The following is a 114780-nucleotide window of genomic DNA, read 5'->3' as shown; positions in this document are numbered from 1 at the left end:
TTTACGTCCGATGCACGTTCAGTACTTTCAAATATACGGCGGCAACTGGCGGAGAGACTTGCTGCGGGCACTGTCATCCTGGGTGAGGCAAGCCAGCGGGACGACCAGGAAATCAATTTTCGAGATCACCCAACGGCCTCTTTGGTTCGGCTCGGAGGAGTTGCTGACGCCGTTCTTGTTGATGACCGGTTTATGAATCAGCACCCCATGCTGAATGAGGGGGGCAAACTGACGCCGATGATATCGACGCTGGATCTTTTAGATTACTTTACGTCTCAGGGCCTTTTGTCGGCGCGCGAACGGCTGGAGACCCGGACCTCGCTGCGTAGAGCGGGTTACTGCCTTATCCCCGTTGAGCCGCAGGAATTGCGTGATGGAATTGCACAGGCGCCCGTTAACGACGGCAGGCTGGTTGAGACCGCCGAACTGCGCGCGATCCGCGAAAATGTTCTTCAGATTCGGATGGGGTCGGTGTTGCAGATTCCCAAAGAACTTCCGTGGGTTGAGGGTTTGTTCAACTCGGCTCTGGAGGTGTTGCGGGCTCAGTGGGATGACAGTATCGATGACACGATGGCTCGGGCCCGAAGCGACTGGCTATTCGAACTCTACGATTCCCGTGGTTGGAGTCATCGACTAACCTCGACAGCCGGGGATAGTCTAACCCTGGTGCGTTTCAGATTGCAGGTTTGGGCTCTGCTTGCAGGGCAGCAGAACCAAACCCCGGGAGCGCGCCAGCGATATCTGAGTTGGCTGGACGATAAGATATTTTCGAGCATCCGCGATACGGATCCGGAGACCTACCAGTGGATCCTTTCCGAAGTGCGGGAACTGCTCGACGACGTCATTCAGCAGGACGTTGCTGATCGAGGCGACGATGACCACTAGTGATGGGCAAGCTGCACTCGCCGTTGAGGTGTTCCGGCTGCTTCCAGCTTCGCTCCGGAATCCATTGCTGGAAGATCGGGGTTTTCGTTTGAAATTCGGCCTTTCCACAAGAGCCACCCTAACTTTTGACGGCTCTGTTGCATTCGCAAGAAATGACGTTTTTGACGCGATCCGCCGCCTCTACCTTGGTGGCGATGATCATGCATTGCTGAAGGCAAAAGACGGATCAAGGTGGACCGCGCGTCACGAAGAGACCTCAAGAGGTCGACGAATTTCGATTAAGTGCGCCTCGGCGAGCCTGTATCTTCCCGACCACTGGTACCTGATGCCTTTAGCCGATCAGCGGATGGCCGAATTCCATCGCGTCCTGCGAGAGTCCAACGCAGACGGACCGGAATTCAAGGAATGGGAAGCCGTGCTGCGCGATACGCCACTGGAAAATGACGATGTCGAGTCATTCCAGAATGAGCTGAAGCTGCAACCGTTAGAGATAGGGTCACTGATTGCTTTGGGGGTAAGCCGCCAAGAGGCTTCTGCTGACACACTGGCACCTCCGCACCTGCGTTATTATGAGCGTCTTGTCGGGCGGGTTGATTCCGAAGCCACGCTGCAAGAATACTTGCAGAATGGGGCAAAGGAACATGTTGACCGGCTGCTGAAATGGGACGCGGTTCGTGGCCTTCAGTACGCGCTCCTGCTCTCGACTCACCCTCACTTCGCGCGGTGCCTTGATGGAATTAAACTCGATAGAGAATCGCTGGTGAAGGTGTTTAGTTGGCTTGCCGACCGCGGTGACCGGATCTCCCAGGTAGGTGGGTTCGAGCTTGGAGTTTCGCTTCTGACGACGTATCCGGAGATTGAGACAAGTCTACTGGATATTGCTCGACAGATTAGGGATGACAATCCTAATCAAGTCGACGGCCGTCTGAAGCTACTTTCAAATCTGATCGTCGTTGTAGAGGGTCGGATTGCACAGGCTGGAACACTCAGAGGCAAACGACCGTTCTGGCGACGAATGGCCACTGCCGCCCAGGCGTCGCTGATTGAACGAGCCCTTGTCGACGGTGGAGTAGACTTCGGTGCTACATCGGAATGGATTGGTCGGGGCGTGGGACAGCACTATTACATACAGACGCTGGTCGACATGAGACTGGAGCCGCGATGGCTGCCCGATTTCGTATCGCCCGAACAACTAAGGCATGAACTGGTTGGCAGGCTATTCGGCGCGGCACAGAGTCATGAGGGCACGATTCCATTTGGTGAATTGCGCGAGCTGGTCCTGGGCGACTCCGACGACAGCTTGAGAAGACACTTGGACTTCCCGGTGTCTTACTTTCCTGGGCCGCTCGAGGGCGCAACGGAGGCGTTGCGTGACTTGCCGATCGAGTTGGCGGAGTCGATGCGGGGACAACTGGTGGGCGCAGCTAACGACGTCTCGGCTTTCGCGGGGCTCGTCAATTCCTGCCTTGTGTTCAAGATTCCGCCTGAGCTGATTACGCTCGCCGCTGAGGCCATTCGAAAGGCGAAGTATCTGCTTAGGTCAAATGAAAAAGGTACTCAAACATTCGCGGTGCTAAGTGGGCTGGCAACCTTGGCTGCTGTTACGCGAAGCAGCGAATTGGCAAACGAGGTGCGAATTTTAGCAAGAGTCGCCCGCAGGCGATCATGGGAAATCATTTCGGCCGACAATTATTTCAGAATTGGTATGGTTGCGGCGGCGGCATTCCCTAACTTTGACGAATGGTCAAAATTCTCTGGCGAGTGGATGACCGAGCTCGCGTTCGGAGACCTTTCGGCGGAGGATGCGTCCACCCTTTTTTCGCACCTGCATGTGCTATTGCGGATTGAGCCAAAGCTCTGGGAAACGTGCGCGCGTGGCGAGGCAGCTTTGAGTTCCATTTCCTGACGCGCCAAGAGGTCGGGTTAAATTGCCATACCCAGGTAGGATGCCAGCGTCCGATCACTCCAGCGATTGACGGTTAGCCTCGACGTCGACGATTGGCTGTCGCCACAACCCGCCTTCACCAAGCCGGTCACCCTGCGTGAGGTGGCCTCCCTTGCCGGCGTCAGTGTCGCCACCGCCTCAAAAGCGCTGAACGGGCAGGGGCGGATGACCGCCGAGACGCGCGAGCGGATTCGCGAGACGGCGCAGCGGCTGGGCTTTCGCCCGAACAGCCTGGCGCAGAGCCTGTTGCGGCGGCGCTCCTTCACCGTCGGGCTGCTCACCAACGACACCTATGGCCGCTTTTCGCTGCCGGTGATGTCGGGCATCTCGGATGCGCTGGTCGACAAGGGCGTCTCGGTGTTTCTGTGCAATGTCGAGGACGACCAGCGCCTCGGCCAGCTGGCACCGCGACCACTGCTTCAAGCAGTGAAGCAGCGCTGGCGTGGGAGTGTGTTGGTAGGGAACGGCCGCCTCTGACCCTGCCCGTCGTTCGGTCATGCCACAAGGTTCCGCATCGGGTGGGGGCTTTTTTGCCTGTCCCCGATTGGATCTGGTCGTAGTTACGGGCTGGCTACAGGTGGGCAATACCCGCTTTCAGCAGTCCTTCGCGGACGTGCTGCGCATCAGCCTCCTGGGCATAGTGCAGGGTGGCGATAAATGAATCGAGGTCGAATTGGGGATCGAGCGTTCTGATCTTGCCTAGATGCGCCGTGGCCGCGATTTCGTCGCCGAGCCAGCCGTAGCAGGCAGCGGCGAAAGCGTGCTGAACCGAGTCCATAGTTGACAGATGCATGAAAGCTTCGATCGCCTCGCCATACTGGCGCGCGGCGAAATGCGCCTTTCCCAGATGGCTCCAGAACCTCTCCGGGTGGTGCGGGTTCAACTGCATTGCCTTGCGGATCCATTCAATTCCCTCTTCCGGCCTCCCCAGCCATGTCAATAACTCGCCTTGCTGCACCACCACGAGGTCGTAATTGGGATTGAGGGCGAGGGCGCGCTCTTGATGGTAGCGCGCTGTGGTCAGCTCATTGTTGTTCACGTTCACTGCGGCGAGGATGCGGTGGACATCGGCATCGTTGTCGTCCAGCGCCAGCGCCCTGTCCAGCGCTGCCATGATGTCGTTCCAGACGGCATCCCTGTCTTCGCACCAGTTATGGACCCAGGCCTGGCCAAGGATGCAGGCCCGCCAGGCATGGGCATGGGCATAATCGGGGTCGAGCGCGACGGCCCTGGCTATCAAGGTTTGCGCGCGTTCATTATCCGCAATCGTGCTTCGGTGATGCAGCACCTTGGCAGCAAGCACACATTCATAGGCGGCCATGTTTGCAGGTTTCGCCCGCGCGAGCTGGTCCCGCTGGGCCGCCTCGACACGACCGGGCAGCGTGGCTGCGATCGCCGCGGTCACCTCATCCTGAATCGCGAATATGTCGTCCAGCTTCCGGTCATATTTGTCTGCCCAGATATGAGCGTCATTCGCCGTGTCGATGAGCTGAACCGTCACGCGCACCCTGTCGCCGATCTTGCGGACGCTTCCCTCCACCAGGTATTGGACGTCGAGTTTCTCGGCCACTTCGCGCACATTCACGGCGCGGTTCTTGTAGACGAAGCTGGAATTGCGCGAGATGACGAACAGCTCATGGTGGCGGGACAGTTCGGTGATGATGTCCTCGGTCAGTCCGTCCGCGAAAAATTCCTGCTCGGGGTCGCCGCTCATGTTGTCGAATGGCAGCACCACTATCGAAGGTTTCGAAATGGATCGCTTTGCCTCGACTTCTGGCAGGACAGCACTGTCAAACCCAATGCGATAGAGGCGAACCGGGCGGCTGATGTTCTTTAACGTCTTCTCGCCCAGGTCCTCCATGGCAATTTCGAGACGGTCGGCAATTTGGGTCGCCACCGCTGCGGTCACGCAGATACCGCCGACGTCGGCGAGTTGCTCGATGCGCGAGGCAATATTGACGCCGTCGCCGAAAATGTCGTCATCGTCGAAAATGATGTCGCCGAGATTTATGCCGATCCTGAATTCGATACGCCGTTCTTGCGGCACATCCGAATTGCGCCGTTTCATGCGCTGTTGGATTTCCACGGCGCATTTCACGGCATCGGTCACGCTCTGGAACTCAACGAGCATGCCGTCTCCGGTGGTCTTGATGATCCGGCCCTTGTTCTTCGCGATGGCGGGATCGACCAGTTCTATGCGATGGGTCCGAAGGCGTGCGAGCGTGCCGGATTCATCGGCCTCCATTAGCCGACTGTAGCCCGCCATATCGGCAGCCAGAATTGCGGCTAGTCTCTGTTCCATCGCTTGAACCAAAAACCAAGCCTATCCTTCCTGGGCTGCCAAAGCCAGCAATTTGGGCTTGTGGCTGAATCAAGAGGTCTTCCTGCCGCAGCAGCAAGAAAGGGCGGATCAGAACCTTCCGCCTTCCGCAAGGTGGCTGCGAACTCGATCGCATCAATGGCGGGAGGGATCCGCGCGGCGTCAGACCGGAAACGTCCGATATGAACACGGACCATAGTGGCTGCACTCGCTGACGCCTGCAAATGGCGCAAAGCGGTCGTAGATCACGGCACGTAGCAGAAATCTTAGACACGCCCAAAACCAAATCTATCCCTCTTGCCATCCCCACATCCTTCCCCTAATCTCCCTCTGAGAAAACCTTTTCCCAAACCGCCCCGCATCCGCTGACCTCACCAATCAGCGCCTCGCAGGCCAACAAGAGAAAACCTTTTCCCAGCTAAGGAAATATGCCGCGCACCATGGCATCCGACGCCCAGCCAGTCTTCACCAAGCCAGTCACCCTCCGCGAGGTGGCAGCGCTCGCCGGCGTCAGCGTCGCCACGGCCTCAAAGGCGCTGAACGGGCAGGGGCGGATGACGGCCGAGACGCGCGAGCGGATTCGCGAGACGGCGCAGCGGCTGGGCTTTCGCCCGAACAGCCTGGCTCAGAGCCTGTTGCGCCGGCGCAGCTTCACCGTCGGCTTGTTGACCAACGACACCTATGGCCGGTTTTCGCTGCCGGTCATGTCGGGTATTTCGGATGCGCTGGTCGACAAGGGCGTCTCGGTGTTTCTCTGCAATGTCGAGGATGACCAGCGTCTCGGCCAGCTGCATGTCGATGCCATGCTCGACAAGCGCGTCGACGGCATCATCGCCACCGGCAAGCGCATCGATCGCCATCTGCCGGTCGACCTCGCCAATCTGCGCATTCCCGTGATCTATGCCTTCACCCAGCCCGATCCCGGCGCCATCGCTTTTGTGTCTGATGATGCCGGCGGCGCGCGCCTGGCGGTCGAGCACTTTTGGCGGCTTGGGCGCCGCCGCATCGCCCATGTCACCGGGCCGGCGAGTTTTGCGGTGGTGCACGCGCGGGCGCAGGCCTATCGTGACGTGCTGACCGAGAAAGGCTTGCCGGTCATGGAACCATTGCTCGGATCGTGGTCGGAAGCGTGGGGTCACGAGGCGGTGAAGACGCTCTTCGACGGCAAGCTGTCGAAGGGTGGGCACGAAAAACCCGATGCCGTCTTTTGCGGCAACGACCAGATCGCGCGCGGCGTCATCGACGCGCTGCGCGAGCGCGGGCTTGATGTGCCCGACGATGTCGGCGTCATCGGGTTCGACAATTGGCAGATCGTGGCCGAGGCAACCCGCCCGCCGCTGACCTCCGTCGACATGAACCTGGCGGCACTCGGGCGCGAGGCCGGTCTTACGCTTCTTTCGCTCGTCGGCGGCGAACCCGCCGAGCCGGGCATTCGAAAACTGCCGTGCCGGCTGGTGGTGCGTCAGTCATGCGGCCGTCCGCCGGACGGCTGAGCCAAAAGCGCTGCGCGGGGAGCGCGGCCGAAGCAAAACCATGAGGAGGAGAACATGAGAACTATGATTGCCGGGCTCGCTATTGCCGCAAGCATCCTGAGCTTTCCGTCCGCCGCTGCGGAGACCGCGAACATCTGGGTTCGCGCCGACGGCTCGAACTTCATGCCGCGCATCGTCGACGCCTTCAACAAGGGGCATGAGAACCAGGTCAAGCTGGACATCATCCCCAATGCCGAGATCATCCCGAAATACGGCGCCGCTGCCGCCGGCGGCACCGCACCCGACGCGCTCTCGCTCGACCTGATCTACACGCCGTCCTTCGCTGCCGCCGGCCAGTTGGAGGACATCACCGACTGGGCGAAATCGCTGCCTTATTTCAACAGCCTGTCGCCGGCGCACGTGAAGACCGGCACCTACAAGGACCGCATCTACGGGCTGCCGTTCTCCGCAGATAGCTCGGTGCTGATCTGGAACAAGAAGCTGTTCAAGCAGGCCGGCCTCGACCCCGAAAAAGGCCCGACCAATTGGGCCGAGATCGAAGCCTATGCCGAGAAGGTCAACGCGCTCGGCGGCGACATCAAGGGCTTCTATTTCTCCGGCAATTGCGGCGGCTGCAACATCTTCACCTTCACGCCGCTGATCTGGGCCTCGGGCGGCGACATCCTCACCGAGGACGGCTCGAAGGCGACGCTCGACAGCCCGCAGCTGCGCGGCGCGATCGACCTCTACCGCTCGATGGTCAAGAAGGATCTGGTGCCGGCAGGCGCGCAGACCGACACTGGCTCCAACTTCTTTGCCGCCTTCGCTGGCGGCAACATCGGCATCTCGCCGTCCGGCGCCTTCGCCATCGGCGCGCTGAACACCCAGTACCCAGACATCGACTATGGCGTCACCTTCCTGCCTGGCAAGGATGGCGGCTGGTCGTCCTTTGCCGGCGGTGACAATTTCGTCGTCACCAAGGGCACCGCGAAGGTCGCGGTGGTGAAGGAGTTCCTCGATTTCGCCTATTCGCTCGAAGGCCAGACCATCCTGGCGAAATACGGCAGCCTTCCCGTGCGCGGCGACATCGCCAATGAGGCGTTGAAAGACCTCGACCCGCGCTACAAGGTCGCCGCAGAGGCCATGGCCAAGGGCCGCACGCCCTATTCGGTGGTGTTCAACGATCTGATCAACTCCGCCAACGGTCCGTGGAACCAGATGGTCAACGAGGTCTTCTTCGGCGAAGACGTCGACGGCGCCATCGCCAATGCGCAGGAAACCATGCAGTCGATCATCGACTCGGCGCCGCAGCAGTAGGCGCCGGCTACCTCCCCCTTGAGGGGAGGTCGGACCGCAGGTCCGGGTGGGGTCGTTGCGGCAGTGCTCGACGTTCTTTTCTGTCGGCGCGCGTCAGAGAGGACCCCACCCCCGGCCTTCGGCCGGACCCTCCCCTCGAGGGGGAGGGGGACGCAGCGCTAGTGGAAGAACAGGCATGACCTTAATCGCTACAACCACCCGGCGGATGAGCGCCAGCCCCACCTCCCCCTTGAGGGGAGGTCGGACCGCAGGTCCGGGTGGGGTCGTCTGCGAAGTGCTCGACGTTCTTTTTCGTCGGCGCGCTGCACGCAGGACCCCACCCCCGGCCTTCGGCCGGACCCTCCCCTCGAGGGGGAGGGGGGACGTAGAGCCATGACCTCCATCGCAGCAATCACCGCCCCAGCGCGTCGCCGCAAACTGGTCGGCGCCGGCCGCCGGCAGTGGGTCGGCCTGCTCTATGTCGCGCCGGCCGTCGCCCTCGTCGTCGTCTTCTTCATCATCCCGCTCGGCATGACGGCGTGGATGTCGCTGCACAACTGGCCGCTGATGGGCGCGCACTCCTTCATTGGCCTCGACAATTACTGGGCGATCCTGCGCGATACCAGGTTCTGGAACGCGCTGCGTTTCACCGGCTACTACACGGTGATCGTCACCATCGCGATCTTCGTCGTCGCCTTTCCGCTGGCGCTGTTCATCGAACGACCGCGGCAGATGACCGGCTTCTACCGGACGTCCTTCTTCATGCCGGCCGTCATTGGGTTCGCCTCGGCCAGCCTGCTCTGGTCGTGGCTGCTCAATGTCGATTCCGGCCTGTTCAGCCCCGCCGCCTTCGAGCTCGGCCTGACCGAGAAGAAGGTCAATCTGCTGGCGACCTTCCAGCCGGCGTTCTGGTCGATCATCGCCATGGTCGTCTGGAAGGTGGCCGGCTTCACCATGATCATCCTGATGACCGGTCTGCAATCCATCCCGCCGGATCTGCAGGAGGCGGCGATGATCGATGGGGCAGGGCCGCTGGCGCGGTTTCGCGCCATCACCCTGCCGCTGATGCGCCGCACGCTGGCGCTGGCGCTGATTCTCTCGGTTGCCGGCTCGGTGCTCGCCTTCGACCAGTTCTACATCATCCTGCGCGGCGGGCCGCGCAACCAGACGCTGACCGCCGTCTATTGGATTTTCAACCAGTCATTCGTGTCGTTCAAACTCGGCTACGGCGCCGCCCTGTCGATGATCCTGCTGGTCATCCTGGTCGCGCTCAGCCTCATCCAGCTGCGGCTGCTGCGCCAACCCGAGGGAATTGACTGATGGCGCAGGCACGCAGCCGCAAACGACGCATCGGCATGCAGATTGCCGAGCACGCGACGGGCATCGTTGCCTCGCTGCTGTTCCTGGCGCCGATCGTCTGGACGGTGCTTTCGGCGTTCAAGCCGGCGCAGGAGTCGCGCCAGCCGCCGCTGCCGCCCTGGCCGACGACGGGGTTTTCGGTCGAGAACTACGCCACGCTCAACACCTTCGGCGATGGGCTGTGGCTGCCGGCGCAAAACAGCATCTATGTCTCTGTCATGACGGTGGTGCTGTCGGTGATTGTCAGCGTGCTGGCCGGCTACGGTTTCTCGCGCTTCCGCTTTCCGCTGAAGAACCTGCTCTTCGTCGTCATCCTGTCGACGATCATGATCCCGTTCCAGTCGATCCTGACCCCGATCTTCCTGGTGCTGACCAAGATCGGCCTGCACAACACGCTGACGGGACTGGTCTGCGTCTATGTCACGCTGCAGCTGCCGTTCTCGATCTTCATGATGCGCAACGCCTTCGACGCGGTTCCGCGCGAGATCGAGGAAGCCGCCCGCATGGACGGCGCCAACAACGTCACCATGCTGCTCAGCGTGATGCTGCCGCTGGTCTGGCCGGGCATCGTCACCATAGCGCTGTTCGCGTTCTTAGGCGCCTGGAACGAGTTTTTGGCAGCGCTCGTGCTGATGACGGACCAGTCCAAATTCACGCTGCCGATCATGATGACGGCGCTTCAGTCCGGCCGCTTCGGCGCCATCGACTGGGGCGCGGTGCAGGCCGGCGTCACCGTGATGATGGTGCCATGCCTGGTGCTCTTCCTGTTGCTGCAGCGCTTCTACATCCGCGGCCTCATGGCAGGGGCCGTGAAGTGATCCCTATTCGAACGGAGTAAATTGATGACCGCATCGCAATCCGCTAAGCCGAAGCTCGCCTTCCGTCCGCTGCCGGTGCCACAGGTCGATATCAGGGGCTTTTGGGGCGACCGCGTCGATGCAGTCGCCACCAGGACCGCCGATATCCTCTATGACCGCTGCGTCGAGGCGCGCATGCTCGAGCAGATCGACCCGGACCGGCCATCGCCCGGCGTCGTCATTCCGTTCCACTCCCCATCGCCGGACGAGGCAGCCGCCGCCGGCAACGAGTTCACCGGCTCGACGGTGACGACCCAGATGTTCTGGGACAGCGACTGGGGCAAGACGATCGAGACCGCCGCCTATTCGCTTTATCGCCGCCGCAATGACGAGCTGGAGAAGAAGGTCGACGCCGTCATCGACATGTACGGCAAGCTGCAGCAGCCCGACGGTTATCTCTCCAGTTGGTACCAGCGCATCCAGCCCGGCTTGCGCTGGACCAATCTGCGCGATTGCCACGAGCTCTATTGCGCCGGCCATCTGATCGAAGGCGCGGTCGCCTACTACCAGGCCACGGGAAAACGCAAGCTGCTCGACATCATGTGCCGCTATGCCGACCACATCGCCGAGACGTTCGGTCCCGAGGCCGGCAAGAAGAAGGGCTATTGCGGCCACGAGGAGATCGAGCTGGCGCTGGTCAAGCTCGCGCGGGTCACCGGCGAGCAAAAGTATATGGACCTGGCAAGGTACTTCATCGATCAGCGCGGCCTTGAGCCGCATTATTTCGACGAGGAGGCGCTGGCCCGCGGCGCGGACCCAAAAGCCTATCATTTCAAGACCTACGAATACAGCCAGTCGCACAAGCCGGTGCGCGATCAGGACAAGGTTGTGGGCCATGCGGTGCGGGCAATGTATCTCTATTCCGGCATGGCCGATATCGCGACCGAATATGGCGACGACACGCTGCGGGTGGCGCTCGACCGGCTGTGGGACGATCTCATGACCAAGAACCTCTACGTCACCGGCGGCCTCGGCCCATCGTCGCACAATGAGGGCTTTACATCAGACTACGACCTGCCCAATGAAACCGCCTATGCCGAGACCTGCGCTTCGGTCGGACTGGTGTTCTGGGCCAGCCGCATGCTCGGCATGGGCCCCGATGCCCGCTACGCCGACATGATGGAGAGGGCGCTCTACAACGGCTCGATTTCAGGCCTGTCGCTCGACGGCTCGCTGTTCTTCTATGAAAATCCGCTGGAAAGCCGGGGGAAGCACAACCGCTGGAAATGGCATCGCTGCCCCTGCTGCCCGCCCAATATCGGGCGCATGGTCGCCTCGATCGGCAGCTACTTTTATGGCCTCTCGGACGACGCGCTGGCGATCCACCTCTATGGCGACAGCACGGCCCGCTTCGAGATATCAGGCCGGCAGATTGAGCTGATCCAGACCAGCAACTATCCATGGGACGGCGCGGTCTCGATCACGATCGAACCCGAGGCGCCGACCGAGTTCACCTTGCACCTGCGCCTGCCGGCCTGGTGCCGCAAGGCGGCGCTCAAGGTGAACGGGGAGGCAGTCGATCTGGATGATGTAACCAGCGACGACTACGCCGCAATCCGCCGCGAATGGCGCAAGGGCGACAAGGTGGAACTCGATCTCGAAATGGCGGTCAACCGCCTCTATGCCAACCCGCAGGTGCGGCAGGATATCGGCCGCGTCGCGCTCGCCCGCGGTCCGCTGATCTATTGCGTCGAGGAGACCGACAATGCCGGCCAGTTGCACCGCATCGCCTTGCCACGCACGGCAAAGATCGAGGCGCGTGAGGAGCCCAACCTTTTGGGCGGCGTCGTAACGCTCTCGGTAGATGCCGAGAAAGAAGCCTTTGAAAACTGGGAAGACGGGCTCTATCGCACCGAACCGCCGGCGGTGGAGGAGACGAACGTCACCGCCGTTCCCTATTTCGCCTGGGACAACCGCGATCCCGGCGAGATGCTGGTTTGGCTGAGAAGCTCCTGATCCGCGACGCGGATCTTGAGCCGACGAAAGGCATGTCTTGAATTTGCCACGACAGCGCTAATTTAGAGGAGAGAGTGGCGCCAGCCACTCGTATGGGTGGAGGCAGAGTTGGCGCTCGAAGATGTCGCGCGTCCGAGCGCCGGCGGTCGCTCTATAGCCGTAGCCGTCGCGGCGGTGCCGCTCCTTTTCGTCGTCAGCGGGTTAGCCATTCGCTATGCGGCATTTGCTTCGGTATCGGAGGAATCGGGTTTCGCGGCTTATGCCCGTGCGCTCTGCCGGTGGGATTGCGCCTGGTACATTGATATCAGCGAACAAGGTTACGAACGCTTTCCCATTCCAAACCAGAGCAATGTCGGTCGCTGGGGCTTCTTTCCACTCTATCCGATGCTGATGGCGGCGATCCGGGTTGTTTTCCCTTTCCAGACGATACTGGTCGCGACCGTCACCTCCATTGTTTGCAGCTACGCCGCCTGTCTGGTGGCATGGCCGCTGCTGGAGAAGAACATGCGGGCCTATGTCCTGTATTGCGCCTTTCTGCTCAGCGGTCCGTTCTCCTTCCATTTCACCACGTTCCTGACCGAACCACTTTTCGTGCTCCTGACCTCGTGCGTTTTTCTGGCGCTCAAGCGCTCCAGCTATCTCGCCGCGGGCGTTTCATCCGCATTGCTGTCGGCGACGAGGCTCGTCGGGGTCCTCGTCGTATTTGCGACCGTCATTCAAATGTTCAGGGAACACCGCCAGCGGGGCGGATCGACGCTGTCTTTCCCACGCTGGGTGCTTGGCCGGCCGGATCTGCTCGTCGCTATCTTCATCTCGCCAGCCGGTTTGTTCGCTTACATCCTGTTTCTTTATCTTACGGTCGGGGACGGCTTTGCGTTCTTGCACGTCCAGCGCGCGTTCGGACGGGTAGCGGGCAATCCGCTCGTCTTTCTATGGGACGGGCTCTCTGCCGTTCCGGCCACAGGATGGCTGCCCACGGCGCCGCAGTGGAGCGCGCTAGCCGCAATCGCCGGACTGGCGCTGTCGGCGGGCCTGGCGGCTCGCAGGCAATATGGCGCTGCGCTGTTCTGCGCGCTCTGCATCATCCTGCCACTGATCACCAACCTGGCCTCGATGGTCAGGTACGTCATTGGGCTTGCGCCTCTGACAATGTTGCTGGCCGTCCTGCTGTCGGCGTCGAGGCTGACTTACCTAGCGGCTTTGGTTCTCTTCCTGTGCGCCTGTTATTTCATGACTGCGGCGTGGATCGGGGGCTACCTTGCCCTGGTCTGACACTCTAGTGCCTTACAGACGCGCCGCCTGGCTCAGCGGCTACGCGTTCGCGGCGGTTCTGGCCGGGTCCGAAATCGTCATCCTTGCGCTTGCTCTCAATCCGAACGTCAACGCCGACTATCGCGCCTATTACATCGATAAAACGACCACGTGCCTCAACCGCGATGCCATCGGCAGCTACACACTTGGCGAGACGGTATCGTTCCGCAGCGACGGCGCCAAACGGGCAGCCAGCATAAAGGTCTGCGGCTGGTCGGGGTCGGCAGGCGACGGCACCCATTCGCTGGGCGAGACCTCGCGGCTTCGCCTGGAGATACCGCCGCTCGGTCACGGCTTGGCTGCCACGCTGCAAATGGCCGCCGTCATTCGGCCACCACAGATCACGCAGAGGGTGGTGATCTCGGTGAACGGGGTTCGGGCGCAGGCGGTGACGCTGTCTGGCAAAGAACCACGGATGGTTACGTTCATCATTCCACCGGCGGCTCTCGGCAAGACCGATACACTCGACATCGCCTTCGACTATCTCGACGGCATTCCGCAAACTCCGGCCGCCAGCAACATCTACAAGCGCTCCATCAAGATGGTGTCGTTCCGGCTCGATGCCATTGACACGGATTAGGTGGAGCGGTCGCTTTGCCGGCCGGGTCCTCGCTGCGCGAAAACCCATCGGTCGAGCATGAGAAGATTGACCGCTGGAATAAGCAAACATGTAACCAGAACGGCGATGATGGGCGGCAGGCCGAGTTTCATCGTCAAAAGTGCCGGCACCGCATAAGCCATGCCGAAGCCTGTCGCCGTCAGCAGGAGAAAACGCGCAGCTTCCGATCGATGCGATCCGCTCGACATGAAGGTTACCGATTTGTGCGCGAGATACGAAAACACGGCTGCCGCGGCGTAAGCCGCAAGCGACGCCTGGATGGGCGTGACGCCGATCCATTCCGATTTGATCAAGACGGTAGCCAGGACAGCATAAAGGATCGTCGCAGCGATGCCGACCAGCCCGAAGCGCGCCAGCAGCTTCAGCCCGGCACCGGCGGTCGAACGGCCCTTAGACATGCGCGCTGCACGCATACTGGGCCCCGAGCGGTAGAGGAGCAAGCAGGCGCTCGAGTCTTCTGGCGAAGGGCCTGGCCGAGGGCAGCAGCAGGAAATGCTCGGATCGGATATCGCTGAAGCCCGTCTCTTGGAAGAGGGACCTTGCTTTGGCGGCGTTGAGCAGAACCGCGTCCTGGTCGAACGGGCACCGCAACACCGCAAGACGCGTCAGCGGATTATAGGGATTGTGCTCGATGATGCAGGCGACGCCGCCCGGCCGTATGACGCGCCGCATTTCCCGGAAGAAATCGAGCCAGGAGACGGGCGGAACGTGATGGACGACGCAACTGGCGAAAGCCAGATCGAACGCGCCGTCCTCATAAGGCAAGCGCAGCGTGATGCACGCGCGATAGGTCACACCTGGATTGTCCCGGCCGGCGCGCAGGATCGATTCCTCCGAGACGTCGCAGCCATCCAGGCTTTCGAACGCGCCTTCGAGATAAGGGTGGAGCGACCCGACGCCACAACCGACGTCCAGCGCCCGCACACTCCCACCGCCCTGCCGAAGCCTTCGCTCGACCACAAGGCGCCGCAGCAGGTCGGCCTTGGCGGTCAGAAAGAAGTCGTGCCTGAGGCCGGAAAACCGGATGGATCCTGCGACCGCCTCGCCATAATTTGATTTATAGCTGTCGAAGAGTTCGGCCATCAGCCGAGGCTCCATTCCTGGGCTTTCGGATCGAACGACGGCTCTCACCAAGGGGGGCGGCACGCATCGCCTTATCGAAGCCGGTGACCCGATCGATCACGTAAAGCGGACGGCGTTTCACCTCGGCGTGGATACCGCCGACATAAAGTCCGACCACGCCGGTCATGAAAAGATTGATGCCGCAAAGAAGCGACACGATCACCACGGTGGATGTCCAGCCGGCAATGATGCCGGTTTCAAAAATCCAGGCGAAGATGGCATAAGCACCGAACACTGCCGCAAGCGCGGAAATGGCCAATCCGCCCCACAGCGCCATGCGCAGCGGCTTCTCGGAGAAGCTGACGATGCCGTGAACGGCAAGGTGCATCATCTTCCAGAATGGGTATTTGGTCTGGCCAAGGGTCCGCGCGGGGCGTTCGAAAGGCACCGCCGTCTGCCTGAATCCCATCCAGGCGAACATGCCCCTGACGAAACGGTCATGTTCGGGCATTTGCTTGAAGGTTTCCAGAGCCTTACGGCCAACCAGGCGAAAATCGCCGACGTCGCGCGGGATGTCGACCGACGTCATTTTCTCCAGCAGACGGTAGAAGAGACTCGCCGTAATGCGCTTGAACCAGGATTCGCCCTCACGCTTGACGCGGCGGGCATAGACGATCTCGAAACCTTCCTTCCACTTCGCCACCAGATCGAGAACCACCTCCGGCGGGTCTTGCAGGTCGGCATCCATGACGATGACTGCATCACCCGCAGCCGCGTCCATGCCGGCCGTGATCGCGACCTGGTGGCCGAAATTGCGGGAAAGCTCGATCAGCCGGAAGCGCGGCTCGACGGCGACCACGTTCCGAAGGTATTCGACGCTCCCATCAAGGCTTCCATCATCGACGAAGATCGCCTCAGCCTCTCCGTCCAACCGGCAGATCAGGGAGCTGATCCGCTCGATCAGTCGAGGCAGGACCTGCTCTTCATTGTATATGGGAAGGACCAACGAGTACCGTGGCGGCGACACGTTCACCGCAGTCCTGATGCTTTGGATCACAGAGTCTCGCATGCGGTTGAAAATGGAACGCAAGCTACAAAGTTCCCAAGGTACACAAGAAAATGCTAATTTAATGGTTCGGGTAGATGCCGATCATGCGTGGGAAAGGAGATAGGCGGCGTTACCGCGATCGACACGTCCGCATGTGATCGAGACACGACGTCAAAGGGGCTGTCGGCCGGTCCGAACCTGGCGCGAAGCAGTCTTTGAGGAACCTCTTCGGTCATGCCGCCTGAAGCCGATGTCCGCTGGCCGATCTATTCTGCTTGCCACTTCTGCCATTGCACAAGCCACATCGGAACAATAGATGGTGCGGAGCGGCCGCCACTTATGTCAGGCGGAAAAACAGGACTATGCGCATGACCGATACGCTGGACTCAGCGAAATTGACCGACCGCGTCGCGGCCCTGGTCGAAGCGGCCAAACGGGCCGGAGCCGACGCCGCAGACGCGGTTGCGGTGCGCGGCCGCTCGACTGGCGTGTCGGTGCGGCTTGGCAAGGTCGAGGGGACCGACGCGTCCGAGAGCGAGGATGTCTCGCTGCGCGTCTTCGTCGGCAAGCGGGTGGCGAGCGTCTCGGCGACCGCTGCCTCAGACCCGAAAGCGCTGGCCGAGCGCGCCGTGGCGATGGCCAAAGTGTCCCCTGAGGATCCCTATCAGGGCCTCGCCGATCCGGCCCTGCTGGTCGATAAGCCGCGCGACCTCGATTTGTTCGACGCGACGGAAATTTCGGCCGACCAGTTGAAGGAAGCAGCGCTGGCCGCGGAAGCGGCCGCCCTTGCCGTCAAGGGCGTTACTAATTCGGCCGGCAGCGGCGCCAGTGCCGGGCTTGGCGGGTTGGTGCTCGCCACCTCGCACGGCTTTGTCGGCCACTATGTCGCGTCGCGCTTTTCGCGCTCGACCAGCGTCATCGCCGGCGAGGGCACCGGCATGGAGCGCGATTATGAATTCTCCTCGCGCCAGCATTATTCCGATCTCGACGCGCCTGAGGACATCGGCCGCAAGGCCGGCGAACGCGCCGCGCGGCGCATCGGCGCGCGCAAGGCGGCGACCGGCCCGGTCAATGTGGTGTTCGACCCGCGTGTCGCTCGCGGCATCGCCGGTCATCTCGCCGGCGCCATCAACGGCGCGTCCGTCGCGCGCAAGACCAGTTTTCTGCGCGACATGATGGGCAAGCAGGTGGCGGCGGCCGCGATCACCGTCACCGATGAGCCGCTGCGGCGCCGTGGCCAGGCGTCGCGTCCGTTTGACGGCGAAGGCATCGAGGGCGAAAGACTGCTCATGGTGGAGAAAGGCATTTTGAACCACTGGTTCCTGTCGACCTCGGTCGCGCGGGAATTGGGGCTGACCACCAACGGGCGCGGCTCACGCAACGGCTCCTCCGTCTCGCCATCGTCGACCAACCTCGCCATCGAGCCGGGCGAGCGGGCGCCCGAAGACCTCATCAAGTCGCTCAAATCAGGTTTTTACGTCACCGAAGTGTTCGGCCAGGGCGTCGATATGGTGACTGGCGAGTACAGCCGCGGCGCTTCCGGCTTCTGGATCGAGAATGGCGAGCTAGCCTATCCGGTTGCGGAAGTGACCATCGCCTCGAATTTGAAGACCATGTTCCTCAACATGGTTCCGGCGAGCGATCTCGATCGCAATTTCGGCACCGCGGCACCAACGCTGCTGATCGAAGGCATGACCCTTGCCGGAGCTTGACCAAGTCACCTCCGCCGGAGCCCGCGAGGACTTGGCCGTCTTGCGCGACGCTGCCCGCGAGGCGGGCGTCATCGCCATGCGCTATTTCGGCAACAACCCGCAAGTGTGGATGAAGGGCGGCACTTCGCCGGTGAGCGAGGCCGATCACGCCGCCGACGCCTACCTGCGCGAGACCTTGCTGGCGGCCCGTCCTGACTATGGCTGGCTCTCGGAGGAGACGGCCGACGATTCCGCAAGGCTTGCCGCCCGCCGCACCTTCGTCGTCGATCCGATCGACGGCACGCGCGGCTTCCTCGAAGGCCTTCGCACCTGGTGCGTCAGCGTCGCGGTGGTCGAGGACGGCCGCACGCTTGCCGGCGTGCTCGAATGTCCGGCCACGAACGAGACCTATTGGGCGCTGCCCGGTGAGGGGGCGTTCCTGAATGGCCGTCGCATTACAGTGCGCCGCCCCGCAGCGATGGTCGAAATCGGCGGGCCGAAGCCATTGATCAGCCTGATGCCGGCTGAATGGCAGGGCCGGATGAACCGCGTGCCCTATATACCCTCGCTCGCGTACCGGCTGGCGATGGTCGCCAATGGCATGCTCGACGCCACCTTCGTCAAACCCAACGCACATGACTGGGATATCGCCGCGGCGGACCTCATCTTGCGCGAGGCCGGCGGCGCATTGCTCGACCAGAAGGGCCGCGCACCGCGCTATGCCGGCGAAGTGATCAGCCACGGCGCCCTGGTTGCCGGCAGCGGCGAACTGCTCGCCGTCCTCTCCGGCGTCATCGCCGGGCAGGACAGTTGAACATATCATCAATGGTTCCAAAGTCGGCGGCTTTGGTCTAGACCTGTCACAAACTCACGATATGTGAAGGACCGACATGACCGCGGAAGACGGAAAGAAGCAGCTTTTGCACCTGGTGTTCGGCGGCGAACTGAAGACGCTGGGCGGGACCGAATTCCGTGATCTCGACGCGCTCGACATCGTCGGCATCTATCCGGACTATCAATCCGCGCAGACGGCATGGAAGGCCAAGGCCCAGGCCAGCGTGGACAATGCTCATATGCGGTATTTCGTCGTTCACCTGCACCGGTTGCTCGACCCCGACACCAAGGCTGCCGATTGAAATCGATGGATCATGAAGCGGTGAAAGGATCGGCCACGAGGTCTGGAGTCAGAAGGCATCCTGGCGGCACCCCGCGGACATTCTGGCGCAAGATTCGCGAACCGCTGGCGCAATCGCGATTTGTCAAGAACGCCATCGCCAGCCTATTTGCGCAGTTCGTTCGTCTGATCCGCCTGACCAACCGCGTTGTCGACGGATCGGCGCAGATATCGGGTGGCGCTTACTCGCAATTCGAGCCGGGCATCATTGCGCTGTGGCACGGCCAGCATCTTCTGACCCCTGCCTACTACCCCAAGGGAAGGCCGCTGGTCGCCATGGTATCGCGCAGTGCCGATGCTGAGCTCAACGCGCTGATGATCGAGAAATTCGGTATCGAGGCGGTGCGCGGCTCGGGCGGACGCGAAGGCGCGAAGCATCTCGACAAGGGCGGCGCCAAGGCGCTGATTGCCCTGAAAAAGTCGCTCGCCACCGGCAAGAACGTCGCCATGATCGCTGATATTCCTCATGGCACGCCGCGCGACGCGGGGCTTGGCATCGTTCTCTTGGCGCGGCTCTCGGGCCGGCCGATCCTGCCCGCGGCAATCGCCACCAGCCGCCGTAAGGTGCTGGAGCGCAGCTGGGACAAGACCACGATCAATCTGCCGTTCGGCCGCTCGTCGATCGTCGTGGGAACGCCGGTGTTCGTTCCGGCCAATGCGGATGAGGCCGAAATGGAACGCAAGCGCCAGGAGGTCACGGCCGCGCTCAACGCCGCAACCGCCGAGGCCTATCGCCTCGTGGATGGCTCGAAATGAGCGGGCGCTGGGCGCGCACCTTCCTGACGGCGTATCGTTTCGCGGGCGCAGCCGCCTATCCGCTGATTGGTCCTTATGTTGCCTGGCGCACCTCCAGGGGCAAGGAGGACCGAATTCGCCGGCGCGAGCGCTATGGCATCGCCGGGCGCGAGCGTCCCGAAGGGCCGGTGATCTGGATCCATGCGGCGAGCGTCGGCGAGACCATCGCCGTCGTGCCGCTGGTCGAGAGCATCCTCGACTACGGCGTCAACATCGTGCTGACGACGGGCACTGTCACCTCCGCTCAGGTTGCCGACGAACGGCTCGGCGACCGCATCATCCACCAATATGTGCCGCTCGACCTCAAGCCGGCGGTCAGCCGCTTCCTCGACCATTGGCGGCCGGATCTGGCGATCATCGCCGAATCTGAGATCTGGCCGATGACCATCCTGGAGCTCGGCGCGCGCCGTGTGCCGCAAGTGTTGGTCAATGGCAGGCTGTCGGACCGTTCGTTCAAATCCTGGAAGAAGCGCGCCAACATCGCCGAGGCGCTGTTCGAGAATCTCGCCCATGTTGTCGCCCAGTCGGAAATCGACGGCGAGCGCTTCCTCTCGCTCGGCGCCCGGCCGGTCACCGTATCCGGCAATCTCAAGGTCGACACGACGCCGCCGCCGGCCGATGAAAGGGCGTTGTACACGCTGAAACGCCAGATCGGCGTCCGTCCGACCTGGGCGGCAATCTCGACCCATGACGGCGAGGAAGTGGTCGCCGCCGAGGTTCACGCGATGCTGCACAAGCGTCACCACGGTCTTTTGACGATCGTCGTGCCTCGCCATCCCGATCGCGCCGAAGCGCTTGCCGCGCAGATTTCCGGCATGGGCCTGAAAGTCGCTCGGCGCAGCAAGGGCGAAAGAATCACCGCCGACACGGACATTCTGCTTGGCGACACGATCGGCGAGATGGGGCTTTATCTCAGGCTGACGGAGATTGCCTTCGTCGGCCGTTCGCTCACCTCCGAGGGCGGCCAGAATCCGCTGGAGCCGGCCATGCTCGACACCGCGGTGCTGGCCGGCCGCAATGTCCAGAATTTTCGCGAGACCTATCAGCGCCTGCTCGACAGCGGCGGCGCCAAGTTGGTGCGCGACCGCGACATGCTGGCCGGCGCCGTCAATTTCCTTTTGAGCAACGAGGTGGCTCGCCACGAAATGATGGCAGCCGGTGCGGCGACCGTCGACGAGATGCGCGGCGCGCTGGCGCTCACGTTGAAGTCGCTTGAGCCCTATATTCAGCCGTTGGTCGTCAAGTCGCGCCTCAAGGGCGCCAACGGCCGCTAAGGTGGCCAGCGAAGCGCCACCCTTCTGGTGGGAAGAACCGGACTGGCGCGCGCTGGCGCTGACGCCGCTGTCCGCGATCTATGCCCTCATTGCCGGCCGCCGCATGCGCTCGGCGGCGCGCGAAAAGGTCGAGGCGCCGGTGCTGTGTGTCGGCAACTTTACCGTCGGCGGTACCGGCAAGACGCCGGTGGCGATCGCGCTCGCCGGACAGGCCAGGCGCATGCATCTCAATCCCGGCTTCCTGTCGCGCGGCCATGGCGGCTCCTTCGCGCAGCCGCATGTCGTCGATCCGCATCACGACGCCGCCAAGCATGTCGGCGACGAGCCGCTGCTTTTGGCCGAGCACGCGCCGGTCGCGGTCACGCCGAACCGGGCCGCCGGCGCGCGTCTTCTGCTGGAAAAGCATGGCTGTGATTTCCTGATCATGGATGACGGCTTCCAGAGCGCGCGCATCCATATCGATTACGCGCTGGTCGTCGTCGACGCGCGCTACGGCGTCGGCAACGGCCGCGTCATTCCTGGCGGTCCGCTCAGGGCTGGTATCGTCGACCAGCTGGTTTTCACCAGCGCGCTGCTGAAGATGGGCGAGGGCCTTGCTGCCGATGCGGTCGTCCGCCAGGCGGCGCGCGCCGGCCGGCCGATCTTCGAGGCGCGCACCCGGCCAAGCAGGACGGCGGGGCTGGTCGGCAAGCGATTTCTGGCCTTTGCCGGCATCGGTCATCCCGACAAATTCTTCGACACGGTCCGTGAGGCCGGCGGCCAAGTCGTGTTGACCCGGTCGTTTCCAGACCATCATTTCTATGGTGAGGACGAGCTTGCCGAACTGGCAACGACAGCGCGAGGTGCCGGACTTGCCCTCATCACCACCGCCAAGGACGCCGCCCGGCTGCGCCACGATGCTGCGCCTGCCGAGTTCCTCGGGCAGCTCGATGTGCTTGAAATCGACACCGTGTTCGATCCCGACCACGTGCCCGAACGCATCATCGACGAGACGCTGGATGCCTGGCGGCAGCGCAAGCTGAAGGGGTGACTTTGGAGCCGATCCGGAAGCTGGTTTAGCGCCGGCTGCGCAATTCGGGATGTGCCTCGATCTCGCGGCGCAGCGAGGCCGCAGCACTGACATAGGGCTCCTGCCTGGCGACGCTCCAGTATTTGAGCTCATCGAGCGGGATGCTTTCGCCGGTGACCGCGCAGCGCACGAAGGCGCCGGGGCTGGTCACCTGGAAGTCGCCGTCTAGGTAGCGGATACGGGCTTCCTTGCCGCCGGGGCCTTCGAAACGGTTCATCATGACATGGAGCCAAGGTTCATGACGATGTCATCGCCACAAATTGCCGGCAAGGTCAAGCTTGGAGCGAGACAAGGTTGGGTTTAGTCGGCTCCGTTTCGGACGACAACCAGCCGAGTAAGCCGGCAAAGTGGATGCCTGGCATCTTACTGCTCAGCTACGATGAAATCCTCGATCTTTTCCGCCGCCAGCCCGGCCTGGAGCGCGATGCGCCGGGCAAGCTCGGCAGCGGCGGCGCGCGGTCGCCCCATAGGCCGGTCGAGCCAGTAGGATATCGGACTGAGAACGATGCGGTCGTCGACGGCGACGATGCGGCCTGACTTCAGTTGATGCTCGGTCATCGGTGGCCGCGCCAGCGCGATGCCGAGGCCGTGAGTGGCAGCATCGAGCACCAGATTGTAATCCTCGAAGCGCCGGTCCTGCGGGCGCGGCCGATAGTCGATGTCCTGCGCGGCAAACCAGGCGCGCCAGGCCGAGGCGTCCGAATCGTTGATCAGCGGGAATTTGAGCAGCCGGGCAGGGTCGCCACGACCGATCTCCTTGGCGAGCTCCGGCGAGGCGACGGGGAAAACATGTTCCTCGAAAAGCTGCACCGAGACGCGGCCGGGGATGCGGCCGCGTCCGCAGCGAATCGACAGATCAATACCTTCGTCGGCGAGATCCGCCTGGCGGATATCGACGTCGAGCACGATGCGCAGCTTGGACGGGTTGTTTTCCAGCGCCGCCATGCGCGGCATCAGCCACAGCCCGCTGACCGAGGGGATCGAGGTCAGCCGCACCACGGCGGTGCCGCGCGGCTCGATCCAGCGGTCCGAATTGCTGGATATCAGCGCGAAGGCCTCAGTGGTGCGCAGATGCAGCCGGTTGCCTTCGATCGTCAGCGAAACGCCGCGCGCGCCGCGATCGAACACTTTCAGCCCGAGCCAGTCCTCGAGCTTGGCGATCTGCCGGCTGACGGCGCCATGGGTGAGGTTGAGTTTTTCGGCAGCGGCCGAAAAGCTGCCCGTCCGCGCCGCGGCGTCGAAGGCGCGCAGGGTTTCAAGCGGCAGCATCGCGTCTGAGCTGTGATCCATAATCACAGCTGACTCTCGATTTGGTCGTTTGTCAACCGGTCAGGAAAGGCGTTTTGTGTGTTTGAGCATATGAAACGCGAGAGAAATGAAATGAGCGCCTATACCGGAACGTTGAATTCGACACAGCGGATGGACACCACGGCAGCCATTGCGGTGGCGCTGACGGTGGTCGGTTGGGCGTCCGCCTTCCCGGCGATCCGCGCCGGCCTCGCCGCCTTCGGGCCGCTGGAACTCGGCGCGCTGCGCTTTGCCATCGCGGCGGTGCCAGCGGCGATCTTCCTCGCCGTCAAGCGGCCGGCGCTGCCAAAGCTCGACGAATTATGGCGCTTTGTCTTCGGCGGCGCCGTCTTCGTCGCGCTCTACACGGCAATGCTCAATTTCGGCGAACTGACCGTTTCGGCGGGTGCTGCCGGCTTCATCATCAATGTCAGCCCGATCTTCACCGCCATCATGGCGATGGCGCTGCTCGGCGAACGCTTCTCAGGCCTGGCCTGGGCAGGCACAGCCATCTCCTTCGCCGGCATCGGCATCATTGCCATGGGCGAGGGGCAGGGCCTGCATTTCAACACCGGCGCGCTGCTCGTGCTGGGTTCAGCGCTGTGCTCGGCCGTCAACACCATCGTCCAGAAGCCACTGTTTGCCCGCCACCACCCGCTGACCATTGCCGCCTCCAACATGGTGCTCGGCGCGCTCTGCCTGGCGCCGTTCCTGCCAAGCGGCCTCGCGCAGGCGGCAGTTGCCGATACCGCCGGGCTTAGCGCCGTCATCTTTCTCGGCATCGTGCCGAGCCTCATCGCCTACGCCGCCTGGGCAACAGCACTTTCCCGGCTGCCGGCGGCGCGTGCCTCGAACTTCCTCTATCTGGTTTCGCCGGTGGCGACGCTGATCGGCTTCTTCTGGCTGGGCGAGGTACCAACACTGCTCGGCATTTTCGGTGGAGCGCTGGCGCTTGGCGGCGTGATCGTGGTGAATTTGAAGAGGTGATTACATCAAATGCTTGACCGCCGACCACACATGGCAGCTAATCCTGATTAGGAATGGGGCGCCAGCAGTGAGCTTAGAATGCCCAAGACGTTTTTTCGGGATGCGTCAACGTTTCGCCCAATAGCGGCCGGTTACGGTAGCTGTATCGCGTCAGATCGCATTACCGTAGATGGCGCTCTAGTCGGCTATCTGTATCGTGAAACACCAGACGGTCCAATTGATAGCGGCTGGCGATTTTTTTCTGGTGACGAATCTGACGAATATGTCAACAATCCAAATAACTTAAGCCTATTCGACGTTAACACAATTGCGAACTACGACCCGCTCATTACCACTTGTCTAGAGGCGCCTTGCGGAAGTGCCTTTTTTCGAAGTGAGGGGAAGTTTGTCTATGAGAAGTTCGCCTCCCAAAATGAGGCCTAGAGCCGTCCATTTGGGGGAGGCCGCTCAATGCAGTCCCCCCTTCACCGCCTCCCGAACAGCCGCTCGATATCAGCGAGCTTGAGCTCGATATAGGTCGGGCGGCCATGGTTGCAGGTGCCGGAGCCCGGCGTCGCCTCCATTTGGCGCAGCAGCGCGTTCATCTCCTCGGGCTTGAGCAGGCGGCCGGAACGCACCGAGCCGTGGCAGGCCATGGTCGCGGCGATCCTGTCCAGCCGTTCCTTCAGCGTATCGACCGTGTCGTTGTCGGCGATCTCGTCGGCAAGGTCGCGCACCAGCTGCTGGACGTTGGTTTCGCCGAGCATCGACGGCGTCTCGCGCACGGCGACCGCACCCGGGCCGAAGCGCTCGACGGCGAGGCCGAAGCGGGCCAGCGTTTCGGAATGCATGGCGAGCCGCTCGGCATCCTCTTCCGGCAGGTCGACGATCTCCGGCAGCAACAGCATCTGCGACGGCACGGCGCGCGCATGCAGCGCGTTCTTCAGCGCCTCGTAGACCAGCCGCTCATGCGCTGCATGCTGGTCGACGATGACAAGCGAATCCCTGGTCTGCGCGACGATGTAGTTCTCGTGCACCTGGGCGCGTGCGGCACCCAGCACCGTGCCAAGCAGCGTCTCCGCCGTCTCAGTCTGTCCGGCACGCGCGTCGGCGCTGTGAAGCGGGCCGGCGTCGAACGCCGCTTGATCGTTTTCGCCGAAGCCGCCATTTCCTGGTTCGGTATTTTCAAACCCCATGTCCAGCGGCCGTTGCGGCGAGCGGGCCGGGTCGAAACCGGCGGAGCCGGAGGCACGGTAGGCCGCCTCGTAGCTGCGGTGGCCGTTGGCCGGTCCTGAATGGGCGTAGGACGCCGCGCCCGGCCGGAATGCCGCCATCATGCCGGCTGCCCCTGAAGTGGCGGCACGGATGCCGGCATTGGCCAATGCTTCGCGGATGGCGCCGACGATCAGCCCGCGCACCAATCCCGGATCGCGGAAGCGTACGTCGGCCTTGGCCGGATGGACATTGACGTCGACGATGGCCGGATCGAGCGTCAGGAACAGCACAGTCACCGCATGGCGATCGCGCGGCAGCACGTCGGCGAAGGCGCCACGGATGGCGCCGGCAATCAATTTATCGCGCACCGGCCGGCCATTGACATAGACATATTGCTGCAGCGCGTTGGCACGGCTGAAGGACGGGATCGAGACGTGACCGGCCAGATGCACGCCATCGCGCACGGCGTCGATGGCGATGGCATTCTCCGGAAAGTCGGCGCCCATCACTTGCGCGACGCGGCGCAGCCGGCCTTCCGGGCTGTCGTCGGTCGCCGGCAGCTCCAGTGTCGAGCGGTCGGAACCGGCCAGCGTGAAGCGTACAGCGGGGAAGGCGATGGCGATGCGCTTGATCACGTCGCTGGTCGCCGAGCTTTCGGCGCGCTCGCCCTTCATGAATTTGAGCCGCGCCGGCGTGGCGAAGAACAGGTCGCGCACCTCGACCGTGGTGCCACGATTGGCGGCCGCCGGCTTGACGGCGGACACGCGGCCACCCTCGATGCCGATCTCGGCGGCGGTGTCGCCGTTGGCCGTGCGCGAGCGGATCGACAGCCGCGCCACCGAGCCGATCGACGGCAGCGCCTCGCCGCGAAAACCGAGCGAGCGGATGTCGTGGATGTTGTCGGCGAGTTTCGATGTGCAATGGCGCGCGATCGCCAGCGCCAGTTCCTTTTCCGGGATGCCCGAGCCGTCGTCGGTGACGCGGATCAGGTTGAGCCCGCCGCCGGCGGTGACGATCTCGACTCTGGCAGCGCCCGCGTCTAGCGCGTTCTCGACCAGTTCCTTGACCACGCTTGCCGGACGCTCGATGACTTCGCCGGCGGCGATCTGGTTGATCATCGTTTCGGAGAGCTGGCGAATGGGCATGAGGGCACTATAGGCGGATTCGCGGCCCATACGGGAGAGGTAGAATTAAGGAATCCGCGGCTTACCGCGAACGGACCGCGCTCTTCACGTCAGGAGCCTGGGCAATCCAGCCGCCAGCGCGTCGACGGCAAGACGGACCTTCAGCGGCAAGTGAGGCGTCTGCAGCCATAGCGCATAGGCGTCGTAAAGAAATCCCGGCTGTTCCGGCAGCAGCGGGACAAGTGCGCCGGCCTGAATGCGCTCACGAACCAGCCAGTATGGCAGCCAGGCAAGCCCCATGCCGGCGGCCGCGACATCGGCGATCGCATCGAGGTCGTCGAGCCGCAAGCGGCTGACCGGCATGACCTCCAGCGCAGGCTGGCCATTGCGCGGAAACAGCCATGGTTGAACGACACGGCCCGAACGGCGGTAGATGATGGCCTGGTGGCTGCCGAGATCCCCTATCTGCTGTGGCCACCCGTGCATCTCCAGATAGGATGGCGACGCGCAGACGACCATGCGCTGTCGCGCGATGCGACGCGCCATCACGCCGGCCTGGTCTTCCAGATTGCCGGTCCGGATGGCAAGATCGCAGCCATCCTCTGCAAGATCGGCGAGGGGGTCGCTGAACGACAGGTCGAGTTCGAGCGAGGGATATTGCTGCGCCAGTTCCAGCAGGATCGGAGCAACGCAGCGCCGGCCGAAATGCACCGGCATGATGACGCGCAGCTTTCCGCGTGGTTCGGAAAGTTGATCGGCCGCGAGCGCATCCGCGGCCTCGGCTTCAGCGATTACCATTCGGCAACGCTCATAATAGGCGCGCCCGAAGTCTGTCAGGCTCTGGCGGCGAGTGGTCCGGTTGATGAGGCGCACGCCCAGACGCTCCTCGAGAAACCGAACATGCTTGCCGACCATCGGTCCGGACAGATCCAGAGCGGCAGCGGTCGCCGCGAACGAGCCCAGATCGACGGTTTTGACGAACACGGCCATGCTCGTAAGGCGATCCATATTCAAAACTCCCAGTTTCTACTGTTCTGTCCAAGCAGCTATTTATCTGCCAGACGGCCGCTGGCATAGCCTATTCGGTTCAAATACTTTGGAGTTATGACCGGATGGCACGTGTTGTTCGTTTTCATGAGCATGGTGGTCCCCAGGTTCTGCGCATCGAGAATGTCGATATTCCTGGGCCAGGTCGGGGCGAGATCCAGATCCGGGTCAAGGCGTTGGGGCTCAACCGGGCCGAGGCGCTGCTGCGTTCGGGCACTTATATCCAGACGCCGCCATTGCCTTCCGGTCTTGGCCTTGAGGCAGCGGGTGTCGTCGAAGCGGTCGGCGAAGGCGTGCACGGTTTTGCGCCAGGTGACGCCGTCAGCGTCGTGCCGCCACAATCGATGTCCTGCTGGCCCGCCTATGGCGAGATTGCCACATATCCCGCCAATCTCGTGGTCAAGCACCCGCCGTCGCTCAGCTGGGAAGAGGCGGCGGCCGTCTGGATGCAATATCTCACCGCCTATGGCGCATTGATCGACATTGCCAAGCTCAGCAGGGATGATTTTGTCGTCATCACCGCAGCATCGAGCAGTGTCGGACTTGCAGCGATCCAGATCGCCAACATGGTTGGTGCGACCCCGATCGCGGTCACGCGGTCATCTGCCAAGAAGCAGGCCTTGCTCGAGTTCGGCGCAGCCCACGTCATCGCTTCAGCGGACGAAGACCTGGAGGCCCGGCTGAAGGAAATCGCCGGCCCGGACAACATCCAAGTGGTGCTCGACGCGGTCGGCGGCCCGATATTCGAGCCGCTGACGGCGGCGATGGCACGCGGCGGCATTCTCATCGAATATGGCGGCTTGAGCCTCGAGCCGACGCCGTTCCCGCTGTTCGCCGTGCTGGCCAAGACGCTGACGCTGCGCGGCTATCTCGTCCACGAAATCACTGGCGATCCGGCGAAGTTGGAGGCTGCCAAGGCGTTCATCCTCGACGGATTGATGTCGGGAGCGCTAAAGCCGGTAATCTCCAGGACCTTTCCGTTCGACCAGATCGTCGAGGCGCATCGCTTTCTCGAATCGAACGAACAATTCGGCAAGATTGTCGTGACGGTTTGACCGGGCACTATCGGGATGGCCTCATGCCTGCGCGGCCAGCCAGTCCCGAACCTTGCGGGCATTGTCGCTGAGTTCGCGGTTCTTCGGCCAGATGATGTAGAAGCGCGTGCCGGTTCTCATCACATGGCTGGTGGCGCTCACCAGCAGGCCCGATGCCAGCAGTCGCTCGGCCAGATGCCGCCAGCCGAGCGCGATGCCTTGCCCCTCCATGACCGCCTGAATCACCAGCGCATAGTCGTTGATGCGCAAGCCTCGCCCGGCGTCGGCCTCCTTCAGGCTGGCCCCGGCGGAGTGGAACCACTCCTCCCAGCTCGCCGCCTCGCGAAACGGCTCCTCGAGATGGATGAGGCGGTGTGACGCCAATTCCTCGACGGTTTGCGGCAGGCCGAACTTCGCCACATAGCTGGCGCCGGCAACGGGAAAGATTTCCTCGTCGGCCAGCGGCAGGCAATGATAGTCCGGCCACTCCCGGGGCTCGCCACCGCGCACAGCGAGCGGAATGCCCTCGGCGATAATGTCGAGGTCGCGGTCAGCGGTCTGGATACGCAGGTCAATGCCCGGCAATTCGTCGCGGAACTGCTGCAGGCGCGGCATCATCCAGAACGAGCCGAAGGCGGTCGAAGCGGCAAGCGTAACATGGCCGCCGGTCGCCTGCTGGCGCAGGTCCTCGGCCGACTTGCGGATATGCGAGAGGCCGAGCGAGACGTCGGCGTGGAAACGCTCGCCGGCCTCGGTCAGGCTGACCTGCCGGTGGCGCCGCTGGAAGAGTTTGGCGCCGAGCTTTTCCTCCAGCCCGCGCACCGCATAGGAGACGGCGGCCTGCGTCATGCCGAGCTCGCGCCCCGCGGCGGTGAAGCTCGACAGCCGCCCGGCGGCCTCGAAGACGATCAGGCTGCCGGCCGATGGCAATAGGTGGCGCAGGCTTCGCATAAGCAGAGCTTATACAAGAGATCAGGATTTTCCAGCGTCACAGTCATATTTCGTCTCGCTAAGTTGAGTGCCTGGGGAGGATGGAGTGGTCATGAACGCACCGGCCGTTGAAGTGAGCGAACACACGAACCGCCGCAGCGGCGGCCGCCTGGGGCGCAAGGCGCTGCGGGGAACTCCCATGGCGTCATTTCCAACCTTGGTCCGTAAGATTCCGGTATATCAAATGGTCCCGGATGAGGCGGTGGAGCTGATCCACCAGGAGTCGCTCTCCATCCTCGAAGAAGTGGGATGCGAGTTCCGTGACGACGAGGCGATCGCGTTGTGGAAGGCGGCGGGCGCCGATGTCTCCGAGACACGTGTCCGCATCGACCGCGCTCTTCTAATGGAACTCGTCTCGAAGGTCCCGCCGGAATTCACGCTCAATGCGCGCAACCCCGAGCGTTCGGTTCGCGTCGGCGGAAACAACTCCATATTTGTGCCGATGTATGGGGCGCCTTACGTGCGTGACCTCGACAACAACAGGCGCTACGGCACACTCGCCGACCTCAACAATTTCCACAAGCTCGCCTACATGGCGCCTGCGCTGCACTCGTCGAGCTCGGTCATCTGCGAGCCGATGGAAATTGCCGTGCCGAAGCGTCACCTCCACATCATCCATTCAGCGCTGAAGCACTCCGACAAGCCGTTCATGGGCATCGTGACCTCCAGGGAACGAGCCGAAGACACGATGGCGATGGCGGGCATCGTGTTCGGCGAGGACTATGTCCGAGACAATCCGGTGCTGGTGTCGATCACCAACTGCAACTCGCCGTTGGTCTGGGACGCCACCATGCTGGACGCGATGAAGGTCTATGCGCGCCACAACCAGCCGCTGATCCTGGCGCCCTTCGCGCTTTGCGGCGCCTCGACTTCGGCATCGGCCGTGGGAGCGGTCGCGCAGGTCAATGCGGAAGCGCTGGCAGGCATCGCCTTCACCCAGCTCCTGCGTCCGGGTTCGCCGCAGATCTACGGACAGTTCATGGTCACTGTCGACATGAAGACTGGTGCCCCCATGGGCGGCACGCCGGAGGCCGCCCAGATGATGTATCTGATGGGGGCACTGGCGCGGAAGTACCGGCTGCCCTGGCGTACGTCCGGATTCCATGTCGGGTCGAAGCTGAACGACGCCCAGGCGGGCTACGAGGCTAACATGCTGATGCATGCCGCCATCCTTGCCGGCGCCAACTACATCTGGCACTCCGCCGGCTGGCTCGAGGCCGGCCTGACCTGCGGCTATTCGAAATTTGCCACGGACTGCGAACAGCTTGTCGGCTGGTACAAATATGCTGGCGGTCTCCCGTTCGACGATTTCAAGGAGGCCATGGCGGCGATCCGCGAGGTCGGGCCGCAGGGCCATTTCCTCGGCACCCAGCACACGCTCGACCATTTCGAGTCTGCCTTCTTCATACCGAGCATCATGGACTTCAATTCGTTCGAACAGTGGAAGGCCGAAGGGGCAAAGGACCACGATACCCGGGGGCGCGAGAAAGCGCGCAACATGCTCGCCGATTATGAGGAGCCGAAGCTCGATGAGGGCATCGCCGATGGCTTGAGAGATTTCATCGCGCAGCGCGAGGAGCGGCTGCCGGACAGCATTAGTTGATGCAACGGGCGAAGACCCAACGGGAACCACAGGGAGAAAAAATGGCACTCTTCAGAAGCAACGGTGATCGCGTGCCGAATGCGATCGAGGCGATGGGTGAGGATGTTCGCGCAGGCCGGATGGACCGGCGCGAATTTCTGGCGCTGGCAAGCGCCTTTGGGGCATCGACGGCCCTTGCCTATGGCATGATCGGCCTTGCCGTGCCTGAGCGGGCCTTGGCCGAAGAGCCGAAGAAGGGCGGGACGCTCCGCGTTTCGATGTCGGTGAAGGCACAGAAGGACCCGCGCACTTACGACTGGGTGGAGCTTGCGAACATTTCGCGCTGCTGGCTGGAGCCGCTTGTCCGCTACACGCGCGAATTCACTTTCGAGCCGGTCTTGCTCGAGAGCTGGGACGTCAACGACGACGCCACCGAATATGTGCTGCATGTGCGCAAGGGCATCACCTGGAACAACGGCGATGCTTTCAACGCCGATGACGTTGTCTACAATCTGACGCGCTGGTGCGAGAAGGAAGCCGCCGGCAATTCAATGGCCGCACGCGTCGGTGCGCTGATCGATGCAAAAACCGGCAAGGCCAGGGAAGGGGCAATCACCAAGGTCGATGACAACACGGTCAAGCTGAAGCTGAACGAACCTGATATCTCGCTGATCCCGAACTTCACCGACTATCCGGCGCTCATGGTCCATCGCAAATTCGATGCCGACGGCGCCGATCCGATCGCCAAGCCGATCGGCACCGGGCCTTTCGAACTCGTGTCTTATTCGGTCGGCCAGAACGCAATCGTCAAGCGTCGTGAGAATGGCAAATGGTGGGGCGGCGAAGCGCCGCTCGACAGTGTCGAATTCATCGACTACGGCACCGACTTCAACGCCTCGGTGAATGCATTCGACTCCGGCGAGATCGACGTCAATTTCGAGACACCCGCCGACTTCATCGACATCCTCGACAAGATGGGGCTGGAGAAATCGGAGGTCGCGACAGCGACGACCCTCGTTGCCCGGACCAACATCACGCACAAGCCCTACGATGACCAGCGAGTGCGCAATGCCCTGCAAATGGCCGTCGACAACAATGCCGTGCTTCAACTTGGCTACGCCGGGCGGGGCACCCCAGGTGAAAACCACCACGTCAGCCCGATCCATCCGGAATACTACCCGCTGCCCAAAAAGACGCGCGACGCGGCGGGCGCCAAGAAGCTGATGGCCGAGGCCGGACAGGCCGACTTCGAGCATGAACTGATCACCGTCGAGGACGATTGGCAAAAGAATACCGGCGACGCGATTGCCGGCCAGCTGCGCGAAGCCGGGATCAAGGTGAAACGCACGGTGCTGCCGGGGTCGACCTTCTGGAACGACTGGACGAAGTACCCCTATTCCATGACCATCTGGTACATGCGCCCGCTCGGTGTTCAGGTGCTGGCGCTCGGCTATCGCACCGGCGAGGCCTGGAACGAAACGGCGTATTCGAATCCTGATTTCGACGCCAAGCTCAAGCAGGCCCTCTCACTCATCGACGTGGAGAAGCGCCGCGAGGTCATGAAGGACGTCGAGCAGATCCTGCAGGATTCGGGCGTCATCATTCAGCCGTTCTGGCAGAAGCTGTACAGCCACATGAACAAGAAGGTGAAGAATTACGCTGTCCACCAGACTTTCGAGATGGATCTCCAGAACGTCTGGCTGGACGCCTGAGGTAACGCCCAAAGGGCGCCTGAGTTAACGCCCAAGGGGAATTCATGGGCCGCAAAAAAGCCGGGATGCAGGATTCGTGGTATTGAACGGTTCCCACCACGAAAGCCTGGAGATTATCGGATGAGACTGACTGCGCTTGCCGCCGCCCTCTCGATCGCAGCGCCTGCGGCCGCTCTGGCCGGGCCGGCATCCAATGCGGTGAAGTTCTTCTACATGCCCGAGGTCAAATTCGAGGCCGACGCGCAATACCGCGACCGCTTCACCGAGCCGGTGACCAAGCTGTTCGACCTCAACGACCAGGCAAAGAAGAACAAACCGGACGAGGTGCCTTGCATCGACTTCGCCCCCGGTCTCGACGCCCAGGATTTCGACGAGAAGACGGTCGCCAAGACGTTGAAGCTGTCTGAAGCAGTGGATGGCGATAGCGCCGAGGTGACGGCGACGTTCAACCTTTTCCCGGAAGGTGATGAATCCAAACGCGAAATGGTCTGGTCGCTCAAGAAGATCGACGGCCAGTGGAAGATCGCCGACATCACCTCGAAGACCAACGGCTGGACGCTGAGTGCGCTCGAATGCCTGGCTGGCCAGACTCCGGAGTGATGCCATGGCCCGCGCCCTGGCTCTGGCGACTGTGTGCCTGCTGGCGGCGGGGTTGAGCAGCGCCGCTGCTCAGGGCCTGTTCGGCGCGCCGCCCGCGAACGCGCCGGCCGACAATGCGGCACCTGCAACTCCGCCGGCCGCGTCTCAGCCGACTGACAGCGCCGCGGCCGCGCCGGTGCAGCCGGGTTCGCCAACGGCGGTGGTGAAGCCGTTTTACGAGCATGTCGGGCTCGAGCTCGATCCGGCCCAGCGCAGCCACTTCGCCGATCCGGCGAAGTCGGTACTCGACAAGAGCGACGCGCTGCGGAAATCGGGGCAGGGCGAATGCCTCGATCCCAATATGGCGCTCGACAATGCGCAATACGACAAGACCGAGATCGACAAGAGCCTGAAGACTATCGAAGCGGTCAATGGCGACGCGGCCAAGGTCGTCGTCGCCTTCGTCGTCGCCGGCAATCCGCACCGGCTGGAATGGAAATTCAGGAAAGTCGACGGTGACTGGAAGGTCACGGACCTTCTGTCGGTGACCGGCGAATGGGCGCTCAGCCAATACCAGTGCGAGTGAGAAGGGAACCGATGAAGATCACCAACATCCGCGTCACCCATGTCAACGTTCCGCTAGACGCGCCGTTCTGGTGGACGGCCGGGCTTTATGGCGGCGCCTCGAAATCGATCATCGAGGTCGAGACCGACGAAGGCGTGGTCGGACTGGGCGAGGCGCCTTGGTGGCATTTCGGCGAAGTGATCAAGGCCGAGATCGCGCCGGCGCTGATCGGCGCCGATCCGCTCGACATCGCCGACTGCGAGGCGCGCTGCGTGCCGCCCTGGCAGATCACCGCCAACACCGGCGAGAATGCCGCATCCGTGGCGTTCGGAGCCGTCGAGCTGGCATTGTGGGACATCAGAGGCAAGGTGTTCGGCATGCCGCTCTACAAGCTGCTTGGCGGCGCGGTCCGCAAGGACATTCCGTTTTCGGAGTATTTCGCCTTTCGTCCCGCACAGGACGAGGCGGGCGGCGAGATGACGCCCGAAGCGATCGTCGACTACTGCCTGAGGATGCGCGAGCAGCATGGCTCGACGATCTTCGAAGGCAAGCTGATCATGGGCGATCCCGAGCTTGAGATCCGGACGGTGCGGATGCTGCGCGAGGCGCTCGGCGAGAAGGCACAGATCAAGCTCGATTCCAACATGCAGTGGTCGCTGACCACCGCGCGCTGGGTGCTGCGCGAGATCGAACCGTTCAACATCCGCAATTACGAGGATCCGGTCGCGACCTTCGAGGAGATGGCAGCGCTGCGCCAGCATTCGCGCATTCCGTTCTCCACACACATTCCCGATCTCAGACGAGCGGTCGCGCTTGGCGCGCCGGATTACTTCGTCTGCAACTTCGCAGCACTCGGCGGATTGTCGAGAACCCTGAAATTCATCGCCGCCTGTGAGGCGATGGGCAAGGGGTTCTGGTGCTACTCGAACGATCTCGGCATCATGACGTCAGCCTATCTGCATGTCGTGGCGGCGACGCCGTGGATCACCGAAGCATCGCAATCGCTGTTTCGCTGGCAGATCGGCGATGTCATCAAGGATGGTCCTTTCCGGCAGACCGGCAACACGGTGCGCGTGCCGGAGGGCGATGGACTGGGTGTCGAACTCGACCCAGCCGCGATGAAGCGCTGGGCGGGGCACTTCGCCGAGCACGGGCCGATGGGCCATTTCAGCGACCCGAACAATCCCGGCCGCTACCGGCGGCTGCCGCTCAACTGATGCGAGATCGATCGTTTCGAAACTCACCCGCGCCCGCGATAGGGTGCGACACCGGTGTCGGGCAGCCACGCGCCTTCCGGCGGCGCGCCGGTCTGCCAGAACACGTCGATGGGAATGCCGCCGCGCGGATACCAATAGCCGCCAATGCGCAACCACAGTGGTTTGGTCGCGGCGATAATGCGGCGGCCGATCATAACGGTGCACTCTTCGTGGAAGGCGCCATGGTTGCGAAACGAGGTCATGAACAGCTTGAGCGACTTCGATTCCACCAGCAGCGTGTCGGGTGCATAGTCGATGACGATATGGGCGAAATCCGGCTGGCCGGTTACCGGGCAGAGCGAGGTGAATTCCGGGCAGGTGAAGCGAACGATGGCCGGCGGCCCGTCGCCGCGCGAAAACGGCACGGTTTCCAGGACTGCCGCTTCAGGGCTCTGTGGCGCCTCGACGTTGGTGCCGAGCTGGGTAAGGTTTTTCGTATCGGTCATGGGCGGGTTCCTCACTGCATGTCGCCCAAAACTGCGCAGCGGTTTTGGGATAACGACATGCACAAAAACAAAATTTGCCGCTCATTAGCACAATTTGAAACAGCAGGGCCACGATGACCAGCAACGATCCGCTTCTCCAGCCTTATCAGCTCAAACATTTGACGCTGAAGAACCGGGTCATGTCGACCAGTCACGAGCCGGCCTATTCCGAGGATGGCATGCCGAAAGAGCGCTACCGGCTCTACCATGCCGAAAAGGCCAAAGGCGGCATGGCGCTGACCATGACCGCAGGCTCGGCGATCGTCTCGCGCGACAGCCCGGCCGCCTTCGGCAATCTGCACGTCTATGACGACCGCATCGTGCCGTGGCTCACGGAACTCGCTGATGCCTGCCATGCGCATGACTGCAAGGTGATGATCCAGATCACCCATCTCGGCCGCCGTACCGGCTGGAACAAGGCCGACTGGCTGCCGGTGCTGTCGGCCTCACCGGTGCGCGAGCCGGCGCATCGCGCCTTCCCCAAGACCATCGAGGACTGGGACATGGAGCGCATCATTGCCGACTATGCCGCGGCCGCCCAGCGCTGCCAGGTCGCCGGCCTCGATGGCATCGAGTTCGAGGCCTACGGCCATCTGATGGACGGCTTTTGGTCGCCGGCCACCAACCAGCGCGATGACGATTTCGGCGGCTCGCTCGACAACCGCTTGCGCTTTACCGGCATGGTGCTCGACGCCGTGCGGGCGGCGGTCGGCGAAAGGTTCGTCGTCGGCATCCGCATGGTCGCCGACGAGGATTTCGAAAAAGGCTTGTCGAAACAGGAAGGCGTCGAGATCGCCAGGCGGCTGGCCGGCTCCGGCAAGGTTGATTTTCTCAACATCATCCGCGGCTCGATCGAAACCGATGCCGCGCTGACCAGGGTCATCCCGGTGACCGGCATGCGCGCCTCGCCGCATCTCGACTTCGCCGGCGAGGTGAGGGCGGCGACAAAATTCCCGACCTTCCATGCGGCGCGCATTTCCGATGTCGCCACCGCCCGCCATGCCATCGCCACCGGCAAGCTCGACATGGTCGGCATGACGCGCGCCCACATCGCCGATCCGCATATCGTCAGAAAGGTGATGGAGGGCCGCGAGCACGAGATCCGGCCTTGCGTCGGCGCCACCTATTGCCTCGACCGCATCTATGAGGGCGGCGAGGCGCTGTGCATCCACAATGCGGCAACCGGCCGCGAGGCTGATATTCCGCACATCATCCCGAGGACCGAGGGACCGAAACGGAAGGTGGTCGTCGTCGGCGCCGGTGCAGGGGGGCTGGAAGCGGCGCGCGTCGCTGCCGAGCGCGGGCATGAGGTCATGGTGCTGGAAGCATCGAGCCAGGCCGGCGGCCAGGTGCGGCTGGCGACACAGAACCCGCGCCGCAAGGAGCTGATCGGCATCATCGACTGGCGGCTGGCCGAGCTCGACCGGCTCGGCGTTGAGATCCGCTACGACACCTGGGCGGAGAAGGACGACGTGCTGGCGCTGTCCCCCGACGTGGTGGTGGTCGCCACCGGCGGCCTGCCGCAAAACCCACCGCTGGTGGCAGGCGATAGCCTCGTCACTTCCAGTTGGGACATCATGGCCGGCAGCATCAAGCCGGCCGAAAACGTGCTGCTCTACGACGACAATGGCGGCCATCAGGGCATGGGCGCGGCAGAGCTGATCGCGACCGCGGGTTCGAAGCTGGAGCTTGTTTCTCCTGAGCGCTTCTTCGCTCCGGAAATGGGCGGCATGAACCACGTGCCCTATATGCGCGCCTTCCAGGAAAAGGGCGTGACCATCACCATCAACACGCGGCTGCGCTCGGTGCGGCGCGAGGGCAATCAACTGGTCGCCGAGCTTGCCTCCGACTTCGCAGACGGCTGGCGCGGCGAGCGGCGGGTCGATCAGGTGGTGGTCGAGCACGGCACGCTGCCGCTCGACGATCTCTATCTCGCACTGAAACCGCTGTCGAAAAACGGCGGCGCGGTCGATTACGAGCGGCTGGTCAGTGGTGGCGACATTTTTCCGGCACGCAATCCGCAAGGCGGTTTCGTGCTTTTCCGCATCGGCGACGCGGTCGCCTCGCGCAACATCCACGCCGCCATTTATGACGGCATCCGGTTCGGCCTGCGGATCTGAGCGTCGCTTTGGATTGATTGGTGGCGCGCAGCCGAACCGCCGTACGGAGAGCCACCAGGCACTTCAGTCCGATCTGCGCGCCGCGCACGCCGCCGGCTTGCGGCCGGACATCGTACGATCTTGTCAATTGCGGCTGGCCGCTCAAAACATCCTGGCGGTGGCCATGCAGAGCACGGTGATGACCAGCAGCCCGCTGGCGATGCGTTCGCCTCTTGTCATTTTCGCGCGCAACTGGGTTTGCGTCGCGGCGTCGGCGCCGGCCAGTTGTCGGCTGGCGGAGCCGACGAGCACGCCCTGAACACCGGCGGCAATCAGGGCCGTCGCGATACCCAGGGCCAGAACTTTCTCCATCGAGCCGAAAACGCCTTCATGGAAAAAATACCAGAGCAGTATGCCGGTGAGGAACACCATGCCGGCCGCGCCCATTTGCGGCCGAAAGAATCGTTCCGCCCGGATATCTGGGTCGCGGCCAACCGCGATGGTGGTGCCGGCCCAGAACACGCCCGCCATGACGTGAAGGCCGAGGACGACGATGTAGACATATTGCATGATCGCTTTTCCTCCTGTGCCCGCCGCTGCTGCTCTAAAGATTAGATATCAAATGATTAGATGTCAATGTATAAGACATGGGCCAGTTCCATCGACCTTTCCCTTGCTCTAGTGTCGGATCATGACGCCATTTGACCGCCCGCCAGTCGGCATGAATCTCGCGCGCACCGCCAAGGTGGTCGCTCAGGCCTTCGACGCCGCCTTGGTCGAGGCAGGCGGCACGCTGCCGGTCTGGGTCACTCTGTTGTCGGTCAAGTCGCGCGAACTGGCCAACCAGCGCGAGCTCGCCGGCATGATCGGAATCCAGGGCGCGACGCTGACCCATCATCTGAACGCGATGGAGACGCAAGGCTTGCTGAACCGGCGCCGCGATCCGGAAAACCGCCGGGTTCACCAGGTCGAGCTGACCGAGGCCGGCGAGGCGCTGTTCCTGAAGTTGCGCATCGCCGCGTTCGCCTTCGACAAGCGGCTGCGGAAGGGGCTGTCCGACGACAGGCTGGCGGAGTTTGCGGAAGTGCTTGCGGCGTTGCGGGCGAATGTTGAAGGTTAGGAACGGACAGGCCTAGGACAACGCCATGCGCGAAATTCAGTTGAAGGATGCCAGTGCTACGCTTTCAGCATTGGTCGATCAGGCGGTCGCGGGAGAACCCGCCATCATCATGCGACATGGCCGCAGGCAGGCCGTGATCCTGTCATTCGAAGAATACGAACGGTTGGCGCGTATGCCGAGCTTCGGACAATTGCCGGCGACTTTTCCCGGTGATGACGACGATGTTCCGCCTCGTTCCGGCAAGCCGGCTTGCAATACTAGATCATAACGAGGAGAATCTGCTCAGCCGTCATAATCGGAGATCGCGCCGAAAGTGTAACCGCGCAGCTTCAGCGCTTTGATCAGGGCCGTCAGGTTCGCCTTGCCGTCGAACACGTTCTGGAACATCTCGTCATGCATCAGCAGGATCAGCTTGCCGGGTTTGACGAAGCGGCCGTAGTCGAACAAATGATCGATCTCGCTGACCAGATGGTCGACGGTCCGCACCGGCTTGCCGCTGTTTTCGTGAACCCATTCATGATCCCAGCCGTAGAGATAGAAGCCAGACGCGGCGACGAACTCATAGTCGGGATCCTCACGGCCCTCTTCGGCCAGTCCGAGTGAAGTGTCGTTCTTCGACATCGAGAGCAGCCTGAACACGTCGCGCCCCGGCAGCCGTGCATGGACCGACGGTTTCAGCCCAGCGCCGCGTTGGCCCGCAGCATGTCGGCGACGACCCCTTCGGTGTCCCCATAGAAGTGCCGGTAGTGATTGTATGCGTGGCTGTAGCTGTGGTTGCCGATCGTCACCAGCGGCATCCTCTTGGCGCGCTGCACCAGCGCCTTGTTGAGCGCGCTCGCCTGCGCATGCATGCCAACCATAAAGAGCGTCGCCGGAACCTGCTCGGCCTCGAGCACATCGAGAATGTTATTGGTGCCGGTCAGCGGGCCATCATCGAAGGTGAGATAGATGGTGCGATCGGCGGCGCCTGCGGGGAGAGCAAAAAACAGCACGATCAGCACGGCAAAGCGAAGCGGCACCAGCATCCGGAATATCCGTTTCCGATCATGACAAGCGGCCATTTCTGAGGAGGCTTGTCAAGGTTGGCGCCTTACGCCAGGCTTCCCCGTAGCACCGTCAGCCTGGCTTTCTTCGGTGCCCGCGCGACCAGCCATTCGCGTGCCTTGTCCTGCGGCATCGGGAAGGCGATGGAATAGCCCTGCACCTGGTCGCAGCCGATCGCCATCAGCGAGTCGAGCTCGGCTTCGGTTTCGGCGCCCTCGGCGACAATCGAGATGCCGAGGCCACGGGCGAGTTCGGTGATGGCTCTCACGATCTTGGTATTGTCGCCGTTCTCATTGATGTTCTGGACGAAGCGGCGATCGATCTTCAGTCGGTCGATCTCGTTCGGGTTGACGTGGCTGAGCGACGCGTAGCCGGTGCCGAAATCGTCGAGCTCGAGATGGACGCCCGCGGCGCGAATATGCCGAAGCTTTGCCGCGATGCCGGTCTTCTCGTCGTCGAGGATGACGGATTCGACGATTTCCAGCGACAGTTTTTGTGGCGGCAGGCCGGCCTTTTCAAGCGTATCGAAGAGAAACGCGTCGAAATCGGGCTCACGCAGTTCGGAGCCGGACACGTTGACGGCGAGCCGTCCGAAGGCAACACCGGCGCGGTCCCACTCGGCCGCCTCGCTGATTGCCTTGGCGATAACGATGCGGCCGACCGCGGACATGAGGCCGCATTTCTCAGCGACGGGAATGAACTCGCCCGGTGCGATCATACCGCGCTCGGCATGTTTCCAGCGAACCAGCGCTTCGATGCCGCCGATCGTGCCGTTCGACAACGAAACCTGCGGCTGGAAGTAGACCTGGAACGCCTCCTCCGAGATTGCGATCCTGATGTCGCGCTCGAGCTGCTTGCGGTAATCGAGTTCATGCCGCAACTCCTCGGAGAAGAATGAGAGACTGCCGCCGCTTTGCTTCTTGGCGGCGTGGAGCGCGAGGTCGGCATGGACGAGCAGATCCTGCGCATTGTCGGCGTCGACCGGATAGACGGCTACGCCGGCGCTGGCGCCCGGAAGGATGGTAGTGCCCCGAAAAACGATCGGCTCGTTGATCTGCGTCAGCACGCGCCTGGCGACCATGTTGATATCCTCGGTGCCGCCGGCACCATTGAGGATCATCACGAACTCGTCGCCGCCGAGACGCACGCAGAGATCCGACGCCCGGCAGGAATCGCGCATCCGCTGCGCCGTCACCACCAGCACATAGTCGCCGGCAGCGTGGCCGAGAGTATCGTTGATCTGCTTGAATCGGTCGAGGTCGAGCTGGACCGCCGCAAGCCGTTCTCGCCGACGTTGCGCACCCTTGATCAGCGCTTCGAAATGGTCGGTCAGGAAGGTGCGGTTGTGCAGGCCGGTAAGGCCGTCATGCACGGCGATGAAGGCCATCGAATTGCGGGCATCGATCAGTGCGTGCGTCTTGCGCAGAATGGTGTTCGACATCGGCCTGAAGATGAAAAGTGCTACCAGCACGATGACGCCGATGGTGGTGTAGAACAGCGTTCGATGGAGATCGAGAAGTGTTTCCGATCGTGCGTCGGCATGGGCGCTGATGCGCTGGCCGAGTGCCGCATAGCCCGACAGGGTCGCATTGGCGATGGAAGCGTCGAGGTTGACGCGTTCGCCGCCGCCTTTGTAGCCGCCATTGTCGGCCATGCCGAATTGTGATTCAAACGCCGAAACCAGTCGTTCGCCGTTGGCGATGAGCCCGACCGAGAAGTAATCGAGATGAAACGGCTTGGTGAAAAGTACGCTTTCGACTGATTTTGGATCGAACCTTGCCGGTGACGCCGGGTCGGCGACGACCCGCTCGAGCAGAAGGTCGTAGTTCCTCTCGAACTCCGCCGTTGCCTGTTTGAACGCGGTGACCAGAGCCGGTTGTTGGTCACGCGAAGCAGCACCTGCCGCGTTGGCAAGGAAGACAATGCGTTGCGACAGCGTCTTTTGCATGCCGACAATGTCGAGCAGCGTGTCGTTGTGCCGTTGGGCAGCCATCATTTGCTGGAGAAGGATGAAGGAGGCCATCACCATGGCGGCAATGATCAGCAGCGCCAGCCAATAGCCGGCCTTGATCAACAGGACGAGCCTGCCCGAAATGGTTTGCGCCGGTTGCTGCGACATTTTCTGGGGCGGTCCCTCTCGCCGACAGATTTTTGGGTGCGAGAACCATTGGCTTGAAAATGTTAACAGCTTTGGAAGTCGACAGAGCGGCGATAGCGGTAGCGGTGGAAAGCTCGCGAAATGGTTATCGCGTTCTTTCGCGCCGCACACGCATTTGAGCATCCGCCGTTGGCGGCATTCTGGCCACTGGCCGTCGCGTCACCGAAACGGTCGCTTTTGCGGTGGATTTTTCGCCCGCGTGGGGCGACAGTCCATTCAATCTCAACAGGGCCTAGTCATGAGCGCGGCATTCCTCTCCCATATCGATAGCGAGCTTCAAGGGCTGAAATCTGCCGGCCTCTACAAATCCGAGCGGGTGATCACCTCGACGCAGTCGGCCGAGATCGAGGTGGGCGGCGAGAAGGTGCTGAATTTCTGCGCCAACAACTATCTCGGCCTCGCCGATAGTGCCGAATTGCGCGATGCGGCCAAGCAGGCACTCGACCGCTATGGTTATGGCATGGCGTCGGTGCGTTTCATCTGCGGCACGCAGGAAGAGCACAAGCAGCTCGAGGCGACGATTTCTGGCTTCCTCGGCATGGAGGACACGATCCTCTACGGCTCCTGCTTCGATGCCAATGGCGGCTTGTTCGAGACGCTGCTCGGCGAGGAGGATGCGGTCATCTCCGACGCGCTGAACCACGCCTCGATCATCGACGGCGTGCGGCTGTCAAAGGCGAAGCGCTTCCGCTACGCCAACAACGACATGGCCGATCTGGAATCGCGGCTGAAGGAGGCAATGGATTGCCGTTTTCGGCTGATCGCCACCGACGGTGTATTTTCCATGGACGGCATCATCGCCAATCTAAAGGGCGTTTGCGATCTCGCCGAGAAATACGACGCGATGGTGATGGTCGACGACAGCCATGCGGTCGGCTTCGTCGGCAAGAACGGCCGCGGCTCGGCCGAGCATTGCGGCGTCGAGGGCAGGGTGGACATCATCACCGGCACGCTCGGCAAGGCATTGGGCGGCGCATCTGGCGGCTACACATCGGGCAAGAGCCAAGTGGTCGACTGGCTGCGCCAGCGCTCGCGGCCCTATCTGTTTTCCAACACGCTGATGCCGGCGATCGCAGGCGCCTCGATCCGGGTTTTCGAACTGATCGGCAATGGCGATGCGCTGCGTCAGCGCCTCTATGCCAATGCGGCACGCTTCCGGTCTGAAATGGGTAAGCTCGGCTTCACGCTGGCCGGCGCCGACCATCCAATCATCCCCGTCATGCTGGGCGATGCGACACTGGCGCAAGAAATGGCGGCGCGCATGCTGAAGCGCGGCATCTATGTCATCGGCTTCTCGTTTCCGGTAGTGCCGAAGGGCCAGGCGCGCATCCGCACGCAAATGTCGGCCGCCCATTCCAGCGCCGACATCGACCGTGCGGTCGAGGCGTTCGGCGCGGTCGGGCGCGAACTCGGTGTGATTTCCTGAACGGCCGGAACCGAAAAGCGCTTCCAGATCAATAGATTCAAGGGACAAAAGAATGTCGAACATGATGAAGGCGCTGGTCAAGGCCAAGGCCGAGCCGGGCATCTGGATGGAAGAAGTGCCGGTGCCGGAAATCGGCCCGAACGACGTTCTGATTAAAATCAAGAAGACCGCGATCTGCGGCACCGACGTCCACATCTACAATTGGGACCAGTGGGCGCAAAAGACCGTGCCGGTGCCGATGGTGACCGGTCACGAATTCGTCGGCACGGTCGCCGACTTCGGCGCGGCGGTGACCGAGTACAAGGTCGGCCAGCGCGTTTCGGGTGAAGGCCACATCGTCTGCGGCCATTGCCGCAACTGCCGGGCGGGCAGGGGGCATCTGTGCCGCAACACACTCGGCGTCGGTGTCAACCGGCCGGGCGCCTTCGGCGAGTATCTGGCAATCCCTCAGCACAATGTCGTGCCGATCCCCGACGACGTGCCCGATGAGATCGCCGCGATCTTCGATCCTCTGGGCAATGCCGTGCACACGGCATTGTCCTTCGATCTCGTCGGCGAGGACGTGCTGGTCACCGGCGCCGGGCCGATCGGTATTATGGGTGCGCTGGTGGCGCAGTGCGTCGGCGCGCGAAAAGTGGTCATCACCGACATCAACCCGGTGCGGCTGGCGCTGGCGAAAAAACTCGGCGTCCAGCATGTGGTCGACGCGTCGAAGGAAAAGCTGCGCGATATCATGCCGGCACTCGGCATGACCGAAGGTTTTGACATCGGCCTCGAAATGTCGGGTGCGGCGCCCGCCTTCCGCGACATGATCGACACCATGAACAATGGTGGCAAGATCGCCATTTTGGGCATTGCGTCGACCGGCTTCGAGATCGACTGGAACAAGGTCATCTTCAAGATGCTGCATCTCAAGGGCATCTATGGCCGTGAGATGTTCGAGACCTGGTACAAGATGATTGCGCTGGTGCAGGGTCCGCTCGACGTCAGCGGGTTAATCACCCACCGCATCGGCATCGACGACTTCCAGACCGGGTTCGATGCGATGCGCAGCGGCAATTCGGGCAAGGTGGTGATGGACTGGTGAGCACCTAGCTAGAGGCGTTGTGATCCTTCGCGCCCCCCCTCTGTCCTGCCGGACATCTCCCCCACGAGGGGGAGATTGGAGGTCGCGTCTGCCTTCGCCAATCACCTACGTTGGAAGAGAGGCGGCGAAGACGAAACTGCCGATCTCCCCCCAAGTGGGGGGAGATGTCCGGCAGGACAGAGGGGGGCGCTGTCCCGCGTATCAACGGTTTGGTGGCCTATCCTCGCCCAACGCCCCCTCCAGTGCTGCCACCCCGCTGACAACCGCCGCCCGTTCCTCCGTGCTTAGCCTCGTCAGCAATTCCAGCTCGAACGCTTTCGCCAGCGGCACCATTTCGCGATAGGCGGCATGGCCGGCCTTGGTCAGCATCAGATGCTCGATCCGGCGGTCTTTTTCATCAGGTGTGCGAGTCAGCCACCGCCGCCGTTCAAGCTCGGCGACGGCGCGCGAAACCTTGGTCTTGTGCATGGCCGACTGCTCACCGAGCGCTGTCGCGGTCATGGTCCCGTGCTGTCCGAGCCCGGCCAGCGTGCGCCATTCGGGCCGCGTCAAGCCGTGGCGATCTTTGTAAATCCTGGAGAATTCGCGGCTGACGGCGTCGGCAAGGCGATAGAGCCGGTAGGGCAGGAAGCTTTCAAGTTCGAGGATTTCCGGTTCGTTAGAGATCTCGCGCTTGGTTGTCATTTTCGCAGTCGCCGCATCTCTTAAGTCAGTTGATGGTTACATTTTCAATGGTTACAAATGAAACCAGTTTGGTCAATCCAGAGCTGCCGCGCGTCCTCGTGGACGCGCAGAGGCCGCTCTGGCACTGTGGATTCGGGAGGAAACCATGGCCTTTTCCTACATGCCGGGGTTCGGCAACGACTTCGAAACCGAAACCCTGCCAGGTTCGCTGCCGCAAGGGCGGAATTCGCCGCAGCGACCGGCCTACGGCCTCTACGCCGAGCAGCTTTCCGGCTCGCCCTTCACCGCGCCGCGCGGCACCAACGAGCGCTCCTGGCTCTATCGCATCAGGCCGAGCGTCAGGCACACCGGCCGCTTCAAGCCGGCGAGTTATCCGCTGTGGAAGAGCGCGCCGAATGTCGGCGATCACGAGTTGGCGCTTGGTCAATATCGCTGGAATCCGGTGCCGATGCCGAAGGAGCCGACCGACTTCATCGCCGGCATGCGCAGCATCACCACCGCCGGCGACGTGCTCGGCCAGACCGGCATGGCCGCCCATGTCTATGTTGCCAACCGTTCGATGGTCGACGATCATTTCTTCAACGCCGATGGTGAGTTGCTGGTCGTGCCGCAGATCGGCAGCCTACGCCTCGTTACCGAGATGGGCGTCATCGAATTGCGACCGGGCGAGATCGCGGTGCTGCCGCGCGGCCTCGTGTTCAAGGTCGAACTGGTCGATGAAACAGTGCGCGGCTATGTCTGCGAGAATTACGGCGCCAAGCTGACGCTGCCGGATCGTGGCCCGATCGGCGCCAATTGCCTGGCCAATCCGCGCGATTTCAAGACGCCTTGCGCCTGGTTCGAGGAGAAGGAGACGCCGTGCCGGCTGATCGTGAAATGGTGCGGGCAGTTCCATGTCACCGAGCTTGATCATTCGCCGCTGGATGTGGTGGCGTGGCACGGCAATTATTCGCCCTATAAATATGATCTTGCAACGTTTTCGCCGGTCGGCGCGATCCTGTTCGACCATCCCGATCCGTCGATCTTCACGGTGCTGACCGCGCCGAGCGGCGAGGAGGGCACCGCCAACATCGACTTCGTCATCTTCCCGCCGCGCTGGCTGGTCGCCGAAAACACGTTCCGCCCGCCCTGGTATCACCGCAACATCATGAGCGAGTTCATGGGCCTGATCCACGGCCAGTACGACGCTAAGGAGGAGGGCTTCGTTCCCGGCGGCATCAGCCTGCACAATCTGATGCTGGCCCACGGGCCCGACGCGTCTGGCTTCGAAAAGGCCTCGCGCGCCGAGCTGAAACCAGTCAAGCTCGACAACACCATGGCCTTCATGTTCGAGACGCGATTCCCGCAGATGCTGACCCGCTACGCCGCCGAGGTTGAAACCCGGCAGGAGAATTACATCGACTGCTGGGCCGATCTGAAGAAGCGCTTCAACGGCACGCCCGAGGGCGACTGGTCTTGAGCGCTGATCCGACGCGGGATCGGCTGGTGCTGCTGGGATCGAAAGGCGGCCCGGCGCTTCGGCCGGGTGGGCCGTGGCCGAGTTCGTCGCTGCTGGAATTCGGCGGCCGCAACATCGTCGTCGATTGTGGGCTTGGCGTGACGCGTGGGCTGGCCGACGCCGGCACCAGCTTGAAGATGCTGGACCTGATCTTCATCACGCATCTGCATTCCGACCATTTGCTGGAACTCGGTCCGCTGATCCACACCGCCTGGACGGCGGGTCTGGCGACACCGGTCACTGTGTTCGGCCCGCCCGGCACCGGCCACTACTGGCAGCGCTTTTGCCAGGCGATGGAATTCGACATCGAGATCCGCATCGTCGACGAAGGCCGGCCCAATATCGCAGACATCGTTGCGATCGTCGAATTCGGCGAAGGCCGGGTGATGGAGGAGCGCGGCCTGAAGGTTTCAGCACTGCGCGTCGACCATCCGCCGGTGACCGACTGCTTTGCATTGCGCTTCGAACATGGTGCAAAAAGCGTGGTGTTCTCCGCCGATACGGCATTCTTTCCGCCATTGGCCGATTTCGCCAGAGGCGCCGCCATCCTCGTCCACGAAGCCATGCTGGAAGAAGGCATCGAGCGGTTGGTGGCTCGGACCGGCAACGGCGCACGGCTGAGAGAACATCTGCTTGCGAGCCACAGCTTCGCCGAGGAGGCTGGACGCATCGCCAGCGATGCCGGAGTGAAGAGGCTTGTGCTCAATCACCTCATTCCGGCTGACGACCCCGAGATCGGCGAAGCCGATTGGGTCGCCGCTGTCAGGAAAACATGGGCTGGCGACTTGACGATTGCCCGTGACGGCCTTGTTGTGGGCTTAAGCAGCGAGAAAACTATACCAGGAGAGGAAACCGCATGAAGCTTGCCACATTGAAGGACGGATCGCGTGACGGAAAGTTGGTCGTCGTCTCGCGCGACCTGACGCGGTTCACCGATGCCTCGTTTCTGGTGCCGACGCTGCAGGCGGCGCTCGACGACTGGAGCCGGATAGCGCCACATCTGGCCGCCATGGCGGAATCGCTGGAGAACAATGCGGTGCCGTCAGCGCGCTTCCACGAGCATGACGCCCATTCGCCGCTGCCGCGCGCCTACCAGTGGGCGGATGGCTCGGCCTATGTGAACCATGTCGAGCTGGTGCGGAAGGCGCGTGGCGCCGAGATGCCGGCAAGCTTCTGGACCGATCCGCTGATCTACCAGGGCGGCTCGGACGCCTTCATCGCGCCACGCGACCCGATCCGGGTAGTAGACGAGGCTTTTGGCGTCGACATGGAAGGGGAGGTCGCTGTCATCGTTGATGATGTCCCGATGGGAGCAAGCCTGGATGAGACGCGGGCCGCGATCCGGCTAGTCATGCTGGTCAATGACGTCACGCTGCGTTCCCTTACCGCGCCAGAACTTGCCAAGGGCTTCGGCTTCTTCCAATCAAAGCCGTCCTCGGCTTTTTCGCCCGTCGCGGTGACGCCGGACGAATTGGGCGACGCGTGGGATGGCGGCAAGGTCAGCCTGCCGCTGCTGGTCGATCTCAACAGCAAGCCGTTTGGCCGGGCGAACGCCGGCCTGGACATGACCTTCGATTTTCCGGCGCTGATCGCACATGCCGCGAAAACCCGGCCGCTGGCCGCCGGCACGATCATCGGTTCGGGCACAGTCTCCAACAAGCTCGACAGCGGCCCGGGCAAGCCTGTCTCGGCGGGCGGCGCCGGCTATTCCTGCATTGCCGAGTTGCGGATGATCGAGACGATCGAGGCTGGCGCGCCGAAAACGCCATTCCTGCGCTTTGGCGACACGGTGCGCATCGAAATGAAGGACAGAACCGGACATTCGATTTTTGGTGCAATCGAGCAGAAGGTCGAGAAACACGAGGGGTAAGACATGACAGGCACGTCTTTCTATGTGCTGTGCGGCGTGTGGGCCCTGGTCATGCTGGCGATCTTCATCCACGCAATCCGATTGAGCTACCGTATCGAAGCACGCTCTCCCGACCTGGCCAACCGCAGCGGCTTTCCGCGCAACGCGATGATGTTCCATACCGTAACCAACACGAACGTGGCGCGGGATCAGGAAACGCAAGCCATGCGGCGGCGCATGAACCGGCTGCTGCTGATCGTTCTCGCCGGATTTGCGCTTCTCTGGGCGGGCGTGTCCTTGGTCCAGTCAGTGGAGTGAAGTCATGGACTTGCTGAACCATTTCCGCCGCATGGCAGCCAACAATCTCTGGTCAAACGACCGGCTTTATCGCGCCGTGCTGCAACTCAAACCAGGCGAATTCGAAGCCGAGCGCACCAGCTTCTTCCCATCGATCAAGGCAACGCTCAACCACATTCTGGCGGTCGATCATCTCTATCTCGATTTTCTCGAGGAGGGCGGCGTGGGTGCCGCCGCCCATGACGATTTCGTGCCCTTCGACCGAGCGCAGGCGCTGTTTGCCGCCCAAGTTGTGGCCGACCGGCGGCTGATCGCCTGTTGCGACCGTCTATCGGCCGACGATCTCGATCGCCGCGTCATCACCGACCGGCGCGAGGACGGAAGAATCCCGGAGCGCATCGGCGATCTGCTCGCCCACCTCTTCATCCACGATATCCATCATCGCGGCCAGGTGCACGCCATGCTATCCGGCACGTCGGTGAAGCCGCCGCAGCTCGACGAGTACTTCCTCGACTATGATCTGAAGCTGAGGAGAGCGGAGGTCGAGAGGTTGAACCTGGAATGATCAAACCAACGCAACGTCATAGGCTGAAAAATGCCGATCCGCAGTGACCAACGTCAGGCCTTCAATTTGAGCCTGTGCGATGAGCAGACGGTCGAAAGGATCGCGGTGATGGAGCGGCAAATGCTCAAGCCTCGCCGCGTGTAGTTCATTCACACTGAGGATCGGAATGCCGTTCGATCGCAAGATTTCCACTATGTTGCCTGTCAGCGTGACTTTGCCGAGCGATTTCTTGATGGCGATCTCTGCTACCGAGACGGCGCTGACGACCACATCCTCGCCCGCAAGAAAGATGTCGCGATGGTGGTCCGAAAGGCGTGAGTCTGCGTTGAGTACCCAAAGCAGAATATGAGTATCCACCAGATATTGGTGGCTCATTTAGTGTACTCGTCCCATTCGGGACCGAGTTCATCAAAATCATCCGATATTCGAATTTGGCCTTTCAGGGCCCCAAAAAGGCCCTTGCTCCCGCCAGCCCGGGCGGGCGCGCTCAAGGTCGCCACCACCTCTCCATGCCGCGTCAGATGGATCTCTTCGCCGGCCTGGGCGCGTTTCACCAACTCGGAGAGTTGGGCCTTTGCTTTTGCCATCGGAACATTCATGGTCAGACCTCTTATGACCAGAATTTAGGTCATAACTGATCAAACCACAAGGCACCCTCGGCCGAACTGGCTACGCCGCCTTGCCGTCCACCTTGATCACCCCGCGCTTGATCTGGTCCTGCTCGATCGATTCGAACAAAGCGCGGAAATTGCCTTCGCCAAAACCTTCGTCGCCCTTCCTCTGGATGAATTCGAAGAAGATCGGGCCGATCACGGTTTTGGAAAAGATCTGCAGCAGAATCTTGGTCGTGCCGCCATCGACCACGCCTTCGCCATCGATCAGGATGCCGTGCTTTTTCATGCGCTCGATCGGCTCGTCATGGCCGTGCACGCGGGCATGGGACATATCATAATAGGTTTCCGGCGGACCGGGCATGAATTTTAGCCCGTTGGCGGCCAGCCTGTCGGTGGCGCCGTAGATCTCGTCCGTGCCGACGGCGATGTGCTGGATGCCTTCGCCATTATACTTCTTCAGATATTCGGCGATCTGGCTGGTCTCGTCCTTGGATTCGTTGAGCGGGATGCGGATCTTGCCGCAGGGCGAGGTGATGGCGCGGCTGACCAGCCCGGTGATCTTGCCGTCGATGTCGAAGAAATGGATCTGCTTGAAGCCGAACAGGTCGCGGTAGAAGTCCCACCATTTGTCCATGTTGCCGCGATAGACATTGTGGGTGAGGTGGTCGAGGTAATAGAAGCCGACGCCTTCCGGCTTCGGGTCGCGCGCGCCCAGCCAGTTGAACTCGGCATCATAGGCCGAGCCCTTCTCGCCATAGACCTCGATGAAATAGAGCAGCGAACCGCCGATGCCGACGATTGCCGGCACGTCGAGCGCCTTGTCGGTGCCCTCATAGGGGGTGGCGCCTTTGGCAATGGCGTGGTCGAACGCATGCTTGGCATCGACCACTCGCCAGGCCATCGAGGCCGCGCAGGGGCCGTGCTTGTCGGCGAACTTCATTGCATGCGAGCCGGACTCGGCATTGACGACATAGTTGATGTCGCCCTGCCGCCAGACGGTGATTTTCTTTCTGCGGTGCTTGGCCACCGGCACGTAACCCATGCGGGTAAAAAGCTCGGCGAGCTTTTCCGGCTCAGAATGGGCGAACTCGACGAATTCGAAGCCGTCTGTGCCGGCGGGGTTGGCCTTGCTGATCTTTGCGGGCGGTGCATCGTGCGGGAAGGGACCCATGGCATTGTCCTCCAAAAAGCTTGGCGTGGCCGGAAAGGCCATTTCGGCGCTATTATAGCGCGGAGCAGCTGCATGGTGCTTGCATTCAAACGCTTGAAATGATCAGATTATGCGGGAATTGTGCATGATCGAAGGAAACTTTATGGATGACGCGCGCGTTGATCAGTTTGACCGCAAGATAATGGCTCTACTGCAGAGCGACGCGCGGCTGACTAACAACGATCTATCGGAACGGGTGAACCTGTCGGCGTCGCAATGTTCGCGCCGCCGCCAGAGGCTGGAGGAGGACGGCTATATCAGGGGCTACAGGGCTTTGCTCGACCGCGACAAGCTCGGCTTCTCGCTGGTCAACGTCATCTCGGTGACGCTTGCCACCCACAACCGCGACAATGCACAGCGGTTCGGCGAATTGGTGGCGCGGCTGCCGGAGGTGCAGGAGGCGCACGCGCTGACCGGCGAGATGGACTACATCCTGAAAGTGGTGACGCCGGACCTGAAGTCGCTGTCAGAATTCGTCAACGGCGTGCTTCTGCCGCACGAATCCGTGCAGCATGTGAAGACGGCGATCGTGCTCGAAACGCTGAAGGAAACCGGCGCGCTGCCGATTTAACCCTTCGATTGCTGGATCAGCCCATAAAGGTTGGTGCAGCGTGCGCCGGAACGGCAATAGGCGAAGATCGGGCCTTCGAGTTCGTCGAGCGCCTCGGCTTGATCCTCGACATTCTCATGCGTGATCTGGCCGCTGATGACCGGGATGTAGCGGAAAGCGAGCCCGGCGGCTTCGACCGCCGCCTTGACACTGTCCGCCGAAGGCTGGCCGGGCTGCTCGTCATCAGGTCTGTTGCAGATGACGCTCTTGAAGCCGGCGGCCTTGATGGCGGCGACTTCTTCGGGTTGGATCTGGCCGGAGACCGAATAGTCCTCGCTGATCTGACGATATTCCATGATGGCGTCCTCGCAATGTTCGATGCCTGCTGGCCAGGGGCGGAGTCTTGCCGCTCCCAGGCCTGGGCGGCAATCCGCGCAGAAAGAAATCCCTCTGCGCAGATAGACATTCTCATGCGGGAAATCCAGCCGGGCTACCTAAGGCGCCGTGCGTCCTTTGGATGCGCAAAGGACGCTGTAGCACTTTGTTGCCCGCACGTGCGCAAGCCCCACCGAGCGAACGGCGTCGACCGCTCAGCTTCCGAGGATCGCGCCTTTGATCTGGGCGATGTTGTTGTGCATCAGGTCGATATAGGTCGAGGCCGGGCCGTCGGGTTGCGACAGCGCGTCCGAATAGAGCGTGCCGCCCACCTTGATGCCGGTCTCGCTGGCGATCTGCTCGATCAGCCGTGCGTTGGTGATGTTCTCGATGAAGACTGCCGCCGCCTTATCCTGCTTCACCTGGCTGACCAGCTTGGCGACGTCGGCGGCTGAGGGCTCCGATTCGGTCGAGACCCCTTCGGGAGCCAGGAAAGTGAGGCCATAGGCCTTCTCGAAATAGCCGAAGGCGTCATGCGAGGTGATGACGACGCGCTTCTCTTCCGGGATCGACTGGATTGCCGCCTTAACTTCGCCTTCGACCGCATCAAGCTTCGCTGTGTATGCGGCGGCATTGGCCTTGTAGCTGTCGCAACCCTCAGCGTCGGCCGTGCAGAAGGCATCGGCGATGTTCTTCACATAGATCTTGGCATTGGCGATCGACTGGAAGGCATGTGGATCGGTGTCTGCACCTTCAGCGGCGTCGGCATCGGCGAATTCGGGTTTGAAGTTGATCGGCGTGACGTCCTTGGTCAGAACGGCGATTGTCGCCTTGGTGGCGCTGGCGTCGACCAGGCGCTGCAGAAAGCCTTCGAAATGCAGGCCGTTGACCAGCACCACGTCCGCCCCAGCCATTGCCACCGCGTCCGCCGGGCTCGGCTCGTAGACATGGGCATCGCCATCCGGCCCGACGATGGTGGTCAGATTGATGCGGTCGCCGCCGACATTTTTGGCGAAATCGGCGATGATGGTGAAGCTGGCGACCACTTTCAATGGCTCCGCGAGAGCCGCCGATGCGCCAAAGGCGGTTAATGTTATAACGCTCATTGCCAAAGCGGCGCGGATCGATTTCAGCATGGACGGGTCTCCTTCGTTGGGATCAGGCGGTTCTGTGGCGGTGATGGATGATACGGGCGCGCAGGATGCCGCGCGTGCCGAACAGGATCGAGGCGAAATAGACGACGCCTGCAGACAGGATGATCGCCGGGCCGGAAGGCAGCGACACGTGATAGGACAGAAGCAGCCCGGCGACGCAGGAGGCAAAGCCGATCAGCACCGCCAGCGCGCACATCGGCTCGACGCGCATGGTCCAGAAGCGGGCGGCGGCTGCAGGCAGCATCATCAGCCCGACCGACAGCAAAGTGCCGAGCGCCTGGAAGCCGCCGACAAGATTGAGCACGACGAGGCCGAGGAAGATGAAATGCACCGGGCTGCCCAGCCGGCTGACTGAGCGCAGGAACAGTGGATCGAGGCATTCGGCGACCAGTGCCCGCCAGAAGATGGCGAGGCTGACCAGCGTGACCACGACGATGCCGCCGATCAGTGTCAGCGCTTCATTGTTGAGTGCCAGAACGGTTCCGAACAGCACATGCATGAGATCGACGCTGGAGCCGCGGATCGACACCATCAGCACGCCGATAGCCAGAGAAATCAGGTAGAAGGCCGCCATCGAGGCGTCCTCGCGCTGGATGGTGAAGCGCGAGACGGCGCCGGCGCCGAGTGCGACGATGATGCCGGCGATCAGGCCGCCGATGGTCATCGGCAGGATCTCCAGACCATAGAACAGGAAACCGGCCGCAGCGCCCGGCAGGATAGCGTGGGCCATGGCGTCGCCGGAAAGGCTCATGCGCCGCAGCATCAGGAACACACCGACCGGGCAGGCGCCGAGCGACAGCATCAGCGACCCGAAAAGCGCGCGCTGCATGAAGGCGAAGTCGGCGAACGGAGCGATGAGAAGACCGTAGAGCGTCTCCATCATGCCGCCCTCGGCCCGGAACCGTGATGATGGTGGTGCCCGTGGTCGTGCCCAGGGTCGTGAACGTGACCACCGTGCTTGTGGTCGTCGGGCTCGCACCAGGGCGCGTTCTCCTCCCAGGCCTCGTGGAAGCGGCGCGCGCGCAACAGGTTTTCCGGCCGCAGCGTTTCCTTGGTCTCGCCCCAGGCGATTGGCTGGCGCGCCAGCAGCAGCGTTTCGGGGAAATTCTGGCGCACCAGCTCCAGATCGTGGACGACGACCATGATCGTGCGTTCCTCGCCATGCCAGCGCTTGATCAGTGCGATCAGGTCGCCGACCGTCTTGGTGTCGACGGCGTTGAACGGCTCGTCGAGCAGGATCAGGTCGGCATCCTGCAACAGAACGCGGGCAAACAGCGTGCGCTGTAGCTGGCCGCCCGACAGCGTGTCGATCGGGCGCTTCTCGAAGCCGCCGAGGCCGACGGCCATCAGCGCCTGGCTGACCGAATCGCGATCTTCCTTGGTATAGCGGCCGAGCAGCCCGCGCCGTGGCCACAGCCCGAGCGAAACCAGATCGACAACCCTGGCCGGAAAAGAGCGGTCGAGCTCCGACTGCTGCGGCAGATAGGCGGCGCGTACGCCGGGCGCGCGGACAACCGTGCCGGCCATCGGCTTCAACACGCCGACGATACCCTTCATCAGGGTCGACTTGCCCGAGCCGTTGGCGCCGACGACGGCAGTCAGCGATCCCCGGCGGATCGTGCCGTCGAGATGATGGATCGCCGGATGGCTGTTGTAGCCCAGCGTCAGATCGCGGAAGGTCAGGCAGGTTTTGGTCATATACGATCCGTGGCGGCACGACTGGTACGTCGGCGGCGATTGGATATGTGATGTTATTACATTAGTCAACAAGCCAATCGGGCGGAATTACGGCGACCGAGGAGATTTGCCCTGTGCTCTTGGCGGTTGGCTCAAGAGGATTCGCTCGTGCAACCTTGCCCCCGGCGAACCGCGACTCTAAAGAAGCGCGAACCACAAAGGAAGGAACGTCCAATGAGCATTCGTCGCATCGATGTCGGCCCGCGCATGAGCCAGATCGTCATCCACGGCAACACCGTCTATCTGGCCGGTCAGGTCGGTCAGCCGGGCGGAAACGTCGGCGCCCAGACACGGGACATTCTGGCGGCCATCGACGAATTGCTGGCCAAGGCTGGCACCGACAAGACCAAGATCCTGCAGGCGATCATCTGGCTGGCCGACATGAGCACCTTTGCCGAGATGAACGCGGAATGGGACAAGTGGGCGCCGCAGGGCCACACCCCGGCCCGCGCCACCGGCGAGGCCAAGCTTGCCGGACCGGAATATCTGGTCGAGATCATCGTTACCGCTGCCATCTGAGGCAGAGCGCGTTACCCTCCCCTCGAGGGGAGGGTCGGTGAGGTTGCACCGACCCCACCCCGCGTCACAAAGTGCCGCCATGCGGCATTTGCTCCGCGACCCTCCCCACAAGGGGGAGGGTAATCACCCCTGCGAAGGCGTAAACCTTGCCACCAGCATGTGGCTGTCTGCCGGGTAGGTGAAACGGACATGGGTGACGGGGTGCTCGGCGCTCCATGTTCGCCGCTCGACCACCAAACACGGTGCGCCGGCCTCGATATCGAGTGCCGTCGCAATGTGTCTGTCGGCGGCGACAGCGCGAATGCGGTGCTCGGCGGCACTCCACGGCACGCGGGCAATCAGCCACGGCCCGGGCGCGATGGCATGAAATTCCTCGTCGGCGGCCTCGGCCACGGCGGCCAGGTTGATCAGCCGCTGTTCGTGGGCGAACGGCCGCTTGCCGGCGAAATGCTGGCATTCCAGCGCCAGCACTGGTCCGGCGGCAGCGAGCTCCAGCAACGCGCGGTCCTCCGCGCTGCTGCGCCTTTTATGTCGCGCCACACGCTCGTAGCGATAGGGCAGACCGAGCGCCTCGACCTCGATCCTGATATCGTGGATTTCCAGCACCGCGGCTTGTGACTGCGGCCGCCGGACAAAGCTGCCGGAGCGGCGACGGCGCTCGATCAGCCCGGCCTTGGCAAGCTGCGACAGCGCCTTGTTGACCGTCATGCGCGAACATTTGTACTCGGCCGTCAGTTCGTGCTCGAACGGGATGCGGTGGCCAGGCGCCCAGGCGCCGGACAGGATCCGTTCGCTGATATCGGACAGGATGCGCTGGTGCAGCGAGAGCGGCTCGCCGACGTCCACATCTATCGTCTCGATTGTGCTCATGCCGAAAGCGCCGTCATCACCTTGCGAAAACGCTCGGCAATGGCATCGCGCCTTGCATGCCTGCCGCCGATGACCAGTTTCTTGCCATGCACCCAGACGCAATCGACCTTGGTGCCGTTGGCGAAGATCCAGGCGTCGAGCACCGCATCGCCCGTCTTGCCGGCCAGCGAAGGTTGATTGCCATCGAGCGAGACGAAATCGGCCGAGGTACCAGCGGCGATCTGCGAAGGACCCGCGCCAAGGGCGGCACTGCCGCCGTCGAGCGCTGCATCGAACAGCGCGCGGCCGGTCGAGCCGCCCGCCACCGCCAGCACGTTGCGGGCACGGTGGGCGAGACGCTGCGAATATTCGAGCTGCCGCAATTCGTCGGGCAGACCGATCAGCACGTTGGAATCGGAGCCGACGCCGAAGCGGCCGCCATGTTGCGTGAACAGGGGCGCGGCAAAGGTGCCATCGCCGAGATTGGCCTCGGTGATCGGGCAAAGGCCGGCGACTGCTCCGCTTTTCGCCATGCCAATCGTTTCCGCATCGGTCATGTGGGTGGCGTGGATCAGGCACCAGCGCTCATCGACCTTGGCATTGGCGAGCAGCCATTCGACCGGCCGTGCCCCGGACCAGGCAAGGCAGTCCTCGACTTCCTTCACTTGCTCCGCAATATGGATGTGGATCGGTCCGCCCGGCACCATTGCCGCGATATCGTCCAGTTCCTCCGGTGTCACGGCGCGCAGACTGTGCGGGGCGACGCCAACGACGCTTTGATTCAAGCTGCGAACGCATTCCTGGCATTTCTCAACAAGCTGCGAGAAGCGATTCACATCGTTGATGAATCGCCGCTGGCCCTCGTTCGGGGCCGCGCCGCCGAAGGAGGAATGCGCATAGAAGACCGGCAGCAGCGTCAGCCCAATGCCGGTGTCGGCAGCGGCGGCAGTGATGCGCTCCGCCATCTCGGCGATATTGGCATAGGGTTGGCCATCGCGATCGTGGTGGAGGTAGTGAAACTCGCCGACGCGCGAAAAGCCGGCCTCCAGCATCTCGACATAGAGCTGGGCTGCGACCGCCTCGACCTGATCCGGTGTCATCGACAGTGCGAAACGATACATCACCTCGCGCCAGCTCCAGAAACTGTCGGCTGAAGGGCCGCGCTGCTCGGCAAGGCCCGCCATGCCGCGCTGGAACGCGTGGCTGTGCAGGTTCGGCATGCCTGGCAGCAGAATGGCATAGCGTTCGTCGCCGGGCTGGGATGAAGCGTTCGGCTCGATCGTGGTGATACGGCCATCACTGACGACGATCCGGGCATTGGAATGCCAGCCGTCGGGCAGAAGCGCCTGTTCCGCAAAGATCGCCGTCACGTTTTTCTCTCCGATTCCCTGTGTCCCGTGCAATGATACCACTTGCAGTGCGTTTCAATATGTATATACATAATCACCGCCGATTGAAACGGAAAAGATGATGGCAGGAGAGAGCAAAGATCGGGCAGGGGAGGTTCGCCTTTGGCGTAATGCGCGCCTGGCGACCATGGCTGAACGTGCTGCCGGGCTGGGCATCGTCGAACACGGCGCGATCGCCGCACGCGATGGCGTGATCGTCTATGCCGGCCCGGAAGCCGACATGCCGGCTGCGCTTTTACAAGGCGCCGAGATTGTCGATTGCGAAGGCCGTTGGATCACACCGGGCCTGATCGACTGCCACACTCATCTGGTCCATGCCGGCAACCGCGCCAATGAATTCGAGATGCGGCTGGCCGGCGCCACCTATGAAGAAGTCGCCAAGGCCGGCGGCGGCATCGTCTCGTCGGTCAAGGCGCTGCGCGCTGCCAGCGAGCACGAACTGGTCGCCCAGTCGCTGCCGCGCCTCGATGCGCTGATTGCCGAAGGCGTCACGTCAGTCGAAATCAAATCGGGCTACGGGCTTGATCTCGAAAACGAAAAGAAATCGCTGCGTGCCGCGCGGCTCCTGGGCGAGCATCGTCCAGTAACGGTGAGGACGAGCTTCCTCGGGGCTCACGCGCTGCCGCCCGAGGCGAAAGGCGACAAGGACGCTTTTGTCGATCTCGTTGCCAAGCAGATTCTTCCAGCGGTCGCTGCCGAGGGTTTGGCCGATGCCGTCGATGGGTTCTGCGAAGGCATCGCGTTTTCGCCCGAGCAGATTTCTCGTGTGTTCGATGCGGCGAAAGCAGCAGGCCTGCCGGTAAAACTCCACGCCGATCAATTGTCCAATCTGCACGGCGCCGAACTTGCCGCGCGTTATGGCGCGCTGTCGGCAGACCATCTCGAATATACCGACGAGGCCGGTGCGGCGGCTATGGCCGCGGCTGGCACCGTGGCGACGATCCTGCCCGGGGCCTATTATTTCATTCGTGAGACCAAGAAGCCGCCGATCGGCCTGTTCCGCCAGCATGGCGTCAAAATGGCGGTCGCCACCGACAACAATCCCGGCACTTCGCCACTGACCTCGCTGCTGCTGACCATGAACATGGCGGCGACCTTGTTTGGCCTGACGGTGGACGAATGCCTGACCGGCGTCACCCGCGAGGCGGCCCGTGCGCTTGGGCTGCTCGGACAGACCGGCACGCTGGAGGCTGGCAAATCCGCCGACCTGGCGATCTGGAACATCGAGCGTCCGGCCGAGCTCGTCTACCGTATGGGCTTCAACCCGCTGCATGCCCGCATCTGGAGGGGACAATGACCGAACTCGTGCTGAAGCCTGGAAATGCGACGCTGGCCGACTGGCGCGAAATCTATCGCGGCGCCGTGCCGAAGCTGGATGCTGCTTGCCGTCCCAAGATCAAGGCCAGCGCCGAGGCGGTGGCGCGCATCGTTGCCAAGGGCGAGCCGGTCTATGGCATCAACACCGGCTTCGGCAAATTGGCCAGCGTCCGCATTCCCGCCGCCGACCTCGAGACCCTTCAACGCAACATCGTGCTGTCGCATGCCGCCGGTGTCGGCGAGCCGATGCCGGTAGCGATCGTCCGGCTGATGATGGCGCTGAAGCTGGCCAGCCTGGCGCAGGGCGCCTCCGGCGTGCGGCCGCAGACCATCGAATTGCTGGAGGCGATGCTCGCCAACGATGTCATTCCGGTGGTGCCGGCGCAAGGCTCGGTCGGCGCCTCAGGCGACCTCGCGCCGCTGTCGCACATGACGGCTGTCATGATCGGCGTCGGCGAGTGTTTCACCCCGCATGGCCGCTTCCCGGCCAAGGTCGCTTTCGTCTCGCACGGACTGGAGCCGGTGACGCTCGGCGCCAAGGAAGGCTTGGCGCTGCTCAACGGCACACAGTTCTCGACTGCTTATGCGCAGGCCGCCCTGTTCGACGCGGAAGTGCTTTATCAGTCGGCGCTGGTCGCCGGCGCGCTTTCGACCGATGCCGCCAAGGGCTCCGATGCCCCATTCGATCCGCGCATCCATCTGCTCAGGAAGCACCCTGGCCAGATCGAGACGGCAGAGGCGCTGCGCAACCTGATGGCCGGCAGCGCCATCCGTGAATCGCACCGGCTCGGCGACGAGCGCGTGCAGGACCCGTACTGCCTGCGCTGCCAACCGCAGGTGATGGGTGCGGCGCTCACCGTGTTGCGCCAGGCCGCCGACACGCTGGGCACCGAGGCCAACGGCGTCACCGACAATCCGCTGATCTTCGCCGAGGACGACACCGCACTTTCCGGCGGCAATTTCCACGCCGAGCCGGTGGCCTTCGCCGCCGACATGATCGCGCTCGCCGTCTGCGAGATCGGCTCGCTGTCGGAACGTCGCATTGCCATGCTGGTCGATCCGGCACTGTCGGGCATGCCGGCTTTCCTGACGCCGAAGCCCGGTTTGAATTCCGGCTTCATGATCCCGCAGGTGACGGCGGCAGCACTCGTCTCGGAAAACAAGCAGAAGGCCTATCCGGCTAGCGTCGATTCGATCCCGACCTCGGCCAACCAGGAAGACCACGTCTCGATGGCAGCACACGGCGCGCGCCGGCTGATCGGCATGGTCGAGAATGCGACGGCCGTCATCGGCATCGAATTGCTGGCCGCCGCGCAAGGTTGCGATTTTCATGCACCGCTGGCGTCGAGCGCAGCACTCGAGGCAGTGCGCAGGCTGGTCAGGGCTGAGGTGCCGCATCTCGACAATGACCGGCATTTTCACCCCGACATGGAAAAGGCCATCGCCATGGTGCGCAGCGGCGCGGCAGTGAAGGCGGCGGGCAAGGTGGCGCTGCCGGGAATTGCGTCATGAGAGCGCACACCTCGATAGGTCGCGATCCTTCGCGCCCCTCTCTGTCCTGCCGGACATCTCCCCCACTTGGGGGGAGATCGGATGTCACACCGGCTTTCGCCAATCGCCAAGGTTGCAGGGTTGAGCGGGGCGCCAAAGCTGCCAATCTCCCCCCAAGTGGGGGAGATGTCCGGCAGGACAGAGGGGGGCGCCGTAGAACTCCAACCCGCGGAGATCTCTCATGACGTCAGCCTCCTGGCTCACAGCCACTCAGGGCACGGCACCCCTGCTGGTCTCGATCCCGCACACCGGCATCGATCTCGCCGGTCTTGAGAACCGGCTGGTGTCGCCCTGGCTCGGCCGCCGCGACGCCGACTGGTGGATCGACAAGCTCTATGATTTCGCCGAAAGCCTCGGCGCGACGGTGGTGCACACGGCGATCTCGCGCACCGTCATCGACGTCAATCGCGACCCGTCGGGCGCCTCACTCTATCCCGGCAAGGCGACGACAGGTCTCTGCCCGACCGAGACCTTCGATGGCGATCCGCTCTATCGCGCCGGGGAAGAGCCGGGACCATTGGAGGTCGACGAGCGCCGCGAAAAATACTTTGTGCCTTACCATGCCGCCTTGCAGGCCGAGATCGACAGGCTGCGCGCCTTGCACCAGAAGGTCGTCCTCTATGACTGCCACTCGATCCGCTCGGTGCTGCCACGCCTGTTCGAGGGAACGCTGCCGGTGTTCAATCTCGGCACCAATGACGGCAAATGCGCCGACCCGGCCTTGCAGGCAATGGTCGGCCAGATCCTAGCCGAAACCGGCGAGACCTTTGTCATCAACGGCCGCTTCAAGGGCGGCTGGATCACACGCCATTTCGGCCAGCCGCAAAACGGAGTTCATGCGCTGCAGATGGAACTGTCCAACCGCGGCTATATGCGCGAGCCCGAAGGCAAGGGTGCGCCGGACAATTGGCCGGTATCCTACGATGCCGATTTTGCCGCGCCGATCCGCGTCACGCTGAAAAAGATCCTCCAAAACGCGATTGTCTGGGCACACGGCTGAACGCGCAACGCCGCATCTCATTCGAAAGGGACTGACGCCATGACCGATCCTCGCCACAACATCCGCGAAGTCCGCAGCCCGCGCGGCAGCGAGCTCAACGCCCGCTCATGGCTGACGGAAGCGCCGTTGCGCATGCTGATGAACAATCTCGATCCCGACGTCGCCGAAAACCCCAACGAACTGGTCGTCTATGGCGGCATTGGCCGGGCAGCGCGCACCTGGAACGATTTCGATCGCATCGTCGCCTCTCTGAAGACGCTTGGAGATGACGAGACGCTCCTGGTGCAGTCCGGCAAGCCGGTCGGCGTGTTTCGGACGCACACCGATGCGCCTCGCGTGCTGATCGCCAATTCGAACCTCGTGCCGCACTGGGCGACCTGGGAGAAATTTAACGAGCTCGATAAGAAGGGCCTGATGATGTACGGCCAGATGACGGCCGGCTCGTGGATTTACATCGGCACGCAAGGCATCGTGCAGGGCACCTACGAGACCTTCGTCGAGGCCGGCCGCCAACATTATGGCGGCAATCTCAGGGGCAAATGGATCCTGACCGGCGGCCTCGGCGGCATGGGCGGCGCCCAGCCGCTGGCCGCGGTCATGGCAGGCGCTTGCTGCCTGGCGGTCGAATGCGATCCCGACCGCATCGATTTCAGGCTGCGCACCCGCTATGTCGACGAACGCGCCGACACGCTCGACGAGGCGCTGGAAAAGATCGAGCGCTGGACCAGGGCCGGCGAGGCGAAATCGGTCGGCCTGGTCGGCAACACCGCCGACATCGTGCCGGAACTGGTGCGGCGCGGCGTGCGCCCCGACTTGGTCACCGACCAGACGTCGGCGCATGATCCGCTCAACGGCTATCTGCCCAAGGGCTGGTCGCTCGCCGAATGGCGCGAGAAGCGCACCAGCGACCCGAAGGCGGTCGAAAAGGCAGCGCGCGCTTCGATGCGCGAGCATGTCGAGGCGATGGTGGCGTTCTGGAACGCCGGCGTGCCGACGCTCGACTATGGCAACAATATCCGCCAGGTGGCGAAGGAGGAAGGGCTCGAGAACGCTTTTGCCTTCCCGGGTTTCGTGCCGGCCTACATCCGACCGCTGTTTTGCCGCGGCATCGGCCCGTTCCGCTGGGCAGCCCTCTCAGGCGATCCCGAGGACATCTACAAGACCGATGCCAAGGTCCGCGAGCTGACACCTGGCAACACCCATCTGCACAACTGGCTCGACATGGCGCGCGAGCGCATCGCCTTCCAGGGCCTGCCGGCGCGCATCTGCTGGGTCGGTCTCGGCGACCGCCACCGGCTCGGCCTCGCCTTCAACGAGATGGTGGCGAAGGGCGAGCTCAAGGCGCCGGTGGTCATTGGCCGCGATCATCTCGATTCCGGCTCGGTTGCCTCGCCGAACCGCGAGACGGAATCGATGAAGGATGGCTCGGACGCCGTATCCGACTGGCCGCTGCTCAATGCGTTGCTCAACACCGCCTCCGGCGCAACCTGGGTGTCGCTGCATCATGGCGGCGGCGTCGGCATGGGCTTTTCGCAACATGCCGGCATGGTCATCGTCGCCGACGGCACACGCGAAGCGGCCAAACGCCTTGAGCGCGTGTTGTGGAACGACCCGGCGACCGGTGTCATGCGCCACGCCGATGCCGGCTATGACGTCGCCATCGACTGCGCCAGGGAGCACCAACTCAAGCTGCCAGGCATCCTCGGCTGAGCCGCGCCTTGCGCATCCTCCGGGCAGCCGAATACCGGTCTATGCCGTGGAAGAACGGCGGCGGGGTGACGACGGAGATCGCCGTCTCGCCCGCAGGTGCTGCGCTCGATGATTTCGACTGGCGCGTCTCAATGGCGCGCGTCGAAAGCGGCGGGCCATTCTCCGCGTTTGCCGGAGTGGACCGAACCTTGGCCGTGCTGGAAGGTGAGGGGATTATCCTTGATATCGCCGGTCGCCCGGCGGCCACGGTGACCAAGGTTTCCGCCCCGCTTTCCTTTCCGGCCGATGTACCGACGCAAGCGGCGCTGATCGCCGGCCCGATCACCGATCTCAACGTCATGACGCGGCGCGGACGGATGACCCACACTGTCGAGCGCGTGGTGATTTCGGCCCCGACGGACATCCACTCAGCGGCCGATGCGACCCTCATCCTGTGTTTTGACGGCGAGATCACAATGGCCGGCGCGGCGCCTGTCCGCATCGGACCGCGCGACACGCTGTTGCTCAGTCCGGACGCCCTGAAACGGCGCCTGGAGCCTGCCCGAACGGCGACGCTGTTCGTGATCCGCATCGATCGCGTTGCTGCAAACGATTAACGCCTGTTTCGAAACATGATCGCAGCACCGGCGAAATATACCGTAAGCTCAAGTCCACATCACGAAAAAGCCCGAATCCTTCCGTCGATCAAGTCCCGACGGGAGCGAAGGGGTGATCGTCTGAAAGTTGTGGTGCGAAAACAAACTTTCGGCCCGTGTTTCGATGCAACCAATTGCATTTGAATCGGTTTTAGGGACATTGCCGTGGCGGTGACGCCGCTATGCGTCCCCCATACGGAATTTTCAATGAATATCCAGACGAACTCCACCCAAATGGAAAAGACGAGCGCGGGCTTCCCGGCCATCACCGAAGAGCCGATACGCTCCAATTTCCTGCCGGAAGAGCGCCTGCGCACTCTGGGTACAAGCCTTGCCGAGGGCGACGTCAAGGATCTGTTCGGCCTGGAGCCGTTCGATTTCCAGCCACGCGTCCGCGACAGTGCCAGCAAGATCCTCGAAGTCTACCGCTCGACCAATGCCGCGCAGGCGAAGGGCGAGACGATCACGCCGGCGGCGCAATGGCTGCTCGACAACAACTATCTGGTTGAGGAAACCATCTTTCAGGTCAAGCGCGACCTGCCGCGCCGTTTCTATCGGCAGTTGCCGACCCTGAAGCTGTCCGACGGCGCCAGCGTGCCGCGCGCGCTTGCGCTGGCCTGGACCTATGTCGCGCATTCCGACAGTTCCGTTTCGGCGACCATGTTCAAGGCGATCGTCGAAGGCTTTCAGTCCGTCGAGCCACTGAAGATCGGCGAGCTCTGGGCGCTGCCATCACTGCTGCGCTTCGTTCTGATCGAAAATCTTCGCCGGATCGCGGTCCGGGTCAACCGTACCCGGCAGATGCGTCAGATTGCCAACGAGGTCGCCGACCGCGTGCTGGCGATCGACGACAACGCCGACCGTCAGGCGATCCTGTCGAACTACGTCGCCCATGCGCAGGACACCACCTTCGCCACCCAATTGCTCTACCGCCTGCGCGACGGATCGCAGAATGCCGGCAGGGCGCTGGAATGGCTGGAGGGCGAGCTTGAAAAGTCCGGCTCCGATGCCGAGGAAATCATCATCAGCGAGCACCGCACGCTGTCCGGCGGCAATGTAACCACCGGTAACATCATCCGTGGCCTGCGTCTGATCAACGATATCGACTGGACGGTTTGGTTCGAAGGTGTCAGCCGCATCGACACCTTGCTGCGCGAGCGCACCGATTTCGCCGCGCTCGATTTCTTCTCGCGCGACCAGTACCGGACCGCGATCGAGGAACTGGCGCGCCGCTCCGATCGTTCAGAATTCCGTGTCGCCGAAAAGGCGATCGAACTTGCCGGCCATGCCGCTGTCGTCGATACCACCGGCACCGGTCCGACCGCTCACACCGACGTCGGGTTCTTCCTGGTCGGCCCGCGCCGGCTGGAACTGGAAAAGGCGATCGGCTATCGGCCGACCGTCAGCGTCACGACCAAACGGGCGTTCCGCAAAACCGGATGGCTGGGCATTGTCGTGCCGGTCTTCGCGCTGACCGTCCTGCTTTTGCTCGTCTCCGGCAATGCCCTTGCCAATCTCGGCCTGTCCGTGCCGTCGATCGCCTTGATGCTGGCGCTGTTTGCCGTGCCAGCCAGCGAAGGCGCGCTTGCCTTCTTCAACACCGTCGTATCGTTGTTCCTCAAGCCAACGCGCCTCGTCGGCTACGACTACAGACGCGGCATGCCGCCCGAGGCCCGCACGCTGGTGGTGGTGCCGTCGCTGATCGGCTCGCGCGACGACGTTGAGGAAAACATCCGCAACATCGAAGTGCACCACCTGGCCAACACGGCGGACGAAATCCATTTTGCTCTGCTTTCGGACTGGCCGGACTCGAAGACCGAAATCGATGCCGCGGATATTGAGATCCTCCAATATGCTCGCGACGAGATCGCGCGGCTGAACGCCCGCTATCCCAGCGAAGGCGTGCCGCGTTTCTACGTCCTGCACCGCCGGCGGCTCTACAATGAATCCCAGGGCGCCTGGATGGGCTGGGAACGCAAGCGCGGCAAGCTGCACGAACTGAATCTTCTGCTGCGCGGTGACAGCGACACCACCTTCCTGCCGCTGGATGTGCCGTTGCCGGAAAACGTCATCCATGTGATGACGTTGGACGCCGACACACGCACCACCCGCGATGCCGTCGCCAGTCTGGTTGGCAAGCTTTGCCATCCGCTCAACCGCCCGCATTTCGATGTCACAAAGCGCCTTGTCACCGCCGGCTACACCATCCTGCAGCCGCGCATCACCGCATCATTGACCAGCGGCGACGACGCATCCTTCTTCCAGCGGGTCTTTTCCGCCAATCGCGGCCTCGATCCTTACGTCTTTGCCGTCTCGGACATCTACCAGGATGTCTTCGGCGACGGCTCCTTCACCGGCAAGGGCCTCTATCATGTTGACGCCTTCGAAGCGGCGCTGAAGGGCCGCATCGACGAAAACACCATCCTCAGCCACGATCTGCTCGAAGGGGCATTGGCCCGCGCGGCGCTGGTCACGGACGTCGAACTGGTCGAGGACTATCCGACCCGCTATTCGGTCGACGCATCGCGCCACCATCGTTGGGCACGCGGCGACTGGCAGCTTCTGGGCTTTCTTCTCGATCCGCGCTCTGGCGTGCCGGCGCTGTCGCGCTGGAAGATGGTCGACAATCTGCGCCGCTCGCTGACGCCGATCTTCTGGGTGATGGCGGCGATCGCCGGCTGGACGCTGCTGCCCTTCACACAGGCCGCGCAATGGCAGGCGCTGCTGATCCTCACATTGTTCATGGCGCCAACGTTCGACATCATCCACGCCATCCTGCCGAAAAGCGGCGACCAGACACCGCGCGGCCATTTCTCGGCACTGGCACGCGATGTTGTCTTCGGCACCGCCCTGGTGGCTCTGAAGATCGTGCTGATGGCGCATCTGGCCTGGATGATGGGCGACGCTATCATTCGCACGCTCTACCGCTTGTTCGTCAGTCGGCAGAACCTGCTCGAATGGCGCACGGCCTCGCAGGCGCACAAGAACGGCGACAATGATCTCGGCTCCTATTACGGCATGATGTATGGCGCGGTGATTATCGGCGTCGTCGGCCTTGCGATCCCCGTTCTGGCCGATTCCACCGGAGCTTTCGTCGCTTTCTTCTTCGCGCTGTTCTGGATCGGCTCGCCGGCCTTCGCCTTCTGGATCAGCCGCTCGGCCGAAACCGAGGATCGCTTGCGCATATCGGCGGCCGACATCCATGCGCTGCGCACGGTCGCGCGGCGCACATGGCATTATTTCGAGACTTTCGTGACGGCCGAGCATCACAATCTGCCGCCCGACAATTTCCAGGAAAGTCCGGCGCCCGTCGTTGCGCCCCGCACCTCGCCGACCAATATCGGGGTTTATCTCCTGTCGGTGATTTCGGCGCGCGATTTCGGCTGGATAAGCCTGTCCGACGCCACCACCCGCATCGACGCCACGATGTCGACCATCGAGAGCATGCCGCGTGAACGCGGCCATCTCTTCAACTGGTATGACACGACGACGCTGAAGCCGCTCTATCCGCTCTACATTTCCGCCGTCGATAGCGGCAATCTCGCCGGCCATCTGGTGGCGGTGGCAGCAGCCTGCGCCGAATGGGCGGAAGCGCCTGCGGTCCACCTTCAGGGCGATTTCGAAGGTATCCTCGATACGGTGACGATCCTCGACGAAAGCCTGGCGGAGTTGCCTGACGACCGCCGTCAGTTGCGGCCGTTGCGCCAACGGCTCGCCGATCGCCTCGACGGCATGCGGCGGGCGGTCGAATCGATCAAGGCACAGCCCGAGATGGCATCGATCCGCACCATCAACCTGGCCGTTCTGGCCGGCGAGATCCGCAAGCTCGCCATCGCTATCCATACCGAGGCCGCATCGATACAGAGCGACACCATCGCCGACTGGGCGGCAAGGCTGGAAGCCACCTGCGAGGCGCATGTTCATGACGCGCATAGCGACGACAATGCCGTCGAAGCCTTGCGGGCCAAGCTTCTTTCGTTGCGCGAGCGCACGCGCCGCTTCGCCTTCGAGATGGATTTCTCCTTCCTCATGCGGAAGGAGCGCAAGCTCCTGTCGATCGGCTATCGGGTCGAGGAGCATCAGCTCGACGAAAGCTGCTACGACCTCCTGGCTTCCGAGGCGCGGCTGACCAGCCTGTTCGCCATCGCCAAGGGCGATCTGCCGACCGAGCACTGGTTCCACCTCGGCCGGCCGATCGTCGAGATCGGGTTCAAGGGCGCGCTGATGTCCTGGTCCGGCTCGATGTTCGAGTATCTGATGCCGCCGCTGGTGATGAAGGAGCCGCAAGGCTCGATCCTCAACCAGACCAGCAAGCTCATCATCAAGCGCCAGATCCAGTACGGCCGCTCGAAGAACGTGCCCTGGGGGATTTCGGAAGCGGCCTACAATGCCCGCGACCGCGAGCTGACCTACCAGTACACCAATTTCGGCGTGCCTGGGCTCGGCCTGAAGCGAGGTCTTGGCCAGAACACGGTGATTGCGCCTTATGCGACCGTGCTGGCGGCGCAGTTCACCCCGCGTGAATCGGTGCAGAACCTGGCCAGGCTGAGGCAGCTCGGCGCCCTTGGCCGGCACGGCTTCTACGATGCGGTCGATTTCACGCCGCAGCGCGTGCCGGAGGGCACCGACCATGTCGTCGTGCTGAACTACATGGCCCACCATTCCGGCATGTCGATCGCCGCCGTTGCCGACGCCATCTTCGAAGGGCGCCTGCGCGACCGCTTCCATAGCGATCCGGTGATCGAGTCGGCCGAGTTGCTGCTGCAGGAAAGGGCGCCGCGCGATATCCCGACCGCCACCGTCAGGACCGAGGCCGACGAACGGTCGAAGGACGAAACGGAAGTCGAGAGCCCCGATACGCGCATCGTGCTCAACCCGCTCAAGGCGCTGCGTTCGACCAGCGTCATGTCCAATGGCCGCTACTCGGTCATGGTCACCGCGACCGGCTCTGGATATAGCCGCTGGGGCGAGCTTGCGATCACGCGCTGGCAGCCGGATCCGACCGAGGATCGGCTTGGCTCCTATATCTTCCTGCGCGACGCCGGCACCGGCGACTGGTGGTCGGCCACCGCCGAGCCGAAGCGTGCCACCCACGAAGAGGTGCAGACGCTGTTCTCCGACGACAAGGCGAGCTTCGTCAAATCAGTGGGATCACTGCGTTCGGAGGTCGAATGCATTGTCATCTCGGAAGGAAACGGCGAAGGCCGGCGGGTGACGCTCTACAATGACGGCCCGGTCGACCGGCATATCGAAGTGACCTCCTTTGCCGAACTGGTGCTGGGCTCAGAGGCATCCGATAACGCGCATCCGGCCTTCTCGAAAATGTTCGTGGAAACCGAAATCGCTGCGAATAACGGGGCGATCTTCGCCACAAGACGCAAGCGGGAAACGGACGAGCCTGACGTCACCCTGGCGCATTTCGTCACCGACCCGTCTGGGTCGACGCGCGACGCCGAGGCCGAAACCGACCGGCGCGCCTTCATCGGCCGCGGCCGCACCATCGTCGAGGCTGCCGCCTTCGATCCCGGCGCCAAGCTTGGCGGCCATTCTGGCTTCACGCTGGATCCAGTCGCAGCGCTTCGCCGACAGGTGCGCGTGCCGGCCAACAAGAAGATCTCGCTGACCTTCTGGACTGCCGTTGGCGCCAACCGCGCCGAACTCGAAGACGCCATTGCGCGGCTCGATCATCCGGAAGCCTTCGCCCGCCAGGCGATGCTCGCCTGGACCCGCTCGCAGGTGCAGACCCGTCATCTCGGTCTCAGCCTTGCCGATGCCGCCAATGTGCAGAATCTGGCGCGCTATCTGATCTATCCTGATCCGTTCCTGCGCCTTCCAGCCGAATCGATCGCTTCCGGGCTCGGTAAGCAGTCCGGCCTGTGGCCGACCAGCATATCCGGCGATTTTCCGATTTTCCTGGTCAGGATCGGCGATGTCGCCGACCTCGAGATCGTCGCCCAGGCGCTCCGCTTCCAGGAATATATGCGCGCCCGCGGCATGATGATCGACTTTGTCGTCGTCAACGAGCAGGCTTCATCCTACGTGCAGGACCTGCAACGGGCGGTCGAGACGCTATGCGAAAACAGCCGCCTGCGCGGCAAGGAGCTTGGACCCCGCCAGCACATCTTCGCGGTGCGCCGCGACCTGATGGACGAGACGACCTACAAGACGCTGCTCGCCGTCGCCCGCGTCGTCCTGCACACGCGCAACGGCACCATCTTCGATCAAATCGAGCGCGCCGAGGCCGCTGCGCTGCAAGCGCGGGACGCCTTGCAACCAGCGGATGCAGCAGCGCTTCGTGAACCGTCTTCGCCGGCCCCGCAGGCGTTGGCTGCCCAAGCCTCGATCGAAGGCAGTGCCGACGGCAGCGGGCTCAGCCAGTGGAACGGTTTTGGCGGCTTCGAGGGCGACGGACGCCACTATGTCGTGCGCCTTGCAGGGCGGCTCACGACGCCGCAGCCCTGGATCAACGTCATTTCCAACACCTCGTTCGGTTTCCATGTTTCGGCTGAAGGCGCTGCCTTCACCTGGAGCCGAAACAGCCGCGATTATCAACTGACGCCGTGGGCGAACGACCCGGTCACCAACCGGCCCGGCGAGGGCATCTATATTTACGATCATGCCAGCGGCCGGGCGTTCTCGCCGTTGGCCGCCGTGGTGCGCGATCCTGCCATGACCTACGAAACATGGCACGGGCAGGGTTTTTCGACCTTCCGTTCGACGCGCGGGCCGCTGTCGATGGATCTTACCCATGTGGTCGATCCTGTCGATCCGGTGAAAATCTCCCGATTGCGAATCCAGAATTCCGGTTCGGTGCCGGCGCGCCTGCGCGTCTATGCCTATGCGGAATGGGTCCTTGGCAGCCATCGTTCGCGCACGGCGGCGACCATCGTTCCGTCCAGGGATGCTGAGACGGGCGCGTTGCTGGCGCAAAATCCCTACGGACTCGACTTCAGCGAGCGGGTCGCCTTCCTGGCCGCCGACAGCGCGGCTCATTCGGTGACGGCCGACCGCGGTGAGTTCATCGGCCGGCACGGCACCAGCGAACTTCCGCATGCCGTGCTCAACGGCGCCAGCCTATCGGGCCGCGTCGAGGCCGGCGATGATCCTTGTGCTGCAATTGCACGCGACATCGACATCCCTGCCGGCGGCGACGTGACGCTGCTCTGGCTGCTCGGCGATGCAGCTTCTGCCGAGGAAGCCAGCGCCCTGGTGCAGCGCCATAGCAGCAAAGATTTCGATCAGCGGCTGGCTGACAATGAACGCACGTGGCGAGGGTTTCTCGACACCATCCAGGTCGAGACGCCGGACAAGGCGCTCGACGCCATGGTCAACCACTGGCTGCCCTATCAGAGCCTTGCCTGCCGCATCCGCGCCCGCTCCGCCTTTTACCAGGCGAGCGGCGCCTTTGGCTTCCGTGATCAGTTGCAGGACACGCTGGCCCTGCTTGTCCATGATCCGAAACTGGCGCGCGACCAGATACTCAACGCGGCGCGGCGGCAATTCCCCGAAGGCGATGTGCAGCACTGGTGGCTGCCGCGCACCGAGGCAGGCGTCCGCACTATGATTTCCGACGACGTGGTCTGGCTCGCCCATGCCACGGCACGCTACTTGCTGGTGACCGGCGACACCGCGATCCTCAGGGAACAATTGCCCTTCATCGACGGGCCGCCGCTGGAAGAAGGCGAGCATGATGCCTTCTTCACCCCGGAGATCTCGAAGAAGACTGCTTCACTCTATGATCATTGCGCGCGTGCACTCGACCTTGCCATCAAGCGCAGCAGCCCCGCCGGACTGCCGCTGATCCTCGGTGGCGACTGGAACGACGGCATGAACCGTGTCGGCGAGCACGGCAAGGGCGAGAGCGTCTGGCTGGGCTGGTTCCTGCTGAAGACGCTGGGCGACTTTGCGCCTGTCGCCAAGTCGGAAGGCGACACCAAGCGCGCGCAAGCCTGGACAAAACACGCCGACGTGCTGAAGCGAGCGCTGGAAAGCACGGCCTGGGATGGTGAATGGTATCGTCGCGGCAGCTTCGACGACGGCACGCCGCTGGGGTCGCGCGGCTCACAGGAGTGCAAGATCGACTCGATTGCCCAGTCGTGGAGTGTGCTGTCGGGCGAGGGCGATCCAGCGCGGTCGACGACGGCGATGCAGCAGGCGATGAAGATGCTTGTCGACGACGAGCTCAAGATCGTCAAGCTTTTCACCCCGCCCTTCTCCAAGACGGAAAGGGACCCGGGCTACATCAAGAGCTACCCGCCGGGTGTCCGTGAAAACGGTGGCCAGTACACCCATGCGGCGTCATGGTTCGTCATTGCGCTCGCCGAAATGGGGCGCACCGACGATGCCTACCGTTGTTTCTCGATGCTCAACCCGGTCAACCACGCGCTCGACGAGGCCGCTGCCGAGCATTACCGCGTCGAGCCTTACGTGGTCGCCGCCGATGTCTATGCCGGGCAAGGCAAGGGCGGCCGCGGCGGCTGGACCTGGTATACCGGCTCGGCCGGCTGGCTTTATCGCGCGGCGGTCGAAGGCATCCTCGGCATTGAGCGCAGGGGAGCGCGCATCCAGTTCAAGCCGAAACTCCCCAGCCATTGGGATGGTTATGCGGCAACCCTCAAGGTGCTTGGGGCCGAGCTCAGGGTTCGCGTTGTCCGTGACGCCAAGGTCAAAGCCATCTCTCTTGAGATAGATGGTAAAAAGACGAAGGCTTCGTCTTTCGAACCGAAAGCCGGCGACAAGGCCGAAGTGGTCGTCAGGATACCGGCGTAGTTTCAAGGATTTGGAGCGTCTTTACACATCTTGGGGACGCGCGTTGTTTAAGGATGTTCTAGCAATTCTACCGCGCGTCAGCTTTCCGAAAAGCCGATGCAGGCTTTAGAAACTCATACATAACCATTTGCTGATTAAAATTGCGGCAGTGCTTGCAGCCTGCCATGATTTTGCCGTAAGGCTGACATTTTACCTTTTTTCTCAAACTGTTAGGTGATCACGACAGATTTCGCAGCGTCGCCATCTTTTGTTCGCGAATTGGGAACTGAAGGGGTACACGAGCATTGTTTCGCGACACGTCAACGGGTACGAGTCAGAAAATGATGCAGTGCACAATAACAATTTGCCGGAGTAGCTGAAGTGTCCCTTCTGCAAATCTACTGGAGAGCGCTCGGTTATCTCGCTGCCGACAGGAAACGCGTGGCGTTTATCTGCGGGGCGAACATCGCGCTTGCCATTATCGCCATCCTTGAGCCGATCATGTTCGGACGGGTGATCGATGCTATTTCGGACGGCGGCTCGGTCTTTTCGACGCTCGGCGTGTGGGCCGGTATCGGCGTCTTCAACGTCGTCGCCTTCGTTCTGGTGGCGCGCGGCGCGGACCGCTTTGCCCATGCACGGCGCAGCGAGGTCCTTTGCCAGTCATTCGAGCGCGTGATCACCATGCCGCTTGCTTGGCATCATCAGCGCGGCACCTCCAATTCCCTGCATACGCTTCTGCGCGCGGTCGAGACCTTGTTCAGCCTCTGGCTGGAGTTCATGAGGCAGCATTTGTCCACTGTTGTCGCGCTGGTTCTGCTGGTGCCGACGGCGATCAGCATGGATATTCGCATGTCGATGGTCCTGCTGGCGCTGGGTGCGCTCTACGTCGGAATCGGGCGGCTGGTGATGCGTCGTACCAAGGAAGGCCAAGCGTCCGTGGAGCGGCACTTTCACAAGGTGTTCGCGCATGTGAGCGACTCGGTCAGCAACGTCGCCGTGCTGCAGAGCTACAATCGCATCGGCCACGAGACCGATGCCTTGAAGCGCTATGTCAAGAATCTGCTTGATGCCCAGTATCCGGTGCTCGACTGGTGGGCATTGGCCAACGCTCTGCATCGCCTGTCGTCGACCATTTCGATGATGGTCGTGCTGTTGATCGGCTCCTATCTGGTCATGCATGGCCAATTGCGTATCGGTGACGTCATAGCCTTTACCGGCTTTGCCACGCTGCTGATTGCCCGGCTCGACCAGATGTCGGCCTTCGCCAACCAGATTTCGGAAGCCAGGGCCAAGCTCGAGGAATTTTATCGCCTTGAGGACTCCGCGGCCGACGCCGCCGAGCCGGACGGGTTGCGTGACCTCGGCAACGTCACCGGTCATGTGCGTTTTGAAAACGTCAGCTTCGAATTCGCCAATTCGGGGCAGGGCGTGAACGATGTGTCGTTCGAGGTTCGTGCCGGTCAGACCGTGGCCATCGTCGGTCCGACGGGCGCAGGCAAGACCACGCTCATCAATCTTTTGCAGCGTGTCTTTGCACCGTCCAGCGGCCGTATCCTGATCGATGGCATCGATACCCGCACGGTGACCCGCAAGTCGCTGCGCCACTCGATCGCCACCGTGTTCCAGGATGCGGGCCTGCTCAACCGCTCGATCGAGGACAATATCCGCGTCGGGCGCGCCGAGGCGACCTATGATGAGGTCCACGCTGCCGCCAATGCCGCTGCCGCGCAGGATTTCATCCTGTCGAAGAGCAATGGCTATGACACGGTCGTCGGCGAACGCGGCGGACAGCTTTCGGGCGGCGAGCGCCAGCGTATCGCGATCGCGCGCGCCGTGCTGAAGGATTCGCCCATCCTGGTGCTCGACGAAGCGACCAGCGCGCTCGATGTCGAGACGGAAGACCGCGTCAAGGAAGCGATTGACGAATTGCGGCGCGGCCGCACCACCTTCATCATTGCCCACCGCCTGACCACCGTTCGCGATGCCGATCTGGTCGTGTTCATGGACAAGGGCAAGGTGGTCGAACTGGGTGGCTTCGCCGAACTGTCGATGCGCAATGGCCGCTTCGCCAGCCTGCTGCGCGCCGGCGGCTTGCTCAACGACGAGGAAGTCCGCCGCCTCAGCCGGACCATCACGGACGAGGCCGCCTGAGTTCTTTCCCTTCTCCCACAGGTGGGAGAAGGGAACCCGCCTGCGACACCACCACTCGATTGCCCCAAACGTGTCGCCGGTTTATGTAAAGCCGCATGAGTGACCTGACTTCACGCCTCAGCGGCTGGATGGATTTCGCCAACCCGACGCGATTTGTCGGGTTGGCCGATAGGGTGGTGCCATGGCTGGCGACCATCGCCACACTCCTCCTGGCCGCCGGGCTCTATATGAGCTTCACGGCGCCGGAGGATTTCCAGCAAGGCATCACCGTGCGCATCATGTATATCCATGTGCCCTTCGCCTGGCTGGCCATGATGTGTTTCACGCTGATGGCGGTTTCCGCGTTGGGCACGCTGGTATGGCGCCATCCGCTGGCCGATGTCGCGCTGAAGTCGGCGGCACCCATCGGCGCCGTCTTTACAGCGCTCGCGCTGATCACCGGTTCGATCTGGGGCAAGCCGATGTGGGGCACCTGGTGGGTGTGGGATGCGCGGCTGACCTCGGTCTTCGTGCTGTTTCTGATGTATCTCGGCATCATCGCGCTGACGCGGGCACTCGACGATGCGGCGCGCGCCGCCTGGGCCGCCGCAATCATCACCCTGGTCGGCTTCATCAACATCCCGATCATCAAATTCTCGGTCGACTGGTGGAACACGCTGCATCAGCCGGCTTCGGTGTTCCGGCTCGGCGGGCCGACCATCGATCCCAGCCTGTTGCGGCCGTTGCTGGTGATGGCTCTGGGCTTTACCGTGCTGTTCTTCGCGCTGCATCTGATGGCGATGCGCACGGAAATCCGACGTCGCCGTGTCATTTCCATGCGCCGCGTTGCGGCCCGGCAGGCCGATAAACACCATTAGAGGCGCCTGACTTGGCCGTCATTTCACTCTAATTCGCCGACAACCACGTGTCTGCCGTCAACATTGTCTGTGACTGGCCGAAGTAGGCATGTTGCAATGCTGCAACAGCGATCTCTATAACCTCGATCCCACCCCGTTTTCACTGTTGACAGCTAAGCCATGCACCGGAAGTGATGCATTATATTTGCCTGTTAATTGTCGTGGGGGATTTTGTCGATGAAAGTGCGTCTGCTTGCCGGTGTCTCCGCAATAGCCTTGACGCTTGGCTGGAACTCAGCCAATGCCGCCGACGCGGCGGTCGAAGTTCCGGCGGCCCAGGATCTCTGGTATGTCACACTGTTTGGTGGCGCCAGCTTTCCGAATGACGTGAAAACGCATTCCGACACCTACAACAATGACTTTTCGATGGACTTCGACACCGGCTTCGTGATCGGCGGCGTCGTCGGTAAGCGGCTCAACGATGTGTTCCGCGTCGAAGGCGAACTGTCCTATGCGCGATACAAGGCGAGTACGTATGACGAGGGTATCTTTCACGGGTATCCGGCTGACGGCGATTTGTCCGCCACCTATCTGCTCGCTAACGTCTGGGCCGACGTTGCTCATTTTGGAGATGCCAAGCTCTATGTCGGCGGCGGCATCGGCGCCGCCTATGTGACCGCCGACACAACCTGGGGCGGTCACGAATATGGATACGGATCTGGTGGGTGGGGTTTTGCCGGCCAGGTGGGAGCCGGCGTCACTTACGCGCTGGCGCAGAATATCGACCTCGATTTCGGCTACAGGTTCAAGGCCGTCTCCGCCGTCGACTTCGATTCCTCCCGCGAAGGCGATGCTGTATTCTCGGACGGGAAGTTGAATTCCCACAATCTGCAGCTCGGCGTTACATTCAAATTCTGATTGCTTCGAATTCTTGCTGCAGGCTGACTGCCGTTGCAGGCGATTGGGGGTGAAGCATGCCGCTCTTGCCACGCCGGCAGCCTGTCGGTCTACCGGCCATGGTCCAGGACTTTCTCCCGGCCGCCGGCGAGTCGGCGCCGGAGACGTTGCAGCGCGGTATCGACCTGCAGCGCCGCAAGCGCTTTCGCGAAGCCGAGTTCTGCTACCAGACCGTGCTTCGCCGGCAGCCCAAAAATGCCATGGCGCTCAATCTGATGGGCACGCTGGCGATCGAGGCCCAGCAAATTGAGACGGCCATCGACTTTATGAAGCGTGCGGTCAAGCTCGAACCGGGCAACGCCATTTTCCGCAACAATCTCGGCAACGCCTACAACCTGGTCGGCAACATCGAGCAGGCGCGCAAACAGCTGAAAAAAGCGATCGAGCTCGACGGGCGGCTTGTCGAGGCCTTATGCAATCTCGGCAAATCCTACCGGAGCCAGCTCGAGGGCGACATCGCCGAGGGTTTCTATCGCCGTGCACTGGCGGTCGACGGCCAGTCGATGACAGCGCTTGTCGGCATGGGCGAGTTGCTCACCGACATGGGCCGGCAAGCCGAGGCGGTCGAATGCTTTGGCCGCGCCATCGCCATCGACAAGGCGAATGTCGAGGCGCTGTCCGGGCTGGCGCTCGCGCGTCGGGCCGTCAAGGGCGATCCAGTCCTGGCTTTGGTGCGGGCCCGCCTCGAACTGCCGATGACTACCGATCGCGAGCGGGTGATCCTGCATCACGCCGCCGGAAAAATCCTCAACGACCAGCACGAGTATCGCCTGGCCATCCACCATTTCGCCCGGGCCAAGGCAATCTCCGGCAATGATTTCGACATTGCCCTGCACACGCGGCTCTATGACAGCTTCATCGAGACTTTCGACGCCGGTTTTTTCGAAGCGCGGCCAAAATTCGGCAATCCGTCCGAACGGCCGGTCTTCATTGTCGGTATGCCACGTTCAGGAACGACGTTGACCGAGCAAATATGCGCCAGCCATCACGATATCCATGGTGCCGGTGAACTGCCGACCATCCGTTCATTGGCCGGCGAACTTGGATTCGACCAGCTTGATCCGGCGATTTTCGCCAAGGCCATGGCGGCGCTCACACCGGCGAAGGCGAGGGAGCTTGGCTCGAAATATCTCGACCATCTCAACAAGCGCAACGGCAAGGCGGCGTGTGTCGTCGACAAGATGCCGCATAATTTCGAGCTGCTGGCTTTCATCAGCCTGATTTTGCCGAATGCCCGCATCGTCCACTGCAGGCGTGACCCGATGGACAATTGCACGTCCTGTTTCATGCACAATTTCTCCGATACCCACGGCTACAATGCCGATCTGACCAAGCTTGGGCAGTATTACCGGCAATATGATCGCCTGATGCGCCATTGGGCCAAGGTCGTGCCGCTTGCCATCCACGACATGCCCTACGAAAAAACGGTGGCTGATTTCGAGACCCAAGCCCGCGGATTGATCGGATTCCTTGGCGTCGAATGGGACGATGCGTGTCTTCGTTTCCACGAAACCGAGCGCACGGTGCGCACGCCAAGCCGCTGGCAGGTGCGCCAGCCCATCTATTCGTCCTCGGTCGAGCGCTGGAAACTGTACGGCGATGCCCTCGATCCATTGAGGGCTGCACTGGGTCCGCTTGTCCAACCCTGAACCAAACGGTCGTTCGGTCCGAACGACGTCGAACTCACCCCATGCGGCCACGCGCTGCCACCGGCAGCGTTTCAAGCACCTTGTCGCCGTCGACCAGATGCACCTCGTCGAACAGGTTGGTGACGACGCAGCAATGGTCGGGCACGACGCGCACGCGCTGGCCGATACGCAGCCTGGCGTCGCCGGAAAGCGTGATTTTGCCGTGCTCCTCGCTGAGGCCGGTGACGGTGGCGCCCGGAACGCCCAGCAGTTCGCCGAAATCGGGCAGCCCCAGCGTGTCGCTGGACAAGGCTTTGCTGCCGGCATCGAGGATGGCCCGTGTCGGCGTCGGATGGCTGACCACCGTCGACAGCACCGTCAGCGCGCAATCGTCGAGGCTTCCGACGCCTTTGGCGACCTGGTAGCGGTCGAGATAGATGTAGGTGCCGGGGCGGTACTCGGTGACGACGGAAGCCTCGCTTGAGCGCCACATATCCGGCGTGCCGCCGCTGGAGATGCGTTCGCAGGCAAGACCGGATGCAGCGAGCGCCTGGCGCGCACCGGCGAGCCATGTCTCGGCCTCGGCAGCGCGGCCTGCCGCCGGATAGGTCATCAGCCCGCCGAAGGCGAGCCCCTTGGCCTTGTCGATCTCTCTGGCCAATGCGACCGCCCCGCTGGCCAACTGGACGCCGCAGCGGCCCATGCCGGTATCGCATTCCACCAGCACCTGTAGCGGCTGGCCTGGATCGGCGAAGGTGGCGGCGAGACCCGCAAGCGTTTCCATGCTGTCTGATGTCACCGACAGCGTCACACGGCCGTGCAGCGCCTTGAGGCGCTCCAGCTTGGCCTTGCCCAGAATGTTGTAAGGGAGAAAAATGTCGGTGAGGCCGGCATCGGCCATCACCTCGGCTTCACCGATCTTCTGGCAGGTGATGCCGACCGCACCCGCTGCGATCTGCTTCTTTGCCCAGTAAGGCAGTTTGTGGGTCTTGATGTGCGGCCTGAGCTTCAGACCGTGCCGGTCGGCATGGGCCTGCGCCCGCGCGATGTTGGCTTCGGCGCGGGCGGCGTCGATCAGGATCGCCGGTGTATCGAGGTCATCTATGCTGCGCATGGATTATCACCCTGGGGATTTGCCTGGACTTATGGCCTTGATCGGCCCGGATGTCATGAGGCCAGCATGCGCTTTACGTCGACACCGGAGCGGTGTTCGGTTATGCGCTGTAGGCCAGCCTGAAGAAGGATCACGACCATGAAACGTTCCACCGTCAACGACATCATCCGCGATGCCGATGCCTTCATCCGCTCGTTCGGCTACATCATGCCGCCCTTCGCCTATTGGTCGCCGGAAGAGATGAAGGCGCGCCGGCAGGATTCGTCGGCCATCTTCTCCTCTCGGCTCGGCTGGGACATCACCGATTACGGCCAGGGCAAGTTTGGCGAACTCGGCCTCTTCCTGTTCACCGTTCGCAACGGTCGCTACGAGGACATGAAGAAGGGCATGGGCATGCTCTATGCCGAGAAGATCATGATCTCGCGCAAGGATCAGCTGTCACCAATGCACCGCCACAACATCAAGGCCGAAGACATCATCAACCGTGGCGGCGGCAGACTGGTGCTGGAACTGTTCATGCATGATCGCGATGGCGGCATCGATCCGAAGGCCGAGGTATCGGTTCCTGTCGACGGAACCATCCACAGGCTGCCGGCGGGCGGGCACCTGAAGCTCGACCCAGGCCAGAGCGTCACGCTGCTGCCGGGCGTCTGGCACGCCTTCTGGGCCGAAGGCAAGGATGTGCTCATCGGCGAGGTGTCGACCGTCAACGACGATCTCACCGACAATGTCTTCCGCGAACCGATCGGCCGCTTCGCGGACATCGACGAGGATGTCGCGCCGCTGCACCTCTTGGTGTCCGACTACGAGAAGTGGGTAGGGTAGCTTTTCCCAATGGCGGGCGCGCCGCCCTTCATCTGGCCTGAGCTACCACATCATGAAGGAAGCGACGTCCGCGTCGGAGACCTTGCCTGCCGTCACGTCGGCGATCGCCTGATCGACGATGGCCGCGCCTTCGGCGACCTCATCCTCGGTCAGCGTCAGCGGCGGCATGAATTCGAGCACATTGGCCTTCAGCCCGACATAGGTGAAGGCCGCACCCAGTTCGTAGCCGCGATAGATGATCTTGGCCGTCGTCGTCGCCGCGACCGGCTCGCGTGTCTTGCGGTCCTTGACCAGATCGACACCGACGGCAAGGCCGCGCCCGCGCACGTCGCCGATGATTTCGTGTTTTGCGCCGAGCGCCCGCAGCGAATCTGTAAACAGCGTGCCGACGCGCGCCGAGCGCTCGACCAGGCCTACGCTGTCGATCGTTTTCAGCACGGCGTTGCCGGCGGACGCCGCCACCGGGTTGCCGGCGGTGGTCTGCAGCGCGAAGGCTGGCGCATGGTCCATGATCTCCTTCGGGCCGACAACGGCCGAAAGCGGCAGGCCGCCGCCGATACCCTTGCCGAACACGACCAGATCGGGCGTCAGTCCTTCGTGCTGGAAACAGTGCATCATGCCGCTGCGGGCCAGCCCGACCTTGACCTCGTCGACGACTATTCTGATGCCGTGCCTGCGGCAACGCTCTTGCAACGCTTTGAGGAAGCCGGGCGGCGGCACGATCAGCCCACCATCCGACATCAGTGGCTCGATGAATACGGCAGCCACCTGATGCGGCGGGCAGGTGGTCTCGAACTGGTAGTCGAGGAGAGCAAGAACAGCCTCGGCGCTGAACTGCGGCCGGTACGGATCGGGGTAGGGGAGCAAAAGCACCCCTGGCCTCGGCAGCGTGTGGGTCATGGCGGTATGGCCGCTGATGCCCATCGAGCCGGAGAGATTGCCGTGATAGGAGCCGATGAAGGAGATGAAGCGCGAGCGGCCTGTCGCGGCCTGCAGAACGCGCACGGCGCAGTCATTGGCGTCCGACCCGGAATGGCCGAACCAGACGCGCCGTTCGCCGTTGCCCGGTGTGATCGCCAGCAGCCGCTCGGCCAGCGAAACTGCTGGTTCGTTCGGGTAGAGCAGGAGACTGGCGCCCGCCATGTCGCGGATCGACGCTTCGACCGCGGCGACGATGGCCGGATGGCCGTAACCGAGGATTGCCGGACCGGCCGAGCCGGACAGGTCGAGCAGCGAGCGGCCGCCTTCCTCGATCAGCCGATTGCCCTGGCCGCCGACGACGCTCAGCGGCGAGAAACGCAGCTTGCCGATTTGGGCGATGGTTGCCGCGTCGCGCTCGCGCAGATTGCTCATGACGCCTTCTCCTTCTGCTGCGCGGGCAAGGCGGCGGCCAGACGGTTCGCCCACGCCTCGATGCCGGAGCGGCTCGACAACAGATCCTGCCGGATCTCTATGAGAACGGCGGGAATACCGCGATCGTCGCCATGGATGGGCACCGCGTAGTCGGCGTCGCGGCTGATCACGTAAGGCACGTTCGCCCCGACATTGAGCGCGCCGTCGACACCTAGGCCGGCGAGGATCGCTTCGCCGAAATCGCCGGCGCGATCGTAAAGCACGCCGGCATGCCAGGGCCTGGGAACCCCGAGGAAGACCGGCGTGAAGCTGTGGATCGTCGCGATCCGCGTCGGCCGGCCGTCCTTCGCCCGGCGGTCGAGATGAGCGGCCACCCGATCGTGGAAAGGCATGAACATGATTTCGGCGCGCCGGGCCTGCTCCGCCGGGTCGAGCCTGACATTGCCGGGAATGTCGGTATCTTCAGACAGGACAGGAATGCTGCCGCTCGTGCCCAGCGGCCGGTTGAGGTCGATCAGCAGCCGTGAATAGCCGCTGAGGAAGGCGGGCGCATCGAGCAGCACCGACAGACGGCGCGTCACTTCGGCGGCGCCGATGTCCCAGGCGATGTGGCGCTGCAGATGGCTGATATCGAGCCCGAGCTGTCCGTATTCCGCCGGAATGTGATTGGACGCATGCTCGCACAACAGCACGATATCGGAGCGTCCATTTTCGTTGAGCACGTCGACGGCAGCCGGCCACTCAGTTGCAAGCTGCGCAGCCATCAATAAAGCGTCCGGTAGAGGTCGCAGACAGCCACCGGATCGAGACCGGCAAGGCGCTCGGTCTCATGCCGCTTGAGGCCGACGAAGGTCTCGACGAAGACCGGTGCGAACCACCCGGTGACGGTGCTGTCGGCGGTGAGCGCATCGAGCGCCGCCGGCAGGGTTTCCGGCAGGCGTATGAGACCAAGCTTCTTGCGCTCCGCCTCACTCATCAGCGTCGGGTCGCCGGTGACCAATGGCGGCGTCGGCAGCTTGGCCTTCAGCCCTTCCAGTCCCGCGCGCACGATGGCCGCCAGCGACAGATAGGGATTGCCGGTGGCGTCGGCGGCCCGGTACTCGATATTGTATTGCCGCGCCGGATCGCGCCCGCCGATCGTCACCGTCGGGCAGATGCGTAAGGATGCCTCGCGGTCGCGATCGGCAAGCCAAGTGTAGGACGAGCTCCAGCTATGCGGCTTCAGCCGGTAGTAGGACGACACGCTCGCCGCCGTCATGGCGGTGATACCAGGCAGATGGCGCAGCACGCCGGCACAGAAGGCACCGGCCTGGCTGGAAAGACCGCCTGGTCGCGTCGGATCGTAGGTCGCCGGCTTGCCGGCGTCGTCGACGAAGCTGAAATGGATGTGGACGCCGTTGCCGACGGCATCGGGAGCGGGTTTGGGCGTGAAACTGGCGCGCCAGCCGGCATTGCGTGCAACTTCGCGGGTGATCTCGCGGATGGCGACAGCGCGGTCGGCTGCGGCAAGCGCATCAGCTGGCTCGTGTGTCACCTCGAATTGATCGATGCCGAACTCGGCGATGACCACTTCGGGCGCGACGCCGGCTTCTTCCAGCGCCGCCATCAAATTGGGAGCAAAGGGGTCGGCGCGGCGCAGCGCAGCGAACGACAAAGAATGACCTGGCGCGTAGCCGGCATCGGCGATGTGGAACTCATGCTCGAAGGCGGCGATGACGGAAAGCCCGGTTGCTGCCTTCAGCTCCGCCAGCGCATCGCTGAGCATGGTTCGCGTGCAACCCACCCACGGGCTGCCGTCGAGTTCGACGATGTTGCCGGCGACCATGTCGAACGGCGTCGTCGATCCGGTCAGCGCTGTCCGAAAACGGGCGTTGAGATCAGGCACCAGCCGCACATCGCCAGACGAACCCCAGGGATTGGGATCGACGATGGAATTGAACGGCGTCAGCGACAGATTGGCCTGCAGCCAGCCGACGCCGGTGGCGGCGATCTTCTGCAGCTTGCTCTCGACGACCGAGCGGCCGCGCGTGATGGCGGAGAGATCGGTGGTGACGACGGCAACGAGCGGTTCGACTGTCGATGTCATGCAGCTTTTCCCAAGGCTTCGAAGCGCGCGGCGACGGTGGCGGTATCAGTGACCCAGCAATAGCCGCCAAACGCCTTGAGCGCACCGTCATGGCGCTCCTGCGTGGCGGCCGCGCAGGCATCCGACACGCAGGTGACGAGGTAGCCGCGATCGGCTGCGTCGCGCACCGCCATGTCGACGCACTGGTCGGTCATGATGCCGGCAACGATCAGGTAACGCACGCCGAGGTTCTTCAGCACATAGTCGATGTTGGTCGAGTTGAAGACGCCCGACGACGTCTTCGGCAGCATGATCTCGTCGCCGACCGGAGCCAGCGACGGCACCGGCAGGCCTTCCGGCCGGCTGGGCGCGATATGGATCGGCGTCAGCTTGTGGTCGAGCGAGCAGTCGCGGCCGTCTTCCGTTAGGCTCTGGATGATGGTGTGGATCACCTCGATGCCGTTGGCGCGGGCGGCCGCCAGCAGGCGTTCCTGGTTGGGGATCGTCTGCGACGTCGTCTGCCGGTAGAAATAGTGGTCAGGGCCGCGCTCCGGATGCGCCGGATCGGCGCCGGGCTCCAGCCAAACACGTTGCATGTCGACCAGAAGCAGCGCGGTTTCGCCGGCCCGGAAGGGCTCGTTTCGTTTTGGCAATGCCTGCGTCACGCTTTCTGGTCCTGCTTCACTGATTTGGATTGGACTGATTTAGGTTGGGCTGATTTGGGCCCGGGCATCCTGCGTGTCCCGGTTTCTTCGGGGCCGGCACTGTCGAGGGTCACGGCATTCGCATGCCGCACCTCCTCCAACTTTTCGATGCGTTCGCGGGCGCCATCGCTTAGCGTGGACACGATATGGGCGACCAGCGCCTCCATCTGCGCAATCGCCGGCGCCAGCGTGTCGTATGGGGAGGCGACTTCCAGCGGGCTGACGATGGTGACCTCGGCGAGATCGGCGATCGGCGACAGCCATTGATCGGTGAACAGCACGATGCGCACGTCGCGCGCCGCCGCCTGCCGGGTGTAGTCGATGACGTCGAACTGGTAGCGGCGATAATCGAAAACGACCAGCACGTCGCGGCGGCCAAGATCGGCCAGCGTGTCGAAGGCCTGTGCCGACAACGTGCCGAGGTCGCGCACACCCGGCCTGAATTGCAGCATGTAGCCGGCGAACATGCTGGCGATATGGCGGCTGAAACGGCCGCCGAGCATGACCGCCTCGCCCTTGGCTTCCATCAGCAAACGGGCGGCGCGCTCGTAGCTCTGCAACGGCGTCAGGCTGACCGATTTCTCGAGCGCAGCACCGACCGAGCCGAGATAGGCGAGGATGGCGCTGTCTTCCGCGCCTGTCGGCCGCTTGGCTTCCATCATAAGCAGGGGTGAATGCAGCCTGGCCTCGACTTCGGCCAGAAGCTTCGCCTGGAAGTCCGGAAAGCCATCATAGCCGAGCTTCACCACCAGCCTGACCACGGTTGGGTCGCTGACGCCGGCACGCCGGGCCAGTGACGAAGCGGTGCCGAGGCCGGAGGTCGGATAGTCGGTCAGAAGCAGCCGGACGATCTTTTCCTCCGACGGCGTCAGCGCAAAATCCCCGCGCATCAGAACATCGCGTATCGACATTGGCCTCCCCAAAATCGGTGTTGGGCTTACCTGCCTCGTTGTGTCGAGTTTATTACAGAGATTTTAATTTCGGTCAACAATGAAGAGATGTTGACATAACCGGACGACTGGTCTTAGCTTTGTCGGAAAGCAGCCAAGAGACTGTGGGGAACAGCCATGCGGACTGGAAGCGACGTCATCGTCGTCGGCGCGGGTATCGTTGGATCGAGCGCGACCTATCATCTGGCCGCGTCCGGTGTCGAGGTGACGCTTGTCGAGCAGACGCACCCCGCCGGCGGGCCGTCCGGCAAGTCCTCGGCGCTGCTGCATGCCTTCTATTTGATGCCGGAACTGTCGCAGCTTGCCATTCGTGGCCGCGAGATCCTTGTGTCCTTGCCGGAGATATCAGGCGAGGGCGCCTTCGTCACCGAGATCGGCATGATGTGGGTCTGCGGCAACGACAATGAAGCGAGCTGGAAGGCCGCCGCCGAACGCATTCGCGGCGAGGGCGCATTGATCGAGACGCTGTCGCCACAGGCCTTCGCCAATGCCGCGCCCGGCTTTGCGCTGAACAATGTGGCGCTGGCGCTATGGGAGCCCGAGTACGGCTATGCCGACGCCTTCGGCGCAACCAATGCAATTGCCCGCGCCGCCAAGGCACGCGGTGCCAGGATCATGCAGAACAGCCTCGTCGAACGGCTTGTGAAAGAGGGCGACCGCATCAGCGGCGTCGCGCTCGCCGATGGAACGGTGCTGAAGGCCGATGCCGTGGTGCTCGCCGCCGGGCCATGGACGCGCCGGCTGCTGGCGACGGTCGGCCTCGATCTGCCTCTGCATGTCGAGCGCCACCCGATGGCCGTGCTCGACGCCGCCGGCAAGGCGCGCCAGGTCATGCCTTTCGCTTGGTGCGACGACATCTCCTGTAACTATGCGCGGCCCGACAATGACGGCGTCATTCTTGCCGGCACCTGGGCCGGCGGCGGCACCGGCTTGCGTCATGAGCACGCAGGCCGTCCGCGTTTCGTCGATAACCCCGACGACTACATGGAAGGCGTCGAGGAATCAGAATCGGTCGAGATCCTCGAGACCTTCGCGACGCGCGTGCCGGCGATGGCCGATCTTGGCATCCGCCCCGGCTATGCCGGGCTTTACGACATGAGCCCCGACGACCTGCCGGTGATCGGCGCCATGCCTGGCATCGACGGACTTTTCGTTTCGGCCGGCTCCTCGGGCCACGGCTTCAAGACCGGCCCGGCGGTCGGCGAAGCGGTGGCAAGACTGGTCACCGAAGGCGCCCAGCCGATCCTGGCACCGTTTTCGCCCAGCCGCTTCAAGGCCGCCTGATGGCGTCGGCGGCGATGAGCGAGGGCAGGGCGCGGTCGTTGATGCCGGCCGCGTTTCGCAACGCCTCAGCCGATGCGCTTTGCATGGTGGCGGTGCTGCTGCTGGCGGGGCTCATTGTCTTCTTCTTCGGCGGCGCCGCCATGCAGCGCGTCGTCACCTATGCCGCGATCATGCTGACGGCGGTGCTCGGGCTGCAGATATTCTCCGGCAACAGCGGCATCGTCTCCTTCGGCCACGCCGCCTTTGTCGGTCTCGGCGCCTATGCCACCGGCATCCTGACCATGCCGGCGGCGCTGCAGCGCACCGCGTTGCGCGACCTGCCGCAGTTTCTCGCTGGCTATGAACTCTCCTTCTTCGCCGCGCTCGCCGTCGTGCTGATCCTTGCGATCGTCATCGGCCTGCTGACCGGCACGCCTCTGCTCAGGCTGTCCGGATCGAGCGCTTCCATCGCCACGCTCGCCATGCTGATCATCGTCTACACGCTACTGGTTGCCGGACGCGAGATCACCCGCGGCAGCCAGCCCTTTTACGGCGTGCCGCGCGAGGTCGGTCTGTGGACCGCTATCGGCGTCGCTTCGGTGGCGCTGGTCGTGGCGAGGCTGTTCCGCGAGACTGCCTTCGGCCTTGCCACCCGCGCCGCCGCCAATGACGAGCGCGGTGCCGCCGCCGTCGGCGTCGATCAGCGCACCTCGCGGCTGGCCGCTTGGGTGGTGGGCGCGGTCGCCGCCATGGCCGCGGGCGCCATGATGGCGCAGTTCCTTGGCGCCTTTTCGCCGCGCGACTTCTATTTCGACCTCGGCTTCACCTTGCTGGCCATGCTGATCGTCGGTGGCATGAGCTCCTCGCTCGGCGCCTTTGCCGGCGTCGTCGTCACCATCGTCGTTATCGAGGTGGTGCGTCGCTTCGAAGGCGGCGGCGAGGTGTTCGGCCTGCATCTGCCGGTGCTGTTCGGCCTGACCCAGGGCGTGCTCGCCATCGCCATGATCCTGGTCATCTGGCGGCGGCCGACTGGCCTGTTCGGCGAGCGCGAATTGAACCTTTTGCGCCGGCCCGCCCGCCAAGTCGCGACTATCCCGGCTGCGCCGCTGCTGCATGCCGAGCGCGACCGGCTAGCGGCCGACCATCTGTCGCGGCGCTATGCCGGCGTCGTCGCCGTCGACGACGTCACGCTAAACTTCGACACCGACAGCATCACCGGCATCATCGGCCCGAATGGTGCCGGCAAGACGACGCTGCTTAACATGCTCGCCGGCGACGTCGAGCCGAGCGCCGGCAGCGTGTCGATCGGCGGTTCGGTGAGGCAGGCTTCGGCCTTCCGCTTCGCCCGCTCTGGCGTTGCCCGCACCTTCCAGAACATCCGCGTCTTCCCGCAGATGACCGTGCTGGAAAATGTCGTGGTCGCCGCCCGCTCGGTCGAGCCCGACCTTGCCAGTGCCGAGGCGGCCGCGATGCGCGAGCTTTCCCGCATGGGCCTGGAGAAATTTGCCGATCAGCCCGCCGCCAGGCTCGCATATGGCCAACGCCGCCGGCTGGAGGTGGCGCGGGCGCTGGCGCTGAAACCGCGCTTCCTGCTGCTCGACGAGCCCGCCGCCGGCATGAACGCGGTCGAGACCGCCGAGCTGGTTTCCATCCTCTCGGCCGTCCGCGCCGAGCGGCGCATCGGTGTCGTCCTGATCGAGCACGACATGCGGCTGGTGATGAACCTGTGCGAACGCATCGTCGTCATCGACCATGGCCGCGTCATCGCCGACGGCACGCCGGCCGAAGTGCAAAAGAACCCTGCCGTCATCGCCGCCTATCTTGGCAGCCGCACCGCCCGCGCCAAGACAGGACAAGAAACGCCTGCCAACGAAACACCTGCAAGTGAAACCGCATAGCCAACGATAACAAATCCAGAAGGAGAACCGACATGCCAAAGCTTTATCGCCTTCACCGCGCCGCCCTCTATGCAGCGGTGTTCGGCACGACCGTCGCCATCGTTTCCACGGCTTCCGCCGAGGAGATCATCATTGGCGCCGCGACCGCGCAGACCGGCGGCCTTGCTCCCTACGACCAGCCGGCACTTGCCGGTCTGCGCATGGCGCTCGACGAACTCAACGCCAAGGGCGGTCTCGCAGGCAAATACACCGTCAAGCTGATCATCAAGGACACCCGCTCCGACACGGCGCAGACCGCCACCGTCGCCCAGGAACTGATCGACGCCGGCGCCAAGATCATGATCACGCCGTGTGACGCCGACCCCTCGATCTCGGCCGGCCAGCTCACCCAGCCGCTCGGCATTCCGACATTGACGCTGTGCGGCTCCGCCCCGGTGCTCACCGCCGCGGTCGGCGACGTCATGTTCGGCACCTATCCGGCCGACAATGTGCAGGCGACCGCGGTCGCCGACTTCGCCGTCGCCGAAGGCAAGAAGAAGGTCTTTCTCTTGACCTCGCCGGATTCCACCTACACGGCCAACCTGCCCGAATATTTCGGCAAGGTGTTTGAAAAGAAGGGCGGCGCTGTCGTCGGCCGCGGTACTTTCACCATGGGCCAGCCGGACTTCTCTGCCGAGATCACCAACATCAAGAGCCTCGCCGACCAGCCGGACCTGATCATGACGGCCGCCTACGAGCCTGATTTCCCGGCCTTCATCCAGCAATTGCGCGGCGCCGGCGTCACCATTCCGGTCTATGGCGCCGATGCCATCGGCACACCGACCATCAAGGGATTGGGCAAGCTGGTCGACGGCGTCGTCTACACGGCGGCCGGCTATGCCGAGCCGGGCAGCAAGCTGGAGGCCTTCAACGCCGCCTTCGCCAAATATGCCGGCCACGCGCCGGAATCGACCTATGAGGTGAATGGCTACGAGATCGGGCTGATCCTCGACCAGGCGGTCAAAACGGCCGGCTCAGATGATCCCAAGGCGATCCGCGACGCCATTGCCGGCCTCAAGGACTTTGACGGCATCACCGGCAAGATCACCTATGCCGGCACCGACCGCATGCCGCTGAGGCCCGTGGCGCTGATGCGCTATGAGGGCGGCGAGGGCAAGCACATCCAGACCATGATCCCCGACGCCGCCGACGTGCCGGCGCCGTGACATCATGCTGAGCGTCGAAGCCCTGAAAATACGTTACGGCGAAGTCGAGGCGGTGCGCCGCGTCGATCTCGCCGTCGACAGCGGCGAGATCATCGCGCTGGTCGGCGCCAATGGCGCCGGCAAGAGCTCGACGCTTGGCGCCATCGCCGGGCTGGTGCCTGCTGTATCAGGCAAAGTGGTCTTCGACGGCGTCGACATCACCGGCCTGGCGCCGGAGGCGATCGCCCGCAAGGGTGTGTCGCTGGTGCCGGAGGGCCGGCGCATCTTCGCTGGCCTGACCGTGGCCGACAATCTGCGTCTCGGCGGCGCGATGCACCTGCCGGCGACGGAGGCGAGGGCGCGCGAAGAGGAGATGCTGGAGCTGTTTCCGATTCTGCGGCGCTACCATCGCGTCAAGGGTGGCAATCTCTCCGGCGGCGAGCAGCAGATGCTGGCCATCGCCCGGGCATTGATGGGCAAACCGCGCATGGTGCTGCTCGACGAGCCGTCGCTCGGCCTTGCCCCGCAGCTGATCGACACCGTCTTCGACCTGATCGCCGAATTGCGCCGCAACGGCCTGACCATCCTTCTGGTCGAGCAGAACGTGGCGCTGGCGCTGGAGATCGCCGACCGCGCCATCGTGCTTGCCAATGGCGAGGTGGTGCTATCGGGCACCGCGAAGGAGCTCGCCACCTCGGACCTTGTCCGCCAAGCCTATCTCGGAGCCTGAACCATGATCGCGCAGCAGATCATCAATGCGGTGAGCCTCGGCGGCGTCTATGCGCTGCTGGCACTGGGGCTGGCGATCGTCTTTTCCATCGTCGGCCTGATCAACTTCGCCCATGGCGAGCTGATGACACTGTCGGGCTATGCCTTGCTTGCCGCGCTGGTTTTCGGTCTGCCGTTTCCGGCGGCGGTGCTAGTCGCCGTGTCTTGTGGCGCGTTGGCAGCGGTTGCCATGGAGCGTGTTGCCTTTCGGCCGATGCGCGGCGCCAGCGTCACCAGTCTGCTTCTGACCAGCTTCGCCGTTTCGAGCCTGCTGAAGGTCGTCTTCCAGAACGGCATCTCGGCCCGGCCGCAGGCTGTCGCCATGCCTAGCTGGATGACCGGCGCCTTCTCTTTCGGCGACTTCACCATCGGTGTCGGCCCGAGCATCTCCATCGTCGTCTCGGCATTGGCCCTGATTGCGCTGGAACTCTTCCTGCGCCGCACCGTGACCGGCACGGCGATGCGCGCGGCGGCCGAGGATTTCAATGTCGTGCGGCTGATGGGCATCCCGGCCAGCCGCATCATCGCCACCGCCTTCCTGCTCTCCGGCCTGCTGGCCGGCCTGGCGGCAATGCTGTGGGTGGCGCAGCGCGCCTCCGTCGACCCGCTGATGGGTTTTACCCCAGTGCTGAAGGCTTTCATCGCCGCCGTCGTCGGCGGGCTGGGCAGCCTGCCGGGTGCTGTCGCCGGCGGCTTCCTGCTCGGTATCATCGAAGTGCTGCTGCAGGCGACACTGCCGGCGGCGGTCGCACCCTATCGCGACGCCATCGTGCTCTCCGGCGTCATCGCCGTGCTGCTGGTGCGGCCGCAAGGCCTGATCCCGGCGGTGCGCGTGCAGAGAAGTTGAACCAATGTACACCAAGCCCGAATTCGCGCCGCTCTCGCAGGACGACGTCTTCGGCCTGATCGAGGCGGCCGCCTTCGCCACGGTGGTGACGTCAGGGCCGGAGGGACTCGTCGCCTCGCATCTGCCTATCGTGCTCGACCGAAAGCGGGGAGCGAACGGCACGCTGGTGTCGCATCTGGCCCGGCAGAACCCGCACAGCGCGTTGATTGCGGAGGGCCGGGAGACGATCGCAATCTTCCACGGGCCGCATGGCTATATCTCGCCGTCCTGGTATCCGCGCAACCCGGTGCGCGACAGCGCGCCGACCTGGAACTTCGCCGTCGTCCATTGCCACGGCCGGCCGGCGCCACTCGACGATCACGCCACCGCCCGGCACCTCTTGCGGCTTGTCGACGTGCTGGAAAAGGGCCGCGCCGACCGCTGGCGCATGCGCGAGCTCGGGCCGGGCGGCATGGAGCGGCGCATACCGCACATCCTTGGCTTCGACCTGCCGATCGAACGGCTCGAGGCCAAGTTCAAGATGGGGCAGGACGAGCGGCTCTACGACACCAATGCCGCGATCGGCACGCTGGAGCGGAGCGATCCGGCACTGGCGACGATGATGAAGGCGCACAACGCGCATCGCAAGGACTGACCGTCGCAGCAATGCGGGCAAGGACAAAAATGATCCCCAATCTCAACATCGTCCCTTTCGTCAGCGTCGACCACATGATGAAGCTGGTGCTGAAGATCGGCGAGCGTTTCCTCACCGAGCTCGCCTTCTACATCGAGGATGATTTCCGCCGCTGGGAAGCCTTCGACAAGTCGCCGCGCGTCGCCTCGCACAGCGCCGAGGGCGTCATCGAGCTGATGCCGACCAGCGACGGCGAGGTCTATGGCTTCAAATATGTCAACGGCCATCCCAAGAACATGCGCGAGGGCCGCCAGACCGTGACCGCCTTCGGGATGCTGGCCGACGTCCACAATGGCTACCCCGTGCTGCTGTCGGAAATGACCATCCTGACCGCGCTGCGCACCGCGGCGATGTCGGCGCTCGCGGCCAAGCATCTGGCGCCGCCCGGCGCTGACTGCATGGCGCTGATCGGCAATGGCGCTCAGGCGGAATTCCAGGCGCTGGCCTTCAAGGCCTTGCTGGGCGTGCGCAAGCTGCGCTTCTTCGACATCGACCGCTCGGCGACGGAAAAGTGCATCCGCAATCTCGCTGGTTTTGGCTTCGAAATGGTCGCCTGCCGCTCTACCGAAGAGGCCGTCGAGGGGGCTGAGATCATCACCACCGTCACCGCCGACAAGCAGTACGCCACCATCCTCACCGACAACATGGTCGGCTCGGGCGTGCACATCAACGCGGTTGGCGGCGATTGTCCGGGGAAGACTGAACTGCACCGCGATATCCTGCTGCGCTCCGACATCTTCGTCGAATACCCGCCGCAGACCCGCATCGAGGGTGAGATCCAGCAGCTTGCACCGGATCATGAGGTGACCGAGCTGTGGCAGGTCATCACTGGTGCGGTGCCTGGCCGGCGCGATCCGGCCCAGATCACGCTGTTCGATTCGGTCGGCTTCGCCATCGAGGATTTCTCGGCGCTGCGCTATGTCAGGGATCAGCTGCGATCGACTGGCCTCTACCAGGAACTCGACATGCTGGCCGACCCCGACGAGCCGCGCGATCTGTTCGGCATGCTGCTCAGGGCCGCGGTGGTGGCGAAGACAGGGTAGGCGGCGGTGTAGCGCCGGCAATTGTCGATGTCGGCACCGCCCCTCATCGCCCTGCCGGGCACTTCTCCCCGTATAGTGACGGGGAGAAGGGCGCCTTCGCAAAGGATTTCGCCAATCTCCAGCATTGCAGAAAGGGAGCCGAGGTCGCGGCCAGATCCCTTCTCCCCGTCACTATACGGGGAGAAGGTGCCGGCAGGCGGATGAGGGGCAGCGCAAACCTCAAGCGATTGCCCTGGGCGTTATTTGAGGCAGGGGTGACATCAGCAGGCAGATGCCGTATATTGACATAAAGATGTCTTTATGTGACTTAGGCGCGACTGTCGCCCCGAGGACGAAATATGTCGCAAAACCCATCATCGTTGGACGACCTGTTCGGCCCCGTCGCGGCCAAGCCCGACGGATCGGAAGTGCTTGCAGCACTGACGGCGGCGGCGCGCGAACGCATCCTCATCCTCGACGGCGCCATGGGCACGCAGATCCAGGGCCTCGGCTTCGACGAGAACCACTTCCGTGGCGACAAATTCGCGGAGTGCGCATGCCACCAGCAAGGCAACAACGATCTGCTGATCCTGACGCAGCCCAAGGCGATCGAGGAGATTCACTATCAATACGCCATATCAGGCGCGGATATCCTTGAAACCAACACCTTCTCCTCGACCGCCATCGCCCAGGCGGATTACGGCATGGAGGACGCGGTCTACGCGCTGAACCGCGACGGTGCGCGGCTGGTGCGCAGGGCAGCGGTGAGGGCACAGCAGGAGGACGGCAAGCGTCGCTTCGTCGCCGGTGCGCTGGGACCGACCAACCGCACCGCCTCGATGTCGCCGGATGTCAACAATCCCGGCTACCGCGCCGTGACGTTCGATGAATTGCGCCTCGCCTATGGCGAGCAGCTGCGCGGTCTCATCGACGGCGGCGCCGACATCATCCTGATCGAGACCATTTTTGATACGCTGAACGCCAAGGCGGCGATCTTCGCTTGCAACGAGATCTTCATCGAGAAGGACGTGCATCTGCCGATCATGATCTCCGGCACGATCACCGACCTGTCCGGCCGCACGCTGTCCGGCCAGACGCCGACGGCTTTCTGGCACTCGGTCCGTCACGCCAACCCGTTCACGATAGGCCTCAATTGCGCGCTTGGCGCCAAAGCCATGCGCGCCCATCTGGACGAAATATCAGGCGTCGCCGACACCTTTGTCTGTGCCTATCCCAATGCCGGCCTGCCCAATGAATTCGGCCGATATGACGAGAGCCCGGAATTCATGGCCGCGCAGATCGAGGATTTTGCGCGCGACGGATTGGTCAACATCGTCGGCGGCTGTTGCGGCTCGACGCCGGACCACATCCGCGCCATCGCACAGGCGGTGAAGAAATACCCGCCGCGCGCTGTTCCCGTCATCGAACCGAAGATGCGCCTGTCGGGGCTCGAGCCGTTCACGCTGACCGACGAAATTCCGTTCGTGAATGTCGGCGAGCGCACCAATGTCACCGGCTCGGCGAAATTCAGGAAGCTGATCACGGCGGGCGACTATGCCGCCGCGCTCGACGTCGCCCGCGATCAGGTCGCCAACGGCGCGCAGATCATCGACATCAACATGGACGAGGGCCTGATCGATTCGAAGAGGGCGATGGTCGAATACCTCAACCTGATCGCCGCCGAGCCTGACATAGCCCGCGTTCCCGTGATGATCGACAGCTCCAAATGGGAGATCATCGAAGCCGGCCTGAAATGCGTGCAAGGCAAGCCGCTGGTCAACTCCATCTCGATGAAGGAAGGCGAGGAGGCCTTTCTGCACCATGCGAAGCTCGTCCGCGCGTATGGCGCGGCGGTGGTCGTCATGGCCTTCGACGAGGACGGCCAGGCTGACACGCAGGCGCGCAAGGTCGAAATCTGCACCCGCGCCTACAAGCTGCTGACCGAGCAAGCGGGATTTCCGCCCGAGGACATCGTTTTCGATCCGAACATCTTTGCCATCGCCACCGGCATCGACGAGCACAACAATTACGGCGTCGACTTCATCGAAGCCGCACGGCAGATCATTGCGACGCTTCCCCATGTCCATATATCGGGCGGCGTGTCGAACCTCTCCTTCTCGTTCCGCGGCAACGAGCCGGTGCGCGAGGCCATGCATGCCGTGTTCCTCTACCATGCCATCCAGGCCGGCATGGACATGGGCATCGTCAACGCCGGGCAGCTTGCCGTCTACGACACGATCGATCCGGAACTGCGCGAAGCCTGCGAGGATGTCGTCAACAACCGTCAGCCGAAGGGCGGCGGCACAGCGACCGAACGCATGCTGGAACTCGCCGAACGTTTCAAGGGCACGGCGGGCAAGGAGGCGCAGGAACGCGATCTCGCCTGGCGTGACTGGCCGGTCGAGCAGCGCATTTCGCACGCACTGGTCAACGGCATCACCGAATTCATCGACCAGGACACGGACGAAGCGCGCCTTGCCGCCGAGCGCCCGCTGCATGTCATCGAAGGTCCGCTGATGGCAGGAATGAATGTCGTCGGCGATCTGTTCGGCGCCGGCAAAATGTTCCTGCCGCAAGTGGTGAAGTCCGCGCGCGTCATGAAGCAGGCGGTGGCCGGCCTGCTTCCGCACATGGAGGCGGAGAAGCTGGCGAACGCCGCCAATGGCGTCGACACTGGCGAGCGCCAGACCGCCGGAAAGATCCTGATGGCGACGGTGAAGGGCGATGTCCACGACATCGGCAAGAACATCGTCGGCGTGGTTCTCGCCTGCAACAATTACGAGATCATCGACCTCGGCGTCATGGTGCCGGCGGCGAAGATCCTGCAGACGGCGCGCGAGCAGCAGGTCGACATCATCGGCCTTTCCGGCCTGATCACGCCTTCGCTCGACGAGATGGCGCATATGGCCGCCGAAATGGAGCGCGAAGGCTTTGATATTCCGCTCCTGATCGGCGGTGCGACGACCAGCCGCGTGCACACGGCGGTAAAGATCCATCCGCGCTATGCCAGAGGCCAGACGGTCTACGTCACCGATGCCAGCCGCGCGGTCGGCGTGGTGTCGGCACTGCTGTCGAACGAGACCAAGGGCGGCTATGTCGACAACGTTCGTGCCGAATACAAGAAGGTTGCCGATGCGCACGCGCGCAGCGAAGCCGACAAGCAGCGCTTGCCGCTGGCCAAGGCGAGGGCCAACGCCCACAGGATCGACTGGTCGGCCTATGAGCCGCCGAAGCCGTCCTTCCTCGGCCTGAAAATCTTCGAAGGCTGGGATCTGGCCGAGCTCGCGCGCTATATCGACTGGACGCCATTCTTCCAGACCTGGGAGCTGAAGGGGCGCTATCCAAAAATCCTCGACGACGAGGCCCAAGGGCCGGCGGCACGCCAGCTTTTCGAGGACGCCCAGGCGATGCTGAAAAAGATCATCGCGGAAAAATGGTTCGCGCCGAAGGGCGTGATCGGCTTCTGGCCGGCGAATACCGTCGGCGACGATATCAGGCTGTTCACGGACGATAAGCGATCGCAGGAGCTGGCGACCTTCTTCACGCTGCGCCAGCAACTAACCAAGCGCGACGGCAAGGCGAACGTCGCGCTGTCGGATTTCGTCGCGCCTGCCGACAGCGGCAAGGCCGACTATCTCGGTGGCTTCATCGTCACCGCTGGCATCGAGGAGGCGGTGATCGCCGAGCGCTTCGAGCGGGCGAACGACGACTACTCGTCGATCATGGTCAAGGCGCTGGCCGACCGTTTCGCCGAAGCCTTCGCCGAGCGCCTGCACGAACGAGTGCGCAAGGACTTCTGGGCCTATGCGCCGGACGAGGCTCTGGCGCCGGACGAGCTGATCGGCGAACCCTATCGCGGCATCCGCCCGGCACCCGGCTATCCGGCGCAGCCCGATCACACCGAGAAGGCGACGCTTTTCCGCCTGCTCGACGGCGAGCGCAATGCCGGCGTCAGCCTGACCGAAAGTTTTGCGATGTGGCCGGGCTCCTCCGTGTCCGGCATCTACCTGTCGCATCCCGAGAGCTATTATTTCGGGGTGGCCAAGGTCGAACGCGACCAGGTCGAGGATTATGCGCGGCGCAAGGGCATGGCGCTTGCCGAGGTCGAGCGCTGGCTCGGCCCGATCCTCAACTATGTGCCGGCGCAGGGACTTGACGCAGCCGCGTGAGGCGGGTGCGTGAAAGTCACGCCGTCAGACTGGCGGCGTTTGAGTAAACTCCTGAATGGTCCAGTTTGCGCTAGGTCAGCACCGAGCACGCGGACTTCTTCGTGCGCAACCTCGTTGCGATCCTCGCCGAGGAACGGATCGGCCTTGCGGTTCGCCAGCCAACGGCTTTGACTTACGGCGACTTCGGCAACGTTGCCTAATCTAATGAACATCGGTGAGCGCCCATGATGGTGAGGCTCGCCGGAGAGCAGCGGACGGCGAGAGGCGATCAGCCGCCCGCTGACATAAAGCTCGCGCTCATCCGAGCAACAAGGGTACGCGAGGCGCAAAATAGCCGGCTGAGCCGCATTTCACTTCTTGCGCGGATCGTCAGCCGGATTGATGTAAGTAATACGAAATGGTCCGACGAAATGAACCTCGATGATAGTCTCTTCGCCTCCCGTCCAGACGTAATGCGTTTGATTTGCTGGCAGCGCGTGGAAGGCTCCGGGTTTTAGCAGGTCGCCAGTCTTTTCGCCCTTTTCGCCGACTCCAAAGCCAATGCTACCGCTGACCAGGGTGATGGTCTCGGCATACGGATGAGTGTGGGGCGGAATCTGATAGTTGGGCGGAAACTTGGAGCGTGTGACAACCACTTCGCCAGTCTTTGTCGGATCGCCCATCAAGACAGTGGCTTTGGCCCCTTTTGGCAGGCTAGGATTATCCTTCCATACCAGCTTTTCAGGCGTAAGCAGGGTCACATCCATATCGCCCGCGAATGCCGAACCTCCATATACGGTCAAAACTGTTGCAACTGTAACACCGAAGGCAAGTGTGGATGATCTGCGATAGATAGGTTTCATCGCTTCCTCCATCTAGCATGTGCATGTTGCACTCGAACAAATCATCCCGAGCCCGATCCGACCACTTGTCAAATCAACTAATAGGAAATGGCGCTCTTTGCTCGTTCCGATGGAGAGACGAACGGCAAAGGTCAACCTCAAGTTTAGTCTCGATACAAGCATCGGATTTCACCACTAGATTCATGGGGGCGGGTGAAAACTTGCCAAGGCCGCGCGCTGCGGCAGTAGTCGCGGCTGCGGTGACGGTTTACTGTCTTCGGTGAAGCCGATATGCGGCTGAACAAGGGAGGCAGAAAATGGCTTACTGCACCTACACTTGCAAAGAGTATCCGGGAATGGAGATGTGCCCAGGACGGTTCGAAGCGGAGACAGAAGAAGAGCTATGGAAGCACATTGAGCTCCATGCCTCGGTCGCCCACAAAGAGGACCCTGCCTTGTGGTCTTCTGAGGATAGAGCACAGGTCGAGGCTCTCATTAGGAGGCATGCGTAAGCTGCTCCGTTCTGCGTTTGTCAAAGACTCGGTTGTGAGGCGATCATACCGTCCGCCGTCGCGACCAGGGGGCGGGCCAAACTTGCCAAGGCCGCTCCGCGCCGACCCGCGGATTACGGTGACAGTCCACTATTTATTTTCGCCGCCTGCCTCGTTTTCCGGGTTTCACGGCTTTGCCGATTTGCCCGGCGATGCGGCAGACCGGGAGCGCGAGCAAGGTGCACCATGCGGCGGGGCGACGTGGTAAAAAGTGCACTGTCACCGTAATTTCGCCGCCCGATCACACCGAGAAGGCGACGCTTTTCCGCCTGCTCTACGGCGAGCGCAATGCCGGCGTGAGCCTGACCGAAAGCTTTGCGATGTGGCCGGGCTCCTCCGTGTCCGGCATCTACCTGTCGCATCCCGAAAGCTATTATTTCGGCGTGGTCAAGGTCGAACGCGACCAGGTGGAGGACTATGCGCGGCGCAAGCGCATGCCGCTTGCCGAGGTCGAGCGCTGGCTCGGGCCGATCCTCAACTATGTGCCGGCGCAGGGACGCAGCCGCGTGAGGGCGGGAGGCGTGAAATCACGCTGCGAGGCTGATGTGCCATTGCGCCCGAGCATCGAAAGGCCCGGCAGTTCGACGCATCGCTTTCAGGCCTGCGGCTTAACGTAAGAAATCATATGAGCGACGGCCATCTCAGCGCCACTTGTCATTTTCTCTTTGCTCTTGGCCATTTCAATGCGCGCCAGGACGTCTTCAACGCTTGCCCCGTTGTCGATCGCAAGCGCGACATCACTCAGAACTGCTTTCTGAGCGGAGGCGACTCGGCTCGCATCGGCCGGATTTGACGAAAGGCTGACAGCTATTGCCTCATGCGCCTTGTTCGCTACCACGATTAAGGTGCGCGTAGTAATCTCAACATTAAAAAGACTTTGTTTAGCAGCCTTTCCTTTCAACCATCCAAAAATGCCCACCACATCACTCCCCAAATCCAATCTGATATTCCGGGCGAATGATGATTTCCTTGCCGCGGTGGAGGTTTAAAAGTTCTCCGAATGAGAAGTCCACTGCGTCAGGTGTAATCTCGCTTTCGAGTTTCGACTCATCAAACATGAATTGCTCCATTTTGCGGATGACACTATCGCGCGCGACGGTAGCGGGCAATCGTCGCTCGTTAGGCGGGATTACGGTGACAGTGCACTATTTATTTTGGCCGCCTGCCTCGTTTTCCGGGTTTCACGGCTTTGCCGATTTGCCCTGCGATGCGGCAGACCGGGAGCGCGGGCAAGGTGCACCATGCGGCGGGGGCGACGTGGTAAAAAGTGCACTGTCACCGTAATTGCACCGTAATTCGATCGGCGGCTTCGCGCAGCTGACCTCGATCAGAGCGGCGGGCATTTCGACGCGGATCGTCCGCGACTATCGCGTCAAAGATCGCTTGGATAGTCCCTGCTGCTGAACTCTCCTGCTTCCATCTTCTCACGACGCTTGCTCTGGGCGGCAAGCCCGTCATGAAGCACATAGAGCAGCGCTTCAGCGTCCGGCAGGCTCAGCAAGACACGATCGTAAGCCGTTTCGCTATCGAGGTAGTGCGCGGCAACGAGGTTTAGGACATCGGCTAGCGCGTTCAACGCAGCATCAACCTTGATCCTGGTCGCATCTTGGAGCGGCCTTGCGGATGGATTAATCCGCTGGTCCAAGTTGTTGTGGCCGATCCGGTTGTTCCGCCAGTCTCGGCAGAATTCTTCGGCCTTCACCGCGAGGTCGACCTTCGCCCTGACGGCATTGGCGACAGTCGTGTCCGGAATGATATCGGCCAGGCGCCGAACGGTGAGCGTCTGGTGGCCGGCGACCGTCGGCCTGTCGGTAAGTCTGGAAATGGCAAGCAGCACTTGATCGAAGATACTGTCTTGCACGATGCGGAAGAAGCTGCCGGCCGCTTCGTTCAACAGATCGACGCGCGATTTCTTGGTCCCGAATAGGATCTTGTATTGATCCCAAACCAGGTGAATTTGGGAAAGCTCCTGAACAAGTTCAGCGTAGATCGCACCCAGATCCTGACCCATGATTTGCTCATAGTCGGCACGCGACTCGGCCGCAGTACGTGTCGTCGACATTTGTGGTTGCTACCTTTTAGGCGATGACGATTCGGAAGATGCCGAAGGCGATCAGCCCTATCCCCAACAGGTCCAGAATGATGCCGAGCGGCTTGGCCTTCCAAGGATGGCCAGTGACAATGCCGTTGAGCCCTCCGATGCCCCGCTGGACCAGTGTTTGCTGCATCGGACGATTGATCCACTCCCCGATGCCGCAAGAGAGCACCCCAAGCCCAATCAAAAGGAGCGGATCGTGCTTCGCAGCCGCAGCTGCGACCGTTAGTGCTAAGCCGGCCGCCGCCACTGCCTTCCACCAATGTTCGATATTGAGAGCTTCAAGTGGACTCGACATTCTGACGTCCCCGCCAAACGATGCTACGCTGACAGGCGAGCTTCCCCATGGTTGTCGCAGTCATCCTTATCTTCAGCCTTTGAAACCGAGACGTGAAGTTTAAGGGCCTGCATGACTTTCATGATAGTCGCGAACTCGGGGTTTCCTTCGGCGCTTAGTGCTTTGTAGAGGCTTTCACGAGAGACGCCGGCCATCTTCGCGATCTGCGTCATGCCGCGAGCCCTGGCGACGTCACCAAGCGCCGCAGTTACAAGCGCTGGGTTTCCTTCTTCGAAGGCTGCATTGATGTAGGCGAAAATCATTTCTTCGCTTTCGAGGTGCTCTGACGCGTCCCAGGGTTTGGTTTTTAGGGCCATGAGATCACTCCTTTACTTTCTTCTTCAACGCCTTTGCGGCGGCGATGTCGTCCTTCTGGGAACTCTTGTCGCCGCCACCGAGCAGAATGATGATGGTGCCGCCGATCTGCATGAAATAGACCCGATAGCCTGGGCCGTAGTGTATGCGAAATTCACCAACTCCCTCTCCAACCGTCGCCACGTCGCCGAGATTTCCAAGCGAAACGTTCTTCGAGACGCGCGAGAATCCTCGCGCGGGCTTGCATGTCTCGGAGTGATTTGAACCAACTAGCGAAGTGCTCGGTCTCTCGGACTTCGATCATGCACACGTATCCTACGGGCTACAACTTTACAAGGGGTGAATTGTTCCTTGGCCGCCGACTGGAGCACAGATTTCATCAGGGGCCTAGGACATAGAGGCGAAGGCCAACCTTCAGAAAAAAGTAAAAGACAGTTGTAGTTCCTATCAGAGACACACATGCAAAGGCGATCAGAACAGATCTAGGAAACACCCGCATCGGCCTCATGGGAAGTCTTTTGCCCTGACCGTTGCCCCACCGCACACTTAGAACGTTCGGAAGTTCAACTCCACGAGTGTCGATAATGGAAATCCTGAAAAACTCTTTCCCGGCCAAAGAAGGAAACGTGAGCGCGAGCCTATCGTTAGGTAGAATATCCGGTGTGAATTTCCTCGGCGACCAAATTTCATAGTGCTGAGGCTGATAATTTAACGTGACCTCAACGCCATCTATAGCGGCCCTGCCTGTATTCTGTACCCATATCTCTTGTGTCCGTACTGGTATATTTGCACCTCCGTTCGGATTTGGAAGTTGATAAAAATGTTGATGCGTAACAGACCATCCCAGCCGACCTCTCGCAGTAAGCAGTTGAGTGGCAATGGCAATGAGCCCTGCAATTGATAGCGACTGCCCGATGTTTGAAGAGAAGAACTCTTTTATGATCTCAAGCATGTGTTGCCCCCTCCCAGAGAAGACGCAGCATGTCGGCCTTTTGGTGCAGGCGCAAGCTTCGCCCCCCGCGAGGGCGTGCTTGAATAATTAACCGAATGCGTGCGTCCGACTGACACGAAATGTTCTACTTATGAAACTGGAAAATCGCTTTAAAATCAATTGGCTGGGGAACCTGGATTCGAACCAGGACTAACGGAGTCAGAGTCCGTGGGTCTACCGTTAACCTATTCCCCAGCAGGCGCGGTTGAAGAACACCGCGCGGGCAGGGCGGCGATGGCGCCGCGCGTGCCTTGTAGCCGCCGCCGGAAAATAGTCAAGCCTGCCGAGCGCTTCAATCACCACGTTTCATCAGGCGTATTTCCAAGTGCCACACCTCATTTCCCACCCCGACCGAGCTGCGAGTGCTCAAAAAACAGCACGACGCCGAGCGCTATCACCAGCGGGATGATCAGGTAGAACAGCCGGAACACCAGCAGTGCGGCCAGCACGCCGACCGGGTCCATGTGCGACAGGCCGGCGAGGAAGACCACCTCGAACACGCCGAGCCCGCCCGGCGCATGCGAGATCTGCGCGATCGAGAACGACACCAGGAAGACGCCGAGCACGACGAAATAGCCGGGATTGCCTGATACGGGCAGGGCGAAGAAGATGATCGCCGCCGCTGCCAGAAGCTCGATCGGGCCGATCAGCAATTGCCGCGCGACGATCGGCAGCGCCGGATAATGGACCTGAAAACTGCCGATCTTCAGCGGCCTGAGATGCAGCCAGCTGCCGAAGACATAGGCCGCCACCAGCAGCAGCATGGCGACGCCCGCGGCGATCGCCAGGCCATGGTGCGGTGCGCCGGAGAACCGGTCGATGATCTCCGGCTCGAAGACCAGCACGAGGCCGGAGACGAGGATCGTCGACAGCACGAAGGTGATCCAGCAGATCGCCACCAGGACGCCGACATCCTGCCCGGTCAGCCCCCTTGTGCCATAGGCGCGGTAGCGGATCACGGCGCCTGAAAATACCGAGCCGCCGATATTGTGCGACAACGCGTAGGTGGTGAAGGAGCACAGGGTGACGAACAGCCAGGAGACTCGTCTGCCGATATGCAGGAGCGCTATGTGGTCGTAGCCGGCCAGCGACGCATAGGCGATGACCGAGCTCAGCGCGGCGAGCACCCAGCCGCGGGCAGGGATGGCGACGATGCCGTCCCAGACGTCGTCGAGCGAAATGCCGCGCAGCTCGTGCAGCAGCAGCCACAGCGAGAAGACGACCGCCGCAATGCCGACGACCGGCCAGAAATAGCGCCTCCAATTCATGACGTGACGATCATGCGTTGCAGCCCCGTTGCCCCTTTTTCGGTTCGCGTCGGGAAAACTGTCCGCGATTCCGAATGTTCCATCTCCGCCATTTCAGAAATGCCTTATCGAAGCCGGCTATTCAACCGGCAAGGCGCGCTGCGGCGGCCTCTTCTTCCCTTCTCCCCTTGTGGGAGAAGGTGGATCGGCGCCTAGCGCCGAGACGGAAGAGGGGTATTGGAAGAAATGAGGCCTTGCCAAGCTGGAACACCCCTCATCCGACCGAGGAGCCTGTCCTCGGGCTTGCCGGAGGCAAGACCCGTGGGCTCGGCCACCTTCTCCCACAACAAGGGGAGAAGGGATCACCAACATCGCCGCATCTCAAGCCACCGGCAAAATTCGACCCCTGCGCTCTTGGTGATCCGGGCCGGCGCTGCTAGTCTGGCGGCAACTTAGAACACATGACAGCGCCTGCTGCGTCCGGTCTCCGGTTCGCGCGGCGCCGGAAGGAACTGAAGTGGAAGACCACGACACCGGCGCTGGCGCGCCGGAAGTGGGCGTGTCCAGGGCTTCGCCGCCGCCATCCGGCCGGGCAAGCCCATCCGCCGGCCGGCACAATGGCCGCCCGGTGCAGCCTTGGTCCAGTCATGGACAGGCAGGCGACGCGCCCCAGCATCAGAATGGCCAGCAGAAGGCCAAGACCAGGAAGCGGCGCAAACGCCGGCGCGGCCGCAAGGTTTTCGTGCGCGATGACGCTCAGTTCGCAGCGGCCGGACTGTCGGCGGCCGCCGGCGGCGCTCCGGCCAGCCGCCCGCCCGAGGCGATCGTCGCGCCTTTGCCCTCAACTGCGCCGAGCAGGCCGGAGCAGGACATTCGCCGTCCGCCGGTGCAGGAGCTGCCGGTGTTTGCCGCACTCGACCTCGGCACCAACAATTGCCGGCTGCTGGTGGCGGTGCCGACGCGGCATGGCCAGTTCCGCGTCATCGATGCTTTCTCGCGCATTGTCCGGCTGGGCGAGGGCCTCACCGCCAATGGGCGGCTCGGCCAGCCCGCGATGGACCGTGCGGTCGAGGCGCTGAAGATCTGCGGCGACAAACTGCGCAGCCGCAAGATCAGGAAGGCCCGGCTGATCGCCACCGAAGCCTGCCGCACGGCCGCGAACGGCGCCGAGTTCCTCGATCGCGTCGAGCGCGAGGCGGGCTTGAAGCTCGAGATCATCGACCGCCAGACCGAGGCGCGGCTGGCCGTGTCTGGCTGCGGCTCGCTGGTCGACCGCGACACGCAAGGCGTCGTCCTGTTCGACATCGGTGGCGGCTCCTCGGAAATCGCGCTGATCGATCTCACCGGCCACCGCTCGCCGCGGCTCGCCAACCACATCGTCTCCTGGACGTCGCTGCCGGTCGGCGTGGTTTCGCTGGCCGAGCGCTTCGGCGGCCGCACCGTCACCCGCGAGATATTTACCGCCATGGTCGAGGATGTGGCAGTGCGCCTGCATGCCTTTGACGGGCGCGACCGGCTGAGCCATGTGCTCGCCAGCCCGAAATTCCATCTGCTCGGCACCTCGGGCACGGTGACGACGCTGGCCGGCGTCCACCTCGACCTGGAGCGCTACGACCGCCGCCGGGTCGACGGGCTGTGGATGGACCGCGACAGCGTCGACCGCATGGTCGAAAAACTGGTCGGCTGGGACTTTCAGCAGCGCGTCGCCAACCCTTGCATCGGCGCCGATCGCGCCGATCTGGTGCTGGCCGGCTGCGCCATCCTGGAAGCGATCCGCGCGGTATGGCCGTCGGAAAGGCTGCGCGTTGCCGACCGCGGCTTGCGTGAAGGCATATTGAGCGAATTGATGGCCGACGACGGTGTCTGGCGCAACAGTGGACGTGGCAGAGCATGATCCCGAACCGAAGGACCGCGTCAGCGAAAAGTGGCAACCGGTTTTCTCGGACCCAAGCGGAAGCATTGCTTAGGTGAACAGTCGACCCCCACTCCGTCGAGCTTCGCTCGACACCTCTCCCCCGATCGACGGGGTAGAGGAAGGGCGCGAGCTTATGCAGGCTGGCGCCCTTCCTCTCCCTCCGGAGGGGGGAGAGGTGGCGCTGCGAAGCAGCGACGGAGTGGGGGAAGCCGTTCACGAAACGCGCAGCCGCCGAAAAACGGCCGCAACTCGGCGAGCGAGAAAACTCAAACAAGAAATCAAGCAATGACCAAGAAACCGGAAAAACCAGGCTCTGCCAGCATTCGCGTGCTAAAGACGCGGATCAAGAAGAAGAGCGGCCTGAAGGAATCGTCACGCCGCTGGCTGCAGCGCCACATCAACGATCCCTATGTCCAACGCTCCAAGGCCGACGGCTACCGCTCGCGTGCGGCCTACAAGCTGATCGAGATCGACGACAAGCACCATCTGCTCAAGCCCGGCATGAAGGTCATCGACCTTGGCGCGGCACCCGGCGGCTGGTGCCAGGTCGCCGCCGCGCGCACGAAATCGACGGCCGAACATCCGCATGTCGTCGGCATCGACTATCTCGAGATGGATGCGGTGCCCGGCGCGCCGGTGCTGTTGATGGATTTTCTCGATCCGCAGGCGCCCGAAAAGCTCGCCGAAACGCTGGGCGGCCGACCGGACATCGTTTTGTCCGACATGGCGGCGCCGACCACCGGGCATAAAAGGACCGATCACATCCGCACCATGTATCTGTGCGAGGTGGCAGCCGATTTCGCGCTGTCGGTGCTCAAGCCGGGCGGCCATTTCCTCGCCAAGACTTTTCAGGGCGGCGCCGAAAACGAGCTGCTCTCGAGGCTCAAGCAGAATTTCCGCTCGGTCCATCACGTCAAGCCGCCGGCCTCGCGCGATGAATCCGTGGAGCTTTATTTGTTGGCGAAGGATTTTAAGGGTTAGAGTCTTTTCCTTCTCCCCTTGTGGGAGAAGGTGGCCGCGAAGCGGCCGGATGAGGGGTGTTCTAGCTTGGCGCACACCTCGTCCAGATCGGTGACTCGGTAGCCAGCCTCTCATTTCTTCCAACACCCCTCATCCGTCTCGGCGCTAAAGCGCCGATCCACCTTCTCCCACAAGGAGACCTTTGCACAGAAGCCGAACGGTGATTCTGTGGTGAAGGTTGGAGCAGGGAGATTCGGGATGGCGGATCGTGTTTTGGGTCAGTTGAGTCTGGCGGACGGTCTGGCGGCGTCGGATGAGACGATTTTCGACCTAGTATCGAAGGAACTGGACTGGGCGCCGATCCGAACATTGCTGGGTCAGCGCAGCGGTCCTGGCTCGGGCAACACCAGCTATCCGGCGGAACCGCTGGTGCGCTGTCTTTTGCTGGGCATGTGGCATGGGCTGAGCGATCCGGCGCTTGAGGCGCAGATCCGGGACCGATTGTCGTTCCGCCGCTTTGCCGGTTTCAGCCTTTCGGACCGCACGCCCGACCATTCGACACTGTGGCGCTTCCGCGAGGAGCTGACGCGTGAGCGACTGATCGACAAGGTCTTTGAGGAGATCAACCGTCAGCTGGAGGAGAAGGGCCTGATCGTCAAGCGCGGCACCTTGGTCGATGCCACGTTCCTGCAGGCTCGTGGCCGTCCGCCCAAGCAGCCGAAAAAGGGCCACCAAGGTCCGGTCAAGCCGTCGGCCGACAAGGATGCGCGTTGGGGCAAGAAGGGCAAGAAGAGCACCTTCGGCTACAAGATGCACATCGGCGTCGACCAGGAGCACACCTTGATCCGGCGTGTCGAGGCGAGCGACGCCTCGGTCACCGACACCGAGCCGGCCGACCAGTTGATCTGCGGCGACGAGAAGGCGGCCTATGGCGATCAAGCCTATTACACCCACGCCCGCCATGCCCGGCTCGCCGCCGCCAACATTAAGGACCGGCTGATGCGGCGGCCCAACAAGCATCACCCCGAGTTGCCGCCGCGCCACAAGCTGCGCAACCGGCTGATCGCCAAGGTGCGGGCGGCAGTGGAGCGGCCTTTCGCCGTGTTCAAGGAGCGTTACGGCATGCGACGCCTGCGCTTCTTCAACCTCGCCACCAACCGCACGCAGTGCATACTGGCCGCCTGCGCTTACAATCTGCGCACCATGATTGGCGTCCTCTATCCACCCGATGAGAGGCGGACATGAGGGAGGAGTGCGTCCACAATCCGGCAGGATGGCTGCCTAAACCGACAAAGGCCTCGCAAGGGCCGCGGAAAACCGCTCTGCCGGCCTTCAAAAAGGCCCTCACTGACCACCGAAATCCACTTCGCTCCCCGTGCAAAGCCCTCACAAGGGGAGAAGGGAAGGAGCCCTCAGCTCCCCGGTGGGCCCACCTCCAGCGTCTTGGGCGCGGTCAGCCCGCCATATCCCGACACGGCGTTGCCGGCGTCCGGCGCCAGCCGCATGAATGACAGCGATGCGGCCGCCGACACGGCCGCGACGATGAAGAACGCGATGTGGAAGTCGCTTAGCGTCAGCGGCCCGCCATGGATTGTCGTCGACACTTCCAGGATGCCACCGGCCAGCGCCACGCCAAGCGCGATCGACAGTTGCTGGAAGACCGCGGCGATCGGCGTTGCCCTGCTGGTGTCGGCGGCCGAAATCTCGGCATAGGCAAGCGCGTTGATGCCGGTGAAGAACATCGAGCGGATGAAGCCGCCGACGAGCAGGGCGGCGAGGATCAGCAGATAGGGCGTTTCCGGCGTGAGCAAGCCGTTGATGGCGATCGACGCCGCCGCGATCAGCGAGCCGAAGATCAGCACACGGCGGAATCCGGCGACCCTGAAGATCAGCGCCGTGACGAATTTCATGCCGATGGCGCCGATCGCCGCCACGAATGTGATCATTCCCGATTGGAATGGCGTCAGCCCGAAACCGATCTGGAACATCAGCGGCAAAAGGAAAGGCACGGCGCCGATGCCGATGCGGAACAGTCCGCCGCCGAGGACCGAGGAGCGAAACACCTGGTTGCGGAACAGATCGAGCGCCAGCAGCGGATTCCTGGCGTGGCGCGCATGCAGGAGGTAAAGCACCGCTGCTACCAGCCCGACCGCCACGGTGAGAAAGCCGGCAATCGGCGGCAAGGCGGGCAGGCTGACCACCGACAGGCCGAACACGATGCCCGATGCCGCCAGCCCGCTCAGCACGAAGCCGATGAAGTCGAGCGGCGGCGTCTGCGCCGATTCGGTTTTCGGCAGGAAGCGGGTGGCGAGCCAGATGCCGATCAGCCCGATCGGCACATTGATCAGGAAGATCCAGTGCCAGGTGAAATAGGTGGTGATGAAACCGCCGACCGGCGGACCGACGAGTGGCCCGACCAGTGCGGGAATGCTCAGCCAGGACATCGCGGCGACGAGCTCGCTTTTCGGCGTGGCGCGCACCAGCACAAGGCGTCCCACTGGCGTCATCATGGCGCCGCCAATGCCTTGCAGGAAGCGCGAAACCACGAAAGCCGGCAGCGAATTGGACACCGCACAAGCGACCGAACCGACGATGAATACGGCGATCGCCGCCCGAAACACGTTCTTGGCGCCAAAGCGGTCGGCCATCCAGCCGCTGATCGGAATGAAGACCGCCAGCGACACCAGATAGGCGGTCAGCGCCAGCTTGAGCGCGACCGGGCTTGTCTGCAGGTCGATGGCGATCGCCGGCAGCGACGTCGCGATCACGGTCGAATCCATGTTTTCCATGAAAAGAGCGACCGCCAGGATAAGCGGAATGGTGCGGTTCATGGAACGCGTCCGGATTGAATGTTCACCGCCGATTGCTTGCCGGTCCCTCGGGGGCAAAGGGGGCAAGCCGACACGCAGGGCGGGTACCACGGGTTGCGTCGGATGTCGCCTTAATTTGCCGTCACATTTATGCGACCCTGGCAGCCGAGCCAGTCCGGAGCCTTGCGAGGAATGGCGCAAATAAAAACCGCCTCGAGGGCGGGTCGATGGCGCGAATCAGCGCCATGAATAAATTCCTAGCATAACTGCCGTCACAAAGCAAGGATCACGAGCCCGCACACGTGCACAACCAATCGGCTTTTCATCGGCGACGGGACGTGTTACGAGCCAGCGCCAATCCTGAAAGGGAAGAAGACGAGTCGGCGCTGTCCATCCGGTCCAGCGCTTTTCATGCATTCCGAGGGCTGGCCATGGCAAAAATTATCGAAACGTCCACGGGCGCGTTGGCGCTGACCTTTGACGACGTGCTGCTTCAGCCGGGTCATTCCGAAGTCATGCCCGGCGAGACCGATATCCGCACCCGCATCGCCGGCGACATCGACCTGAACGTGCCGATCCTTTCCGCCGCCATGGATACCGTCACCGAGGCGCGCCTTGCCATCGCCATGGCCCAGGCCGGCGGCATCGGCGTCATCCACCGCAATTTCTCGCCGGCCGAGCAGGCCGAGCAGGTGCGGCAAGTGAAGAAATTCGAATCCGGCATGGTCGTGAACCCCGTCACCATCGGCCCCGAGGCGACGCTCGCCGATGCGCTGGGCCTGATGCGCACCTACAGCATCTCGGGCATTCCCGTGGTCGAGAATGGCGGCGCTGGCGGGCATACGGTCGGACGGCTGGTCGGCATCCTGACCAACCGCGACGTGCGCTTCGCCTCCGATCCGGCCCAGAAAGTTTACGAATTGATGACCCGTGAGAACCTGATCACGGTCAAGGAGAACGTCGATCAGGACGAAGCCAAGCGGCTCCTGCACCAGCACCGCATCGAGAAGCTGGTCGTGGTCGACAGCGACGGCAATTGCGTCGGGCTGATCACCGTCAAGGACATCGAGAAGTCGCAGCTCAATCCGCACGCCACCAAGGACGTGCAAGGACGCTTGCGCGCGGCGGCCGCCACCAGCGTCGGCGATGACGGTTTTGAGCGCGCCGAGCGCCTCATCGATGCCGGCGTCGACCTTCTGGTGATCGATACCGCGCATGGCCACTCGCAACGTGTCCTGGATGCGGTGACGCGGGCCAAGAAGCTGTCCAATTCGGTCCGCATCCTGGCCGGCAACGTCGCCACCGCAGAAGGCACGCTGGCGCTGATCGATGCCGGCGCCGACGCCGTCAAGGTCGGCATCGGGCCGGGTTCCATCTGCACCACCCGCATCGTCGCCGGCGTCGGCGTGCCGCAGCTTTCGGCGATCATGTCGGCGGTCGAGACGGCGCAGAAATCGGGCGTCTCGGTCATTGCCGATGGCGGCATCAAATATTCCGGCGATCTCGCCAAGGCGCTCGCCGCCGGCGCCAGTGCCGCCATGATCGGCTCGCTGCTGGCCGGCACCGATGAGAGCCCGGGCGAGGTCTACCTGCACCAGGGCCGCTCGTTCAAAGCCTACCGCGGCATGGGCTCGGTCGGCGCCATGGCCCGAGGCTCCGCCGACCGCTATTTCCAGGCCGAGGTGCGCGACACGCTGAAGCTGGTGCCGGAAGGCATCGAAGGGCAGGTGCCCTACAAAGGACCTGTGTCCGGCGTGCTGCACCAGCTTGCGGGCGGCCTGAAAGCCGCTATGGGTTATGTCGGCGGGCGCGACCTTGCCGATTTCCGCGACCGCGCCACCTTTGTACGCATATCCAACGCCGGACTTCGTGAAAGCCACGCCCATGACGTCACGATTACCCGCGAAAGCCCGAATTATCCCGGCGGAGCCTGACCAGCTTGCGCGAAGCCTGACGGCAATGATGCTGCGGCTGTCCCGCCACGCCGCCGCACTCTGTTTCGTCTGCGTGGCGGTTTTCGTCGCCATGACGGCGATGGAGTTCCTGTATTTCCGCCAGTTGACCGGTGGCCTGCCGTCGCTCGATTTGCGCTGGACCGGTTTCACCCCGGATGAAGGCATGGCCTGGCTGACGGCGCTCGGCCGGCGCGGCAGCGAGATCATCCTGGTCTGGCATTATCTGACCTTCGACCTCTTGTTCCCGGCGCTGCTGTCGCTGACGCTGGTCAGCCTGATCCTGGCCACGGGGCGGCGGCTGAAAAATTTCCGGGCGCTGTCCGCGCAGCTCCAGTCGCTGTTCGCGCTTGTCCTGGTGCTGCCCTACGCGCTTGCCGATTATGCGCAGAACTTCGCGGTGGCCCGCCTGCTCTCAGATTTCCTGTCGGCCAATCCGGATTCGCTGTCCTTCGCCTCGGCGCTGATCGTCACCAAATTCGCGCTTCTGGCGATACCGGTGATCGTCATCGCGGTTTTCCACCTGGCCGGTCAGAAACAGCGCTGAGCTTAGGGCCAGACAGGCTCAAGACTACAAATCGAACAGCGCGATCTTGCGCTTGTCGAACTTGATCGCGATCTCGCCGCGCACCAGTTTGAGCGCGGCCTCGCCGAACACGGCGCGCCGCCAGCCTTGCAAGGCCGGCACGTCGGCGGCCTCGCCCTCGGCGGCGATGCGGTCGATGTCGTCGCTGGAGGCCAGCACCTTCGAAGCGACGCCCTCCTTTTCAGCGACGATCCGCAACAGCACTTTCAGCAGTTCCGCGGCGGCATTGGAGCCTTCGGGCGGCTGAAAACTCTTCGGCAGCTTCGGCATGTCTTCCCTGGGCAAGGCAAGCGCGGTGTTGACTGCGCCAAGCAGCGCCGTTGCCGTCACCGAGCGTTCCCAGCCTTTCGGCGTGGTGCGCAGCTTGGCGAGTGCTGCCGCATCGCGCGGCGCCTGCTGCGCCACCTCGTAGATGGCGTCGTCCTTGAGCACCCGGCCGCGCGGCACGTCGCGTTCACGCGCCTCGCGCTCGCGCCATGCGGCCACCGCTTGCACGATCGCCAGCTCCTGCGGCTTGCGCAGCCGCATCTTCAGCCGTTTCCAGGCGTCCTCCGGGTGCGGATCGTAGGTCTCGCGCGCGGTCAGAACTTCCATCTCCTCGTTCAGCCAATGGGCGCGGTTCTCGCGCACCAGCTCGGCGCTGAGGTGCTGGTAGACCTCGATCAAATGGGTGACGTCGGCAAGCGCGTAGTCGAGCTGCTTCTCGGAAAGCGGCCGGTGGCGCCAGTCAGTGAAACGTGAGGACTTGTCGAGCCGGGCGCCGGTTATCTTCTGGACGAGCTGGTCATAGGAGACGCTGTCGCCGAAGCCGCAAACCATCGCCGCCACCTGGGTGTCGAACACCGGATGCGGGACCAGATCGCCGAGATGAACGATGATTTCGATGTCCTGGCGCGCCGCATGGAAGACTTTGACGACGGCCTCGTTGGCCATCAGCCTGAAGAACGGCTTGAGGTCGATGTCGGGTGACAGCGGATCGATCAGCGCCGTCACGCCGGGCGCCGCCATCTGGATCAGGCAGAGGATCGGCCAAAAGGTCGTCTCGCGAATGAATTCGGTGTCGACGGTGACGAAATCCGACTTTTCGAACGCGGCAACGGCGGTCTCAAGTTCTTCTTGGGTGGTGATGACGTGCATCAAATCGCTTTTGGCAAAAGGGTAAGGTCTCCTTCAATTTCAGCCGCGCGGGCTTTCGTCAAGCCGCAGCCCCGGGTTCAAGACACATGGGCCGTCATCATTGCTTCCCAGGCCCATCGGAATCATCATTGCGCTTGGCCAGCCGGGCGAAGACCGTCGATGTGCGCAAAAGGCCGATGAAACGGCTGCGATGGCCGGCCGGCACGCCGGATCGCACCTGCATCCGGTACAGGATGACGACGACGAAGATGGCGTAGACGACGGCGGTGAACACGAACAGCGCGCTTGGCCCGAAATACTGCATCGCCGTCGAGGCGGCGAACGGCCCGCCAATGGCGCCGAAGGAATAGAACAGCATCAGCGCCGCGTTGATCAGCACGAACTCGCCCTTGTCGGCGCGGTCGTTGGAGTGCGCCGCCGATAGCGAGTAGAGCGGCATGGCGAAGCAGCCGAAGATGAAGACGATCACGAAGTTGAGGGACGGGTCGCTGCGCGCCCAGAACACCAGCGCCAGCGATGCAAGCAGCGCGCAGCACGTCGTCATCAGCAGCACGGAACGCCGGTCCCAGCGGTCGGACAGATAGCCGAGCGGGTACTGGATGATGGCGCCGCCGAAAATGCCGACGCTGACGAAGGTGACGACGTCGGTGACCGACATGCCGATCTGTTCGGCATAAACCGGCGACAATGTGCGAAAGGCGCTGTTGGTGACACCGACGGCGATGCAGCCGAAGCAGCCGAGCGGCGAAATCCGCCAGACGCGGGCCAGGTCGAGCTTGACGTCTTCCGGCGGAGTCGGGTTGGAGCGGTCGCCGAGCGACACCGGCACCAGCGAGAGCGTGATCATGATCGACATGATGGCGAAGATGGCGAAACCGCCGGCGCCGAAGATCGGGATCAGGAACTGTGCGCTTGTGACCGAACCGATGTCGACCATCCGGTAGATGGCCAGCACCCGAGCGCGGTCCCTATTGGCGACTCCGGAATTGAGCCAGGCTTCCATGATAGTGAACAGGCCGGCGAAGCAGAACCCGCCGGCAAAGCGCACTGCGCACCACATAACCGGATCGACGACCAGCACCAAAAGCAATGTTCCGGCGGAAGCGATCGCCGCCAGCGCGGAGAAGGCGCGCACATGGCCGACGGCCTTCATGATGTGGGTTACGGCGAGGCAGCCGAGCAGGAAGCCGGCGAAATAGAACGTGCCCATCAAGCCGATGGTCGAGGCCGAAAATCCCTCCTGCGCACCGCGCAGCGCGATCAAGGTGCTCTGCAGGCCGTTGCCGCCGAGCAGGATGCCGGCGGCAATAAGGAGCGGGATCAGCGGGCGCATGGAGGACATGAAGGAAGGCCTGTCGTTGATCCTTCTTGGACCATCGCCCTGGTCAATGCCAGCGGCAATTCCCGGCGATTAGCGGGCCAGCCCCGGCAATCAGTATCTCAATTAGAATTTTGGCTTAGGGTCGGTCCTTC

Annotated in this window: 102 protein-coding genes, 1 tRNA gene and 3 pseudogenes (1 of these 106 only partly in view); 63 read left to right on the top strand and 43 right to left on the bottom strand. The window is 62.8% G+C overall.

What is annotated here, in order from left to right; genetic code table 11:
- The 3 genes and pseudogenes from EJ075_RS31650 to EJ075_RS31640 form a co-directional block, all read left to right on the top strand.
- A protein-coding gene (locus EJ075_RS31650; protein WP_164547230.1) for a hypothetical protein crosses the window boundary here: on the top strand, positions 1-885 show its 3' end. The gene continues 3684 nt to the left of window position 1, outside the view; the window shows 885 of its 4569 coding nt (coding positions 3685-4569); its start codon lies beyond the left edge, outside the window; its stop codon occupies positions 883-885.
- Positions 875-2791, top strand: coding sequence for a hypothetical protein (locus tag EJ075_RS31645; protein WP_126107004.1), 1917 nt, complete (start codon positions 875-877; stop codon positions 2789-2791). The genes EJ075_RS31650 and EJ075_RS31645 overlap by 11 nt, the downstream gene beginning before the upstream one ends.
- A gap of 96 nt (positions 2792-2887) precedes the next feature.
- Positions 2888-3232, top strand: a pseudogene (locus tag EJ075_RS31640) (LacI family DNA-binding transcriptional regulator); the annotation flags it as partial.
- Positions 3233-3401: 169 nt separating this feature from the next.
- On the opposite strand, the gene EJ075_RS31635 reads toward EJ075_RS31640, so the two are convergent.
- Positions 3402-5132, bottom strand: a complete 1731-nt coding sequence (locus EJ075_RS31635; protein WP_126107003.1) for an adenylate/guanylate cyclase domain-containing protein — start codon at positions 5130-5132, stop codon at positions 3402-3404.
- A gap of 458 nt (positions 5133-5590) precedes the next feature.
- Between EJ075_RS31635 and EJ075_RS31630 the strand changes: the two genes are divergently transcribed.
- The 7 genes from EJ075_RS31630 to EJ075_RS31600 all read left to right on the top strand — a co-directional run bounded on the left by EJ075_RS31630 (position 5591) and on the right by EJ075_RS31600 (position 13981).
- Positions 5591-6643, top strand: coding sequence for a LacI family DNA-binding transcriptional regulator (locus EJ075_RS31630; RefSeq protein ID WP_126107002.1), 1053 nt, complete (start codon positions 5591-5593; stop codon positions 6641-6643).
- A gap of 54 nt (positions 6644-6697) precedes the next feature.
- On the top strand, positions 6698-7939 hold the full coding sequence (locus EJ075_RS31625) for a sugar ABC transporter substrate-binding protein (RefSeq protein WP_126107001.1): 1242 nt from the start codon (positions 6698-6700) through the stop codon (positions 7937-7939).
- A 372-nt stretch (positions 7940-8311) separates the two neighbouring features.
- The gene (locus tag EJ075_RS31620) at positions 8312-9238 is read left to right on the top strand and encodes a sugar ABC transporter permease (RefSeq protein WP_126107000.1); all 927 of its coding nucleotides are present in this window, start codon (positions 8312-8314) and stop codon (positions 9236-9238) included.
- Positions 9238-10095, top strand: coding sequence for a carbohydrate ABC transporter permease (locus tag EJ075_RS31615; RefSeq protein WP_126106999.1), 858 nt, complete (start codon positions 9238-9240; stop codon positions 10093-10095). The genes EJ075_RS31620 and EJ075_RS31615 overlap by 1 nt, the downstream gene beginning before the upstream one ends.
- A 24-nt stretch (positions 10096-10119) precedes the next feature.
- Positions 10120-12090, top strand: a complete 1971-nt coding sequence (locus EJ075_RS31610) for a glycoside hydrolase family 127 protein (protein WP_126106998.1) — start codon at positions 10120-10122, stop codon at positions 12088-12090.
- A 108-nt stretch (positions 12091-12198) separates the two neighbouring features.
- Entirely contained in the window at positions 12199-13362 is a 1164-nt protein-coding gene (locus EJ075_RS31605) for a hypothetical protein (protein WP_126106997.1), read from the top strand.
- Positions 13363-13369: 7 nt separating this feature from the next.
- Positions 13370-13981 (top strand): hypothetical protein, encoded by a 612-nt coding sequence (locus tag EJ075_RS31600; protein ID WP_245458059.1) that lies wholly within the window; start codon positions 13370-13372, stop codon positions 13979-13981.
- Here EJ075_RS31600 and EJ075_RS31595 read toward each other — a convergent pair.
- Genes EJ075_RS31595 through EJ075_RS31585 form a run of 3 tightly spaced genes read right to left on the bottom strand, consistent with a single transcriptional unit; the run spans position 13978 to position 16151 of the window.
- On the bottom strand, positions 13978-14418 hold the full coding sequence (locus EJ075_RS31595; RefSeq protein WP_245458058.1) for a GtrA family protein: 441 nt from the start codon (positions 14416-14418) through the stop codon (positions 13978-13980). The genes EJ075_RS31600 and EJ075_RS31595 overlap by 4 nt on opposite strands.
- Complete coding sequence (locus tag EJ075_RS31590) at positions 14411-15103, bottom strand: class I SAM-dependent methyltransferase (protein ID WP_126106994.1); 693 nt, start codon at positions 15101-15103, stop codon at positions 14411-14413. Before EJ075_RS31590 ends, EJ075_RS31595 begins: the two co-directional genes overlap by 8 nt.
- Positions 15078-16151 (bottom strand): glycosyltransferase family 2 protein, encoded by a 1074-nt coding sequence (locus EJ075_RS31585; RefSeq protein WP_126107528.1) that lies wholly within the window; start codon positions 16149-16151, stop codon positions 15078-15080. Before EJ075_RS31585 ends, EJ075_RS31590 begins: the two co-directional genes overlap by 26 nt.
- Before the next feature lie 347 nt (positions 16152-16498).
- On the opposite strand from EJ075_RS31585, the gene EJ075_RS31580 reads away from it, so the two are divergent.
- The 6 genes from EJ075_RS31580 to lpxK all read left to right on the top strand — a co-directional run bounded on the left by EJ075_RS31580 (position 16499) and on the right by lpxK (position 22094).
- Positions 16499-17842, top strand: a complete 1344-nt coding sequence (locus tag EJ075_RS31580) for a TldD/PmbA family protein (protein WP_126106993.1) — start codon at positions 16499-16501, stop codon at positions 17840-17842.
- The gene (locus tag EJ075_RS31575) at positions 17829-18635 is read left to right on the top strand and encodes a 3'(2'),5'-bisphosphate nucleotidase CysQ (RefSeq protein ID WP_126106992.1); all 807 of its coding nucleotides are present in this window, start codon (positions 17829-17831) and stop codon (positions 18633-18635) included. The genes EJ075_RS31580 and EJ075_RS31575 overlap by 14 nt, the downstream gene beginning before the upstream one ends.
- A gap of 76 nt (positions 18636-18711) precedes the next feature.
- Positions 18712-18957: a DUF4170 domain-containing protein gene (locus EJ075_RS31570; RefSeq protein ID WP_095485661.1), complete on the top strand. Its 246-nt coding sequence runs from the start codon at positions 18712-18714 to the stop codon at positions 18955-18957.
- A gap of 5 nt (positions 18958-18962) precedes the next feature.
- A complete protein-coding gene (locus EJ075_RS31565; RefSeq protein WP_126106991.1) occupies positions 18963-19751 on the top strand; it encodes a lysophospholipid acyltransferase family protein in 789 nt (262 codons plus the stop codon).
- Positions 19748-21064, top strand: a complete 1317-nt coding sequence (waaA, locus tag EJ075_RS31560; protein ID WP_095485663.1) for a lipid IV(A) 3-deoxy-D-manno-octulosonic acid transferase — start codon at positions 19748-19750, stop codon at positions 21062-21064. The genes EJ075_RS31565 and waaA overlap by 4 nt, the downstream gene beginning before the upstream one ends.
- A 1-nt stretch (position 21065) precedes the next feature.
- Positions 21066-22094 (top strand): tetraacyldisaccharide 4'-kinase, encoded by a 1029-nt coding sequence (lpxK, locus tag EJ075_RS31555; RefSeq protein WP_126106990.1) that lies wholly within the window; start codon positions 21066-21068, stop codon positions 22092-22094.
- A gap of 25 nt (positions 22095-22119) precedes the next feature.
- On the opposite strand, the gene EJ075_RS31550 is transcribed toward lpxK, so the two are convergent.
- Positions 22120-22353, bottom strand: a complete 234-nt coding sequence (locus EJ075_RS31550) for a DUF2093 domain-containing protein (RefSeq protein WP_027153867.1) — start codon at positions 22351-22353, stop codon at positions 22120-22122.
- Positions 22354-22496: 143 nt separating this feature from the next.
- Entirely contained in the window at positions 22497-23423 is a 927-nt protein-coding gene (locus tag EJ075_RS31545) for a LysR substrate-binding domain-containing protein (protein WP_126106989.1), read from the bottom strand.
- A gap of 90 nt (positions 23424-23513) precedes the next feature.
- On the opposite strand from EJ075_RS31545, the gene EJ075_RS31540 reads away from it, so the two are divergent.
- Positions 23514-24407, top strand: coding sequence for a DMT family transporter (locus EJ075_RS31540; protein ID WP_126106988.1), 894 nt, complete (start codon positions 23514-23516; stop codon positions 24405-24407).
- A gap of 78 nt (positions 24408-24485) precedes the next feature.
- Positions 24486-24830 carry a DUF2185 domain-containing protein gene (locus EJ075_RS31535; RefSeq protein WP_126106987.1) on the top strand — a complete coding sequence of 115 codons (345 nt, stop codon included), beginning with the start codon at positions 24486-24488 and terminating at the stop codon, positions 24828-24830.
- 41 nt (positions 24831-24871) lie between these two features.
- On the opposite strand, the gene mutL is transcribed toward EJ075_RS31535, so the two are convergent.
- The gene (gene mutL, locus EJ075_RS31530; protein WP_126106986.1) at positions 24872-26746 is read right to left on the bottom strand and encodes a DNA mismatch repair endonuclease MutL; all 1875 of its coding nucleotides are present in this window, start codon (positions 26744-26746) and stop codon (positions 24872-24874) included.
- Between the two features lie 84 nt (positions 26747-26830).
- A complete protein-coding gene (locus EJ075_RS31525; protein ID WP_126106985.1) occupies positions 26831-27733 on the bottom strand; it encodes a LysR family transcriptional regulator in 903 nt (300 codons plus the stop codon).
- A 104-nt stretch (positions 27734-27837) separates the two neighbouring features.
- Here EJ075_RS31525 and EJ075_RS31520 point away from each other — a divergent pair, with 104 nt between their 5' ends.
- Positions 27838-28827: a zinc-dependent alcohol dehydrogenase family protein gene (locus tag EJ075_RS31520; protein ID WP_126106984.1), complete on the top strand. Its 990-nt coding sequence runs from the start codon at positions 27838-27840 to the stop codon at positions 28825-28827.
- A 21-nt stretch (positions 28828-28848) separates the two neighbouring features.
- On the opposite strand, the gene EJ075_RS31515 is transcribed toward EJ075_RS31520, so the two are convergent.
- On the bottom strand, positions 28849-29757 hold the full coding sequence (locus tag EJ075_RS31515) for a LysR substrate-binding domain-containing protein (RefSeq protein ID WP_126106983.1): 909 nt from the start codon (positions 29755-29757) through the stop codon (positions 28849-28851).
- 91 nt (positions 29758-29848) lie between these two features.
- On the opposite strand from EJ075_RS31515, the gene EJ075_RS31510 reads away from it, so the two are divergent.
- From EJ075_RS31510 to EJ075_RS31490, 5 genes are all read left to right on the top strand, one after another.
- On the top strand, positions 29849-31399 hold the full coding sequence (locus tag EJ075_RS31510; protein WP_126106982.1) for a trimethylamine methyltransferase family protein: 1551 nt from the start codon (positions 29849-29851) through the stop codon (positions 31397-31399).
- A gap of 41 nt (positions 31400-31440) precedes the next feature.
- Positions 31441-33090, top strand: a complete 1650-nt coding sequence (locus EJ075_RS31505; protein WP_126106981.1) for an ABC transporter substrate-binding protein — start codon at positions 31441-31443, stop codon at positions 33088-33090.
- A gap of 120 nt (positions 33091-33210) precedes the next feature.
- On the top strand, positions 33211-33690 hold the full coding sequence (locus tag EJ075_RS31500; protein ID WP_095485671.1) for a DUF3828 domain-containing protein: 480 nt from the start codon (positions 33211-33213) through the stop codon (positions 33688-33690).
- A gap of 4 nt (positions 33691-33694) precedes the next feature.
- Positions 33695-34255, top strand: coding sequence for a hypothetical protein (locus EJ075_RS31495; RefSeq protein ID WP_126106980.1), 561 nt, complete (start codon positions 33695-33697; stop codon positions 34253-34255).
- 11 nt (positions 34256-34266) lie between these two features.
- Positions 34267-35451: a mandelate racemase/muconate lactonizing enzyme family protein gene (locus EJ075_RS31490; protein WP_126106979.1), complete on the top strand. Its 1185-nt coding sequence runs from the start codon at positions 34267-34269 to the stop codon at positions 35449-35451.
- Positions 35452-35474: 23 nt separating this feature from the next.
- On the opposite strand, the gene queF is transcribed toward EJ075_RS31490, so the two are convergent.
- On the bottom strand, positions 35475-35936 hold the full coding sequence (queF, locus tag EJ075_RS31485) for a preQ(1) synthase (protein WP_123151602.1): 462 nt from the start codon (positions 35934-35936) through the stop codon (positions 35475-35477).
- 113 nt (positions 35937-36049) lie between these two features.
- Here queF and EJ075_RS31480 point away from each other — a divergent pair, with 113 nt between their 5' ends.
- Positions 36050-38095, top strand: a complete 2046-nt coding sequence (locus tag EJ075_RS31480) for an NADH:flavin oxidoreductase (protein WP_126106978.1) — start codon at positions 36050-36052, stop codon at positions 38093-38095.
- Positions 38096-38236: 141 nt separating this feature from the next.
- On the opposite strand, the gene EJ075_RS31475 is transcribed toward EJ075_RS31480, so the two are convergent.
- Positions 38237-38644, bottom strand: coding sequence for a hypothetical protein (locus tag EJ075_RS31475; protein ID WP_126106977.1), 408 nt, complete (start codon positions 38642-38644; stop codon positions 38237-38239).
- Between the two features lie 121 nt (positions 38645-38765).
- On the opposite strand from EJ075_RS31475, the gene EJ075_RS31470 reads away from it, so the two are divergent.
- Positions 38766-39194 carry a MarR family transcriptional regulator gene (locus EJ075_RS31470; protein WP_126106976.1) on the top strand — a complete coding sequence of 143 codons (429 nt, stop codon included), beginning with the start codon at positions 38766-38768 and terminating at the stop codon, positions 39192-39194.
- Positions 39195-39219: 25 nt separating this feature from the next.
- Entirely contained in the window at positions 39220-39462 is a 243-nt protein-coding gene (locus tag EJ075_RS31465; protein ID WP_126106975.1) for a type II toxin-antitoxin system Phd/YefM family antitoxin, read from the top strand.
- A gap of 14 nt (positions 39463-39476) precedes the next feature.
- Here EJ075_RS31465 and EJ075_RS33910 read toward each other — a convergent pair whose 3' ends face one another.
- The 3 genes from EJ075_RS33910 to EJ075_RS31455 all read right to left on the bottom strand — a co-directional run bounded on the left by EJ075_RS33910 (position 39477) and on the right by EJ075_RS31455 (position 42357).
- A complete protein-coding gene (locus tag EJ075_RS33910) occupies positions 39477-39833 on the bottom strand; it encodes a hypothetical protein (RefSeq protein ID WP_245458057.1) in 357 nt (118 codons plus the stop codon).
- A 35-nt stretch (positions 39834-39868) separates the two neighbouring features.
- Positions 39869-40219: a polysaccharide deacetylase family protein gene (locus tag EJ075_RS33905; RefSeq protein WP_245458056.1), complete on the bottom strand. Its 351-nt coding sequence runs from the start codon at positions 40217-40219 to the stop codon at positions 39869-39871.
- A gap of 65 nt (positions 40220-40284) precedes the next feature.
- A complete protein-coding gene (locus EJ075_RS31455) occupies positions 40285-42357 on the bottom strand; it encodes an EAL domain-containing protein (protein ID WP_126106974.1) in 2073 nt (690 codons plus the stop codon).
- A gap of 277 nt (positions 42358-42634) precedes the next feature.
- On the opposite strand from EJ075_RS31455, the gene EJ075_RS31450 reads away from it, so the two are divergent.
- Both EJ075_RS31450 and tdh read left to right on the top strand, forming a co-directional pair.
- On the top strand, positions 42635-43822 hold the full coding sequence (locus EJ075_RS31450) for a glycine C-acetyltransferase (protein WP_095485679.1): 1188 nt from the start codon (positions 42635-42637) through the stop codon (positions 43820-43822).
- 52 nt (positions 43823-43874) lie between these two features.
- Positions 43875-44909, top strand: a complete 1035-nt coding sequence (gene tdh / locus EJ075_RS31445) for an L-threonine 3-dehydrogenase (protein ID WP_126106973.1) — start codon at positions 43875-43877, stop codon at positions 44907-44909.
- A gap of 201 nt (positions 44910-45110) precedes the next feature.
- Here tdh and EJ075_RS31440 read toward each other — a convergent pair whose 3' ends face one another.
- On the bottom strand, positions 45111-45593 hold the full coding sequence (locus tag EJ075_RS31440; RefSeq protein WP_126106972.1) for a MarR family transcriptional regulator: 483 nt from the start codon (positions 45591-45593) through the stop codon (positions 45111-45113).
- A gap of 145 nt (positions 45594-45738) precedes the next feature.
- Between EJ075_RS31440 and hmgA the strand changes: the two genes are divergently transcribed.
- Genes hmgA through EJ075_RS31415 form a run of 5 tightly spaced genes read left to right on the top strand, consistent with a single transcriptional unit; the run spans position 45739 to position 49802 of the window.
- Positions 45739-47052 carry a homogentisate 1,2-dioxygenase gene (hmgA, locus tag EJ075_RS31435; RefSeq protein WP_126106971.1) on the top strand — a complete coding sequence of 438 codons (1314 nt, stop codon included), beginning with the start codon at positions 45739-45741 and terminating at the stop codon, positions 47050-47052.
- Positions 47049-47951, top strand: a complete 903-nt coding sequence (locus tag EJ075_RS31430) for an MBL fold metallo-hydrolase (protein ID WP_126106970.1) — start codon at positions 47049-47051, stop codon at positions 47949-47951. Before hmgA ends, EJ075_RS31430 begins: the two co-directional genes overlap by 4 nt.
- Complete coding sequence (locus EJ075_RS31425; RefSeq protein ID WP_126106969.1) at positions 47948-48961, top strand: fumarylacetoacetate hydrolase family protein; 1014 nt, start codon at positions 47948-47950, stop codon at positions 48959-48961. The genes EJ075_RS31430 and EJ075_RS31425 overlap by 4 nt, the downstream gene beginning before the upstream one ends.
- Positions 48962-48964: 3 nt before the next feature.
- Entirely contained in the window at positions 48965-49258 is a 294-nt protein-coding gene (locus EJ075_RS31420; RefSeq protein WP_126106968.1) for a hypothetical protein, read from the top strand.
- Positions 49259-49262: 4 nt separating this feature from the next.
- Complete coding sequence (locus tag EJ075_RS31415; RefSeq protein ID WP_126106967.1) at positions 49263-49802, top strand: DinB family protein; 540 nt, start codon at positions 49263-49265, stop codon at positions 49800-49802.
- Here EJ075_RS31415 and EJ075_RS31410 read toward each other — a convergent pair whose 3' ends face one another.
- From EJ075_RS31410 to hppD, 3 genes are all read right to left on the bottom strand, one after another.
- Positions 49803-50177, bottom strand: coding sequence for a type II toxin-antitoxin system VapC family toxin (locus tag EJ075_RS31410; RefSeq protein ID WP_095485688.1), 375 nt, complete (start codon positions 50175-50177; stop codon positions 49803-49805).
- On the bottom strand, positions 50174-50401 hold the full coding sequence (locus EJ075_RS31405; protein WP_095485689.1) for a type II toxin-antitoxin system prevent-host-death family antitoxin: 228 nt from the start codon (positions 50399-50401) through the stop codon (positions 50174-50176). Before EJ075_RS31405 ends, EJ075_RS31410 begins: the two co-directional genes overlap by 4 nt.
- 70 nt (positions 50402-50471) lie before the next feature.
- The gene (gene hppD, locus EJ075_RS31400; RefSeq protein ID WP_126106966.1) at positions 50472-51587 is read right to left on the bottom strand and encodes a 4-hydroxyphenylpyruvate dioxygenase; all 1116 of its coding nucleotides are present in this window, start codon (positions 51585-51587) and stop codon (positions 50472-50474) included.
- 142 nt (positions 51588-51729) lie between these two features.
- Here hppD and EJ075_RS31395 point away from each other — a divergent pair, with 142 nt between their 5' ends.
- Positions 51730-52197 (top strand): Lrp/AsnC family transcriptional regulator, encoded by a 468-nt coding sequence (locus EJ075_RS31395; protein WP_126107527.1) that lies wholly within the window; start codon positions 51730-51732, stop codon positions 52195-52197.
- Here the strand turns inward: EJ075_RS31395 and EJ075_RS31390 are convergent.
- The 4 genes from EJ075_RS31390 to aztA all read right to left on the bottom strand — a co-directional run bounded on the left by EJ075_RS31390 (position 52194) and on the right by aztA (position 55403).
- A complete protein-coding gene (locus EJ075_RS31390) occupies positions 52194-52532 on the bottom strand; it encodes a TIGR01244 family sulfur transferase (protein ID WP_126106965.1) in 339 nt (112 codons plus the stop codon). The two genes, EJ075_RS31395 and EJ075_RS31390, sit on opposite strands and share 4 nt — an antisense overlap.
- Before the next feature lie 234 nt (positions 52533-52766).
- On the bottom strand, positions 52767-53687 hold the full coding sequence (gene aztC / locus EJ075_RS31385; RefSeq protein WP_126106964.1) for a zinc ABC transporter substrate-binding protein AztC: 921 nt from the start codon (positions 53685-53687) through the stop codon (positions 52767-52769).
- A 22-nt stretch (positions 53688-53709) separates the two neighbouring features.
- Complete coding sequence (gene aztB, locus EJ075_RS31380; RefSeq protein ID WP_126107526.1) at positions 53710-54585, bottom strand: zinc ABC transporter permease AztB; 876 nt, start codon at positions 54583-54585, stop codon at positions 53710-53712.
- The gene (gene aztA, locus EJ075_RS31375; RefSeq protein ID WP_126106963.1) at positions 54585-55403 is read right to left on the bottom strand and encodes a zinc ABC transporter ATP-binding protein AztA; all 819 of its coding nucleotides are present in this window, start codon (positions 55401-55403) and stop codon (positions 54585-54587) included. The genes aztB and aztA overlap by 1 nt, the downstream gene beginning before the upstream one ends.
- Before the next feature lie 213 nt (positions 55404-55616).
- Here aztA and EJ075_RS31370 point away from each other — a divergent pair, with 213 nt between their 5' ends.
- A complete protein-coding gene (locus EJ075_RS31370; protein WP_126106962.1) occupies positions 55617-55961 on the top strand; it encodes a RidA family protein in 345 nt (114 codons plus the stop codon).
- Positions 55962-56084: 123 nt separating this feature from the next.
- Here the strand turns inward: EJ075_RS31370 and hutC are convergent, their stop codons facing one another.
- A complete protein-coding gene (gene hutC / locus EJ075_RS31365) occupies positions 56085-56831 on the bottom strand; it encodes a histidine utilization repressor (protein ID WP_126106961.1) in 747 nt (248 codons plus the stop codon).
- The gene (locus EJ075_RS31360; protein ID WP_126106960.1) at positions 56828-58180 is read right to left on the bottom strand and encodes a formimidoylglutamate deiminase; all 1353 of its coding nucleotides are present in this window, start codon (positions 58178-58180) and stop codon (positions 56828-56830) included. The genes hutC and EJ075_RS31360 overlap by 4 nt, the downstream gene beginning before the upstream one ends.
- A gap of 100 nt (positions 58181-58280) precedes the next feature.
- Between EJ075_RS31360 and hutI the strand changes: the two genes are divergently transcribed.
- The 10 genes from hutI (at position 58281) to EJ075_RS31305 (ending at position 78776) form a co-directional block, all read left to right on the top strand.
- On the top strand, positions 58281-59516 hold the full coding sequence (gene hutI, locus EJ075_RS31355; RefSeq protein WP_126107525.1) for an imidazolonepropionase: 1236 nt from the start codon (positions 58281-58283) through the stop codon (positions 59514-59516).
- Positions 59513-61048: a histidine ammonia-lyase gene (hutH, locus tag EJ075_RS31350; RefSeq protein WP_126106959.1), complete on the top strand. Its 1536-nt coding sequence runs from the start codon at positions 59513-59515 to the stop codon at positions 61046-61048. The genes hutI and hutH overlap by 4 nt, the downstream gene beginning before the upstream one ends.
- Before the next feature lie 220 nt (positions 61049-61268).
- On the top strand, positions 61269-62087 hold the full coding sequence (gene hutG, locus EJ075_RS31340; RefSeq protein WP_126106958.1) for an N-formylglutamate deformylase: 819 nt from the start codon (positions 61269-61271) through the stop codon (positions 62085-62087).
- A gap of 39 nt (positions 62088-62126) precedes the next feature.
- Complete coding sequence (hutU, locus tag EJ075_RS31335; protein WP_126106957.1) at positions 62127-63797, top strand: urocanate hydratase; 1671 nt, start codon at positions 62127-62129, stop codon at positions 63795-63797.
- Between the two features lie 8 nt (positions 63798-63805).
- Positions 63806-64393 (top strand): HutD family protein, encoded by a 588-nt coding sequence (locus EJ075_RS31330; protein WP_095485700.1) that lies wholly within the window; start codon positions 63806-63808, stop codon positions 64391-64393.
- Positions 64394-64639: 246 nt separating this feature from the next.
- Positions 64640-73201 carry a glucoamylase family protein gene (locus EJ075_RS31325; RefSeq protein WP_126106956.1) on the top strand — a complete coding sequence of 2854 codons (8562 nt, stop codon included), beginning with the start codon at positions 64640-64642 and terminating at the stop codon, positions 73199-73201.
- 360 nt (positions 73202-73561) lie between these two features.
- Entirely contained in the window at positions 73562-75334 is a 1773-nt protein-coding gene (locus EJ075_RS31320; RefSeq protein ID WP_126106955.1) for a glucan ABC transporter ATP-binding protein/ permease, read from the top strand.
- A 95-nt stretch (positions 75335-75429) separates the two neighbouring features.
- The gene (locus EJ075_RS31315; protein ID WP_126106954.1) at positions 75430-76191 is read left to right on the top strand and encodes a heme ABC transporter permease; all 762 of its coding nucleotides are present in this window, start codon (positions 75430-75432) and stop codon (positions 76189-76191) included.
- Positions 76192-76407: 216 nt separating this feature from the next.
- Positions 76408-77088, top strand: a complete 681-nt coding sequence (locus EJ075_RS31310; protein ID WP_095485704.1) for an outer membrane beta-barrel protein — start codon at positions 76408-76410, stop codon at positions 77086-77088.
- 56 nt (positions 77089-77144) lie between these two features.
- Positions 77145-78776 carry a sulfotransferase gene (locus EJ075_RS31305; RefSeq protein ID WP_126106953.1) on the top strand — a complete coding sequence of 544 codons (1632 nt, stop codon included), beginning with the start codon at positions 77145-77147 and terminating at the stop codon, positions 78774-78776.
- Positions 78777-78810: 34 nt separating this feature from the next.
- On the opposite strand, the gene EJ075_RS31300 is transcribed toward EJ075_RS31305, so the two are convergent.
- Positions 78811-79869, bottom strand: a complete 1059-nt coding sequence (locus EJ075_RS31300) for a D-TA family PLP-dependent enzyme (RefSeq protein WP_126106952.1) — start codon at positions 79867-79869, stop codon at positions 78811-78813.
- Positions 79870-80007: 138 nt separating this feature from the next.
- Between EJ075_RS31300 and EJ075_RS31295 the strand changes: the two genes are divergently transcribed.
- A complete protein-coding gene (locus tag EJ075_RS31295; RefSeq protein ID WP_126106951.1) occupies positions 80008-80694 on the top strand; it encodes a D-lyxose/D-mannose family sugar isomerase in 687 nt (228 codons plus the stop codon).
- A 42-nt stretch (positions 80695-80736) separates the two neighbouring features.
- Here EJ075_RS31295 and EJ075_RS31290 read toward each other — a convergent pair whose 3' ends face one another.
- The 5 genes from EJ075_RS31290 to EJ075_RS31270 are packed head-to-tail and all read right to left on the bottom strand — an operon-like array spanning position 80737 to position 85727.
- Positions 80737-82047: an aspartate aminotransferase family protein gene (locus EJ075_RS31290; RefSeq protein ID WP_126106950.1), complete on the bottom strand. Its 1311-nt coding sequence runs from the start codon at positions 82045-82047 to the stop codon at positions 80737-80739.
- Entirely contained in the window at positions 82044-82811 is a 768-nt protein-coding gene (locus EJ075_RS31285; RefSeq protein WP_126106949.1) for an N-formylglutamate amidohydrolase, read from the bottom strand. The genes EJ075_RS31290 and EJ075_RS31285 overlap by 4 nt, the downstream gene beginning before the upstream one ends.
- Positions 82811-84133, bottom strand: a complete 1323-nt coding sequence (locus tag EJ075_RS31280) for a glutamine synthetase (RefSeq protein WP_126106948.1) — start codon at positions 84131-84133, stop codon at positions 82811-82813. The genes EJ075_RS31285 and EJ075_RS31280 overlap by 1 nt, the downstream gene beginning before the upstream one ends.
- Entirely contained in the window at positions 84130-84777 is a 648-nt protein-coding gene (locus EJ075_RS31275; RefSeq protein WP_126106947.1) for an isochorismatase family cysteine hydrolase, read from the bottom strand. Before EJ075_RS31275 ends, EJ075_RS31280 begins: the two co-directional genes overlap by 4 nt.
- Positions 84774-85727 carry a MurR/RpiR family transcriptional regulator gene (locus EJ075_RS31270; RefSeq protein ID WP_126106946.1) on the bottom strand — a complete coding sequence of 318 codons (954 nt, stop codon included), beginning with the start codon at positions 85725-85727 and terminating at the stop codon, positions 84774-84776. The genes EJ075_RS31275 and EJ075_RS31270 overlap by 4 nt, the downstream gene beginning before the upstream one ends.
- 156 nt (positions 85728-85883) lie before the next feature.
- Between EJ075_RS31270 and EJ075_RS31265 the strand changes: the two genes are divergently transcribed.
- From EJ075_RS31265 to EJ075_RS31220, 9 genes and pseudogenes are all read left to right on the top strand, one after another.
- Complete coding sequence (locus EJ075_RS31265) at positions 85884-87050, top strand: FAD-binding oxidoreductase (protein WP_126106945.1); 1167 nt, start codon at positions 85884-85886, stop codon at positions 87048-87050.
- A 14-nt stretch (positions 87051-87064) separates the two neighbouring features.
- Positions 87065-88927, top strand: a complete 1863-nt coding sequence (locus tag EJ075_RS31260) for a branched-chain amino acid ABC transporter ATP-binding protein/permease (RefSeq protein ID WP_245458055.1) — start codon at positions 87065-87067, stop codon at positions 88925-88927.
- 32 nt (positions 88928-88959) lie between these two features.
- On the top strand, positions 88960-90132 hold the full coding sequence (locus tag EJ075_RS31255) for an ABC transporter substrate-binding protein (RefSeq protein WP_126106943.1): 1173 nt from the start codon (positions 88960-88962) through the stop codon (positions 90130-90132).
- Positions 90133-90136: 4 nt separating this feature from the next.
- Positions 90137-90841 (top strand): ABC transporter ATP-binding protein, encoded by a 705-nt coding sequence (locus tag EJ075_RS31250; RefSeq protein WP_095485716.1) that lies wholly within the window; start codon positions 90137-90139, stop codon positions 90839-90841.
- A 3-nt stretch (positions 90842-90844) separates the two neighbouring features.
- Positions 90845-91726, top strand: coding sequence for a branched-chain amino acid ABC transporter permease (locus tag EJ075_RS31245; protein WP_095485717.1), 882 nt, complete (start codon positions 90845-90847; stop codon positions 91724-91726).
- Between the two features lie 4 nt (positions 91727-91730).
- Positions 91731-92360: an FMN-binding negative transcriptional regulator gene (locus EJ075_RS31240; protein WP_095485719.1), complete on the top strand. Its 630-nt coding sequence runs from the start codon at positions 91731-91733 to the stop codon at positions 92358-92360.
- A 29-nt stretch (positions 92361-92389) separates the two neighbouring features.
- Positions 92390-93442 carry an ornithine cyclodeaminase gene (locus tag EJ075_RS31235; RefSeq protein WP_126106942.1) on the top strand — a complete coding sequence of 351 codons (1053 nt, stop codon included), beginning with the start codon at positions 92390-92392 and terminating at the stop codon, positions 93440-93442.
- A gap of 338 nt (positions 93443-93780) precedes the next feature.
- Positions 93781-97590 carry a methionine synthase gene (gene metH, locus EJ075_RS31225; RefSeq protein ID WP_126106941.1) on the top strand — a complete coding sequence of 1270 codons (3810 nt, stop codon included), beginning with the start codon at positions 93781-93783 and terminating at the stop codon, positions 97588-97590.
- A gap of 74 nt (positions 97591-97664) precedes the next feature.
- A pseudogene (locus tag EJ075_RS31220) lies at positions 97665-97790 on the top strand (phage major capsid protein); the annotation flags it as partial.
- A 150-nt stretch (positions 97791-97940) separates the two neighbouring features.
- On the opposite strand, the gene EJ075_RS31215 reads toward EJ075_RS31220, so the two are convergent.
- Positions 97941-98432 (bottom strand): cupin domain-containing protein, encoded by a 492-nt coding sequence (locus EJ075_RS31215; protein ID WP_126106940.1) that lies wholly within the window; start codon positions 98430-98432, stop codon positions 97941-97943.
- Positions 98433-98728: 296 nt separating this feature from the next.
- On the opposite strand from EJ075_RS31215, the gene EJ075_RS31210 reads away from it, so the two are divergent.
- Positions 98729-98923: a DUF1059 domain-containing protein gene (locus EJ075_RS31210; RefSeq protein ID WP_126106939.1), complete on the top strand. Its 195-nt coding sequence runs from the start codon at positions 98729-98731 to the stop codon at positions 98921-98923.
- 275 nt (positions 98924-99198) lie between these two features.
- Positions 99199-99579: pseudogene (locus EJ075_RS31205) on the top strand (vitamin B12 dependent-methionine synthase activation domain-containing protein); the annotation flags it as partial.
- On the opposite strand, the gene EJ075_RS31200 reads toward EJ075_RS31205, so the two are convergent.
- From EJ075_RS31200 to EJ075_RS31160, 9 genes are all read right to left on the bottom strand, one after another.
- Positions 99558-99881, bottom strand: a complete 324-nt coding sequence (locus EJ075_RS31200) for a hypothetical protein (RefSeq protein ID WP_126106937.1) — start codon at positions 99879-99881, stop codon at positions 99558-99560. The pseudogene EJ075_RS31205 and the gene EJ075_RS31200 overlap by 22 nt on opposite strands.
- 4 nt (positions 99882-99885) lie before the next feature.
- Positions 99886-100071, bottom strand: coding sequence for a hypothetical protein (locus tag EJ075_RS31195; protein ID WP_126106936.1), 186 nt, complete (start codon positions 100069-100071; stop codon positions 99886-99888).
- Between the two features lie 263 nt (positions 100072-100334).
- On the bottom strand, positions 100335-101024 hold the full coding sequence (locus tag EJ075_RS31190; protein WP_126106935.1) for a hypothetical protein: 690 nt from the start codon (positions 101022-101024) through the stop codon (positions 100335-100337).
- Positions 101025-101040: 16 nt separating this feature from the next.
- Positions 101041-101355 carry a hypothetical protein gene (locus tag EJ075_RS31185; RefSeq protein ID WP_126106934.1) on the bottom strand — a complete coding sequence of 105 codons (315 nt, stop codon included), beginning with the start codon at positions 101353-101355 and terminating at the stop codon, positions 101041-101043.
- Positions 101356-101378: 23 nt separating this feature from the next.
- A complete protein-coding gene (locus EJ075_RS31180) occupies positions 101379-101711 on the bottom strand; it encodes an addiction module antidote protein (protein WP_126106933.1) in 333 nt (110 codons plus the stop codon).
- A 4-nt stretch (positions 101712-101715) separates the two neighbouring features.
- Entirely contained in the window at positions 101716-101892 is a 177-nt protein-coding gene (locus tag EJ075_RS34190) for a type II toxin-antitoxin system RelE/ParE family toxin (protein ID WP_348627350.1), read from the bottom strand.
- 196 nt (positions 101893-102088) lie between these two features.
- Positions 102089-102661 carry a hypothetical protein gene (locus EJ075_RS31170; RefSeq protein WP_126106932.1) on the bottom strand — a complete coding sequence of 191 codons (573 nt, stop codon included), beginning with the start codon at positions 102659-102661 and terminating at the stop codon, positions 102089-102091.
- Between the two features lie 160 nt (positions 102662-102821).
- Positions 102822-102895, bottom strand: a tRNA-Gln gene (locus EJ075_RS31165).
- Positions 102896-103035: 140 nt separating this feature from the next.
- A complete protein-coding gene (locus EJ075_RS31160) occupies positions 103036-103968 on the bottom strand; it encodes a lysylphosphatidylglycerol synthase domain-containing protein (RefSeq protein WP_126106931.1) in 933 nt (310 codons plus the stop codon).
- Between the two features lie 496 nt (positions 103969-104464).
- On the opposite strand from EJ075_RS31160, the gene EJ075_RS31155 reads away from it, so the two are divergent.
- The 3 genes from EJ075_RS31155 to EJ075_RS31140 all read left to right on the top strand — a co-directional run bounded on the left by EJ075_RS31155 (position 104465) and on the right by EJ075_RS31140 (position 108067).
- Positions 104465-105841, top strand: coding sequence for a Ppx/GppA phosphatase family protein (locus tag EJ075_RS31155; protein WP_126106930.1), 1377 nt, complete (start codon positions 104465-104467; stop codon positions 105839-105841).
- A 306-nt stretch (positions 105842-106147) separates the two neighbouring features.
- A complete protein-coding gene (locus tag EJ075_RS31145; protein WP_126106929.1) occupies positions 106148-106843 on the top strand; it encodes an RlmE family RNA methyltransferase in 696 nt (231 codons plus the stop codon).
- A 237-nt stretch (positions 106844-107080) separates the two neighbouring features.
- On the top strand, positions 107081-108067 hold the full coding sequence (locus EJ075_RS31140) for an IS5 family transposase (protein WP_126103272.1): 987 nt from the start codon (positions 107081-107083) through the stop codon (positions 108065-108067).
- Positions 108068-108234: 167 nt separating this feature from the next.
- On the opposite strand, the gene EJ075_RS31135 is transcribed toward EJ075_RS31140, so the two are convergent.
- On the bottom strand, positions 108235-109653 hold the full coding sequence (locus EJ075_RS31135) for an MFS transporter (RefSeq protein ID WP_126106928.1): 1419 nt from the start codon (positions 109651-109653) through the stop codon (positions 108235-108237).
- Between the two features lie 410 nt (positions 109654-110063).
- On the opposite strand from EJ075_RS31135, the gene guaB reads away from it, so the two are divergent.
- Both guaB and EJ075_RS31125 read left to right on the top strand, forming a co-directional pair.
- Positions 110064-111566, top strand: a complete 1503-nt coding sequence (guaB, locus tag EJ075_RS31130; protein ID WP_095485726.1) for an IMP dehydrogenase — start codon at positions 110064-110066, stop codon at positions 111564-111566.
- 25 nt (positions 111567-111591) lie between these two features.
- Positions 111592-112131 (top strand): hypothetical protein, encoded by a 540-nt coding sequence (locus EJ075_RS31125; protein WP_164547229.1) that lies wholly within the window; start codon positions 111592-111594, stop codon positions 112129-112131.
- Between the two features lie 24 nt (positions 112132-112155).
- On the opposite strand, the gene rnd is transcribed toward EJ075_RS31125, so the two are convergent.
- Complete coding sequence (gene rnd / locus EJ075_RS31120; RefSeq protein ID WP_095485728.1) at positions 112156-113307, bottom strand: ribonuclease D; 1152 nt, start codon at positions 113305-113307, stop codon at positions 112156-112158.
- 97 nt (positions 113308-113404) lie between these two features.
- Positions 113405-114649 (bottom strand): MFS transporter, encoded by a 1245-nt coding sequence (locus EJ075_RS31115; RefSeq protein ID WP_126106926.1) that lies wholly within the window; start codon positions 114647-114649, stop codon positions 113405-113407.
- Positions 114650-114780 lie beyond the last annotated feature (131 nt).

Origin of the sequence: Mesorhizobium sp. M6A.T.Cr.TU.016.01.1.1 (genome assembly GCF_003952585.1) — a bacterium.
GTDB classification, from domain to species: domain Bacteria; phylum Pseudomonadota; class Alphaproteobacteria; order Rhizobiales; family Rhizobiaceae; genus Mesorhizobium; species Mesorhizobium mediterraneum.
The sequence above is the reverse complement of the archived record's forward strand: the minus strand, read 5'-3'. Positions and strand labels throughout refer to the sequence as shown.

What these genes read in the sequence shown, in the direction of transcription:
- EJ075_RS31645 (WP_126107004.1), top strand. Translation starts at nt 875, where the DNA reads ATGACCACTAGTGATGGGCAAGCTGCACTCGCCGTTGAGGTGTTCCGG.
- EJ075_RS31635 (WP_126107003.1), bottom strand. Translation starts at nt 5,132, where the DNA reads ATGGAACAGAGACTAGCCGCAATTCTGGCTGCCGATATGGCGGGCTAC.
- EJ075_RS31630 (WP_126107002.1), top strand. Translation starts at nt 5,591, where the DNA reads ATGGCATCCGACGCCCAGCCAGTCTTCACCAAGCCAGTCACCCTCCGC.
- EJ075_RS31625 (WP_126107001.1), top strand. Translation starts at nt 6,698, where the DNA reads ATGAGAACTATGATTGCCGGGCTCGCTATTGCCGCAAGCATCCTGAGC.
- EJ075_RS31620 (WP_126107000.1), top strand. Translation starts at nt 8,312, where the DNA reads ATGACCTCCATCGCAGCAATCACCGCCCCAGCGCGTCGCCGCAAACTG.
- EJ075_RS31615 (WP_126106999.1), top strand. Translation starts at nt 9,238, where the DNA reads ATGGCGCAGGCACGCAGCCGCAAACGACGCATCGGCATGCAGATTGCC.
- EJ075_RS31610 (WP_126106998.1), top strand. Translation starts at nt 10,120, where the DNA reads ATGACCGCATCGCAATCCGCTAAGCCGAAGCTCGCCTTCCGTCCGCTG.
- EJ075_RS31595 (WP_245458058.1), bottom strand. Translation starts at nt 14,418, where the DNA reads ATGTCTAAGGGCCGTTCGACCGCCGGTGCCGGGCTGAAGCTGCTGGCG.
- EJ075_RS31590 (WP_126106994.1), bottom strand. Translation starts at nt 15,103, where the DNA reads ATGGCCGAACTCTTCGACAGCTATAAATCAAATTATGGCGAGGCGGTC.
- EJ075_RS31585 (WP_126107528.1), bottom strand. Translation starts at nt 16,151, where the DNA reads ATGCGAGACTCTGTGATCCAAAGCATCAGGACTGCGGTGAACGTGTCG.
- EJ075_RS31580 (WP_126106993.1), top strand. Translation starts at nt 16,499, where the DNA reads ATGACCGATACGCTGGACTCAGCGAAATTGACCGACCGCGTCGCGGCC.
- EJ075_RS31570 (WP_095485661.1), top strand. Translation starts at nt 18,712, where the DNA reads ATGACCGCGGAAGACGGAAAGAAGCAGCTTTTGCACCTGGTGTTCGGC.
- EJ075_RS31565 (WP_126106991.1), top strand. Translation starts at nt 18,963, where the DNA reads ATGGATCATGAAGCGGTGAAAGGATCGGCCACGAGGTCTGGAGTCAGA.
- waaA (WP_095485663.1), top strand. Translation starts at nt 19,748, where the DNA reads ATGAGCGGGCGCTGGGCGCGCACCTTCCTGACGGCGTATCGTTTCGCG.
- EJ075_RS31550 (WP_027153867.1), bottom strand. Translation starts at nt 22,353, where the DNA reads ATGATGAACCGTTTCGAAGGCCCCGGCGGCAAGGAAGCCCGTATCCGC.
- EJ075_RS31545 (WP_126106989.1), bottom strand. Translation starts at nt 23,423, where the DNA reads ATGGATCACAGCTCAGACGCGATGCTGCCGCTTGAAACCCTGCGCGCC.
- EJ075_RS31540 (WP_126106988.1), top strand. Translation starts at nt 23,514, where the DNA reads ATGAGCGCCTATACCGGAACGTTGAATTCGACACAGCGGATGGACACC.
- EJ075_RS31535 (WP_126106987.1), top strand. Translation starts at nt 24,486, where the DNA reads ATGCCCAAGACGTTTTTTCGGGATGCGTCAACGTTTCGCCCAATAGCG.
- mutL (WP_126106986.1), bottom strand. Translation starts at nt 26,746, where the DNA reads ATGCCCATTCGCCAGCTCTCCGAAACGATGATCAACCAGATCGCCGCC.
- EJ075_RS31525 (WP_126106985.1), bottom strand. Translation starts at nt 27,733, where the DNA reads ATGGATCGCCTTACGAGCATGGCCGTGTTCGTCAAAACCGTCGATCTG.
- EJ075_RS31520 (WP_126106984.1), top strand. Translation starts at nt 27,838, where the DNA reads ATGGCACGTGTTGTTCGTTTTCATGAGCATGGTGGTCCCCAGGTTCTG.
- EJ075_RS31515 (WP_126106983.1), bottom strand. Translation starts at nt 29,757, where the DNA reads ATGCGAAGCCTGCGCCACCTATTGCCATCGGCCGGCAGCCTGATCGTC.
- EJ075_RS31510 (WP_126106982.1), top strand. Translation starts at nt 29,849, where the DNA reads ATGAACGCACCGGCCGTTGAAGTGAGCGAACACACGAACCGCCGCAGC.
- EJ075_RS31505 (WP_126106981.1), top strand. Translation starts at nt 31,441, where the DNA reads ATGGCACTCTTCAGAAGCAACGGTGATCGCGTGCCGAATGCGATCGAG.
- EJ075_RS31500 (WP_095485671.1), top strand. Translation starts at nt 33,211, where the DNA reads ATGAGACTGACTGCGCTTGCCGCCGCCCTCTCGATCGCAGCGCCTGCG.
- EJ075_RS31495 (WP_126106980.1), top strand. Translation starts at nt 33,695, where the DNA reads ATGGCCCGCGCCCTGGCTCTGGCGACTGTGTGCCTGCTGGCGGCGGGG.
- EJ075_RS31490 (WP_126106979.1), top strand. Translation starts at nt 34,267, where the DNA reads ATGAAGATCACCAACATCCGCGTCACCCATGTCAACGTTCCGCTAGAC.
- queF (WP_123151602.1), bottom strand. Translation starts at nt 35,936, where the DNA reads ATGACCGATACGAAAAACCTTACCCAGCTCGGCACCAACGTCGAGGCG.
- EJ075_RS31480 (WP_126106978.1), top strand. Translation starts at nt 36,050, where the DNA reads ATGACCAGCAACGATCCGCTTCTCCAGCCTTATCAGCTCAAACATTTG.
- EJ075_RS31475 (WP_126106977.1), bottom strand. Translation starts at nt 38,644, where the DNA reads ATGCAATATGTCTACATCGTCGTCCTCGGCCTTCACGTCATGGCGGGC.
- EJ075_RS31470 (WP_126106976.1), top strand. Translation starts at nt 38,766, where the DNA reads ATGACGCCATTTGACCGCCCGCCAGTCGGCATGAATCTCGCGCGCACC.
- EJ075_RS31465 (WP_126106975.1), top strand. Translation starts at nt 39,220, where the DNA reads ATGCGCGAAATTCAGTTGAAGGATGCCAGTGCTACGCTTTCAGCATTG.
- EJ075_RS33905 (WP_245458056.1), bottom strand. Translation starts at nt 40,219, where the DNA reads ATGCTGGTGCCGCTTCGCTTTGCCGTGCTGATCGTGCTGTTTTTTGCT.
- EJ075_RS31455 (WP_126106974.1), bottom strand. Translation starts at nt 42,357, where the DNA reads ATGTCGCAGCAACCGGCGCAAACCATTTCGGGCAGGCTCGTCCTGTTG.
- EJ075_RS31450 (WP_095485679.1), top strand. Translation starts at nt 42,635, where the DNA reads ATGAGCGCGGCATTCCTCTCCCATATCGATAGCGAGCTTCAAGGGCTG.
- tdh (WP_126106973.1), top strand. Translation starts at nt 43,875, where the DNA reads ATGTCGAACATGATGAAGGCGCTGGTCAAGGCCAAGGCCGAGCCGGGC.
- EJ075_RS31440 (WP_126106972.1), bottom strand. Translation starts at nt 45,593, where the DNA reads ATGACAACCAAGCGCGAGATCTCTAACGAACCGGAAATCCTCGAACTT.
- hmgA (WP_126106971.1), top strand. Translation starts at nt 45,739, where the DNA reads ATGGCCTTTTCCTACATGCCGGGGTTCGGCAACGACTTCGAAACCGAA.
- EJ075_RS31425 (WP_126106969.1), top strand. Translation starts at nt 47,948, where the DNA reads ATGAAGCTTGCCACATTGAAGGACGGATCGCGTGACGGAAAGTTGGTC.
- EJ075_RS31420 (WP_126106968.1), top strand. Translation starts at nt 48,965, where the DNA reads ATGACAGGCACGTCTTTCTATGTGCTGTGCGGCGTGTGGGCCCTGGTC.
- EJ075_RS31415 (WP_126106967.1), top strand. Translation starts at nt 49,263, where the DNA reads ATGGACTTGCTGAACCATTTCCGCCGCATGGCAGCCAACAATCTCTGG.
- EJ075_RS31410 (WP_095485688.1), bottom strand. Translation starts at nt 50,177, where the DNA reads ATGAGCCACCAATATCTGGTGGATACTCATATTCTGCTTTGGGTACTC.
- EJ075_RS31405 (WP_095485689.1), bottom strand. Translation starts at nt 50,401, where the DNA reads ATGAATGTTCCGATGGCAAAAGCAAAGGCCCAACTCTCCGAGTTGGTG.
- hppD (WP_126106966.1), bottom strand. Translation starts at nt 51,587, where the DNA reads ATGGGTCCCTTCCCGCACGATGCACCGCCCGCAAAGATCAGCAAGGCC.
- EJ075_RS31395 (WP_126107527.1), top strand. Translation starts at nt 51,730, where the DNA reads ATGGATGACGCGCGCGTTGATCAGTTTGACCGCAAGATAATGGCTCTA.
- EJ075_RS31390 (WP_126106965.1), bottom strand. Translation starts at nt 52,532, where the DNA reads ATGGAATATCGTCAGATCAGCGAGGACTATTCGGTCTCCGGCCAGATC.
- aztC (WP_126106964.1), bottom strand. Translation starts at nt 53,687, where the DNA reads ATGCTGAAATCGATCCGCGCCGCTTTGGCAATGAGCGTTATAACATTA.
- aztB (WP_126107526.1), bottom strand. Translation starts at nt 54,585, where the DNA reads ATGGAGACGCTCTACGGTCTTCTCATCGCTCCGTTCGCCGACTTCGCC.
- aztA (WP_126106963.1), bottom strand. Translation starts at nt 55,403, where the DNA reads ATGACCAAAACCTGCCTGACCTTCCGCGATCTGACGCTGGGCTACAAC.
- EJ075_RS31370 (WP_126106962.1), top strand. Translation starts at nt 55,617, where the DNA reads ATGAGCATTCGTCGCATCGATGTCGGCCCGCGCATGAGCCAGATCGTC.
- hutC (WP_126106961.1), bottom strand. Translation starts at nt 56,831, where the DNA reads ATGAGCACAATCGAGACGATAGATGTGGACGTCGGCGAGCCGCTCTCG.
- hutI (WP_126107525.1), top strand. Translation starts at nt 58,281, where the DNA reads ATGGCAGGAGAGAGCAAAGATCGGGCAGGGGAGGTTCGCCTTTGGCGT.
- hutH (WP_126106959.1), top strand. Translation starts at nt 59,513, where the DNA reads ATGACCGAACTCGTGCTGAAGCCTGGAAATGCGACGCTGGCCGACTGG.
- hutG (WP_126106958.1), top strand. Translation starts at nt 61,269, where the DNA reads ATGACGTCAGCCTCCTGGCTCACAGCCACTCAGGGCACGGCACCCCTG.
- hutU (WP_126106957.1), top strand. Translation starts at nt 62,127, where the DNA reads ATGACCGATCCTCGCCACAACATCCGCGAAGTCCGCAGCCCGCGCGGC.
- EJ075_RS31325 (WP_126106956.1), top strand. Translation starts at nt 64,640, where the DNA reads ATGAATATCCAGACGAACTCCACCCAAATGGAAAAGACGAGCGCGGGC.
- EJ075_RS31315 (WP_126106954.1), top strand. Translation starts at nt 75,430, where the DNA reads ATGAGTGACCTGACTTCACGCCTCAGCGGCTGGATGGATTTCGCCAAC.
- EJ075_RS31310 (WP_095485704.1), top strand. Translation starts at nt 76,408, where the DNA reads ATGAAAGTGCGTCTGCTTGCCGGTGTCTCCGCAATAGCCTTGACGCTT.
- EJ075_RS31305 (WP_126106953.1), top strand. Translation starts at nt 77,145, where the DNA reads ATGCCGCTCTTGCCACGCCGGCAGCCTGTCGGTCTACCGGCCATGGTC.
- EJ075_RS31300 (WP_126106952.1), bottom strand. Translation starts at nt 79,869, where the DNA reads ATGCGCAGCATAGATGACCTCGATACACCGGCGATCCTGATCGACGCC.
- EJ075_RS31295 (WP_126106951.1), top strand. Translation starts at nt 80,008, where the DNA reads ATGAAACGTTCCACCGTCAACGACATCATCCGCGATGCCGATGCCTTC.
- EJ075_RS31290 (WP_126106950.1), bottom strand. Translation starts at nt 82,047, where the DNA reads ATGAGCAATCTGCGCGAGCGCGACGCGGCAACCATCGCCCAAATCGGC.
- EJ075_RS31285 (WP_126106949.1), bottom strand. Translation starts at nt 82,811, where the DNA reads ATGGCTGCGCAGCTTGCAACTGAGTGGCCGGCTGCCGTCGACGTGCTC.
- EJ075_RS31280 (WP_126106948.1), bottom strand. Translation starts at nt 84,133, where the DNA reads ATGACATCGACAGTCGAACCGCTCGTTGCCGTCGTCACCACCGATCTC.
- EJ075_RS31270 (WP_126106946.1), bottom strand. Translation starts at nt 85,727, where the DNA reads ATGTCGATACGCGATGTTCTGATGCGCGGGGATTTTGCGCTGACGCCG.
- EJ075_RS31265 (WP_126106945.1), top strand. Translation starts at nt 85,884, where the DNA reads ATGCGGACTGGAAGCGACGTCATCGTCGTCGGCGCGGGTATCGTTGGA.
- EJ075_RS31260 (WP_245458055.1), top strand. Translation starts at nt 87,065, where the DNA reads ATGAGCGAGGGCAGGGCGCGGTCGTTGATGCCGGCCGCGTTTCGCAAC.
- EJ075_RS31255 (WP_126106943.1), top strand. Translation starts at nt 88,960, where the DNA reads ATGCCAAAGCTTTATCGCCTTCACCGCGCCGCCCTCTATGCAGCGGTG.
- EJ075_RS31250 (WP_095485716.1), top strand. Translation starts at nt 90,137, where the DNA reads ATGCTGAGCGTCGAAGCCCTGAAAATACGTTACGGCGAAGTCGAGGCG.
- EJ075_RS31245 (WP_095485717.1), top strand. Translation starts at nt 90,845, where the DNA reads ATGATCGCGCAGCAGATCATCAATGCGGTGAGCCTCGGCGGCGTCTAT.
- EJ075_RS31240 (WP_095485719.1), top strand. Translation starts at nt 91,731, where the DNA reads ATGTACACCAAGCCCGAATTCGCGCCGCTCTCGCAGGACGACGTCTTC.
- EJ075_RS31235 (WP_126106942.1), top strand. Translation starts at nt 92,390, where the DNA reads ATGATCCCCAATCTCAACATCGTCCCTTTCGTCAGCGTCGACCACATG.
- metH (WP_126106941.1), top strand. Translation starts at nt 93,781, where the DNA reads ATGTCGCAAAACCCATCATCGTTGGACGACCTGTTCGGCCCCGTCGCG.
- EJ075_RS31215 (WP_126106940.1), bottom strand. Translation starts at nt 98,432, where the DNA reads ATGAAACCTATCTATCGCAGATCATCCACACTTGCCTTCGGTGTTACA.
- EJ075_RS31210 (WP_126106939.1), top strand. Translation starts at nt 98,729, where the DNA reads ATGGCTTACTGCACCTACACTTGCAAAGAGTATCCGGGAATGGAGATG.
- EJ075_RS31190 (WP_126106935.1), bottom strand. Translation starts at nt 101,024, where the DNA reads ATGTCGACGACACGTACTGCGGCCGAGTCGCGTGCCGACTATGAGCAA.
- EJ075_RS31185 (WP_126106934.1), bottom strand. Translation starts at nt 101,355, where the DNA reads ATGTCGAGTCCACTTGAAGCTCTCAATATCGAACATTGGTGGAAGGCA.
- EJ075_RS31180 (WP_126106933.1), bottom strand. Translation starts at nt 101,711, where the DNA reads ATGGCCCTAAAAACCAAACCCTGGGACGCGTCAGAGCACCTCGAAAGC.
- EJ075_RS31170 (WP_126106932.1), bottom strand. Translation starts at nt 102,661, where the DNA reads ATGCTTGAGATCATAAAAGAGTTCTTCTCTTCAAACATCGGGCAGTCG.
- EJ075_RS31160 (WP_126106931.1), bottom strand. Translation starts at nt 103,968, where the DNA reads ATGAATTGGAGGCGCTATTTCTGGCCGGTCGTCGGCATTGCGGCGGTC.
- EJ075_RS31145 (WP_126106929.1), top strand. Translation starts at nt 106,148, where the DNA reads ATGACCAAGAAACCGGAAAAACCAGGCTCTGCCAGCATTCGCGTGCTA.
- EJ075_RS31140 (WP_126103272.1), top strand. Translation starts at nt 107,081, where the DNA reads ATGGCGGATCGTGTTTTGGGTCAGTTGAGTCTGGCGGACGGTCTGGCG.
- EJ075_RS31135 (WP_126106928.1), bottom strand. Translation starts at nt 109,653, where the DNA reads ATGAACCGCACCATTCCGCTTATCCTGGCGGTCGCTCTTTTCATGGAA.
- guaB (WP_095485726.1), top strand. Translation starts at nt 110,064, where the DNA reads ATGGCAAAAATTATCGAAACGTCCACGGGCGCGTTGGCGCTGACCTTT.
- EJ075_RS31125 (WP_164547229.1), top strand. Translation starts at nt 111,592, where the DNA reads ATGATGCTGCGGCTGTCCCGCCACGCCGCCGCACTCTGTTTCGTCTGC.
- rnd (WP_095485728.1), bottom strand. Translation starts at nt 113,307, where the DNA reads ATGCACGTCATCACCACCCAAGAAGAACTTGAGACCGCCGTTGCCGCG.
- EJ075_RS31115 (WP_126106926.1), bottom strand. Translation starts at nt 114,649, where the DNA reads ATGTCCTCCATGCGCCCGCTGATCCCGCTCCTTATTGCCGCCGGCATC.